Genomic DNA, 115343 nt, shown 5'->3' on the forward strand with positions numbered 1-115343 from the left:
ACAGGAAAAACTTTGAGGGGAAACAGAAATGTTGAACCTTAAAATATATTAAATCAAAGCTCTCTGACTTTTCGAGAGTGTACATAATTTTGAACAGAGGTGAAAACAGATGAGTACTGAAAAAATGGCGTTAGTTGTGTTGAAACGAGGATTAGCTTCCATGCGCATTGATGAAGAGAGGGTATATCATAAAACAAAATTGTTGCTGAAAATATACCGGGATGTGGTTTGGTGTATTGAAGACAGGGTATGCGAGATTGAAGCAGAGTATTATGCCATGGGAGGCAATCGTCTGGCTGAAGCCTTGGATTACCTGGATGATTATGACCCCAATATTAATAAGAAAGACCTTGAAGAAAAGCTGTGCTCATTATTGAAAAGCAAGTGGCTTATTGAAATTGTGGACAAGGCATTGTTAAAAATAAAGAATTATCCTGATTATGGGGACTTGTATTTTAATATCCTTTACAAGCAGTACATTGTAAAATACAGGTATTCGGAAAAGGAAATTATCGAATCTCTCAATTGTGAGAGGACAACCTTTTATAAAAGAAAAAAAGAAGCTATAAATTTAATGGGCATTGCCATATGGGGATATGTGATACCTGCTCTAAGGGATATATGGCAAACGGAATGTGAACTAAATACGAACTGATAAAGGACAAAATACCTACATAACAAGTACTGAATACGAACTGCCCGGGTGTTACGATAATTATGATGGGTAGTTGCATACTTTAAAGCCATTGATTTCAGGCTTATACAGCCATGAATCGAGGGCTTTTTTTAATGCCCTGAAACCCATCCCCAAATTGCACATAGGCAGCAAAAAAGGCCGCACGAAAAATCGTGCGGCCTTTTTTGCTGCCGGAAAGGGGACATCCGTGAAGCGTTTGTTTTGGTACTACATCCGGTATCCTTGATTTTCTCTGTTTTGCTAAGGCCCGCAAACAAAGCAAAACGGAGGGAAGGAAAGATGAAAGAATACAAAATAAGAGTGAAAAATGAAATTGTTACTGTAAGCAAGGAAATATATACCACCTATTACAAGATGAGAAGACGTGAAAGGTACATAGAGGAAACCAGCATAAAGAACAATCTTTCTTATGACCAGCTAGTCGAGCTGGACTATCCTATCGAGCAAAAAATGTGTGATCCACAACTTCTTGTTGAAGACGTTATTATTGAAAAAATCATGCTTGAGAAATTAATGCTGGCGCTTGAAGAATTGACAGAGTATGAGCGGTTAATAATTAACGAACTGTTCTTTAATGGCAAAAGAGAAAGAGAGCTGGCAGATTCAATGAAGCTGCCAAGAACAACTTTGCAGTCTCGCAAAAACAGCATTATCAGCAAACTTAAAAAAATCATTGAAAAATAAAAATTTGTTTCGTCCACCCCTTCATTTTTTCGGCTTAAAAAGTGAAGGGGTATTTTTTATCCCTTATTGCTCTTTGAAAAATTGCCGGCAAAGGCTCGCTTGTAAGCCTTAAAGCCGTCCATATCCAACAGCTCAAATACGTTAGCTGTTCAGCCGCTGAAACGGGAAGCGACATTGGTAAACACGCCAAGACAGCCTGCGGGCATTTTTTGCTCGTCAAAACGATGGCATCAAAGGCTATGAGCGATAAATGTTTGACCATAAAACAATCTGTGGTGGATTGTTTCGCCAGGACCTGAACAGTCAACAATGATACTCCTGCATAGTTGAGGTTGAGTCCCAGAGTGCAGCCCGGAGGTTCTCGGGGAGGTGGAATTCCTGTGATGCCTGCTGACCACAGGCAGTTTGAGCTGTTGCCCCGGTGCTTGGGAAGCAGTGGCAAATAGAGCACAGGATGAAGATAGAGAACAAGCGTAACCGCTTTGATATCAGAAACTATGCAGCGGAACTCAAATCCGCTGCATCCTTGTGGTATTAAAGCAAAATGTAAAGGGGGAAAAAACCATGTCACAGACTCAAATAACCAACGAAATCAAGTATAAAATAGCGCTTTCGCTGCTGAACAGCATGCTTGAAAAAGGGCTTATTACTCTTTCTGAATTGAAAGAAATTGACAGATTAAATCGGAATTCATTCACTCCATCCCTGGCGGAGGTATATGTGTAAAAACACTTGATATGGCTGGATTTGTGTGGTACTGTGTGTTGCTGATAAAGCATCATGTACTGAAAAGTGAAAGGAGGAAGCGTATGCCAAAAGTAAGAGTCATCAAGCCAATCAATTGCATGGAAGCAGAAGCTGAAGCTCTGAAACTGCGGGTGTGCGCATACTGCCGGGTCAGCTCGGACCACACCGGGCAGCTTCAATCCTTTTCAGCACAGGTGGAGTACTACACCCGGCTGATAGAAAGCAACAATGCCTGGACTTTTGCCGGAATTTATGCGGACGAAGGCATCAGCGGCACTGCCAAGGACAAGCGGGATGAGTTTCTAAGGCTCATTGCCGACTGTGAAGCCAAAAAGGTGGACATGGTCATTACCAAGTCCATATCCAGGTTTGCAAGAAACACCGCCGACTGCATTGAGACGGTGAGAAAGCTGAAAGCGCTCGGGATTGCCGTTTATTTTGAAAAAGAGAACATCAACACCCTGTCTGCTGAAAGCGAGCTGCTGATGACGGTTTTAAGCTCCATTGCCCAGGAGGAATCCATTTCCACATCCAAAAACAACCGATGGGCGATACAAAAAAGGTTTATGAAAGGCGAATGGAAGCCTTCCTGCCTTCCCTACGGCTATAAGAAAGACAAGGACGGAAGAATCATCATCAATGAAGAAGAAGCCGCTATTGTCCGAAGGATTTACACCGATTACCTGAACGGGAAAGGAACGTACGTCATCGCTAAGGAGCTTACGGAAGAAGGAGTTCCAACAAGAAAAGGGGCGGAAGCCTGGGGAGAAAATGTGGTGAAGGAAATCCTGACCAATGAAAAATACTACGGCGACATGCTCCTTCAGAAGACCTTTACCACCGACACATTGCCCTTCCAGCGGAAGCGGAACCGGGGACAGAAACAGTGCTACTACATCGCCAACGACCATGAACCCATTATTGCAAAAGAGCAGGCCGAACGGGTCAGGGAGATCATGGAGCAGCGAAAAACTGAAAAAGCCATGATGGATACCGACACGCGAAAATATAACCAGCGTTATCCCTTCAGCAGCAAAATCCAATGCGGTGAATGCGGAAGCACTTTCAAAAGGCAAGTCATATTCAAGGGCAAACCATATGAAACTGTGCAGTGGTGTTGCACAAGGCATATCAGAAACCGGATGGAATGCAGCATGACAGCTGTCAAGGACAATCACATCAAAGCTGCGTTCATCAATCTGTATAATAAGCTGAAAAGCAATCATGACAAAATATTAATCCCCCTAGCCGAGGATTTGAAAAAGCTTCACTGCGGCAGGGAACATGAATCCCAGGTCAGGGAAATCAACAAGAAAATAACGGAACTTACGGAACAGAGTCATGTATTAAGTAGACTGAGGTCGAAAGGATATCTTGACTCTGTTCTTTTTATAGAGCAAAGCAATCTGATTACCAAGCAGCTTTATGAAGCCAAAAAGCAGCGGAACAAGCTGTTTGAATATAACGGATTTAGCGACGAGGCTGCCAGAACGGAGGAACTGATTGCTTTCCTCAAAAAGCAGGATGACTTAATGGAGAGCTTTGATGAAAGCATATTTTCGCTGATGGTAGAAAGGATCATTGTAAAATCCAAGCTTGAAATCGCCTTCCGCCTGATCAACGGACTGGAGCTTCCGGAAATCATCGGAGAGGAAGTGGGCTAAATGGCGCAAAGACATACGCCCTTTGGCTATAAAATCATAGACGGAGCTGTAACCATCGAACCGGAAAAGGCAGACCTGGTCAGAAAAATGTTCGATGATTTTATATCGGGTATATCCTTGAAGCAGATGGCAAAGGACCTGACGGAAATGAAGGTTTCCAACGCCAACGGAAAGCCCTCCTGGAATCACGGCTCCATCAGAAAAATTTTGAGCAACTGGAAATACACCGGAAACGACTTCTATCCTGCCATTATCCCGGAGGAAGTATTTAATGCTGCACATAAGCTCAGGGAAGAAAAGAACACCCGGCTTGGCAGGAATGTCAATTACTATGCTAACGGCATCGCCAGCACTTACCCCTTCAGCGGCAGGTTGATATGCGGGGAATGCGGGAGTGTTTTCAAAAGGTACACCGAACATCATGACAGGAACAAGAAATGCAACTGGAAATGCAAACGGTATATCGTTGACAACAGGGTCTGCTGCAAAAGCGGCGTGGTTGATGACAAGCAGCTTGAAGCAGGCTTTATACAGATTATCAACCGGGTGATGGAGAACCCTGAAATGATAGAAAAGCGTCCGGCAGTTAATGCTGTGGCAGAAAGTGCAGAATTAAGAAGGATAAAATTGCAAATATCCAGCGTACTAGGCCAAAACGGCCTGAAACCGTCAGAAATGGCACAGCTGTTGTTCAAAAGAGCTGTAGAACAATATCGAATCTCCCAGGTGGATGATTTTGATTATAAAACCAGGAAATTGAAAGCGGTGCTTGAGAGTCGCAAGCCCATTAAAGCATTTGACGAGGCTTTATTCAAAGCAACCATCAAAAGCATTACGGTGGAAATCACCGGGCAGCTCCGGTTTGAACTGATCAACGGAGTGACGCTGAGCACATCATATAAATTACGGGGAAAAGGAGGAAAAGCCCATGGCGATGGGACAAAGAACAGTATCGGTAATTCCTGCAAATCCGATTTATGATTTTAAGGAAAAAGCAAAGATAAAAAAGCTGAGAGTAGCTGCCTATTGCCGGGTCAGCACGGAGCTGGAGGAACAGCAGTCCAGCTACCAGGCGCAGGTGGATTATTACACGATGGAGATTATGAAAAACCCAGGCTGGAAGTTTGCAGGCATCTATGCTGATGAGGGCATATCCGGCACCAGTACAAAAAACAGAACAGGGTTCAATAAACTGATTGAAGACTGCATGGCAGGCAAGATTGACCTGGTGCTGACAAAATCCATCAGCCGTTTTGCACGAAACACCCTTGACTGCATTCAATACATACGGAAACTGAAAGAAAAAAACATCGGCGTGTTCTTCGAAAAAGAAAATGTCAACACCCTGGACAGCACCGGAGAATTTCTCATCACCATCCTCGGAAGCCTCGCCCAGGAAGAAAGCCGCTCCTTAAGCACCAACACAAGATGGGGTGTGGTCCGCCGGTTTGAAAAAGGACAGGTTATGGTCAATCATAATAAATTTTTAGGTTATACAAAGAATGAGGCCGGTGAATTGGTGATAGTGCCGGAGGAAGCAGAAATAGTAAGGCTGATTTTCAGGCTGTATTTAGAGGGTCTAAGCATTACCCAAATCAAAAAGTACCTGGAGGAAAACGGCATTAAAACCGTTACCGGAAAAAACCAATGGTCTACTACCACCATCAACAACATGCTCTCCAATGAGAAGTACATGGGAGATGCCTTGCTGCAAAAAAGCTACACTGTAGACTATCTCACAAAGAAAAGAGTTAAAAACAATGGAATTGTTCCGCAATATTATGTGGAGGACAGCCATCCGGCCATAATTTCCAAAGACTTGTTTCACCGGATACAGGAAGAAAAAGCACGCCGGGCTAATATTAAAAAGACTGCTGAAAAAAGAGCCAAAACCGACAGCGGGAAATACAGTTCAATATATGCTCTCACCGAATTGTTGACATGTGGGGAGTGCGGCAAGCCTTACAGACGGGTTTCCTGGACAGCCTACAGCGAGAAAAGGATTGTGTGGCGGTGCTTAAACAGGCTGGAGTACGGGAAAAAACACTGCCAAAAGTCCCCGACCATTGATGAAGATGTTTTACATAGGGCCATAATGGATGCTTTCAATTCGCTCATACAGGATAAGGACGATTTTGTGGACACGCTCCAGTCCAATATTCAGCTGGTAATGAGCAACCGGGCGAAACAGATGGACATAGCAAAAATTGAGGAACGGATCGCGGAATTAAAAAAAGAGATGATAGGCTTCGTAGAGGAAAATGCAAGATGTGGAGCAGATAATACAGACTTTGACGAGCACTATGCTAAAATCTCCTCCGAGCTAAAAGACCTTCAGAAGAAGAAAAACCAATATACTGAACAGGAAGCCAGGCAAGACGGCTTTCAACAAAGAGTCGAGGATATGAAAAAATTTCTGAACACCGCAAACTGCAAATTATCGAAATTTGATAACCAGCTTGTCAGACAGCTTATACAAAGCATCAAGGTCATGTCAAAGGATAAGATTCTCATAAAATTCAAGTCGGGTTTAGAGATGGAGCAGGAGCTGAGTAAAAAATAACATTACCGAGAAGAGACAACCGCCAAACTGCGAAAAGCAGAATGGCGGCTGTTTTATTAATGTATAGTACTTGCTTGAATAGTACCTTACAGAAATATATTCACAAAATTCATTGTTTTCATTCGTTTCTTCGTATACAATATTATATGGAAAATATTTCTGCGAGGTATAAGGAATGGATTATATTACAGCAAAAGAAGCAGCAGAAAAATGGGGGATATCCCAGCGCAGGGTTCAACTCCTATGTGAGCAAGGACGAGTGGCGGGAGCGGTTCGATTAGGATGGGCATGGGCAATTCCAAAAGAAGCAGACAAGCCTGCAGATGCTCGTATAAAAGCTAAAGACAAGATATAATCTTTTGGTATTTTTGTGGTTGATTATGATGTGATTGTTGATGGAATTATGTTAATAATGTGAAGTTGAAAAGAAGGTATCATGATGAGTGAAAAAAACTACAATTTTCAAAAGTTAACACCGATTAATAATGCCGAATTGAAAATATATGATGACGCACTAAATTTCGTGTTTGACAACGATGATATTAAAAATGTTGCACTATCCGGTCCATACAGCGCTGGTAAAAGTAGCGTGCTTGAGACTTACAAAAGCAAACATCCAGATATCCGTTGTTTACATATTTCTCTTGCACATTTTGAATCAACCAAATCAGACAGCGGTAATCCTACTGAATATAGTGAAGCTGTCTTAGAGGGAAAGATTCTAAATCAGCTTATTCACCAGATTGACCCAGACAAAATTCCACAGACTAACTTCAAGGTGAAGCAAAAAGTATCTGTTAGGAAGATCATTATAAGCACCGCAATTATTACTTCATTTTTAATTTTAGTAGCTTATATAGGGTTCTTTTACGATTGGTGCAACTTTGTTTCGGCATTAACGCTGGAATGGCTAAAAAATATGTTGATGTGGACAACAAATAGTGCCATGCTGCTGTTGAGTGGATTGCTATGCGCTGGCATCTTTGGAATAGTGACATACTCTATTATTACGACTCAAAAGAACAAAAATATCTTTAAAAAACTCAATATACAGGGCAATGAGATTGAGATATTTGAGGAGAACGATGATTCTTACTTTGACAAGTACCTCAATGAAGTATTGTACCTTTTTGAAAACTCTGACGCGGATGTAATTATTTTCGAAGATATGGACAGGTATAATGTGAATCAAATTTTCGAGAAGCTAAGGGAAATCAATACTCTTATTAATAATAAAAAGACCAAAGAAAAGAAAACACCAATTCGTTTCTTTTACCTATTGAGGGATGACATTTTTGTTTCAAAAGATCGTACAAAGTTTTTTGATTTTATTATACCAATTGTTCCAGTCATTGATGGATCTAATTCCTATGACCAATTTATTGAACATTTCAAGCAAGGAGGTTTTTTTGAGTTATTCGACGAGGTTTTTCTGCAAGGGTTGTCACTATACATCGATGACATGCGAATCTTGAAAAATATTTATAACGAGTTTGTTATATACCATAACCGCATACAATCCATAGAACTAAACAATAATAGGCTCCTTGCAATCATTGCTTATAAAAACATTTTTCCCAGAGATTTTAGTGATTTGCAACTTGGCATGGGTTTTATACATACTTTGTTTGAAAACAAAACTGAATTTATAAAACAAGAGCTAAAAAATATTGATATACAAATTAAAGAAATTGAAGAGAAGATTCGATTAACAAACGATGAGATACTTGATTCTATTGATGAACTTGATGCTGTCTATTTACTATCCAATTATCAGATAACCTATGTTGCTGGGAAAAACATATCTGCATATAAAACACGTGTGCAATTGGTTAAAGCTATGAAGGATAATCCTAATGATGTCCAATATTATGTCCCTAATCATGGTAACAGGCAGTTAAATTTAACATCTGAGCTTGAGAAACTTTTACAAAATCCAGAATATATTAAGCGAAAAGAAGCTATTGAAAGAAAGATTGACAATCAAATTGAAAACTTGAAAGCTGAAATTCAAACATTGAAAAAACAAAAATCCATTATTCAAAATAGTCGATTGCGAGAAATTATCACTAAAGAAAATATTGATAACATTTTTAGCGTAACCTACATAAATGAAATTGGTGAAGAAAACAAATATGAAGAAATTAAGGCAAGTCCTTATTTCCCTCTCATAAAATACTTGGTGCGAAATGGATTCATTGATGAAACATATTCAGATTATATGACATATTTTTATGAGAACAGCCTAAGTCGGATAGATAAGAATTTTCTTCTTAGTGTTACAGACCAAATACCAAAAGATTATTCCTATTCGCTAAAAAATCCGCAATTAGTTCTTTCTAGATTACGAGTTGTCGATTTTGATCATGTAGAAATCCTCAACTTTGATTTGTTATGCTATCTTTTGAAAACGAAGCCAAACAACGACAAATATTTGACCAGTTTACTCCAGCAACTAATGAGAACCAAAAACTACAAATTTATTGGTGAGTTTTTGGAGGCGCAGACAGAAACAAGTTTGTTCGTTGAATCTATAAATAATATATGGCCAAGTATTTTCCATTGTATCCTCGTTGAGAGTGGTTTTAGCGATGCACAGAAAAAACAATATGCTATCTATACGTTATATTATTCGTCGGATGCAGATATTGAAGCACTTAACGAGAACAGCTGCCTATCAGCCTTTATATCCAGCAGTCCTGATTTTCTGGACATTAATAAACCTAAAATCAACAAACTTATAGCTGGGTTTTCTTTGATTGGTGTTAGATTTGCATGGATTAATCATGATGTATCGAACAAAGATCTTTTTGCGGCCGTATATAAAAACAATTTGTATCAGCTGACGTTTGACCTTATTTGCTTAATTTTAGAAGTAGTTTACGGTTTAAAGAAAAGCAGTGACTTCAATAACAAAAATTATACTTTGATTATTTCTAAACAGGACGAGCCGTTGGCACAATATGTAAACAAGAATATAGATCAGTACATAAACATTATGCTCGACAACTGTGGTGAGTGCATAACTGATGAAGAACCCACTGCATTGGCAATACTCAACAATTCAGAGATTGATAGAGAAAATAAGAAAGAGTATATAAGCTTCCTGCAAACAGTAATTGAACGAATTGAAACTGTTCTTGACAAAGAATTATGGAGCATGCTATTACAAGAAAAACTGGTTAATTACTCTGAGAACAATATACTAAACTATTTCTTCCTTAGTAAAAATGGATTAGATTCGTTTTTGGTTCAATTTATCAATGACTTCAATTATAATTTGAAATTTGATAATGACTCTATAAATAGCGATTTTGGCGAAAATTCCGCTTCAAATTTCTTTAATGCTATTGTAACCTGTAACGAGCTAACCAACGAAAGATATGAGTCTTTTTTGCGAGCTCTAAATATGTATTACACATCGTTTTCAAATACTGACATTGAAGAAGACAAGATCCTAATACTTATCAAGCTCAACATAATACGGATGTCAGATTCGGTGCTTATGTTTATGAGAGAACATTATCCAGACCAGTTGATGCCGTTCATTACGCATAACATCGATCAATACACTGAAGAAGTAATAAACGAAGAAAACTTCGTTTTGAGTGAAATGCTTTCAGTGTTAGAAGAAAATGTAGACGATGAATATAAAGTTAAGTTGCTAGAATTTACATCGGATGAAATATCGCTAAAGCAAAAAAGATATTCTGATGCAGTTAAACTACACATTCTCAATCACAATCTGGATGTGAATGATATTCCATTTTTGCTCAGTTGTTACCCGAAAGAAAGTGTCGATGTTAAGGCGGCAATAAAAAGTATCTCAATCGAGCATATTGCAGACATCTTGGCTGAGCAGTATTCTATTCCTTTTGAACTGCTTTCAGAACTGTTTGCGTCGAATCAGCTCGAAATGGAAATTAAAAAAGAATTGTTTGCGCTATGCCTACCTGACATGAGTGAAGCACAAGCAAAAGAATATCTGTGCACCTTACAAATGAATGACTTTTTAAGTTTGTTTAATCGGAAACGTCCAAAGTTCGAAGTCAACGAGATTAACGAGCAAATTTTATCCATCTTCAAAGAAAAGCGCTGGATTACGACATTTGATATTGATAAGAGCGAACCAGATTATTACCGAGCATACGGACGTAAAATGCAGGATGATATGCCAACTGTATTACTTTAGTAATGGTCATTGTCTCTCTAAAATGCCACAAAGCCAAAGAAAGCAACTTCCCAGTATCCATATTGCTCTATTATAGTTTTTGAGCCAGCAAAAATTATCTATTCCATACCATCAGGGCACGTGGAGTGCGTAGTTCTGATAACTCGCGCTGAAACCGCATGGTGTAAGGTTTTCAGCAGTTCTAATAAGGAGCTTTAAAAGAGATAAAACACTGATAAAACTACTAATATTTAGGATAAGAATCGGAGGAAAGTATTGCTTTTGCATTGTTCTTTCACAACTTTTCTACCTTCCTAAGATAGTAGTGAGTTGGAAAACATTGTACAGCGAAATACCGATTGGATACGCTTAACCCATGGATTTCTTTATTACTATATATAAGCCCTAAATACCTGCGGAGGAAGAACTGAAACGTGAGTTTAAAAAAGAGCAGGAGCTGTTGGAGACATAGAAGAAGCTATAACATAATCTAGTATAGTGGATGACACAAAATACATAACGCTGGAATTGTAATTTTGACAAGAAGAGGAGAAAATGGTAATGAATAAGACGAAACTAGAGAAGGCAGTTAAAGAACCGATGATAATGAATCAGAAATTATTTATTCAGAAATCAGGTGAAATATTGAACAGTATGAGCATGGAGCAATTACGAAGATGTCTTTATAATATTGCAAGAAAAACACATGAAAGCAAGAGAGAGGCATTTCTAAAGCTACTTGAAGATTGCTGTGATCAAGATGAACGAGATAGTAAGGATAAGTTTCTGTATAAAAGATTAATACCTGATGAGAAAGTAAAAGAAAAGCTAAGTGAAATAAAGAGCATTTTTACAAAAATAGAAAATGGCGAATTGTGCTTATCGGCCCAAGGATATGAAGATTATTCTAATGGATACTGGGCAAGTGAATGGATATGGGAATATGAAGACAATGAGGGTATTAGCAGAATAATCGAGGATGCAGTTTTGTTTGCACATGACTGTATGAATGATTGCAGATATGAAGAAGCAGTAACAATTTTTAACTTGGTTATGGATACCCAAATATTTGTTGAAGATGAATGGGGTGGAGATTCTTTTGAATTAAGCCTTGAAGAAATGGTCGATGAAGAATTGGTTAGTGTAAACTTAAAGGTATTTGCACTAGATGTACTATATTCAAACTATCAATTACAAACGGCTGCTCAACGTGCAAGTGTTTTGTATTCATATTTCACATATCCTTATTTTAAAGATATTCATATTGAAGACATTTTTTCAATAGGTAGAGAAGAGTTAAGGGATACGGATATGTTTTTGCAGTCATGGATTGATTTTCTTATGCGACAGAGCGGTGAGGTTGCAGCACGTTTATTAAGGGAAGGTTTATTATATTATAAAGGAACGGAGGGTCTGCTGGAAATGGCGAGAAAAAGCTATAAAGAGCATCCGTCCCTTTACTTGGCTGGCCTATTAGAATATGAAAAGACTCATGATTATGAGAAAATAAAAGAGATTGGAAAAGAGGCACTTGATAGAATAGAAAGTGATTTGAAAATACGCGGAGAAATTGCTTTGAAGGCTGCCCAGGCGTCACATTGTGTAAATGATAGTAAATTCATGAGAAAATGTTGGTATGAAGCATTTTACTCCAATTCAACGGTACCAAATTATTTAAGACTTTTTGCAGACGAAGAAGTGACAAGGGAATATAAAGTTCCTGCAGAAAATAGAATAGAAGAATTGCATATATCTGATTGTCATAATAATCACAGCATATCTGAAACAAGTAAAAATAACGTTACCGAATTAGAATATAAATATCTGTGCTTTTTCTCAGGAAATTTTGATAGAATCCAAAATTGGTGTATGAAACAGAAAAATCCGTTGGGATGGAGTGGTAATTTTATCAGTCATGGATTAGATTTGATGATATTGTATCTCTATGTGGGTAACAATCTGGGAAAGGCTGGTAAAAAGATAGCAGTTCAGGTTTCAAACAGGATAGGATTTAATGAGAGCAAAAACCTTTTGTTTATGAAAGAAAGTTCTGTATTTGAAACAGAAGTGAGCGTGCAAAAAGGTGATGAAATTTTTTGGAATATATTTTGTTTATGGAAAGTAAATTATGCAATTACTATGGATGAAATGAAATCACATGTTGAGTGGCTGGAATCCATAATTGATAAAAGAATAGATGGAATTGTAGGCGGGAAATTCAGAGATAAATATAATGATGTTGCTTTATTGGCAGCTGCATTGGGGGAAGTAAAAGAGTCGCTTGGTATGAAAATGGCAAAAGATATGGTTATAAACAGATATTTAGAAAGATATCCACGGCACTCAGCTTTTCGAGGGGCATTGAAGGAATACATTGATTAAAGATTTTATTAAAAATGCTTCAGTAACGATAGTTTTGTTAGAAGCATATCATTGCCGCCAAGGGGGCCAGATTCCAGCGGCATTTTTTTGTACACTCAAGGCATGTGAAGGCAGTTTGTGCTGGTTCACACCACCAACTTTTGTGGACTTAGGTTCTATTTTGGTGCATATGTCCTCCATTGAGTCGCTAGTGCCCCCCGTATAATGGCCTGGTGAAGTACCACCGCGGCGGCTGCACCTACCTGCGTGATGAGTTCGTCGCTTGTCAGGTTACTAATTTTGGTAATTTCCTTGAACAAAGAGTTCGGTTCGTTTCCGAGGACTTTGACGGAACTCCTGAAAATTACGAGGATTATAAAAAAATGATTTATTTGGCTTTCCCGTCCGAGAAAGAAAAACTGGATAAGGCTTTTTTAGAACAGGACAAAATATCCGGCTTGATGGGGGAGATGGATGGACCCATGCCCTATCTTTACAGCGGGCTAAAAATGCTCAAGTCAATGCTTCCCTACATTCTGAGTGCTCCAAAGCTGATGAAACTATCAAAATTGTATGGCGACATGACGTCATCAGAGTTTGCCGCAAGATATTTCGAAAAAGATTCCAAGCTGTTCAAAAGAAATTGTTTAACTTTAAAAGTCTTTAAAAGTATAACTGCAGCTAGCAATTAGACGATACCGGTGCGAACTCATCCAAAACATTAAGCAAGAGTATAGTTTCATGGGTAAATAGAAGAACTGGAGGCTAAGGAGTAATGAAACAGTGGTATGAAAAATTATTTGATAACTACGGAGAAAAGTACGACAAGGAGATTTTTACCCAAGGGACAGTTGGTGAATGCGATTTTATTGAGAAAGAACTAAACTTTGATAAATCTTTGAAAATACTTGATGTTGGCTGTGGTACCGGCAGGCACTCAATTGAACTCTCAAAAAGGGGGTATCTGGTTACAGGTATAGATTTATCTGAATCTCAGCTAAAAAAAGCCAGAGAAAAAGCAAAAGCAAATAACCTTAAGATTGATTTTTTGAAACATGATGCCAGAAATCTTCCCTTTGAAAACCAGTTTGATGTTGCTATTATGCTTTGCGAAGGCGGTTTTCCACTTATGGAAACGGATGAAATGAATTTTGAGATATTGAAAAATGCCACAAAGTCGTTGAAGATCTCTGGAGTGCTCAGGCCTAGCTGGACACGCATAAAGTTCCCTTTTCTCTTTATTTCATACAAATGCTCTGTTTCTCTTTTTATCTATTTTGTGGGCTCTGCCCACACCCGCCCTCGCCGGTAGGCAGGTGGTCATGCTTTGCAAGACCACCTAACAATAGGGTATTGGCTTCGTGGCAGTAAAGGGTAAAGCTTCGCCCGGCTAAAGCCGGCCCTTGACTGCCTGCAATGTCTGTGGCTCTTTAAGCTACTAGTGACTGGGTCTCTCTGTGATATCTTTCATATTCCATGGGTGACATGTAGTCTAAGCTGCTGTGAGACCTTTTTGAATTATACCAAGTCTCTATATAGTTAATTATTGCTAATCTTGCTTCTTCTCGGGTCTTAAAACGCCTTCTATGAACCAGGTCTTTCTTTAATGTGGCAAAAAAGGATTCCATACAGGCATTATCATAGCAGTCTCCTTTTGCACTCATGCTTTGTCTTATGCCATTTTCTCTAAGCTTGTCCTGATAATCATAGGCTGCATACTGTGAGCCGCGATCTGAATGAAATATAAGTCCTTTTTGAGGCTTCTCTCTTTTTATTGCCATCTCTAGTGCACTAATTGTTAGCTGTTTTGTCATTCTGCTATCTAATGCCCAACCAACTATTTTTTTGTGGTATAGGTCTTCAATTGCAGCTAAGTAGAGCCAGCCTTCTTGAGTTGCTATAAAGGTAATATCTCCAACCCACTTTTGGTTAATTTTTTCAGCTTTAAAATCTTTGTTTAATAAGTTAGGAGCTACTGGATAGTTGTGATTTGAATTGGTAGTAGCTTTGTATCTAGATCTTAGAACACTAATTAACCCATATTCCTTCATAAGTCGTCTTACTCGCTGGTTGCTTGTTTTTATGCCTTTTTTTCTTAATTGTCTTTTTATTCTTCTGTGACCATAGGTGCTATCTGACTCATCAAATATTTCTTTTATGTGAGTAATCAGATCTCTGTCGTTTAATTCACGATGACTTATAGGCCTATTAAGCCACTCATAGTATGTGCTCCTACCTATTTCTAAGATTTGGCACATCTTCTTGACGGGAAATTCGGAGCTAAGTTCTTTTATTATTAAATACTTTATTTCACGTCTCTGCTGAAGATGGCCATGGCTTTTTTTAATATTGCATTTTCAACCTCTAAGTCTTTAATCTTTTTTTCTAATGCTTTTTGATCGGCATCAGCTGGCCGAAGATTTCCTTTGCCGGGAAAGGCGTCTTCTCCATGTTCACTATATTGCTTGACCCATCTTCTAACTGCTGTAGCACTTACTCCTATATCTTTGGCTACATCTACTGGCTTTTTACCTAATTCTGTAACAAGCTTTACTATATCTTTTTTATATTCTTCTGTAAATTTACTCATTGCCTTAACACGCCCTTTCTTATCTTTTATTATAGATCCTTTCTGCGTGTCCGGCAAACTCTCTACAGTCTACTCTGCTAAATTCATTTTTACAACTCTTAATGGTTTGTTTCCCCTATTTCATTCCATAGATGATTTTCATAAAACAGGTATAAATGAAGAAGGTGCACATTATAAAAGCGATAGTTTTGATTTGATGACCATGAGGGATTATAATGTCACCACTTTTATTGATGATGATGGAAATGAACACCGAATTGAGTGTAATGAAAGATACTACATGCCAAGCGAGATAAACTGGTTTCTGAAATCATTGGGGTTTAGAAAGATTGAGATTTTCGGTGCTAAAATCGGTGCTTATTCGAGAGGTGATAAACTTACTACAGAGGATTATGAAATGCTTGTTGTAGCCGAAAAATAGAAAAGATGGATTCTTTGCAGGATTTATGGGAACTCGGCTCATCACCAAAGGTTATTATTGGAATGATTCAAAAGCATATACAAGTATCAGACAAAACCAAGGTGCTTGATTTGGCTTGCGGAAAAGGGGCAGTCAGTGTCCAGTTAGCCAAGGCTTTAGGCTGTACGGTTAAAGGCATTGACATCATTCCAGAATTTATTGATTATGCAAAAAAGAAAGCTCAAGAATATGGTGTGGAGAACCTGTGTGAGTTTAAGGTTGGAGATATCAACGAGGCGATAAAGGTTCAAAAGGATTATGATATTGTTATACTTGGTGCTGTCGGAGATGTACTGGGAACACCAGAGGAAACAATTCAAAAATTAAAAGGCACAGTGAAAAATGGCGGCTATATATTCATTGATGATGCTTATGGGAATGACAAATCTAGTGGAAGATATCATACAAGAGAAAAGTGGCTGTTATTCTTCCAAAGTGCAGGAATGCAGCTTGTTGATGAAGGGTTTAACCAAGAAGATGAGTTGGAAAGACTAAATGATGAGCAGCAGTCATTTATAGTGATGAGAGCAAACCAGCTAAAAGAAAAGTATCCGGATAAAGCATATTTTTTTGATAGTTATATAAAAAGCCAGCAGGCTGAATGTGATGAACTGGAGAATGAGATTTCAGGGGTTACGATGCTTTTACAGGTTGTTTGACTTAAGGTGATTGATTTCTATTTAGTATATGATGTTCAATTCAGATTTGGAGGAGCTGCCATGATAAACAAACTCAATAATATGCGAGAGTTGTCGTTGGATCAGCGCGAAGATCTTCTTAATACTTTGAAAGTCCGTTTTGATGAAAATATGAACCGTCATGAAGGTGTAAGGTGGGCTAATGTACAAACAAAATTAGAAGCTGATGTTGATAAGCTTTGGTCGATTAATGAAATGGAAGCAACCGGAGGGGAACCTGATGTTGTTGGCTTTGATAATAATAAGAACGCATATGTTTTTTGCGACTGTTCGGCAGAAAGCCCCAAAGGACGCAGAAATGTTTGCTATGATCGTGCGGCATTGGATTCAAGGAAAAGATTCAAACCACAGAACAATGCTGTTGATATGGCGGCTGCTATGGGTATTGAAATTTTAACGGTGGATCAGTACTGGGAACTTCAGAAATTAGGAAAATTTGATACTAAAACGTCGAGTTGGGTAAAAACACCTGATAATATAAGAAAACTTGGCGGGGCGCTCTTTTGTGATCGCCGATACGATACGGTCTTTGTATACCATAATGGAGCGGAGTCTTATTACAGCGCCAGAGGTTTTCGGGGCTTGATAACGATCTAATATCTGCAAAAATATTCATTGAAACTAGTTAGAGTGGAGTGCGTAAATAAAAAACACTGAGGATCAAGGCAAGAATGGCAGCGTTTATGACGGGCGAGTAATTATAGTCTTGTGATATGTGAATAATTATACCGTAATAAATACAAAATAATAAAGATGAAATTATGTGCAAAATAGGGCAATAAAGGTTGAGAAATATCCGAGAACCCGAGAACCGTTGTCTCGATAATTTTATTTGTCTTGCAAGGTGAGGTGGAAAGAATAAAAGATAGATTTACTGCAGGTCTTATAAGTGGTCTTATTGCAGGAGTGGCGATGAACTTTATTGATTGGACTGGCTACATTTTAGGATTACACGATGAAAGGTTATTAGATTGGGCAGCAGTGGTAACTTTTGGAAGGTTGCCAGATAACAGCGCAGAGGTTATTTTAGCACAAACCGAACAAATATTTTTTACGGGATTTTTGGGTGTTTTGTTTGCCTATATACTCCCTATATTAGGAAGCAGAAACTATTTGCTCAAGGGATGGATATACGGGGTAGTGGCTAACCAAAGCTTATATGCCCTTGCCATTGCCTTTAAGCTGCCAGACCTTACAGTCCACACCTTTTACGCAACAGTTTCACATTTGATTTCTGCTTCCATTTATGGCTTAGTATTAGCATATCTTTTGAAAAAACTATATCAAAATTACAGCACTATGTAGTACAATATAAATGCAGACACAAATATAATAACGGTAGAGAAAGTACGTTTCAGAGTAAAATTGGTTTTAGCCGCATCTGTTTTTGACAGATGCTTTTTTATGTCCGCAACCGGGAGGTGAAGCTCGAAAATCCATTTTTACCAAAGTTAATACTTTAATCCTGTCAATCTAATATTTGGCAATCTGCTTATAACCATGGTAAAATATAGAGGAAATATCTAGATGGGAGATGGAGAAATATTATGAAAAAACAATACATGATATCAATTGCTGTTTTGATTGTGATGTTATTCACTAGCCTGTTTATGGGATGTCAAAGCAAAGAAAATACACAAAATGAACTATCTTTTACCCTGGAAACCTATCCCAGGGTAGATGGTTCTACAGTCACAATTCCACTATCTGAAGCCATTGCCGCAAAGCTCACAGGGCTTACAGTAGATGAAGTAAGGCCATATATTTTACATAACAAGACCCATCAGGCCTATCTAAACCTTATTAATAAAAAAGCAGATATTATTTTTGTTACGAGCCCATCAGAAGAAGAACTTGCCCTGGCTGCAGAAAAGGGAGTTGGATTAGAAATTGTACCCATTGTCAGTGAAGCCTTTGTCTTTTTAACCCATGCTGATAACCCTGTTAAAGGCTTAACCCTAGAACAAATCAGACATATCTATGCAGGATATATCACTGACTGGGCTGAAGTAGGTGGTCCTGATGCAGCTATTGTGGCCTATCAGCGTCCAGTTAACTCAGGAAGTCAAACAGGTTTTTTAGAGCTGGTGATGAAGGAGCTATCTCCAATGAATCCTCCTACAGAAAGGATAGCAGCAGGAATGGGAGAATTAATTGAAGCAGTTGCTGCCTATGAAAATGTCCCAGATGCCCTGGGTTATTCCTATTACTATTTTGTTGTTGACATGTGGGGAAATGAAAAAGTTAAATTATTAGAGGTTGATGGCGTTTATCCCAATCATGGGACCATACGCAGCGGAGATTATCCAGTAAAAACTGCTTATTATGCAGTTATAAGGGATGATGAGCCAAAGGACAGTCCAGTAAGACAATTGATTGCCTGGGTGTTATCAAAGCCAGGGCAAGATCTTGTTGAGGAGGCTGGCTATGTCAAAATCAAGTAAAAAACTAATGACTATAGCACTGCTGGCTGTAATACTTCTTGTAGGGTGCAGTATAGATGAGAATGCAGGCAAGAATGAAGCAGCCAGCAATAACCATAGTATTAAACCTGAAACTGATGAAACCATGGGAAAGGCAACCTATTCACCTGTTAAGATTCTATATGCAGTAGATAACCCAATTAATATTATTAGCATAAATGCCTCTGAAGACATGGATCACCATCGAAGCTATTTTCAGATTAGGGGCCTAAAAGATCAAATTGTAGAAAACAGTATTAATGAGGCCATCAAACAGCTTTTTGAGCAAATGCTTCCCTATGGAAATGGAGAGAAGCATCCCCCATATCGTGGGATACAGTCTGCCATCAGTGGTGATAAAGTGATAAGTTACAGCGCAATTTCAGTGGACCCCCAGTTTAACTGCAATAATATCCTTTCAGTTGCAGCTCATGTGTCCGGGACCTATAATTGTTCCACCTCTGGGCCGTCTCATTTTTCTTTTATTGAAGCATTAAATTTTGATCTTAATACTGGGAAAACTTTTTTAATAAATGATGTGTTTACTAATGATGTAAATGGACTTGAAATTGTTAATGAGGCAATTGCCAATGAACTTACACGCAGGAGTCTTACTGCGGACATTGACCACAATTTATATTATGATAGCTTTGCTCTAGTGGCACCCTTTAAGGGTGTTACCTATGATCAAAAGTTTTATTTGAGCAATTATGGGCTTAATGTTGTTATTGATTATAATAACCCTGAGTTTGATGTGGGTTTTTCATATGCTATAGTAACTGTACCATTTTATACTGCAGATGGTTGTATTGCTGTTACTGAACGGTTTTACGATAAGAACCAATCTATTTTTACTGAAGATGCTGTTAGCCTGCGTTTCCTGCCTGACTATCAACAAAGTGTACATCGTGAAGCAGCTTCCTATATGAAAAATGGCACCCAATGGTATGTATCTATTGGTTATCCTAAAAACTTGTCCAAAAAGCTCATAAACATTATTAATGTCCTTAGAGTTGCTCAAGAAAAAGAGGTTGCTCTTTTATCTCAGGAATCACCCGTTACCTTTGTAGAACAGAATATTTATGCCCATAGGATGGGAGCATATGTCATTATCAGCAGTCATCTTATTATTGGCCAGGCAGAAGAAACTCAATGGAGTGAAGACAATTTCGTTTATACTGAAACTGGGGAGCCCATACAGTTAGAGGACTTATTTGTAGATGAATATGATTATTCAAGCTTAATCAATAACGCAATTAATAGGACCATTGAACAACATGGTTTAGCTCCAGGCTTTGATGTGCAAGATTTGTTAAGGGATATAACATTTAGGCTTAATGATACAAGTATCTCTTTTGTTACAAAACCTTATGCATGGGATCCAACTAGCAGTAAATATCCGCTTCACTTTGATATTTCTTATGAAGAAATAGGGTATAAAAATTTAAAAATATTTAACCATTAATATTTTTGTAAGTAATCATTAAAGATGGAGGCCGTATGCATAAATACAGCTTTTTGGAAAATATATTATTTCCACCAACTTATTTGAACAAAACCAGACTTAGACGCAGTCTGACGGGAAAAACTGTTTTGATAACTGGAGCAAGTTCTGGAATAGGAGAGCAATTGGCTTATTTTCTTGGAGATATTAATGTGCATTTAATTTTAGTGGCTAGAACAGAACAAAAGCTTCTAGCAATGAAAAATGAAATAGAAAAGAAAGCTGCCAGGGTGAGTATTTTCCCGGCAGACCTTAGAAATAAGGAAGAAATGGACGGATTATTAAGGTTTATTCATCAATTACCTGATGGTTTAGATATAGTGGTAAGTAATGCAGGTATATCAATCAGGCGATCCATCAACAATTCATTAGATAGACACCATGATTTTACAAGAACCATGGCTATCAATTATTTTGCACCAGTTCAATTGCTGTTGTCAGTGCTTCCCCTTCTTGCAGAAAACCAATGGCAGGTTATAAACATCTCCACAGTAAATGCTTTGTTAATTCCCTTTCCCCATTGGGCTGCTTATCAGGCATCCAAGTCAGCTTTTGACACATGGTTTCGGTCTGCAGCTCCCGAGTTGAATGCCATGGGGATAGCCACTACTTCTATATATCTTCCCCTGGTAAAAACGCCCATGATTCTGCCAACAGCTGCTTATCAGGGGCTGCCTGCCATGAGCCCCGTCCATGTAGCTAAAATCATTTGTAAATCCATGTATACACGAAGGAAAAAATATACTCCATGGTGGTTAATCCTTGGACAATTGTCATCAATAATTTTTAGGGGCATCTGGGACACATTGGCTTGGAGAATATTAAGAAAAAAGGGGGAATGACCTTTTGAAGATGTGTAAACTTCTCTATTTTTTATATAAAGCCCAATTGCTTTCTCCCTTAAAACTGTACAGATTAGCAGCTGCCCTTAATAGATACGGGATAAACCTAATGGCCCTCTTATACTTTGCAAACAGGACATATGCTCATAGGATTGCCCTGGTGGATGACCATGAAACATTAAATTATAAACAACTATTTATGCAATCGCTAAAGTTATCTACTGTTTTAAAAGAACGCTATCAGCTTAAAAGAGGTTATAAAGTAGGGCTTTTATGTAAAAACCATGCCTCCTTGGTAAAGTCCATTTTTGCTGTTTCCCTATTGGGAGCAGACATACACCTGCTCAATGCTGAAATGAGCAGTGGGCAGTTTAATAAACTGTTAGAGAGTATTGACTTTAATCTTCTTATATATGACGATGAGCTGGGTTCTTTAATTGAAGCTTCAGGCTATAGTAAGGATAAGATCATGACTTATCACAATACCCTACCAGCAGTAAACAACTTAATATATGCAGATGTTAATGAAAGCCTGAGAATTAAAAGGAATTCATCTAGTAGAATTGTACTGCTGACAGGTGGTACCACGGGAAATTACAAAACAGCGGCACATGAACCGTCTTTGTTTAATTTTTTAGATCCCCTTTTAGCTTTATGTACAAAACTAAAACTATTTGATTTAGTGATGAATACTTTGGACAGAGGCTTAAGGCATTTGTACTCCTAGAAAAAAATGCCGCTGTCACAAAAGAGGAACTTTTTGAATGGTTACGTCCCAGAGTTGCAAGATTTCAATTACCAAGGGATATAGTTTTTCTTGATAAAATGCCTTACACACCTCTAGGCAAACTTGATAAAAAGCAGCTTAAATAAACAAATGATTATTTACCGCAGAAAGACAGGACCATATATGGTATAATAATCTGGTTGAAATGTTGTACAGATGACCAGGAAAGGGATGAGTATATAGTGAATCAATTATTGCATATTTGGGAGTATGTAGTGGTTTTTATCATGGCTGCTACTCCCTGGATAGAAGTATTAGTGGTAATTCCTGTTGCAATAGCCAGTGGGTTGTCACCTTTTTGGGTTGTGATGGCTGCCTTTGTGGGGAATGTTATACCTGTTTGGATAATTATTGCTATTTATGAAAAATGGGAGATTTGGCAGTCTCAGCGTAAGTCTCGAAAAAGTGAGGGTGAAAAGGGTTCTTATGACAGCCAGGCAGAGGAACAGCCTAAAAAGATCTCAAAAAGAGGGAATCGTGCCCGAAAAATCTGGAATCGCTACGGTCTTCCTGGACTGGCCTTACTAGCCCCTGCCATAACAGGTATTCATTTAGCAGCTGTTATGGCATTAGCATTTAAAAGCCCAAAGCGATCAACAGCTATTTGGATGACAATTAGTCTGGCTGTCTGGTCTATAGGAATGGGCATAATATCTTTTTATGGGCTTTCCTTCTTCAAGGGTCAGGCTTGACAAATTGACAAAATTGCCAGCTACAGTCTCAATAAGTAATAGGTATACAATAAAGATTCCCCGGCATATCAAATGAATACATTCCTAAATTTATAATAATCTAATATGATGGTGGAAAAGGAGATGCTAAAACGTGATAAATAATGTAATAGAGAATGTAATAGTAAGAAGACCCTGCAAAAATTTTATTGAAGGTATTACCACATCAGGCCTGGGAAAACCAGATTATGAATTAGCCTTAAAGCAGCATGAAGGCTATATTGAGGCATTCAAAAAATGTGGCTGTAATGTTATGGTTCTCAATGCAGATGAAAGGTATCCAGATTCAACATTTGTTGAGGATGTAGCAATTGTAACAGAAAAATGTGCAATAATTACAAAACCAGGGGCAGACTCTAGAAGAGGAGAAGAACTTGAAATAGCTGATGCATTAAAGAACTTTTATGATAAGATAGAATACTTGACAGATGATGCCTGTCTTGATGGCGGCGATATTTTGCGAGTTGAAAACCATTTTTATATTGGATTATCTGCAAGAACGGACTCAGAGGGGGCAGGCCAGCTAACCAGAGTATTAAATAAATATGGTTATACCGCTTCTACAGTGCCTGTAAAACAGTTCCTACATTTGAAAACCGGTGTAGTTTATATAGGTAATAATACATTAGTTGCTGCAGGTGAATTTCTGGATAATGCGGTATTTAAGGATTTCAATATCATAAGGGTGGATGAAGATGAAGCTTATGCAGTAAACTGTATATTGGTAAATGGTTTTCTTCTGATACCTAAAGGCTTTAAAAAGACCAAAAAGGCTCTATTAGATTCAGGGTATGAGATTATTGAAGTTGAAATGTCAGAGTTTGAAAAAATGGATGGAGGGCTTACATGCCTTTCATTAAGAATACCGGGCATATAATTTAGAAACTTCTATCAGTAGGGTGGGGTTTGAACAGATCCAGGAGCCTAGCAACGCTAAGTTATCGGATAAGCATGGCAAATAAGTACATATATATAGGTATATAGGCCCTTTGAAATGGATAAATAATAACCACCTGTTGCATGATGAGCAGGTGGTTTAATTAATGACCTTATGATTTAACGGCCTAACAATAATAAGCTCATGGTAGGCAGGAAGGAAATAATAAGTACATTTACAATCATTATAAGGATAAAGGGTACAATAGCCTGAACAATTTTTTCAAACTTAATGCCTGCTATGTTGGAGGCCACAAAAAGATTAATGCCAACTGGAGGAGTAATAAATCCAATTGCTAAATTCACAATCATAATTATGCCGAAGTGAACCAGGTTAATGTCCATGGCAACAGCTATTGGGGCTAAAATGGGAGTTAGAATAATGATTGCAGCAGCAGTTTCCATAAAGACACCAACGATAAGCAGGATGAGATTAATAATCAGCAGGGCGACAATCCAGCTTTCAGTAAAATTGAGCATCAACTCAGTCAGCATGGCAGGAACCCTTTCCCTTGTCAATAAGTATCCAAAAATTGAAGCGCCTGCAATAATAAACATAATTACTGAAGTAGTTACAATGGAAGATGTGAAGATGTTAATTAGATCCTTCCACTTAATCTCACGATAAATAAATAATCCTACAATTAGTCCATAAACAACGGCTACTACTGCCGCTTCAGTAGGTGTAAAAATACCTCCGTAGATTCCTCCAAGAATTATTACCGGCATTAATAAAGCTAAAATAGCATCTTTAAAAGCTATTAGGAAATCATTAAAACCAAATATTTCGCCGCCGCCATAGCCTTTCATTAGTGATATGGAATAAACAAGTATAATTAAAGATAGAACAACAAATAAACCAGGAATAATTCCTGCCACAAATAGATCGCTAATTGATACGCTGGCAGTTACACCATATAAAATCAAGGGGACACTTGGTGGAATCATAATTCCTACTGTGCCACCTGCAGCCTGAATGGCTGTTGAAAAGTTTTTATCGTAGCCTTTTTTTACCATGGCGGGGATTAACAATGATCCCACTGCTGCAGTGGTGGCGGCTGCTGAGCCAGATATGGCTGCAAAAAATGCACAAGCAATAATTGAAACAATTGCAAGTCCACCTCTGATTCTACCAAAAACAACGTTTGCCAGATGAATTAAACGCCCTGAAATTCCTCCACTTTCCATGAGTTTGCCAGCTAAAATGAAAAAAGGTATAGCAAGCAAGGGAAAGGAGTCAACTGAGTTAAACATACGCTGCATCACAGCAATGAGAGGAACGTTATCTTGAATAATAATTACTATGGAGGCTGACAAGCCTAATGCTACAGCAATAGGAACGTTAATAATGAATAACACAACTAATAATAGGAATAATATCCAAATCATTTATCAACCCCTCCCTTATCAAACAGGGCTTTAATAGTTTCAGAAATTATATTAATAATTAAAATAATGCCGCTAAAAGGTATTACTGCATAGACTGCCCCCATGGGTATTTTAAGAACTGGTGAGAGTTGACTCATGGATCTAGTCATCATTGAATAGCCCTGTGTAATTAGAATAATGAAAAAGGCAATACTCACAAGTGTTGACAAAACAAGTGACATCTTATGCAAGCTGTCTGGTAATTTATTAACAAAAAACTCTACCCCTATATGAGCCTTTAAGGACATTGCATAGGCTGCACCGAGAAAGGTTAACCAAACGAGAATATAGCGAGCAAGCTCTTCTGTCCATGCAAGAGGTTGATTGAGAACAAAGCGAAACAAAACCTGAGAGAATACAGAAATAATTAATGCAATCATCAGTAAAAAAAGTATATACTTTAGTGATGTGTTAATAAAAATTATAAGTTTGCCCATGATTTGCCCCCTTTCTTTATGTTAAAAATAAACGGGGACAATAAACATCCCCGTTTATCCTATGTGCATTTTAATGCCGTTTTTATTGAGCTTCAAGTATGCTGTTAAGCAGCTCCTGGTTATTATATCTATTATAAACAGAAGCAATAGCAGTCCGGAACGGTTCTATATCAATATCTTCAAGAATTTCCATTCCCTGTGCACGAAGCCTGTTAAGTGATTCTTTTTCCATTTCAATAATTAATTCACGTTCATATGGGCCTGCTTTACGTCCCTCATCCAAAACTATTTCACGCAGATCTTCCGGCAGTTTGTCATATGTGGCTTGACTCATCATGTAGATGGCAACCGAGTAAACATGACCTGTTAGTGACATGTATTTTTGGTTGGCTTCAAATAAATTAAATTGATCGGCCACAATTGCTGGATTCTCTTGAGCATCCACTACTCGCTGTTGGAAAGCTGTTAAAGCTTCAGTCCAAGCCATTGGAGTTGGCTGGGCACCTAGTGCTTCAAAAGCTGCTATATGAATGTCATTTTCTTGAGTTCTAATTTTAATTCCCCTTAAATCATCAGGAGAGTGAATGGGACGAATACTATTAGTAATATGTCTAAACCCATTTTCACCCCAAGACATTCCTATAATTCCTTGATCCCCTAATTGAGCGAGCAAGCTATCTCCGATTTCACTTTCTAACACCTTAACTGCAGCTTCACGACTTGCAAATAAGAAGGGAAGGTCAAGTACTCCTAAATCAGGTACAAAGTTTGTAATAGGTGCAGTAGAAGATACAACCAAATCTACTGTTCCAAAAGTCAATGCTTCAGTTAACTCGCGTTCGGCCCCGATCTGACTAGCAGGAAAGGTCTCTATAATTACACGACCATTAGTACGCTCCTTAACATTTTCAGCCATTCGCTTGAAAGCTAATTCATATGGATGATTTTCAGGAAGAGAATGACCTGCCTGAAGAACATAAACCTTCTCATCATCTTGGTTTTTACTTGAGGTATCACCCCCACAGGCTGTAACAAAAGCCATAGCTCCTAACATAAGTAGTACTAATAAAACACTCAAAACACTGCTTTTTCTCATTTAGCAAAATCCTCCTAAACTTATTGATGTTGATTTTTCTCCTCATTAACTGACAACAAAATTAACAGAACACTTGACAACTATTAATAATGTCAAGAGAACGTCAAGTGTCTATTATTCGACATTAACTCATACATTCCTGCTAATAAATTTAAAAAGCAGAGTCCTTTATATGGCTTGCTGTTTGGATACGGGTAGCCAGGTAAATACCTGCGACAGCTAATACACCACCAACCATTTGATACCATTTTAAAGTTTCCCCAATGAAAGCAATAGCAAAAATAGTGGTAAATAAGGGGATTAGGCTTAGGAATATACCTGCTTTTCCAGGACCAATTAAACTAACAGCTTTATTCCAGGATAAAAAGGCAACTATTGATGCAAAAATACCCACATAGACAATAGCTGCTATGGAAGGCATGGACCATATAACCTTTTGTCCGGCAATAAACAGCTCCCATAAAGAAAAGGGCAGTAAAGTAAACATACCAATAACCATGGGAATTGCCAGGGAACTGTAAAGTGGAATTCGGCCACTATTATACTTGATGATAATTGAGTACACACCCCATAAAAGTACTGCAATAAAAACTATTAAATCTCCAACATTAAAAGATAAACTAATTAATACATCTAAAGAGCCCTTTGATAGTATTAGAAAAACTCCTGATATGGATAAAATCAGCCCAAGTAGTTGGTTGTACAGCAATGGCTCCTTTAAAAGAAAATATGAGAGTAAAAGTATGATTAACGGTGTAATTGTATTTACAAGTGAAGCGTTTATGGATGAGGTATAATGCAGACCAACATAAACTAATGTGTTAAAACCGGCTACCCCTGTAAGTCCCATTAATACTAAAGCCTTCCAGCATTTTTTGATCTCCTGCTTATTAGCACCTATTTCTTGCCAGGCTAGTGGCAAAAAAATTACTACAGCCACGACCCACCGTAAGAAAGCCAGTGTCAAAGGAGGTACCTGGCCTGAAATAGCCCTGCCAATAACAAAATTGCCACCCCAAAGCATTGTAGCTAAAACTAGCAAAAGATAAGGTAAAGTTTTACCTATTTTCATAAGAAACTCATCTCCTATGCTATACATTACAAGACATGTATTATCATTATATACCATTGGATTCATATGTTGAATACATAAAATTACCTCAAAAAATATTGACATAAAACTTCCCTTTTGATATATAAAGAATAGGCATTAGCACTCTGCCGGGGAGAGTGCTAAAAAAGCAGATGAATACCTTCCATAAACTATTATTGGCACTGCACATTAATTATTGAAAGGAGAGATAAAGCATGGCAGTAAAGGAATTTCAAGCAGAAGCAAAAAGGTTGTTGGATCTGATGATTAACTCTATTTATACCCATAAGGAAATTTTTTTGAGGGAACTAATTTCCAATGCTAGTGATGCAATTGATAAGATTTATTACAAAGCGTTAACCGATGATTCCGTTACCTTTAACAAAGATGATTATTATATAAAAGTGGCAGTTGATAAAGATAATCGCCTTTTAAAGGTTTCCGATACTGGTATTGGAATGACAAAGGAGGAGTTTGAGGAGAATTTAGGGGTTATTGCAAAAAGTGGATCTCTATCATTTAAAAAAGAAAATGAAATCAAAGATGGTTATGACATCATAGGGCAGTTTGGAGTTGGATTTTATTCAGCATTTATGGTATCTGATGTAGTCACTGTCATCAGCAAAGCATTTGGCAGCCATGAAGCCTATAAGTGGGAATCCAAGGGTGCAGAGGGGTATACCATTGAGCCTTATGTAAGGGAAGTAACCGGCACAGAGGTTATACTTAAAATCAAAGAGAATACTGAGGATGAAAACTTTGAAAGGTTTTTGGATGAATATGAATTAAAATCCATTATAAAAAAGTACTCAGATTTTATACGTTATCCAATTAAAATGGATATTACCAGGAAAAGACCTAAGGAAAATAACAAAGAGGAATTTGAGGAATACACAGAGGAACAAATTGTTAATAGTATGGTACCAATCTGGAAAAAGAATAAAAATGAACTAAGCAAAGAGGATTATGAAAGCTTCTATTTTGAAAAAAGGTATGGATTTGATAAACCAGTAAAGCATATTCATATAAGTGCTGAAGGTACTATAAGCTATAAAGCTGTTCTATTTATACCAGAAAAAATACCCTTTGATTATTATACAAAAGAATATGAAAAAGGCCTGGAGTTATATTCAAATGGTGTTTTAATAATGAACAGGTGTGCTGACCTTCTACCAGACTACTTTAGCTTTGTAAAGGGAATGGTGGATTCTGAGGATTTATCTCTTAACATATCAAGAGAAATGCTCCAACATGATAGGCAGCTAAAATTAATTGCAAAAAACATAAAAGCAAAAATAAAAAGTGAGCTGGAAAATCTGCTTAAAAATGAAAGAGAGAAGTATGAGGAATTCTATAAATCCTTTGGCAGGCAGTTAAAATATGGAATATATAGTGACTTTGGAATGAATAAGGATGTTTTGCAAGACCTGCTAATGTTCTATTCTTCAAAAGAAAAAAAGCTAGTCACTTTAGATGAGTATGTGTCTAGAATGCCAGAAGAACAGAAATATATTTATTATGCGTCTGGGGAATCCATTGAAAAAATAGAGAAAATGCCTCAAACAGAGCTGGTTGCTGATAAGGGCTATGAAATACTATACTTTACAGATGATATTGACGAATTTGCAGTTAGAATTCTTATTAATTATAAAGATAAGGAATTCAAATCTGTATCCAGTGGTGACCTGGGTATAGAAACAGATGAAACCAAAGACGCTTCTGACACAGATAATAATAAAAAAGAAATGTTTGAGCAAATGAAGAGCATATTATCTGACAAGGTTAAGGATGTCAGAGCATCAAAAAGACTAAAAACTCATCCTGTCTGTTTAGCAAACGAGGGCGAGGTTACCATTGAAATGGAAAAAATCTTAAAGTCAATACCTAACAATCCAGAAATAAAAGCAGACAAAATTTTAGAGATCAATATAAATCATGATGTGTTTAAAGCACTGCAGGGAACGTATGAAACTGATAAAGATAAGTTTAAGCTATATACTAATGTGCTTTATAACCAAGCATTACTTATTGAAGGTTTACCAATCGAAGATCCAATAGAATTTACAAACAATATTTGTAAAATTATGCAAGAATAAATCTCCTTGACTCTCCTCTTAGGGGAGGATTTAAATTGAAATCATAATCAAAAAATAAATATGCTAATGAGGATAATTAAAAATCACTCCTGGATGGGGTGATTTTTTTAACAAGAATTCTGTATACAAGTATAATAACTATTTACAGATAGAGGATTTCCTTTTATAGTATAGATATTTATAATCACTTATGAATAGTATATACACAAGGTCATTTGTTATTTTTCTAAAATCATACTTACGTAAGTATATTTTTCTGAGCTTTTGGAGTACCATAGATTTAAAGCATATGGAAAATCTTACAGATACCAGGAAGGGTATAGTGTGGGAGTTGTGCCTTGTAAAGCTTTAATTGTAATTGATAATACAGGAGGTAATTAAATGGAAAGAGAAATTAAAAAAGTGTTGGTTGCAAACCGGGGTGTGCCAGCAGTAAGAATCATGCATACCTGCCGTGATCTCAAAATAAAAACTACTGCTGTTTACAGTACACCTGATAGACTATCGCAGCATGTGCATATGGCTGATTCGGCAGTTCATATTGGTGATGCTCCACCAGGTGATTCATATTTAAATATTGATAGAATAATAGATGCTGCACTAAAGACTGGCTCAGATGCGGTACACCCAGGCTGGGGTTTTCTTGCTGAAAATGACGTCTTTGCAAAGCGAGTAATGGATGCGGGCTTAACCTGGATTGGCCCACCAGCTGATGTAATTAGAGCCATGGGAGATAAAATTGAATCTAAGAAAATCGCTGCATCAGTAGGCATACCTGTTATTCCCGGAGCTGATGACCTTACAACTGTTGAGGAAATAATTCAATGGATGGAAAGAGAGAAGGTTGAATTTCCCATTATGATAAAGGCTTCTGCCGGTGGCGGAGGGAAGGGAATGCTAAAGGTTGAGAACCATGAGCAGATTGGGACAGCTCTTTCACAGGTCCGCTCTGAGGCCATGAAGTCCTTTGGGGATGATAGGGTTCTAGTAGAAAAATACATTGAGCGGGGACGTCATATTGAGGTGCAAATTGTGGCTGATGAATATGGTAATGTAGTACATCTATATGAGCGTGAATGCACCATTCAGCGCCGCAACCAAAAGATTATTGAAGAGACCCCATCTCCGTCATTAGACACTGGATTAAGAAGGGAATTTTGTAACGCTGCGGTTAGACTCATGCAAAAAATTGGATATGTATCTGCAGGCACTGTTGAATTCTTATTTGACGCACCAAACAGGAAGTTTTACTTTTTAGAAGTAAATACAAGACTTCAAGTGGAGCACGGCATCACCGAGCTTACAACTGGTTTAGACATTGTAGGCATCATGATAGACGTAGCTCAGAAAAAACCCTTGCCATTTATGCAGCAGGACATAGTTCCAAATAGGTGGTCATTAGAAGTCCGATTAAATGCCGAAGATCCTCGCCAGTTTAGCCCATCCTTTGGCACTATTACACGACTGCATTCACCCCAGGGGCCGGCGGTTAGAATATCGCCAGGCGTTTATGAAGGAGCAGAGATACCACCATATTATGACTCCTTGGTTATGCTTATTATGGCTACTGGTGCTGATCGTAGGGATGCCATAAGGGTTATGGATAGAGCTATCAGTAAAAACCTTAGGGTTGAAGGGGTTAAGACACTGGCACCACTGCTTTTAAGTATAATAAGGCATCCTAAATTTATTGAAGGTGAATTCTCTACACGTTTTATAGAAGAACATATGGAGGAGCTTGTCTCCAAATTTATTGAAAAAGATAGTGAAGACGAAATGCTTAAAGTGGCCAGATATGTAGCTGAAGTATCAGCATTAGGCACTCCAAAATGGATATGAGGTGTGACATGATGAAGGATTATATTTTTGTTGAACCAGGAATGACACCCAAGCAGATTGTCAATGGAATTAGGTCTTTAGATGGTGTTTGTTTGACCTCAACTTCTATGAGAGACGCTGGGCAATCAGACTATAAAAATAGACATCGCAGCTATGACCTAAATACCCTTGCACCCTATTATAACAGGATGGGCTTGTTAAGTGTGGAATGCCATGGAGGGGCAAGGTGGCATGTTGGGATAATGAACAGAAGAGAAAGCCCCTTTGAAGAAATAGACCAACTAAGGAAAAAGATGCCGAGGGTGCTCCTTCAAACACTAATAAGAGAAACCAACCTATGGGGTTACAGACCCTACCCACCAAACATTATAAAATATGTTGCTGCTAATGTGGATATTGATGTATGGAGATGTTTTTCCTTTCTTAATGACGTTCGAAATATGCGAACACTGGCAGAGGAAGTTATAAAAAGAGGCAGGCTGTTTGAGCCAACCATATGCTTTACCCAATCAGATTGGGCTACAAACAGCTACTATCTTAAAGTAGTAGATGATATTGTTGCACTCTGTGCAGGTACTGACGAGATTATTTTATGTATTAAGGATATGGCCGGGGTTGGCAGTCCGCAGCGGATAAGCAGTTTAATCGATACCATTAAACAAAAGTATCCTGATCTGGTAATACAATATCATAGACATACAACTGATGGTTTGGCAGTTCCTGCATTAGTAGCAGCGGCTCAAGCTGGAGCAAAGGCTCTTGATGTTCAAGAGGATTCATTAACCCGTTTTTATGGGCAGCCACCAATTTTAGCAGTTAGAGCATTATTAGAGGAAGCAGGAGTCCCAGTAAACCTTAATTTAGAAGCGGCCCAGGCAGCAGTCCACAAGGTACGAGATTGGATTGGTGAATATAATTGGGCAGAATCACCTTTTAAGGGCCTTGATTATACTGTAGTTGACCACAAAATGCCGGGGGGTGCATTTCCTAGTTCTTTTGAGCAGGCTGGGAAAGGCGGATTTCTCCATCTCATGCCGGAAATTTTAAACATGATGTCTTTATATAATAAAATTATAAAGTACATGGATGTTACACCTGGTTCCCAAATAACCTGGGTAACCTGCAGCGGCATTATTAATAAATATGAAAAGGAAAAGGGTGAAGCTGGAGTTAAGCATATTATTCAGCTTGTTACAAAGTTTATAGAAGAAAAGAACCAAGATATTAATGCCATGAATAAACAAGAACAGGAGGAGCTTTATCAGCTTTTCAGACAAACCACAGGTGACTTTAAGAATCTTATCCTTGGCAAATATGGTAAATTACCAGTAGGATGGCCTGCTGATTGGGTTTATAAGAGTACCTTTGGTGATGAGTGGCAGGAGCATATTCAAAGCCGCAGTGAGCTTTCTCCCTTGGATTTAATGGAAGATGAAGATTTGGAAAAAATTAAAAAAGAGCTGGCTGCTGCGCTGGGCAGAAGCCCTGATGAAGAAGAATTTATTCTATATCTCATGCATCCTAAAGATACCTTGGATTTCATTCAATTCAGAGAAAAATATGGGGAGGCTCCCTTGGTACTGCCAACAGCTGTGTGGCGGGAAGGTTTACTAAAGCCTGGCTGCAAAGTAGAATTTGATTTTTGGGGAAAACCCTGCACTATAGAGCTAGTTTCTGTAGGCAGCGAACATGAAGGGTATATCCATGTTGTGATGAGGGTAAATAATCAGACCAGAGTATATTCCATTAAGACTCCAAGGGCAAAGGTTGTGGAAATAAGGATGGCTAAGGGTCCTGAGGAGGTTGGGGCACCATTAAATGGCAACCTTTGGCGGATCGGTAATCCCAAGAGGGGCACCCTAAAAGTCGGTGACTTAGTACATCAGGGAGAAGAAATAGCTAATATTGAAGCCATGAAGATGGAAAACTCTGTAAAGGCTCCTTTTGATGGGCAATTGATTGAAATTCATGGAAAGCTTAATGATATTGTTAAAGAAGGACAGCTGCTGTTTGTTATTGGAAAAGCGAATAAAGAAGTAAATAAAGAAATGCTAGAGCTTAGTACTACCTAAGTACAATAGGGCACCGTTTTTCAGCTTGATACGGTGCTCTTTTCGTTTTAATGGTTTAAAATCGGTATTTATCCATGCTTTTAATAATTTTAGGTCCAATTCTTAAAGCCCAGTTAGAAGCATTTTTGTCAATTTTGCAATCTTGAAAGGCTCTAATTAATAATGCAATTAATTGTAATAAGGCTGATTTTTGCTCGTAGGATATAATCTTTTTATCATAGAGCAATCCAAGTAAACTATCTAGATTATTATGCTGTGCAGGAATGTGATGGATTTCAGCAACTGATTTTAGAGTCTTTTCAACTTCAAAAAATAGACAAGCTAAAGCTATGCGAGGATTTTCATATGCAGCATTTTCCGAAAAAAATATCATATCTGATTTGTGTTCAGCTTCTTCAAGAAGTCCAGCTCGAGCCATGTTAACTTCAATGTCTTTTAAAGCTTTTAAATCTATCTTTGTCCCTCCAGGCAGCTCCACACTTTTAATTAGATGGGTAATCCATGGAGCAATAGCTAATAGTATTAACACTATTGCAATGGTATCCAGCTCAAACTCAGGATGAAAAAGGTGCATACTCGTAAGAAACATTGCTAGTGTAGACAAAAAGACTTTATAAAGCATAAATTTCTACCACCAAGTCATAATACCGTTTGCTTTTATATACGCCATAGCAATATTTCATATTCATCTTATTTTACTAACCCATGAAAGTCCGGATGTTCTATAGTTTCTTCATCTAAACCTGCTGCAATTAGAGTATATAGGCAATTTTGAAGTGAAAAAATTCAAAGCTTTTTCCTCTGGGCTTACAAGACAATAGTGCTGCACTTGGTTCTTTGGTAAATATCCAACTTTTGCAATCTATCCTTGCGCTTAGTAGAAGGTGAGAGAATTTACACTATTCTATTTAAATTATATTATTCTATCAACTATAATCAACTATAGGCAATTAAAAAAACCATTTCGACACCAGCATTTGGAACATTTTGGGCTGTCCTGCGTCAAATAGCTAAGTAAAAATATTTATTTAGGTGAGGAGATTATGCAAATGAAAACCAGGTTTTTAGTTTGTTTAATAATTATTATGCTTGTCCTAACTGGCTGTTCCAAGCCGACACCAACACCTATATCTGAACCAGTACCCTCACAACCACTTGGCCAAGCAGATGACTTGAGAAAATATCTTCCTAATTCTGCACTCATTAAGGTTTTCACCGGTGGTTTCGAGAATTCAGGTTTAATTTTATGGAGCTTTACTTTGGATTGAAGGAAAAAAAGCTGTTTGGTATAATTAGGATAAATAGGTCAAAGAAAGAGATAGAGGAGGTTTTGTATGAAAAAGGACAAAACTGCGAAATCCCATGACTTTATTAGAGAACAACCCGTGACCTACGAGGATTATGCGAATATGCCAGACGAAGGAATCCGCTATGAAATAAACAATGGACAGCTAGAGGCCATGACACCGAGTCCAAATGCTATACATCAGTTTGTCGTCCAACAAATCGAGTACCGTATGATGCAGAATTGTTCACAGGATTTTATTGTATTATCGGCTCCAATTGACCTGATACTATCGGAGACAGAGGTGCGTCAGCCGGATCTAGTAATGATCCACCGTAATAGGCTTTCAATTATCACCAAACGTGGTATTGAAGGACCACCTGACCTAATAGTTGAAGTTCTTTCACCCTTTTCGGCCAAGCGCGATCGGCAGCAAAAAATAATCACCTATGCAAAATACCATATTCCAGAATACTGGATTGTAGATGTCAATAATGAGCTCATTGAACAATACCTCTTGACTAATGGGCAGTATGAGCTATTTGAGATATATAAGCAAAACGAACCAGTTCATTCGGGGCAAATTACCTGTATTTCTTTTACAATGAACGGGATTATGAGTAGTATTCCTGAACTGCCAAATTTCTAGGCCAAACAACAGCAGGTGCCCAAGCAGCCAAATTTATTTAAAAAGACCATTAACATTAACAATTAGCAAAGCCTGTAAAATTAGTTTTATGGCTAATTATGCAGGTTTTTTCAATGCATTTGTCAAAACTAGTAGGAAAACAGAACATGTGAGGTAAATATGCAGTTTTTTGATATATACCCGGAAAATTTCTTTGCGGTTTTCAGTTCGCTAAATAAAAGAATATATATAGAAGCATTGTTTGTGATTAGACATGCCTACCAGCACACACCTGTAATATCCAAGGAAGACCTGGTAAGCAGCCTAATTGCTAACCTGGAGAACCAGATTCTAGCTTTAGAAGAAGAGGACGGAGTTTTATCCTTGGAGGATAATTTATCTGGAAGGGCCCATTTTCTAATTAGAAAATTTTTAGAAACTGGCTGGCTGGAAAGGGAACAGGATAGTCAAAGCTTTACTGAACAATTTGTGGTGCCGGTATATGCCAGCAAGCTCCTTAATCTATTTCATGATTTAGTTAGCGGCAAAACCACAGAATATAATGGTTTTGTATACTCGGCCTACTCTATTCTCAAGACAGCTGATCTAGAACGGGAAGAATATATGTATGATGGCTTACGCCAGGCCCACCAGTTAACGGAGAATCTAGAAAACGCTTTACGGGAACTGCTGGCGAACTTGAGATTTTACCACCACAGGCTTCAAGAACAGGTGGAAGTGAGCGAGATCCTGGCTGAGCACTTTGATGTATTTCGCCAGAAAATTTCAGACAGAATCTATCATCCATTAAAGACCTTTGACAGTGTTCCTAGATTTAAAAACAGGATTTTAAAGATCCTTAAAAACTGGCTTACAGAGGCGAAGCTCATAGATGATATGGCTAAAACCGCCAATAAAAGGGGCTATGACCTGGATATAGATGTTTGCCGTCAAAAGGTAATAGTCATGATAGGAGAAATAATTGATACTTATGAAGGCATTGATCAGCTGTTAAAATCCATAGACAAGAAAAATACAAGATACACCAGGGCATCTGTGGAAAGGATGCAGTACTTTATTAACACTGACAGGGATTTAAAGGGCAAGCTGGTGGAAATCCTTAAAAAATTACCTGACATCAAGGACACAGAAGGAGATGGTAAGATATCAGAATTAAATATGGGTTTACCCTTATTCCAACAGGTATATATAGATGAGGATTCAATGTATACAGAGCCTCAAAAGAGAAGGGATCACATTCCTCGCAAGGCCAATTTACAAAGCACCATTAATAAAGAGGAATTGCAGGCAGAAATGGATGAGTTTAAAAAGAGGCTAGAGAAGACATATTCCCATCATAAGGTGGTTGATTATATTATGGAACAATTAGCCCAACAGGGTATACTTAGGGCCAGGGATTTGCAGCTTGGAACTGATGATGATTTTATCAAGCTTATTTTAGCTTGTATCAAAAATGATGAAGAAGATATTCCCTTTAAAATTGATTTTAAGGATGACTATCTGTTTATAAACGGTTACCGTATACCCAACCTTTTAATTGCCAGGAAGGAGGAGATTTCCTGATGTGGTCTGAGCAGTGGGAGAAGCTGAGTGAAAAAGATAAAGAGGAGTTTACCAGGGTTATTAACCTTCTATTAAATAAAACATTTATTCTAAGAGATGAGTATGACAGCAAGGCAAAAAGCATGGCAATCAATAGAGACTTTCGATTTATTGAAAGAAACTACTCCCTTGTCGAGGAGTATTTAAAAATTGCCGGCTGGCATGTACAAAATGACGCTTACAGGGGTGTAATGGCTGTCTATAACAGGTTTGGAACCAACCGTTATAGACTAGATAAGTACACTACCTATTTTTTATATATTTTAAGACTCATCTACGAGGAAAGCCAGGAAAAGGGTTCATTATCCAAACAATGTACCACTACTGTAGGGGAACTGGTGGAAAAAATGTTTCACCTTGGACTTATAGAAAAGAAGCCACCTGATAGTGCCTTAAGAGAAGGTTTGGGTACGTTAAAACGGTTCAATATTATTGAAAAGATTGATGGAGATTGGACTAAAGCTGATACCAGGTTATTGATCTATCCCAGCATCAGCTTATTAGTAACCAATGAGAAAATAAGTAGTTTATATGATGGTTTAACGAAGGAAGGTGAAGATGTTGAAGCTAATGACCAGGATGTTGTTGATTAACTGGCACTATATTAAATATCAGGTTATAGAATTTTCTAATATAAACTTTTTAACAGGGAAAAATGGAGCTGGAAAATCTACAATTATTGATGCCCTGCAGCTGGTATTGCTTGGTGACACCAGCGGCTATTATTTTAACAAGGCAGCCAATGATAAATCTCAACGTTCCTTAAAAGGTTATTTAAGGGGAGAGGTGGCAGAGGATGAGGATACCAACACAGTATATTTGCGAAATGATGACTTTTCCAGCTATCTGGTTCTGGAGTTCCACGACCAGAAGATCAACAAATACTTCTGTTTAGGGATTGTTTTTGACTCTTATGGTGATGGAAGTCATGACCATCAATTCTTTTACTTGAATGACAAATTACCTGACAGCCATTTTATTGATCAGGGTACTGAGCTTAATCGCAAAGCCCTTAAAGCCTTTTTTTTAAACAACTATGCCAGGGGTCAATACGAATTTTTTGAAAGCAATAACAGGTATCAAGAGGTTGCCCTGGGAAAACTAGGACAAATAAATAAAAAATTTTTTCGCTTGTTAAAAAAGGCTGTGCCTTTTTCGCCCATTATGGATATAAAAGGTTTTATAAGTGAGTTTGTATGTGATGTGGAAAATAAAATTGATATAACTGACATGCAGGAAAATATACGATATTACAAACAGCTTGAACATGACCTGGAAATAGTGAAGAAGAAGATTGAAATATTGAAGGATATTAGAACCCAGTATGATTCCTATAATGAAGAGCTGCAGAGATTAAAGATTCAAACTTATCTAGTTGATCGCGCCATGGAAGAACAACTCCAGGAGGAAATTAATGTTTCTCTTGAAAGCATCAAGGCTTTAAAAGAAAAAATTGCAGCAGCCAGGGATCAGTTGGATACTAAAGAGCTTGAGCTTACTTCTCTAAATCATAAAAGAGATCAACTAGTTGAACGTAAAATCAAATCAAAGGAATATAGTGAAAAAAGGGAATTGGAAGACAGGATAAAAGCCCTGGAAAAAGAACTTGAAGAAATAGAACAGAACAAAAATAGTCTTACTCAAATTGTTAAGAGCATTTATTATACATGGAAAGAGATAGATAGTTGGTGTCAGGACAATTTAAAGGACATGCCTTCCATTGAGGAAGAGTTGAAAAATCTGTTAAATATAGCAGGGGGAAGTTTTAATTTAATTACCAGGGAATCTTTATCTGCTTTAAAAGAAATCTTCCAGGAATATCTAAATAAAATAAATGATTACCATGCTGTTAAGAAAAGAGAACTAGATGATTTACAACAGGAAATTGCAAAGCTTAGTGATGAGATAAAGAATCTTAAGCACGGTATAAAGGCCTTTCCGCCTGCAGTTGTGGAACTAAAAAGCTTAATTTCTCAAAGGCTTACTGCAAAGTATGACAAAGCCATTGGCCCCCAGATCTTTGCAGATTTACTAGAGATTAAATCTGACAGATGGCGAAATGCTATAGAGGGGTACTTGAATACCCAGAAATTTTATCTAATTATTGAACCCCAATATTTTGTCGAAGCATTAAAAATCTATGATGAATTTAAGCTTACCCATAAAATATATGATGTGGGTCTTGTTGATATTGAAAAAATCATGGACAGAAACCCCAGGAGTAAGGTTGATAGTCTGGCTGAGGAGATAGAAACTCCCAATACCTATGCCAGGGCTTATGCAAATTACCTTCTTGGTCATGTCATAAAATGTGATAAGGTAGAAAACCTTCGTAATTACAAGACGGCAATTACACCAAGCTGCATGCTTTACCACAATTACGTGGCACGTCAGATAAACCCTGCACGCTATGAGACACCTTATATTGGGCAAAGGGCCATTGCTGATCAGCTAAGAATAAAAGAAGAACGGTTTAAAGAGGTTTCAAAGACAAGTACTGGCTTAGAGCAGCTGGTCCACAAATTAGCTCAAATGAGAAACACAAGCAATATAAATGATGAAAACATAAGGAGCATGCTGCAAGGCAAAGATATTATTGATAGGCTGCCTGTAGTAAAGAAAGACTGGGAAGAAGCCACGAGAAGGCTGGGCTCATTAGACTTAAGCCATCTGTTTAAACTGGAGGAAGAATTAGAAAAAACAGAACAAAATATAGCTATTGTAAACAAGCAGATACGGCAGTTGGAGAACTCCCAGGGAAAATATTCAAATGAAAAGGAACAAAAGGAAAAAAGCATTCCCAATTTAGAATTCAATTTAAGGGCTAAACAGGATTTCATTAAAAACAAATATGATGCATCCTGGATTGATGGAGTGGGTGAGCCCAGATTCCAGCAGGAATTAAAACAGGGTAAGGATCCGGCAAATATAATCAATAACTTCACTACAGCAGTTAAGGGTACCCAGAGCCGTATTGATAATAAATGGAATGCCCTGCTTAACAAAAGAGCAGTTTACAATCGAGATCATAACGGGGGATTTGATATAAACTCTCCAAACAATAATGCATATAATCAAGAGTTAAAATCGCTGGAAGAAACCTTACTGGTAGATTATGAAGAGAAAATAAGGGATGCTAAAGAAAAGGCCCAGCAGCAGTTCAAAGAAGATTTTATCAGCAAGCTAAAGAAAAATATTGATGATGCACAGGAACAAATTGATGATTTGAATAAAGCCCTCAAGGATGTACCCTTTGGTAGGGATAAATACAGATTTAAAGTTATACCAAGTGCCCAGTACAGAAAATATTATGACATGATTACTGATGACATGCTTTTAGAAGGCTTGACCCTTTTTTCAAGCGCTTTTCAGAGCAAATATCAGGATATTGTTGAGGAGCTTTTCCGTCAGATTATTGACGTTGATGAAGGCCTGATAAGTGCAGACAGAAGAGAGGAGCTCAACAAAAACCTGGACAAATTTACTGATTATCGAACATATCTGGACTTTGATTTGGTGGTAACTGATGATAGAGGTATGGAATCCAGACTGTCTAGAGTAATGGCTAAAAAGTCGGGTGGGGAAACCCAAACTCCCTTTTATATTTCTGTTTTAGCTTCTTTTGTTCAGTTATACAGGATAAAAAACAAAAATCAGGACAATACAGTAAGAATAATTGTTTTTGATGAAGCTTATAGCAAAATGGATCACCAGCGCATTAAAGAAAGTATAAATTTAATCCGCAAGCTCGATCTCCAGGTAATCCTTTCTGCTCCAACAGAAAAGATTGGGGATATAGCTCCCCTTGTTGACAGGAATCTTTGTGTTACAAGGATAAAAAGTGAAACTATTATAAAAGCATTTGACCCCAAAGAAATTAGAGAGATGGGGGCTTGAAATGGATTTTAAAGCTCATATTTTAAATTCTTTGTTGGATAAATATGAAAACAGCCTTCATTACCAGGGGAAAGCAAAAATAAATAGAAAGATAACCTTTAGCATTAACCAAAAAAGCCTTCCCTGGTACTATGATGGTGAGCAGCCTCACTTAAAGAAAGCTATTCATCAGATAGTTGACCAATTATCCAGCCAGGGTATCATATTTTATAAATGGCTGCCTTATGAAAAGGGCAACCTGTTAGATTGTGTGTGGCTAAACCTTGAAAAGATAGAGCTAGCTTATAAAGCAGTTGTAAGAATTCCCAAAAGAGATCAGGTAAGGGAGGCAGTACTGGAATTAGAAGATATGCTGTCTGTTATCAAGCTTAGGTGGCTTAGGGATTTCATAATGGACTGCCTTGAAGAGTTAAAAGAGAAACAGAACTTTCCCTTGCTGCTCCCATTGCAAAAAGTACAAAGGGATTTGTTATTTAGAACCTTTAAAGGCCTGGAAGATAAAAATGATGCAGTTATTTTGGAGAGGATATTTAGTATTAAATATCTTGGTCATAGTAAAGCTTTTCAAAAGGAAGTAAAGAGGCTCTTAACAAAGATAGCAAATCAATATTTAATTAAAAGTCCTGACTACACTGAGGACGAGATAATTGCGGAATTAGGTATTGAGAAGAATTCAGAAGAAATACTGGTATGGGGTCCAATAAGCTTGCAATATGGTGACACCATAATTGATTACTCAAAGATTCCCTTTGGTGGTGTTATTGATGCCAAGTATTTGCAGGACATTAGCATTTCCATGACCAATGTTTCAAAGGTAATCACCGTGGAAAACAAAACAAATTTTCATTACATGGTTGCTCAAGGGGATGATGAAGCTTCAAGAAATTCTCAACTCTTGATATATGTTGGTGGATTTCCAGGCCCAAAAAAAAGACAGCTTTTAGAAAAGCTGTATAATATGAACCCAGCTATTTCCTTTTATCACTGGGGAGATATTGATTTGGGAGGATTCAAGATATTTAATATATTAAGTAAGGTAATACCAATATTAGAACCTCTTTTCATGGATGAGGATACCCTGTTGAAATATAAGGATTATTGTGATGAAATAGACAATAGATATATAAAACAGTTGGAGATACTAATGAAAAATGAGAACTATAAAACATTCTGGCCAGTTATTAAAATAATGATAAGAAAAAAGATTCGTCTAGAACAGGAAGCCCTCTTAACTGAGGATAAGCTGGGAATCTAGGTTACAAAAGATTCCAAGAGTAAATAATAAGATAATCTACATGTACCCATATATTTTACGAATGTGGCCATCACACGCAGGTACTCTAAAAAATTCTAAAGGAGAATTAGTATGGAAAAGGTGTTTGTAAGACAGCTTGTACGGGACACTAGTAGATATGCCAATAAAGAAGTGAGGCTTGAGGGTTGGATAAGAAGCAACAGGGATCAAAAATCCTTTGGATTTATCTCTTTAAATGACGGTACTCATTTCAATACTATACAAGTAGTGTATGAAAAGAATATGCTGTCTAATTATGATGAGGTGGCAAGGTTGAGGGTGGGCTCAGCTGTGCAGGTTAAGGGGTTATTGGCAGAAACTCCCCAGGCTAAACAGCCTTTTGAAATCAAGGCTGCAGAAATAATCTTAGAGGGCGATTCACCTGAGGACTATCCTATACAACCCAAAAGACATACCAGGGAGTTTTTACGAGAGGTGGCACACCTGCGTCCCAGGACTAATCTCTTTACAGCTGTATTTAGGGTAAGATCAATTCTTGCTTTTGCTGTCCATAGATTCTTCCAGGAAAAAGGTTTTATCTATGTTAACTCACCAATTATTACAGCAAGTGATGCCGAGGGTGCTGGGGAAATGTTCAGGGTCACTACTTTAGATCCAAAAAAACCACCCCTTACAGAGGATGGGCAGGTAGATTTTTCAAAGGATTTTTTTGCAAGGAAAACAAATCTGACAGTTAGCGGCCAGTTAGAAGCAGAAGTTTTTGCCCTGGCCTTTAGAGACGTATACACCTTTGGCCCGACCTTTAGGGCTGAAAACTCAAATACAGCCAGACATGCAGCAGAGTTCTGGATGATAGAACCTGAAATTGCCTTTGCTGACCTGCAGGATAACATGCGATTAGCAGAGGAAATGATGAAATACATAATTTCTTATGTTTTAGAAAATGCCAGGGAAGAAATGGAATTTTTTAATGAATTTGTGGAAAAGGGTTTAAAAGAAAAATTACAAAAGATAATAAACTCGGAGTTTGCACAAATCTCCTATGGAGAGGCTATAAAAATTCTTCAAGAATCAGAACAGGAATTTGAATATCCTGCAGAATGGGGCAAGGATTTACAAACTGAACATGAAAGATACCTGACAGAAATGGCATTTAAAAAGCCTGTCTTTGTAATAAACTATCCAAAGGAGATCAAGGCATTTTATATGCGGCTTAATGATGATGGGAAAACTGTTGCTGCAATGGACCTTCTAGTTCCAGGAGTGGGTGAAATAATTGGCGGCAGTCAAAGAGAAGAGAGATTAGAAGTATTAGAAAATAGAATGAAAGAATTTAATATTGAAAAAGAAGAGCTGTGGTGGTATCTGGACCTGAGAAAATATGGAGGAGTGAAGCATGCTGGTTTTGGGTTAGGATTTGAAAGGGCTTTAATGTATATAACAGGAGTAAGCAACATTAGAGATGTTGTGCCATTTCCAAGAACAGTAAAATCCTGTCACTTTTAATGAAATTGGTTTTTAAAGACTACATACAAAAAATCTAAGATGTGGTATTATAATGTTGTTTTTAATGAAACAGACAAGGCATAGGAAGTGATTAAATTGACAAGCAGCAATGTAACTCGTCTGGAAATGGACGGTAGAGAAATAATCCTTATAGGCACAGCCCATGTTTCCAAAAAAAGTGCTGATGAGGTTGAAGAAATAATACAGCAGGAGCAGCCTGATACAGTTTGTGTAGAACTATGCCAGGCTAGATACCAGGGCATTACGGACGCCGACAGATGGAAAAATACAGATATAGTCAAGATTATTAAGGAAGGAAAGGCCTTAATACTGTTGATTAACTTAATATTGTCATCATATCAGAAGAGATTAGCAAGGCAGTTTGGTATTCAGCCAGGGCAGGAGATGATTCAGGGGATTAAATCTGCCCAGGAGATAGGAGCCACCCTTTGCCTGGCTGACCGGGATCTTCATACTACCATGCGACGGCTTTGGAGAAGATTAGGCTTCATAGGAAAGATGAAGCTTTTCTTTCAGCTTATGATGAGCATGTTTGTTAATGAGGAAATTAGTGAAGAAGAATTAGAGAAAATGAAGAGCCAGGATATGCTAACCTCTGCATTAGATGAATTATCCAAGTCCTTTCCAGAATTCAAATCCATTGTCATTGACGAAAGGGACAAGTATCTAGCACAGAAAATAAAGGATGCACCAGGAAGCAAAATTGTTGCAGTATTAGGAGCAGGCCATGTACCAGGTATTAAAGATGAATTGTTTAAAGATAATGATTTAGAGGATCTTTCTAAGGTTCCACCCCCTTCCAAAGTAATGAAGGTAATAGCATGGAGCATACCTGTTATAATTATTGCCATAATTGCTTCTACCTTTTCTGTTGACAGGTCCGCAGGGGTCGATCAAATGATTAGCTGGATTCTTTGGAATGGTTCATTAGGTGCTTTAGGTACTCTCCTAGCCTTCGGGCATCCATTTTCCATTCTAACTGCTTTTGTTGTAGCACCCATTAGCTCTCTTAGCCCCCTCTTGGCGGCAGGCTGGTTTGCTGGTCTAACTGAAGCCCTGGTAAGGAAACCAAGTGTTAAAGATTTTGAGAGTTTATCTGAGGATGTACACTCTATAAAGGGCTTTTGGCGCAATAAGGTAACTCATATTCTTTTAGTAGTTGTCTTTGCTAACCTAGGCAGTACTCTTGGTACTGTAATTGGCGGAGCAGATGTTATAAGACATTTTATTAATACATTCTTTGGTTAATTAACTAAAGAATGTATTTTTCCTTTACACTATCAGAAAGTATAAGTTCCACAAGGTAGATAGTATTCACAAAGACTAAGGCTTCCGCCGACGTCAGAAGACTTGGCGCCCTAAAGGACTGGTATTTCTACGCATTAAAAATGCTAGAACTACTGGCGCAAGCCAAGTTTTGTTTTATATAAAAATTTAGCATATTCCAAAAGGTTTACATATGACTTATGTATGGTGTTCATATCATATGCCTTGTAAAAAGAGACCTTACTTGATAAACAGTTGTTTTCAATAAACCATAAATGGTCCCTTTTGTCCAGGCCAATGTCTATTGAAAGTTCTCCAGTAGGACCATAATATTGCTCCAGGCAATTATATATAATCTTTAATAATTTGCTTATTCTGTTTTTAAGAATGATAACTGCTTCATCTGAGTACTTCATATAGCTTTTAAAAAAGGCTTCAAATTTTATGCTGGCAGCATGGGTCGTTATTGGTGCATTTTTATTACCAATACGAAGTGAAAGGGCTGCTATAACAATATCTCCATGACCATTCTTTTGCAGCTCGGCTCTCATATCTACAATACTATTATCTATTTCAACTAAATCAATAGCCTCCTGAATAAGGAAGCTCCTTTTCCCATAAAACTTCTGGACTTCATTAACAAGGTTGTTAAAATCATCAGTTTTAATAATATGGAGCCTATTAATATAATACTTAATTTCATAACCTCCTAAAGGCAGCTTGGAAATGCTCAGTACGCCTCTTCCAAGACTACTCTGGCATTCTTTTAAATAGACCTTTGAATACATTTTGAGCATTTTTTTAAGGTCATCAGGTGTACTATAGTAGATTGTGTCTGGTAAATGAGGTCCTATGCTTTTGTTCTGTGATAAATAATTATAGACTTCCCATTTGTTAAAGGTGAACAAGTAGTTTAAAGTCCTGATATCTCGCCTTTCCAACTGTTTTAAAAAGACATTATTTAATTTGTGCTCTTTTTTTGTGCCATATGATTTATAAACTACGTCAGGATAGGGGAGTTTGTGACGTTCCCATCTACCCAAGACTTTATTATAAGCAATTCCATATACTAAATTTTCATGTAGGTCATTTATAGAGAAAAAGTAGATGGTAGTTTTGGCTTCTTCATTAGCCCTGAGCAGACATAAATGCTTTTTCAAAGGTTCTTGCCTTTCGATCAGCTTGGCAGCATGATTATCTTTAATAAGTATCCCTACAATAGGTCTAGCATAAGTTTTTGATAAGCAATAACCATCATTCATTTAAAATTCACCTTTCCCTCACTTACCATTTATAGTATGTTAAAATGGATTAAACCAAGTAATTAATCGTCTTACCAGTATTTTATTATGTACAATGCTCCCTGGTGTCAATATTTTGATTTTAAAGTGGCAGGTGTGGAAGGTGAAGGTTGACAGGTTAATATCTATTTTAATTCTCTTGTTACGGAGACAAAGGGTCCAGGCCAGAGAACTTGCCGGGATGTTTGAGGTTTCAGTAAGAACTATACTTAGAGATGTTGAGACGCTAAATCTAGCAGGAATTCCAGTAGTGACCTATCAAGGAGTAAACGGCGGTATAGGGCTTGCTGAAGGCTATCGGCTTGATAGGAGTATCCTTACCTCTGATGATATGGCCGCAATAATAACATCTCTAAGGGGACTTACTGGAACTATACCTGATACCAGGCATGATGTGCTGGTAGAGAAACTTAAGAATACCCTTACCCAATCCCAGCTCGAGGGGCTCATGAGAAAGTCCAATCAGTTGATAATTGATTATGAACCCTGGGGAGAATCTGTTTTTTTAAGAAAAAAGTTAGCCGATATTCGCAGTGCTATTGAAAATGGTAGGAAGATTCAGTTTGCATATTCTGATTCAACCAGTCGGAAAACTAATCGTAAGGTGGAGCCATATTCTCTCGTTTTAAAGGGACAGAACTGGTATTTATACGCCTGGTGTATGCTGAGAAGTGACTTCAGACTGTTCAAGATTTCAAGAATTAAAGAGATGGTTATATTAGAAACAGGGTTTGAACCGCGGGATTTGCCCATGGATCACAGGAATTGGGAAAGGCAGTGGCAGAAGACTGATAAGATGATTAGATTAGAGCTTATTTTTGAATCAGATATGGAAGAAAATATAGAAGAGTATTTTGGAAATGATTATACTATTACTGAGAAGGGTAAGATCAGGCTTTACTTGGAGCTTCCAGAAAACACCTGGTTATATGGTTTCTTGCTAAGCTTTGGTGATAGGGTTGAGGTTATTAATCCCCCTCATATCCGTTCCATTATTACGTCAACAGCGGAAAAAATTTGTAATATATATAAACAACCATGACATACTGTTGTCATGGTTATAATTGTATAATGGAGAAAAAAGCTAAGGAGGCAGTATTTATGGAATACAAATTTGAAATATTTAAGCAAGAAGCTCAACCTGTATTATCAATTCGTAAAAGAACATCAGTTGACAAATTATCTGATGAAATAGGCAAGGCCTATGGAGTAATAATGGAGTATATGAATGAAGTGGGAGAGCAGCCACTTGAAGCACCCTTTGTTGCATATTATAACTTGGACATGAGTGATTTAGATGTGGAAATGGGGTTTCCAGTCTCAAAGCCTATTGCTGGAAGGGGAGACATAAACCAGAGTAAGATCCCAGCAAGCAGGTGTGTTTCTTATCTTTACAAGGGGCCTTATAATGGAATGGAACCCGTTTACAATGCCATGACACAGTGGATTGCCGAACAAGGTTACACACCCACGGGAATTGCATATGAATACTACTTTAATTCCCCTAATGAGGTGCCAGAAAGTGAACTACTGACTAAAATAGTATTTCCTCTTAAATAAAGTAATAAGCAATAAATTGTAGAAAGTGGGTGAAAGGTGCTAATGTGTGATTTAATTCAGGATCCAACCCATACTCCCACCTTTGATGAAATATCCAGTTATATAAATAATACGGCAAGGGCACTTTGGGAGGATATGAATACCTTTATTAAGAATACCTATAAAGCAGCAACTAGAATTACGTACAGTAAATGCTCAGCCAAGCCCGGGTGGAATGTAAAATACCAGAAATCAGGCAAGTCCCTCTGCACCCTTTATCCAGAGAAAGAGTCCTTTGTTGTTCTTGTAGTTATAAAAACAGACCTAACAGAAGCGGTGGAGGCCATGCAGGTAGACTATCAACCAGAGGTTTTAGAAATTGTTAGGACTGCCAAGCCCTTTAATGGGACATTGTGGCTGATGATACCAGTAGTGTCAGAGAAGGTATTGGAAAATGTCAAGCAGCTTTTGCTCCTCAAGCATGGAGTTAACACCAGATTTTGAGATTAAAAGACCATTATTACAGGCTAACCCTAATGGGGAAGAAATCCTACCATTAGGGTCTATTTTTTAGCCATAAAGTGCATCAAAAACTTCATAATCAGGGTATTTACAGCAATAGCCATGGCTATTGTACCTGCAGCAAGCATGGCATGGGTTCCAGTTTGTACAGCGGCAGTGTAGTCATTTTGCACAGCAAACTGCATTGTTTTATAAAGACCTAAACCTGGAACTAGAGGAATCACTGCAATGGTTATAAAAGTGGTAGTGGCCATTTTCATTACCCTTGCTGCTATTTCACTTAAGGCTGCCATTACAAAAGTACCAAGAAAATATCCTGTAAGGCCTGCCCCTATTATGGTATTGGAGAGCATAAACACCAGGTATCCAATACCTGCTATGCTTGCTGTAACAAGAACTGAGCGCCTGGGTACATTAAACAAGAAGGAAAAAAACAAGGCAGCCAGAAACGCATAGAAAACTTGTTGGACCATTATAGACTAAAGCCTCCCCCCATTAATAACCATGTTTTTAGAACAATCATTACACCTACTGCCAGGGCAACGGCCACAATTAAAGCCTCAGTACCACGGGCAATCCCTGAAACCAGATCACCTCTCATGGAATCCCGGATAGCATTAGTCATTGCCAGTCCAGGTAATAATGGCATTATTCCACCACTGATGATAAGCTCGAGGTTGCCCGTGGAGAAGATCTGAGTTGCTGCTATGGCTATTAAGGCAGTGATAATACCTCCTGTTAAGCTAATAATAAAATGAAACATGTCCTCCCTTTTGAAAAAGAAAGCTGCAAGCTGAACTATTGCGCCGCTAAATGCTGCAATAGAAAAATCAAAAAGACCACCACCAAAAAGCAGGGTAAAAAAGCCAGCCGACAAACCTGCAGCCAATGTGGGATATAACCTTTTTTCCGGTGAAGCGGCCAGCATGTCCTCTAACTGCAGTATTGCTTGATCTAAGGTTATGATGCCGGATGTAATCTGCCGAGAAATGGTATTGGCAGAGTTTACCTTTGCAAGATCTACAGTGCGTTTTTTTACCCTTTTTATGACTGTATGGTTATTAGAAACACCATTTAAGGACACGGAGATAAATACACCTGTAGGAATAACAATTGCTTCAACCTCTTTAAAGCTGAAGCTTTGGCAGATGCGCATAATTGTATCCTCAACCCGATAGGTTTCAGCACCATTTTCCAACATAATTTGGGAAATGAGCTTGGCTGTCTTTAATATTTTGTTTATATCCATCTCAGTACTGGATTTCAAAGGTTTCAAAAGAATGCCACCTTTTAAATTGTATACAAATATTCTTCCATAACTTTACCATGAAATCACTTCTTCTGCCACTACTGCTTTATGTATACTAGAAAAGCAAGTTATAGGCAAGACATTTTAACTTATGGGAGGTATAACCACAGGTTGAAGAATATCTAATTTTAATTATTGAACAAATACCCAGGTGTATAACAAAAAATTATCATTAGTTAATAAATTATAAGGTTCACAGGCTTATAAAAGCCATGTGAACTTTTATTTTTCTATAATATGGGAGATTTAAATTCTAAACTCTTACATACATATATTATTAATCCCACAATTATTAATTGCCTGGGTCAGGGTGACCTCTAATAAGGTTTAACTAAAAAGGGGAGGTTGAAAAAAGTATGGTAGAGTTTTCAGAGATAATTAAGAAGAGCAGGGAAGAGAGAAGAAAGGATAAATTTAAAGGTACTTTTTTAGACTATCTTGAGATATTAAAAGAGGATCCATCTATATGTAAGCTAGCCCATAAAAGAATGTATGACATTATCATGAGCAAAGAGGTAGAGGTGATTAATACCAATGAAAATCCAAGATTAAGAAGAATTTATGGAAATACAGTTATTAAAAAATACAATATATTCAAAGCTGATTTTTTTGGTATAGATAAAACTCTAATGGAAATAGTTAAGTATTTTCATTCAGCAGCCATGGAAGGAGAGGAATCTCGTCAGGTTTTGTATCTTGTAGGTCCTGTAGGTGCTGGAAAATCATCCTTAATGGAAGCCTTTAAAAAAGCTCTGGAAATGAGTGAGCCTATATATGCAATAAAGGGCTGTCCCATTAGAGAAGAACCACTCCATCTTCTTCCTAGACATTTAAGAGAGAAGTTTGAAGAACTTTTAGGTATAAGAATTGAAGGAGATTTATGTCCTGTCTGCAGGTATAGGTTAATAACTGACTATAATGGGGAATTTGAAAGATTTCCTGTGGAGACAGTAGAATTCAGCATACGTGGCCGTAAAGGCATTGGGGTAGTGCCGCCGGTTGATCCCAATAATCAAGATACTTCGGTGCTCATTGGATCTGTGGATATTTCAAAGCTAGATCTATACCCAGAGGATGATCCCAGGGTCATGTCCCTGAATGGTGCTTTTAATGTAGGAAATAGAGGAATTGTTGAGTTTATTGAAGTTTTTAAAAATGAGATTGAATATTTGCATGCAATGATTACGGCTACTCAGGAAAAGAGCATTCCATCTCCAGGAAAGGGTTCCATGATTTATTTTGATGGTATAATTCTAGCCCACTCTAATGAGGCAGAGTGGAATAAATTTAAGGCAGATCATACCAATGAAGCAATACTGGATAGGATTGTGAAAATAGAGGTTCCCTATTGCCTTGAGCTTGCTGAAGAAATAAAGATTTACAAAAAGATTATTAAAAAAAGCAGATTTAGTGCCCACATTGCACCCCATACCATTGAAGCCGCTTCCATGTTTGCCATATTAACAAGACTTGCTCCTTCGGCAAAGGTGGACCCCCTTACAAAGCTCAAAATATATAATGGAGAAGAGATTGTAGAAAAGGGCAGCACCAAGAAAGTGGATATTATGGAGTTAAGAGAAGAAGCACCTAGGGAGGGAATGGCTGGCATATCTACAAGATTTATAATGAAAGCTTTGGATATTGCCATGACAGAATCGGAGCATAACTGTATTAATCCCATAGGTGTTCTTGAAGTATTGATAAAATCTGTAAAGAATCTAGCTATACGAGATGATGACAAGAAAAAATATTTGAACTTTCTACAGGATACAATTAAAAAAGAGTATCATAAGATACTTGAAAAGGAAGTTACTAAAGCCTTTATACATGGCTATAGAGAGCAGGCCGAGGATTTATTTAATAATTATTTGGACCATGCAGAAGCATATGTAAACAAAACTAAAATTAAAGACAAGAGCACCGGGGAAGAACTGCAGCCAGATGAGAAATTTTTAAGGTCCATTGAAGAGCAAATAAATATACCTGATAGTGCAGCAAAGGGCTTTAGACAGGATGTTACCACCTATATGTTTTATGTTATGAGAAGTGGCGGGAAAATAGATTATGCCAGCTATGAGCCTTTAAAAGAGGCTATTGAATCTAAATTAACAGTATCAGTTAAAGAATTGAGCAGAGTTATAACCCGCAGCAAGGTACGTGACGAGGAGCAAAATCAAAAATATAATGCCATGGTTGAAGAAATGAAAAGAAATGGTTATTGTGACCATTGCTGCAACGTTATCCTAAAATATGCTGCAAACAACCTGTGGAAGGATTAATCAGCTGAATTGGGGGGAGGGAAAAGGTGACTATATTTAGGGAGTTTGACAGTAGTGGACGTGATCGGTCTGCAGAGGATAGACGACGCCACAGACAGCTGGTGGAGGACTCTATTAAGAAAAATATAGGCAATATTATTGCGGAAGAGAGTATTATTGGTCAGAGTAAAGATAAGAAAATAAAAATTCCCATTAAAGGAATCAAGGAATACAAATTTGTATATGGAAAAAACAAGCCCGGGGTTGGTTCTGGGGATGGCAGCGAAAAAAGGGGAGATATAGTTGGGCGGGAAGAAATAGAAAATGGAGGTTCAGGTAAGGATCAGGCGGGCAATGTTGAAGGTGAAGATGTATTTGAAACTGAGGTAACTATTGAAGAATTAATTAATTATCTTTTTGAAGATCTAAATCTCCCTAATCTTCAGCGAAAGAGATTTAATGAGATTGAGGTTGAGAAAAGTTTTAAGAAGCTGGGTTACCAAAGAAAAGGTATCAGGCCACGCCTGGCAAAAAAGAAATCAGTAATGGAAAAGATTAAAAGAGAGAAATCCTTTCAAAGGATAAAAAAAGAGGACCCAGAGCTATTTGAACAAAATCCCCCAAATGAAAGATTTCCCTTCAAAGAAGATGATTTAAGGTTCTTTCGTATAAGACAGGATGTAAGGAGAGAAACAAATGCTGTAGTAATATGCATAATGGACACCTCAGGTTCAATGACAATGACAAAAAAATATCTTGCCAGGAGTTTTTACTTCCTGCTATATCAATTTGTAAGACTGAAGTATGTTAATGTTGAAATAGTCTTTATTGCTCATACAACTACAGCTAAAGAGGTAAATGAGGAGGAATTCTTTCATAGAATGGAGTCTGGCGGTACCTTTATAAGCAGTGGATATGAAAAGGCCCTTGAAATCATTGAGCAGAGGTATAATCCAGAAGTATGGAACATATATGCTTTCCACTGCAGTGATGGAGACAACTGGGGTGAGGATAATCAAAAGGCAATTGAAGCTGCTCAAAAGCTCTGCGATAAATGCAATCTCTTTGGATATGGTCAGATTATGACAGGATACTTTTTCAGCTCAATTAAAGCCGTCTTGGCTTCAAAGGTAATCAGTCCAAACTTTGCAATCGTAACTATTTCTAAAAAGGAGGATATTGTTCCAGCTCTTAAACAGCTTTTAGAAAAGGAAAGAGAGCTTCTGGAATAATAATTGCCATGGAATATACAATTGAAGAATTGGAAATGTGGGATGAAAGAATAAGGAGAGTAGTTTACCAGGAGGGATTAGACTGTTATCCCCAGGAATTTGAGATATGCAGCTATGAAGATATGCTGAGCTATGAGGCTTATATTGGAATGCCTTCCCATTACCCTCACTGGAGTTATGGAAAGGCCTATGAACGAAGAAAGACTTTTTACAGGTATAATTTGCAGGGCCTGCCTTATGAAATGGTGATAAATTCCAACCCGTGTATTGCGTACTTGATGCGGGATAATACCCTTCTTCTGCAAATTTTTACAGTTGCCCATGTATATGGACACAATGATTTCTTTAAAAACAACAACCTATTTGCGCTGGGAACAAGAGCACATAATATAATACAAAAATTTAAAAACCATGCCGACAGAATTAGAGGCTACATTAGAGATCCCAGCATAGGTTATCAACGGGTAGAAAGAATTTTAGATGCAGCACATGCAATAAGGTTTCAGACAAAAAGGGTAATAGGAGAAAAAAGGCTTTCAGAGGATGAACAGAAAAAGAGAATCCTGGATAATTACTATTTACAAACAACAAGGGAAGGTCCGTTAGATGATAAGAAGGAGCTCCCTTTCCCTGATTTAAGCAAAGTACCTTTAGAGCCTACAGAGTGCCTCCTGGGATTTTTAGTTGAACATGGGAAGCTAGAGGATTGGGAAAAGGACATAATGCAGATAGTTATTGATGAAACAGAATATTTTATTCCTCAGATTGAAACAAAAATCATGAATGAGGGCTGGGCAAGTTATTGGCACTATAAAATACTAAATCAACTTGGGCTTCCCGATCACCTGCACCTTGAATTTTTAAGCAGGCATAACCAGGTTATAAGGCCGCTACAGGGTGCAATAAACCCCTATTATATGGGTTTTAAAATTTTCTTAGACCTTGAAGAAAAGCATGGAAAACAAAAGATATTTGAAGTTCGAAAATTAGATAGGGACCAATCATTTATTCGCAGATACCTTACAGAAGAACTATGCAGAGAAATGAATCTCTATCAATTTAAAAAAAGGGGAGTAAACTATGTTGTAGAGGAGGTTGCTGACGAAAGGGGCTGGAAGGAAATAAGGGACACCATTGCCAATGATGCCGGCATGGGCTTTTTCCCAAGTATAAAAGTCATGGAAGTTGATAATAAAGATAATTCTCTAATGCTGCTCCATGAATATGACGGCAGGGAGCTTGAATTAACTTATGCACAGGAAACCTTAAAGTACCTTGTCACTTTATGGGGCGGAAAGGTAAAATTAAAAACGGTAATGAATACACTTAACAAAACAATTATCTGTGACGGGGACAAAAAAGTTACAATAAATAACGAACAGATATAAAGCAGGCCGATGCCCTGCTTTATATCTGGAAAATCAAGCCAACCTGAACAAAAAAACTGTAGGCCGCTTAAATGTGAGCGGCCTACAGTTGGAACGTTGTAATTGTAATTATTTTTCTTGTGCCGTATTCAAACCCTTTAAGTTTTCTATTATATCCTGACAAGATGTTTGTGCAGGTGGTACTTCTATTTTTTGTATATTTGCTGATTTAGGTGTGGGGTGATGCTTTATATTGTGCCTGGTTAAGGTCGCTGGATTTAAATATGATGGCACTGTTATACTATTACTAGTACCCTTTTGAGGTCTTCGAAATTGGTAAATAGGTCCACCTTCAGGTATTTTAATTGGATACGCAAGCTTACTATACAACATTGATTTATCCTTTTCCTTTTGGGCACTTATTGGAAAGTAGATTTTCTTTGATCTAACCCTTTTATTATTTTTTTTCTTTGCTTTTGTTTTGGGCATTGTTTCATTGGTATTAATAATTTCATTTTCATTGACTTCCTTAATTCTCTTCAGTTCATCCTCAGTTTCCCTGTAGCACTTTTTTAGAGAATTTAATTCACTTTCTTGATGTTTTAGTTTTTCCAAAAGCTCATTTAATTGAATAGCCTGTTCCTCATTTTTTATTTTTGTTTCAAAATCAATTGTCTCTTTGGATTTTTCAATAAAGTTAAGAGCAATTTTAATTTCTTCACTAGATGGTTTTTCACCTAATTCTTCAATAATACTTTTAACTAAACTGGATTTAAGAATGCTTAAAGTTTTACTGGAAATATTTGGAATTCCTGCTTCTAAAACCATTGTTGGTAAAGGATTACCCCATAAATAGTTCCAATACCTATTTGCAGCAATCTTCTCCCAAAAGCTTGCCACCTTATAATTCAAGGAACTTTCCGAAAGGCTTAAATACTTAAGTAATTTCTTTGTTATTGAAAGACTAGTTCTGTCGTTAACGAAAGGTAAATAAATAGTTAAATCCGGGATGTTCTCTTCAACTGAAAAAGATAATAGAATTTGAGCATCTAAGTACCTAATGGTTTGTTTAGTTGCATTACCATTATCAATAATGACTGCAGCTCCCTCAAGTGAAAGAGTGCTTTCTATAGATTGAATTTCTTTTTTCAATTTTTCATCATTGCTAATAATATTAACTATTATGGTCTTATCATATAGTGCAGGGAACATAACTATATTTTCTTCGTTTAATATATACTTAATATTCTTTGAGTTGCAGGAAGCTAACAGTAACTGCTTGTGACTTTCTTCAAATTCCAGTAATACTTTATTGTTCCAAATAACCTTCCCCATGACTTTCCCACCTTAATAAATTTTGGTATATCTTATGCAATTGTTAGGAAACTGTGTTATATAAAGGCACATTTTTTACTTGCTATTAATATGTCAATATATAGTAAAGGGAGCTGTTTTTCTTTCCAAACAGCTCCCTTTTTTTAAACTTTACCTTTCAGCAATGTACAGCTGGGTTACAACTATTCCATACCTATCACTTGATATTCCAATACCTAAATGAGTAAAGGTGGGACTTAAAATGTTTTTTTTGTGTCCTTCACTAGCCATTAGTAATATATGAGCCTTATTCACATCTCTAGCCTTAGCAAGGTTTTCTCCTACCTGCCTAAAGGGTATTCCTGCATTATATACCATTTGGTAAAAGGAACCATATGTAGGTGAGGTATGAGCAAAATAATTATTGTTGACCATGTCTTGGCTTTTTAACCTGGCCAACCTTACAAGTTCTGTGTGTAGTATCAAGGGTTTTAAACCCCGTTCCTTTCTCTCATTATTGATTAATTCTAACATTAAATTCTCTTGACTTGTAAGTCCTGCATAATTACTATCTGGCTGTGGAGCTGGTTGGGCCGGAGTAATTGGATTTGTATTACTTCCAGTTATATTGCTGGTATTATTTGTTTGTCCTAATGAATTACCCCGTAAACTCCGAATTAAATCTGCAGTAGTTTGATTTTTAGGAGGAGAAGAAACCTGAGTATCATGGGATGGCTGTGGTTGTTCAGTGGTAGTTTTGGGTACAGAAGGATCTGCAGTACTCTGCTGGTTATTCTCTTGGAGCAGCTTCTGTAATCCCCATGATGCATAAGCTGCTGTGGGGGCTTGCATGAGTAAACCAACTAAAAGGACCATTGAAAAAACTTTTTTTAATGTAATATACACTTTGTTACCTCCTGACATATAATAGCATTTAAGCATATTAATATTATATTTGGGAGAAAGAAACAAGACAAATATTCAACTCATCATATTTAGAGATAATAGTATAATAATCTTCATATTAAAGAAATATTCTTCAAAATATACATTATCTGAAGGGCATGTATTAATTTTCCACCTTGGAACCTTTCTTTATGATTAATAATATACTAGATTATCAATCAAGTACCTCAACACTTAAAGACCATTTATGGAAAATGATATGGAGAGGTGAAAAGATTTGAAGCCCAAAGTAAGAATGTATATTGACGCTAGGAATGAAAAACTAAATTATGATAATGCTAAACAGGTTTGCTATTTCATTAAGGGAGCAAATAAAGATGAAGTAAAGAAAAAAATATATGAAAGCATTGGTTTTAATGTTCTAAAAATTGAGGTTGTGCCAGCTAACGAAAAAGTAATAATAACCTACTATGAACATCTAATTACACCAACATATATTGACTATAGGTTTCATTTAAGGGGCTTGGATTATAAAAGAGACGGCGGCTGAAAATAAATTACCTAAGCAGTTGCTTAAGGGGGAATTTGGGTGTCCATGTATAAAAAAGTTAAGGAATTTCAAAATTCTACTACGGCAGCCATTAGATTGGTTACTGCAGAAACCATAACATTATATGGTTCTCAAGTCATTAAACGACAATTAATGAAGCAGGAGGGCATTAAGGACGTAGAAATATTTCCAAACAAAAAATCAATCTATGTTAAGTATTATCCTACTATAATAGATTCTAGCAGCATTATCCATGCGATTCTTGGCTTAGGATACAAATTAGACCTTGGTATCAAAAAAGGCAAACCAGAACCAGAAGTAAAGGGCAAGGGTGGATGATGTACTAACAAAAGATAACAGGCAGTTAGCCTGTATAAGCAAAATTGTTTAAGGGGGTTTACACATTGAGCTGGTATGATAAAAAGCTTGAAAAATCAGCAAATCTAAATTTTTCTCAAGATAACAATAGTGTAATAACTTTTAATATGATTATTACCAATCTTAATACAATAGAAGATTATGAGAGAATTAACAAAGTATTAAGAACCATTAATGGGGTCGAGGGGATTGGAACTTATAACCAAAAGAAACTATCAATAATGTATAATCAATATTTAACAAGTATTGAACATATTGTTTATAAGTTATCACAAATAGGTTATAGGTACGTTAACCGCTTCTGAAAAAAGTGTTAAGGCCAGTCTGGCTTATAAGGTAAAACTCCTTGCTCATAGTAAGGATTTTTTAAAAGGTTATTTGAAATTTTTGCTTTAAAAGGGTAAGTATTTCATCTATTCTTAGTAGGATAGGAGGCTTTAAATCTATATTGAATAACTCATGAAATACCAGGTAGGAATTTATATAGCCAGTATGACTGTAAACTCTAGATATTTTTTTAGGGGAGGCAATTTTGTCAATAGGGGCTTCAGCCCATTGGGATTCATCTCGCATAAAATACAAATAGCCCTGCTTTAAACTGGTGCAATATATAGCAGTTAGTAAACGGTCCTTTAATAAGTAGCATTTTTTTGGATAGAAGGCAGGAAGCATGATGATATTTGATTCAGAAAGGACACAATTGTTATTTATGCATAGGCTTTTATAATTAATATTATAAAAGCCTTTTTTTATTAAGGTTGTAAAATGAAAGACATTTTTTGTATATCCTACAGACAGTAGATGTCCCCTTGGAATTTCAAAAGAAATATTCCATGTATCCCATTTATTAATAATACTATTCCAAATAAAGGTCTCCAAATTTTTATTATTATTAAAAAAAATAGTTAATATAAGCTTTTTTTCTGCTGAAAGATAGGTAAGGTCAATGAGTTTGCACTTTGAAAAAGTAAGGTTTACTCTGATCCAACTGTCCTGATTATAAAACAAGTGAATTATCTCATTAATAGAGCCGGTTTCTATCTCTATTAATAAATGAAATTCATTGCTTGCATTCCTGGAGATAAAAAAATTACTGATAGTCTTTTCAAAAATAAATCTTTTCATTTTCCATTTATTTAAATTAAAATCCCATGTATATACCCTTAGTTCAGATCTGCTAACTTTAGTGACAATAATTGGCATGGTTGTACCGCTATGGGCGGCCTGGTAATCCAAAATACCCCTATGACTTTTCCCTTTTAAAAGAATGCTAAAATCAAGTGTTCCCTTATCAAAAATAAAACTCCAAGCATCTCCCGTTTTATTATCCAGAAAAACTGTCATGATTTCACCAAGTTTCTTATATAACTTTGGGCCTAATAAATATTATACATTTTATAATGCATCTATGATAAAAACTAAAAATTTAAGATGGAGACTTAATCAGCCCTTTAGAAAAATAAAAAATATTATTTTTTTTATAACTTTTCATTAACTGTAACAAAAAGAGGATTTTTTTAATACTATACATTAGATAGTTCATCTAAAATTATTTAGAGGAGGAAATACTTTATGACACAAGCAAGACAGCAAATCCAACCAGGGCAGTGCCCAATAAATCCACAAACAGGCCTGCCAGAGTGCCCACCCTTTGACAGAATTGAATGTATTGTAGTTGACAAGGTATATGACAGCTGCTTCCAGATTGATGACAGAACAAGAGAGGTAGAAACTGATTCAACTGAGTTTGGAACAGGCCTTGAGCAGGGTGACCCAGTTGAGTGTCAATTAACTGAAGGAGCCGAAATTACCTGTTCAGTAATTAGCCGGACTTCAATAGGAGATGGGTTCTTTACAATTGTTCTTTCAGTACAGGTTCCAGTGACCCTCACTAACCCAGAAGCTGCAAATGGTGAAGAGGATGAGATAGAAAGAACTTTTATTTTTGGCAAGACAGTTACACTGTGTGCCCCTGAGGGAGTAACTATAGATTGTACTGAGAGTGCACTTCTAGCATGTAACTGTGTAGTAACAGATGTAGAGGAAGATAATGAAGAGCTAGAATATACAATTTCTTGTGACATCCAAGTATGTCTGGTAGTAAAATCTATTTTAACAGTTCAATTACTAGTTCCTAGCTACGGCTTCTGTGTACCTGCACCATGTGTAACTATTCCTGGTGTTTGCCCTCCACTTCCACCAGAGCAATGTTTTTAAGTATAATAAAAAAGAGCCAAAAGGCTCTTTTTTATTGAAATTACTAAAAAATAAAGGTATAGCTAATAATAATATAGAATAATAAAAATACCATAACCATAAACATATAAATAGGGCTACACGTACGGAATAACCCATTGTTTTTTAAGCTTAACATAATTATGAGGGGGCGATGATAATGAAAGTTTTTAAGGAACTTTTTTATAAGATGGACAGGCAGGTGCCTGGCAGCAAAGAGTATACGCTAAAAGCAGCAGAGATGGTTGGTTTAGGTGACCTGCCAGCTAACAGTAAAGTGCTGGATGCTGGCTGTGCAAATGGGAATGCTGCCTTTGCTCTTTTGGAGAAATATCCCATTGTGGTAAGTGCAGTAGATATTGATGCTAATTCTTTAAAAAGTCTTGAAGAGAAGGCGGCCGCATTAAATGTAAGTGACAGGATATCCGTATATAATAAATCAATGATTGATTTAGATTTTGAAAATGATTCTTTTGATGTGATCTGGTCTGAAGGTGCAATTCATAATGTTGGTTTTTATAAAGGCATCTCATATTTGAAGAGGTTTTTAAAACCAGGGGGAAAAATTGTCGTGTCTGATCTTACTTGGATTAAGGACAACCCTCCTGATGAAGTGTTCTGGTACTGGAAAGAAAATTATCCCGGCATGACAGGAATTCAGGAGAATATAAAAGCCATGGAAAAAGCAGGCTTAAAATGTGTTGGGCATTTTGCAATAGGCAAGGATGGATTCTGGGATAATTATTATAAGTTAATGTATACTCATATTAATTATTTCCAACAAAAATTTGTAAAAAATTCAAAGGCCCAGGAACAACTGGAGGAGTTACAAACGGAAATGGACTATTTTGTTAAATTTGGCGACTACTATAGCTATGTATTTTTCATTGGAGAAAAATAATTAGCATTTATGAAAATACTTGTGGATGCTGACTCATGCCCTAAAAAAGCCATGATGATTCTAATAGAGCTGGCAGGCTTGTATAATGTACCCCTTCTTGCAATTTCTTCTTTTAACCATCAAATAGAAGGGATTGAAAAAATAATAGTTGGAAATGAACCCCAGGCAGCAGATATGGCCCTCATTAATAAGACTAACAGGGGAGATATAGTTGTAACCCAGGATTGGGGGTTAGCATCATTAGTCCTATCCAAGGGTGGTAATTGTATAGCTCCCAGTGGATATGTGTATTCCAAGGAAAAAATTGCTTTCATGCTGGAAGAACGGCATATTAAGGCAAAGATTAGAAAGAGCGGCGGCAGGACAAAGGGTCCGGCCCCAAGAAATAAAGAAGATGATGAAAGGTTTAGAAAAAACTTGGAACTTCTGCTAAAACAAGTAAACTCTTAAAAACACAAACTGAAGTATAAACCTCCTATTACTGGCTCAAAATAATTGACAAATGGAAAATCTTATGGTACCATTTTTATATTCGCCGATAGGCAAAGAAATAGGAGGAATTAAGATTTATGAAACAAGGTACAGTAAAATGGTTCAACAATGAAAAAGGTTTTGGGTTTATTGAAGTAGAAGGAGAAAAGGACGTATTCGTTCACTTTTCAGCAATCTCTGGAGATGGTTTCAAATCATTAGAAGAAGGACAAAGAGTAGAATTTGAAGTAACTGAGGGACCAAAGGGACCTCAAGCTGCTAACGTTTCCAAATTGTAAATCCAAAGACAACACGCCTTTCCATTTTGGTTAGGCGTTTTTTATTTTACAATCAGAAGTATAAAAACTTTCGTCGGTGTCAGTAGCTTGGCGCCCTGGCAGGATTGGAACTTCTAATTCATAATATAAAATATGGAAGGAAGGATTAATTTGAGCAGCCTGGAAGTTAAGAATGACAGTATAGTAATTGAAAACCAGAAAATACATATTGATATTTATACAGCTAGTAAAAATCCAATTGGTACTGTTTTATTCCTGCATGGGAATATATTCTATTCCAATTCGTATAACGAATTTTTGAGCAACTTAAGTCAGGTGGGCAATATTAATGTAGTAACCTTTGACTACTTGGGCTGGGGACGCAGCGAAGGGCCAAGGGGAAAAGCCCAGGCAAAAAAAATCCTGGAGCAGATCAGGGAAATGGTCAAATACACAGTAAAAAGATTTCCCAACAGCAAATATGCTATAATAGGAGATAGTATGGGAGGTCATTTTGCCTTCGAGGCCTTAATCGACAATCCTGAACTGGACTGCTGTGTATCCCATACCATACGGTACCCGGGGACTTATGCCAATATGGTTGACAGGATTTTTGTAAACCTCTTTAGAATAATGGGACTCATAATGCCAAATAAAACCATTAATCCTTTGAAGGAAGCTGTTAACGCTGAACCAAAAAAGGGGGGTAACCCTACCTACAATAAACTTTTAAAAGATCCCAAGATAGTAACTTCCTTTGACATGAAAACCATAGCAGAATTAACAAGGGTTAAGTCAAATAAAAACCATAAAACAAAGAAACCTGTATTGATAATTGTAGGGGAAAAGGAAGAAAATAAAAATGAAATTATTTTAGCCAAAAAAGCTTCACAGATTTTAACCAACTCTCAACTGGAAGTTGTTAAAGATGCTGGGCATCTGCTTTTTATAGACCATCCAAAGCTTATTGCGGACTTGATAACTAACTGGTTAAAAAAGGTTTCATTTAACTAAAGAGATTTTTAATTTTTTCTTCCTCAGCCCTAAAATATCTTAAACATCCATTAATATAATCTTCCAATGAAAGATCATTTTTGGCTGTATTTAAATCTTCAAGCTTATTGCTTGATATTTCAAAAGAGAATTCTTGCATGGTTGATGCCTTCCAGGGGGCGATATTCATATCATCTTTGTTAAAGATGATTGTATCTACCAGGTCTTCAAAAGCTTCCTGGTTGTCACTATCTTTTCCAATCCACCATTTCCAAAGAATTCGGTCTAACCATATAGTAATTATTTGGTTCACAGTACATACCTCCATAGGATTGTTGCGTATTTTATGGACTTCAATTTATTATACCTTAATTATAGAAAAAAGGTACTTTAAAATATAGGGTGTAAAATATAGACTACAAAGGGGAAGGTTTTATTGAATAAGGAAGAAATAAAGAAAAAAATAGCACATGAAATTGATAAGAGCTTTAACACTTTGAAGGATTTAGCCGAGCTCCTAAACAATTCTCCTGAACTGGGGTACAAAGAAGAAAAAACCTCGTCAATACTCAAGGAGGAGTTTGCCAGGCTGGGAATAGACACCAATGACAGGGTAGCTTATACAGGATTTAAGGGAAGTCTTAAGGGCAGGTCCAGTGGAGTCAAGGTAGCAGTATTGGGTGAACTAGACAGTGTAATCTGCCATCAGCATCCCCTGGCAGATAAAAATACAGGAGCTGCTCATGCCTGTGGGCATTTTGCCCAGTTGGTTTTAATTGTGGGGGTGGCCATGGCTTTAAAGAACTCGGGGGTTATGGATTTTTTGTCTGGAGAAGTATGCTTCATGGCACTGCCTGCAGAAGAGTTTATAGATTTAGAATATAGGGAAAGATTAGTCGCTGATGAGCATATAAAATATAAAAGTGGCAAACAGCAGGCCATATGGGAAGGACACTTCGATGATGTTGGTATAGTATTAATGCATCACCTTCTGCCCAGAGATTATCCATATGTTGTATATGCAGGCATGACCAGCAACACATTCATCTCTAAAATGGTAACATATACAGGCAAGGAGTCCCATGCCGGTGCTGCACCCCATGAGGGGATTAATGCTCTTAATATGGCCATGTTAGCTTTAAACAATATAAATGCTCAGCGAGAAACCTTCATTGAAGATGATAAGGTAAGGGTGCACAGCATAATTCTCAAAGGTGGAGATGCAGTAAATGTCATCCCTGGTGAGGTTGTTATGGAAACAGTTGTACGTGGTTCTTCCCAGAAGGCAGTGCAGCGGGCCGCAGAAAAGGTTGATCAGTGCCTTTTGGCTGGGTCCCTTGCAATGGGAGGCCATATATCTATAAAAAATAATGCAGGCTACCTGCCCCTTGTTAATGATGATAGGCTTATGGATGTCTATATAAGTAATATGGAGCAGTTCGTTGACAAGGAACAAATTGCTAAAATGGGGTCCATTGCCGCCTCCTTTGATTTTGGCGATGTAACTCATTTGATACCAGGGCTGCATTCATTTATATGCGCTGCTGAAGGAAACCTGCATACAAAGGAATTTAAGGTTTTTGATGAGCAGCTTGCCTATCTGGAAAGCTTAAAGGCCATGGCATTTACTATAGTAGACCTGCTTTTTGATGAAGGTAAGCTGGCTGAACAAATTATTAATGAATATACACCTAGGATGACAAAAGAAAGCTATTTAAAGTATTTAAAGGAAAACTCAAAAACAATGCAAGGCAGACCCATGAAATTTAAATAAGATATGGTGGTGATGGCATGAATGAAAAGATAAACTGGGTCAAACTGACCAGTCTAAGTGGTGAGATAGAGGCTGAACTATTGATGGGACTTTTAAAAACCCACAATATACCTGCTGAAAAAGTATATCCAGGTATCACCCAGTATGTAAAGGTATATATGGGAACTGCAGTAGGCGTTGAAATTCATGTGCCTGAAAACATGTATCATCAGGCAAAAGAAATCCTTAAGGAGTTGGAAGATCAATGTGGAGATTCCTAAGACTATTTTGGTATTTATTAAACAATCCCCAAGTGGGCAGCCATAAGAAGCTCATCCTTGTGGGGTTTCCAATATTATATTTAATCATGCCAGATCTAATACCCTTTATAATTGATGACTTGATAATTATTGCCCTTGGCTTTTGGAGCTTTGTAAAGACAGCAAAAAGAGACGTTAAAATGTCCAGGGATCAGGATATAATAGATGTGGAGGCCAGGACTGTTAAGGATGACTAAGACATGAATTGACTTTCAATTACTAAACCAATACACTAGATAAAAGTGGAAAAATATAAATAAAAAGGATGCTGTTGTGGTGGACAAATTATTGCTCATTTATAATCCAGTGGCTGGTGAAGGAGCTTTTAAAGAAAACCTTGATGAGGTTGTATCACTTTTACAGAAAAAAGGCTACCAGGTTATTGTACATAGGACTAGTAATGATGAAGATCTTGAAATAGTAATCAATAACAGTAAAAATTTTATCGATGTAGTTACGGCTGCAGGTGGAGATGGAACCATACATCAGGTTGTTAATGCCATGTTAAAGAATAACCTGACTCATGTACCCCTGGGAATTATTCCTGTAGGTACATCCAATGACATTGCAAGCTATCTGGGCATACCGTTTTCTTTTTTTGATGCCATTCAAATTATTGGCAGCCGGAAGGTGAAAAACATTGATGTTGGGGAAGTAAACAACAGCTGCTTTGTAAATGTGGCCAGCGGTGGGCTTCTAATGGAGGTGCCACATACCACCAGTGTAAAGTTAAAAAACTTGACCGGAAGGTTAGCCTATTACTTAAAGGGTATTGAACAACTGCCTAACTTGAGACCTATTCCTATTAAAATATCCTGTCCCGAAGAGACAGTTGAGGAAGAAATCCTACTATTTATAATATTAAATGGGTCCATTGCCGGAGGATTTAAGAACCTTGCTCCAGCAGCTTCCATGACTGATGGAAAACTGGATGTTTTAGTTTTTAAGCCTGTTCCAATCCCTAGACTTCTGTCAGTATTTGTAAAAATACTTAGGGGTGACCATTTCGGAGATGCGTCATTGAAATATTTTCAAACAGCAGGTCCTATTGAAATCACGTGTGAAGCAAATGTTGGTACTGATGTGGATGGTGAAAAAGGGCCGGATTTCCCAATGTATATTAAGCTTCGAAAAGGACTTTTGCCAGTATTTGTACCATCAGTTAATTTTAAATAAATTAGGGAGCATTTTATTATGAAGTTTCAAACTGAAATTAGAGTAAGATACGCCGAAACAGATGCCATGGGGTGACATTCTGGAAATAGTTCAGCCACCACATGGTGAAAGTACATGTGGGCTTAAGGTCTTTTTGTCAGCTCTTCTATAATAATGTCCCATATGTGGGGTTTTTCAAAACCTCTTCGCCAGGAAGCAACTCCCGCTAGGTCATATTTTCTAACCAGCTCTATTCTTTGTCTCATGGAAAATTCATCTTCTATCCAAATTTTATAGACTTTGCCCTTGTCCTCATATATGCCAAAATTTTGCCCAGCTGCCTCATCCACGCTTATTAAGGCATTATTGGCTTTCAATGTTTCTTCTGCTTGTCTCATGGAAAGGGCTTTTGAGGTAACCTGGATGGTTCCGTCAGCCAGCTCTTCTTCTTCCCATATTCTCGTATAAAAGGGAACCCCTAAAAGGAGCTTTTCCCTTGGTACCTGCTCTAACATCCTAATTAATCCAGCTTCTACCCAGGGCAGGGAAGCTACAGAGCCAGCTACAGGACTGGTTCGCCAGTGCTCATCATATGTCATTACTGCCACATAGTCTACTATTTTGCTAATGGCAGGACGGTCATAGACCATAGACCAATTGGGACTGTTGGACCTAACTGTTACATCAACACTAACTGTAAGACCCTGTTCATGCAAAATTGGTGTGAGCTCCCTTAAAAATTGGGTAAATAAATCCTTATCTTCATAATAGATGTTTTCAAAATCAATATTAATTCCATCTAGTCTAAAAAGCCTGGCAAGAACTACAAGTTGATTGATGACATTTTTGCGGTTTTCTAAGCTTCCAAGCATTTCACTGGTTATTTCCGGATCAAAGCTATTACTAAAAAGTGCCCAGACCTGAAGCCCCTCATCATGGGCCCATTCCACATATGGCAGGCTTCCATAATTAATTATGTTTCCTGATCCGTCTGCCAGATGAAACCATGTGGGAGATATGACATTAAGACCAGGGATGCTTTTATAATCACTAATATCATAGCGTGGTCTAGAAATATAATCCCAGGTTAGGTTAACCTTTCCGCCCAGGGGCTTCCATGGAGGACTTGACATATTGTCCCTCAGAGTAACAGCCTGGATTTCCTGAAGAGTAATATGCTGCTTATCAACATAACCCACATACCCGCCGGAGCTTCGTACTTTATACCAGCCATCTTCCTCACCATATATGATTAAACTGTCATTAACTGAAAGGCTTTCTATTCTGGGGCTTCTATAAAAGGGACCAGTTCTTAAGTAGGTTTGCTGGTTTACTATTCCTGTAAGGATTGGTTTATTTATATAGTCAATGGTTGTAATTCCTGATTCTAGAGTTTCTATTGTAATTCCATAAACAGGAGCTAAAAACTCTATTGGAACATAAGGCCTGTCCTCCATAACGGTTAAAGGAATGCTGACTGCAACTGGTTGTTGGTTGATATAGGCAGTTAATTGCCTGCTGTTCATTTCAATTGTCTTGTCCCTGGTGGTTACCATTATCCTTTTATTTTCTGGTTCCCAATATATATGGGGATCAAACCTGTCTTTGATTAAATCCACACTAATTAAAAGGGCTTCATTCTCCCACATAAATTCTTCCTTGGATACAGGAGTATTATGTATAACCAGGCTATAAGCTGATGCACCATTTATCCACTGGGCACTTGGATAATAGTACCATATCCCCAGAGCACCAGATATAAATAAGGTCATTAATAATGCAAGGATATAAGGGAAGGGGTTAGATCTAATCACCTCTTGGTTAGTATCTTGGATAGTGTTTTGATTAGTATGGAGTTCCATGTAATTGCTCCTCTCCCGGGTAAACTTGTTAATATTATGACATACTTTTCACTGGGATGCAGTACAAGATTTCTGGAAACAATATAGGGTTGTTTTATTTGCATCCAAATTAAAAGAGGTATAATATATAGGGGGTAAGCATTAGAAGCTAAGAGAAAAGGTGATTTAGAAATTGAATCAGTCAGAAATAGTGCAAATTCTAGAATGTTTAGAAATTGAATATCCCCATGCAAAAACCGAGCTGGAATTTAACACTCCCTTTCAGTTGTTGATAGCCACCATATTATCTGCCCAGTCTACAGATGTTCAGGTGAACAAGATTACAAAAGGTTTATTTGCCAAATACCCTGGGCCTTCTGATTTTGCTGAGCTAGAGCCTCAGGTTCTAGAGAAGGATATTAAGGGTGTGGGACTTTTTCGAAATAAAAGCAAAAGCATAGTGGAAACAAGCAGAATCATAAGGGACAAGCATGGGGGCATGGTGCCAGGCACCATGGAAGAACTGATACAGCTTCCTGGTGTGGGAAGAAAAACAGCTAATGTGGTTTTAGCCAATGCCTTTAACATACCGGCAATTGCTGTGGACACCCATGTTTTTAGAGTATCTAACAGGCTGGGTATAGCTAACTCTAAAAATCCAGAAGCAACAGAATTAGATTTACAAAAAAATATACCCATGGATAAATGGTCGCAAGCCCATCATTGGTTAATATTTCATGGCCGAAGGGTATGCCATGCCAGAAAGCCGGCGTGTACAAGCTGTGTAGTTGAAGATCTTTGTAAATATAGAAAAATGCAAAAGCTAGAAACATTAAAGGAGGGAACATGATTTGAAGGTTGGCGTATGTACCCTCGAACTTAGAATCCCCTATGCACACTCTTTAAAGGAAAAAAGAAGTATAGTGAAAAGGATTAGCAATAAAATTAAGCAGAAGTTTAATGTTTCCATATCAGAGATAGATACTCAAGACCTATGGCAGACGGCAACACTGGGAATTGCAGTGGTGGGAAGTCATGGCCCCCTCCTTGAGGGGTTTTTAGAAACCCTAATAGATTATGTAGAAAGTACCTTTGATGGTGAAATTAGGGTCTTGCATACAGAAGTTATTGCTGTTTAGGAGTGATTTAGATGCATATAGTATTATATGAACCAGAAATTCCACAAAATACAGGCAATATAGCCAGGACCTGTGCAGCAACAGGGGTTTCTTTACATTTGATTAAACCACTGGGGTTTAGCATAGATGACAAACATGTAAAAAGGGCAGGCTTGGATTATTGGCACCTTCTGGATCTATATGAATATGATAACTGGGAGAGCTTTATAGCTCAAAAGGGCCATTTAGCCCTGTATTTTACATCAACCAAGGGAGAGCAGTATTATCACAATTTTCAATACCCTGAGGATAGTTATTTTGTTTTTGGACCTGAAACTAGAGGGATTCCAGAAAGCATTCTCAGGCAGTATTGGGACAGGGTTATAAGGATACCCATGAGGTCTAATTCAAGATCTTTAAACTTATCCAATGCTGCTGCCATAGTTATTTATGAGGCTTTAAGGCAGCATGAATTCAAAAACATTACTACCTAGTAGATTAATGAAATATAATAAAAGGCATGCATACATATGGTAGGTTAGTGGAGGGAGGAATTATAAATGCAAGATTTGGCGTATGTAAATGGTGTTATTAGTGATGTTAAAGATGCTTTTGTACATATTGAGGACAGGGGATTTCAGTTTGGTGAGGGTGTCTATGAAGTGATAAAGGTATATAACGGAAAACCCTTTGTGCTTATACCACATTTAGAAAGACTAAAAAGAAGCTCTGTAGGCATGGGAATTGATTTTCCATGGGAAATAGAATTCCTTGAAAAAGAAGTTTTAAGATTATTGGCTGAAACTGGACTTGATTTTGCAAATATATATATGCAGGTCAGCCCAGGGTCAGCACCAAGATCCCATTTGCTTGATAAGGATCCAACCCCAAGCCTTGTTATGACCATTCGTAAGGCAGCTGAGACTGGCATGCTTAAGGAAATTAAGCTCATTGCTGTAGAGGATATACGGTGGAAAAAATGCTGGATAAAGAGTACAAATCTAGCTGCTAATATTATGGGTAAGAAGATTGCCAGACAGCAGGGTGCAGGAGAAATTATCATGTATGAAGCTGATGGTACTGTTACTGAAGGAGGAAGCAGCAATATTTTTGCCGTTAGGTCAGGAGTATTAGCTACTCCAGATTTAGAGTGCAATATATTGGCTGGTATAACCAGAAAAATTGTCTTGGAAATAGCCAGGGATAGAAAACTGGAGTTTAAAGAAGGTAAAATTTCACTTGACGAGCTAAAGCTAGCTGATGAAATATTTATAACAAGCACTACCTTTGAGATTACAGCAGTAACCAGGCTGGATGGCATTACCATAGGCAATGGAACACCAGGACCAATCACTAAAAGCATACATGCAGATTACATGGCAATGATTAAGAAGCATTGCTATTAAGGAACTGGAGGTAGAATTATGCTAATAGGAGTGCTTTCTGATACCCATTTGCCCAACAGGGCTAAAGCAATACCAAAGGAAGTATTTCATGGATTTGCAAGGGTAGATATGATTATACATGCAGGAGACATTTGTGAAGAACATGTGCTGGATGAGCTAGAGTTAATAGCACCGGTAAAGGCAGTTGCCGGCAATATGGATGGCTGGAATTTGCAAAAAAGAATTCCCAAAAAACAGATATTAAACCTAATGGGATATAAAATAGGCATAATCCATGGTGACGGCTATGGAGGAAGCACCATGCAAAGGGCAGTTGATGCTTTTAAATCTGATAAAATAGACTGCATTGTTTTTGGTCACAGCCATCAGGCCTATAATTCTTTAAATGGAGATATACTACTATTTAATCCAGGGTCTCCAACAGATAGAAGGCGAAGCAAATATTTCTCCTATGGGCTGCTGAAGATAGGAGCTGCTATTGAGGCAAAAATTGTATATTTCTAATAAAGATAATATTCACCTTCTCTGGTAATAATACTTACCAAGGGGAGGTGAATTTGTTTATGGCACTCAACCAAGAGGATAGGGAAGAACTGCTCAATCAAATTAAAATGGAGATTGTAGCAGAGCTGGGTTTAATGGAAAAGGTTGAAAAGGTTGGCTGGTCTGGTTTAAGTGCAGCCGAAAGTGGCAGGGTAGGAGGTCTTATGACCCAGAGGCTAAGGCAGCTAAGATAAGCTTATATATTAATAATGACCCAGGTCCATTTCCTATATATAAAAGGAGGCAGAACATTTGCAAAAGAATAGGTTTAAAAAACATGACAAGGGTAATCATCCCCAGGATGATCAGTTTATAGAGGGTAAAATTGGTTCAGGTTATATGTCCACAATAGAAGGACAGCCTCATTTACAGGACTTTGTGGAAGACACAAAAAAAAGAAAAAAAACCAGGGAAAATAAAAAACAATTATAACAAGTATAAACAGTATTTTAAATTAGGTGGAGTTTTGACTCCACCTAATTTTATAGAGTCAAAATTACTTAATAGGCAGATTAAAAGAGCCCCGAGTTAAATTGATTTGTATTCCTTGACAAGAACATAGACTATGACCTTTTGAGAGAAGATTAATGTTGTTACATCCAGGACAAAGTTTTGCCCTTCAACATTAATTATTCGATTTTCAAGGACTTGTGGTACAATGGTATAGTCAATATTTTCTATTTCCTTGCCTTTTAAAGAGGATAAATACTCCTTGATTACTTTTGCAATTTCTAATGAGTAGCTTTCCCTATCATATGAGGTTAAATCTTGATTTGCAAAGGAAATAATGGGTTCAATTGAAGTGACAACGTATTTTCTTTTTTTTAGGCTTTCGTTTAATTCCTCAATTTCACTTTCATATGTGGTTAGCTTATGCTTTAAGCTTTCATTTTCAATGCTTAGCTGATCTATTTGGGAACCTATGGAAAATACTGTTAGAGAAGATCCTATGATAAGGCCAAGAATAAATAGGGATACAAGCCTTAAAATAGGCTGGCTTTTTGAAAAAAAATAAAACTTCATATTATTTCCCGCCAACCACTGCAACTATTATAGAGTAGCCTATCTGGGCTCCAAAAAATGCTGCCACAAAGTATAGGAGCTGCTTTATAACTACAGTGAAGTGCCCTTCAAATAAACCGGTCTGCAAGATTTCAATAGTTGTAAATGTGCCGCCAATTCCGGCTGCTATAGCCCATATTTTTATATCATTTGCAATCTTTAGCATTGTTTTAATAGGCGGATTGCCTGTTAGTATAGTGGCTAAAGACCCTATTAGGGCGGCACCTATTACAACCCCTAAAGAGGTACAAAAAACCAGCAAGAACTTTTCCCCAAAGCTATTCATGGCTAATCACTCCCTTGTTGAAATATATTTGCTTATAAATTAATCTATGCTCTAAAAAAGCTAGACAAAAATAAATATTTTATGATAAGAAATATAAAGAGGAATTAGCCTTACGTCTAAAGAAAAATACTTAAAGCAGCAACTAGAGCTTCAATGGAGGTCAGCATGTCCTTTGTCCATTTACATAACCATACAGAATACAGCCTTCTCGATGGGAGTGCAAGGATACAAGCTATGGTAGCCAGGGCTAAAGAGCTTTCCATGCCTGCCATAGCCATTACTGATCATGGCAACATGTATGGTATTATTGATTTTTATAAGGAGTGCAAAAAATATGATATACATCCTATCATTGGCTGTGAGGTATATGTAGCTCCCAGGTTAAGAACCCAACGAGACCCTGGTTTCGATGACTATCAGTATCACCTGGTTTTACTTGCTAAAGACCAAAGAGGCTACCAGAATCTGCTATCATTAGTTTCTGACGCGTATTTGACAGGTTTTTACTATAAACCCAGGGTAGACAAGGATCTTCTAAAAGAGTATTCTGAGGGGCTAATAGCCTTGAGCGGCTGTATAGCTGGAGAGATTCCCTCATTGCTTTTAAAGGGAGATGATGCAGGTGCCTATAATGCAGCAAAGGAATATGTGGATATTTTCGGAAAAGAGAACTTCTATCTTGAAATTCAAGACCATGGTATGGAAGAGGAGAGAATGGTTTACAGGCAGTTGGCTAAAATGAGCAGGGAGCTTTCCATTCCCCTGGTAGCTACAAATGATACACACTACGTACTGAAAAAAAACGCCAGGGTTCATGATGTACTTTTGTGTATTCAAACTGCTAAAACAATAAATGATGAAAAAAGGCTAAGGTTTCCCACAGATGAGTTCTACTTAAAATCCCATGAGGAAATGGAGCTCCTTTTTGCGGAAATACCTGAAGCCCTTGTAAATACCATAGAAATAGCCAATAGATGCAAGGTTGAATTTGACTTTGGGGATTTTCATCTGCCGGATTATAAAATTCCAGAAGGATATGATGCCCAGTCTTATCTAAGAGAGCTTTGTTATCAAGGGTTAAGGGAAAGGTATCCGATTATCTCCCAGGAAATAGTTGAAAGGCTTGAATATGAGCTTTCTGTAATAAATAAGATGAACTTTCCCGGTTATTTTTTGATAGTCTGGGACCTAGTTAATTATGCAAGGCAGCAAAATATTCTCGTGGGACCTGGAAGAGGTTCTGCAGCAGGAAGCTTGGTTGCCTATTCCCTGAAAATTACCAATATCGATCCATTAAAATATGATCTATTATTTGAACGATTTCTAAATCCTGAAAGAATTACCATGCCTGATATAGATATTGATTTTTGTTATGAACGCAGAGGGGAAATAATTGATTATCTTTCACTTAAATATGGACAGGAGCATGTAGCCCAGATAATCACCTTTGGAACAATGGCTGCAAAGGCTGCCGTAAGAGACGTTGGAAGAGTTCTGCATATACCACTGCCAGAAGTTGACAAGGTAGCAAAGCTAATACCCAATGAACTGGGAATTACCCTTGAAAGGGCTCTTCAAATATCCACAGAATTAAGGCAGCTTTATGAGAAGGATCAAACTATACATGAGCTTTTGGATATGGCTAAAGAGGTGGAGGGCCTTCCACGCCATGCTTCTACCCATGCAGCAGGTGTGGTAATATCAAGAGAAGAGATGACTTCATATCTGCCTATCCAAAAGGCCAATGACGGAGGAGTAGTCACCACCCAGTTTCCAATGGGAACAGTTGAAGAAATTGGACTTCTTAAAATGGATATACTGGGGTTGCGAACTCTAACCGTAATTGGGCAGGTGGTTGAAATTGTTAAGGAAAACAAGGGGATAGAAATAGACATTGATAGGATTTCCCTCGAGGATGACAAAACCTTTGAGATGCTTGGCAGGGGAGAATCAATAGGTGTATTTCAATTAGAATCTGATGGCATGAGAGCTATTTTAAAGAATTTAAAGCCAGAAAGGTTTAGTGACCTTATAGCTTTGGTTGCTTTATATAGACCTGGCCCACTAGGAAGTGGAATGGTTGAGGATTTTATTAAGAGAAGGCATGGAGAAGTGGAAGTTAAGTATCTTCACCCTAACCTTGAACCAATTCTAAAGGATACCTATGGTGTTATTCTTTATCAAGAACAGGTTATGAGAATAGCTAGTGACCTGGCAGGCTTCTCCCTGGGACAGGCTGATCTCTTAAGGAGGGCCATGGGCAAGAAAAAACCTGAAATAATTGCCAAACAAAAACAGGTTTTCATTGAAGGTTGTGTAAAGAATAATATTAAGAATAAAATTGCTGAAGAAATATTTGACCTCATGGCCTTTTTTGCCGGATATGGTTTCAATAAATCCCATTCTGCAGCCTATGCCCTGGTAGCCTATCAAACTGCCTATTTAAAAGCCAATTATCCTACAGAATACATGGCTGCCTTATTGTCCAGCTTAATAGGCAATAATGATAAAAGCATATTTTATATGGAAGAGTGTAAAAGACTAGGAATAGATATTTTACCACCTGACGTAAATGAGAGTTCTATTGATTTTAGCGTATGCTCAAACAAAATACGTTTTGGATTAGCTGCTGTAAAAAATGTAGGAGAGGGTGCAATTAAAGGAATAATAAAATCAAGACAAGAAAAAGGAAGTTTTACATCTTTAATAGACTTTTGCTGCAAGGTGGATTCCAACTGTTTTAATAAAAGGGTGTTGGAAAACCTGGTTAAGTGTGGGGCATTTACTTCCTTAAATACTCCCAGATCTCAACTCCTTGCCATGATGGATAAAGCTATAGAGATAGGACATAAAAGGCAGAATGACTTAAAAAGTGGTCAATTATCCCTTTTTGATGTGGGTGTAGGAGAAGATTTTGTTAGAGAAATTAGAATTCCAACATTGGAAGAGTTTAGCCCAAGAGATATACTTGCAATGGAGAAGGAGACCTTAGGTTTATATATCAGCGGTCATCCTATTAATGAATATTTAGCAAATTTACGCAGTCAGATATCAAATAATATAGAAGAAATTACCAGCAGCATGGACAGCTCAACTGTTGTTATAGGTGGAGTACTGTCTCGTATTAAAAGGAGTGTAACCAAAAGGGGAGAGGCAATGGCTTATGCTACCCTGGAAGACAATACAGGCTCTATAGAATGTCTGGTATTTCCATCAGTTTTGACCCAATATGCCCAGTTATTACAAGAGGATAATGTTGTAAGAATTGAAGGAAGGATTAGCTATCAAAATGAAGAAGTCAAGTGTATAGTAAGTACAATAAAAGCAATTGAAAAGGATTCAGAAAAGTCCCTGAAAATCTCTTTAGAAAAAGGGACAAACGAAAGAATATTAGAAGCCATTAGAAGACTGCTGAGTAAATATCCAGGAGATATACCTGTTTATATAGAATTTTTGGAATACCAGAAGAAAATAATTGTTGATAAAAAGCTTTGGGTAAACCATAATGAGGAATTGGTAGGTTCTTTATTAAAATTAAACCTCAAATACCAATTCAAAACTGAGTAACGGAGGCAAGCTAAATGCGTATAGCAATATACCCTGGCACATTTGACCCGGTAACACATGGACACCTGGACATTATTAATAGGGCAACAAAACTTTTTGATAAATTAATTATTGGAGTTGCACAGGACACAGGTAAGAACACCGTATTTGAAATTGATGAAAGGTTAAATCTTATAAAGAATCAAGTGACGGAACTGACAAATGTTGAAGTAAAGCCCTTTAGTGGATTGTTGGTTAATTTTGCAAAAAAGGAAAATTGCTGCACTATTATTAGAGGAATTAGAGTAATATCTGATTTTGAATATGAGTTTCAGCTTTCTTTAATGAATAAAAAACTAGCCCCTGACTTGGAAACAGTTTTCTTAATGACATCTAGTGATTATTTGTTTTTAAGTTCTAGTATTATCAAACAGGTATCATCCTTAGGGGGGTGTATAGAGGGCTTGGTGCCCGCTGATGTAGCCAAGGCTCTTTACAAGAAATTAAAGGGCAGCAGGTGAATTTATTTACAAAATACAGGGGAGTATAAATCTATATATAAGGGGTGATAAAATGGAAAGCTCCAAGGAAACACAACAAAAGTATATAGCTATAAAAGCCCTTGAAAATGGGGTTACAATAATCGGGTTGACAAGGGGAAAGGACACCAAGTTTCATCATAGTGAAAAGCTTGACAAAGGAGAGGTTATGATTGCTCAGTTTACTGAGCATACTTCAGCCATGAAGATTAGGGGAAAAGCAGAAATTTTTACAGAATATGGTAATGTCCAATCTGGAACTTAAGCAAATTAATAAATGAGGGAGGGATACCATATATGTGGACTGTTGTCTATATTGCACAAAATAAAACTAGAGCTGAGAAGATTAAAGATGTGCTTATTTCTGAAGGACTATTAGTTAATCTAAGGGGACTAGGCAATGATCCAGATAACATGTCAAAAGCGGTAGAAATATTAGTTCCAGAATCTGAAGCTGAGGAAGCTCATGAAATAATAAATAGTATTCTATCCGTTTAATTATAAAAAGAGGTGATACTATGAAAACCATTGGTGTCCTAACCAGTGGTGGAGATGCACCTGGAATGAATGCTGCCATTAGGGCTGTTGTTAGAAGTGTAATTTATCATGAAAGAGAAATTGTTGGCATAATGAGGGGTTATCTTGGACTTATAAATGGTGAAATTATTCATATGCACCTGGGTTCTGTGGCGGATATAATTCACAGGGGTGGTACCATTTTGCATACAGCCAGGTGTGATGAGTTTTTGTATCCTGAAGGAAGAGCAAAGGCTGTAAAACAAATTAAAAAAGCTGGCATTGATGGTTTGATTGTTATTGGAGGTGACGGCTCCTACAGGGGAGCTTTAGATCTGGCAAAACTTGGTATTCCTACAATAGGGGTTCCTGGTACCATAGATAATGATATTGCCTGTACTGATGCTACCATTGGTTTAGATACAGCTGTTAATACAGTTGTTGACGCTATAAACAAGGTAAGAGATACTGCTACTTCCCATGAGCGGGTTTTTATTATTGAAGTAATGGGAAGAAATAGAGGAGACATAGCCCTTCTGGCTGGAATAGCTGGTGGGGCAGAATCCATTTTAATTCCCGAAGTTCCCTTAAATATAAAATCGGTAGCTGAAAAAATTGAAAGGGGAAGAAAAAGAGGCAAGTTACACAGTATAATTATTCTTGCAGAAGGTGTGGGCAGTGCCATAGATGTTGGTAAAGAAATTACAGCATTAACTAACCTGGAAACCAGGTATGCCATTTTAGGGCATATTCAACGTGGAGGAACACCTACAGCTTATGATAGGATGCTGGCCAGCAGATTGGGTGCAGAGGCTGTGGAACTGCTGCTAAAGGGGGAAAGTGCAAAAGCAGTAGGTATTGAAGCAAACAAAATAGTCAGGTATGACATAGAATATGTTTTAAAGCAAAAAAAACCCATAGATCTTGAGTTAGTTAATTTAGCTGGCATCCTTGCAATATAAGGAATATAAGGCAACAAGGAGGTAATTGTTTTATGAGACACACTAAAATCGTATGTACCATAGGTCCTGCTAGCGAGAATATTCAAACTTTAAAAGAAATGATTCAATCGGGAATGACTGTTGCACGATTGAATTTTTCCCATGGATCCCATGAGGAGCATGAAAATAGGATAAAGCTAGTTAGACAAGCGGCCAAAGAGACAGGCAGGATAGTGGCAATTATGCTGGATACAAAAGGTCCAGAAATAAGAACAGGTTTAATTGAAGGAGATAAAATAACCCTTAGTGAAGGGAATAGCATAATTTTAACTGCTGAGCAGGTTATGGGCACCCCTGAAAAAATATCAGTAACCTATGAAGGTATTCATAGGGATGTTGAGCCTGGCAACAAAATACTCCTGGACGATGGGCTAATTGAGCTGCTGGTAAAGAAGGTAGTGGGCACCGAAGTTCATTGTGAAATATTAAATGGGGGAGAGCTATCAAACCGCAAGGGAGTTAATATACCAGGTGTTCATGTAAATCTTCCTGCCATTACTGAAAAAGATGTAAAGGATATAGTTTTTGGCATAGAGCAAGAGGTTGATTTCATTGCAGCCTCCTTTATTAGGACAGCTTCAGATGTACTAGAAATAAGAAAAATTCTAGAGGAGCATGAAGCTGATATTCATATTATTTCAAAGATAGAGAATCAGGCCGGTGTAAGTAACATAGATGAGATATTGGCTGTTTCAGATGGAATTATGGTTGCACGAGGTGATCTTGGGGTTGAAATACCATCGGAGGAGGTACCCCTTGTTCAAAAAACATTAATTGAAAAGTGCAACAAGGCTGGAAAACCTGTTATTACTGCAACCCAGATGCTTGATTCCATGATAAGAAATCCCAGGCCAACAAGGGCAGAAGCTAATGACGTGGCCAATGCCATTTTTGACGGAAGTGATGCTGTTATGCTTTCTGGAGAGACTGCAGCTGGCAAATATCCTATCCAATCAGTTAAGACAATGGCTAGAATTGCGGAAAGAACAGAAACTGCATTAAAATACGAAGAGATATTAGGCAAAAAGGAAATGCTTCCCCAAAAAACAGTAACCGATGCAATTAGTTATGCTACATGCAATATAGCTCTGGAGCTGGATGCTGCTGCAATTATAACTCCTACAGCCTCTGGCTTTACAGCCAGAATGGTTTCCAAATACAAACCCAGGGCAAAAATAATAGCAGCGACCCCATATTTAAAAGTTGCAAAAAAAATGTGCCTGGTATGGGCTGTTCATCCAGTGCTGGTTAGAGAAACAAATGGTACTGATGAAATGATTACTGAAGGTGTGCAAAGAACTCTAGAATCGGGATTAATATCCCTGGGTGATCTGGTTGTAATCACAGCTGGTGTACCAGTAGGGGTTCCAGGAACAACAAACCTGTTAAAGGTACATATTGTTGGTGAAATTGTTGCTAGAGGTACAGGAATTGGAAATAGAATTGTCACAGGTAAGATCAGGAAGGTTTCCTCTGGTGAAGATGCTGTCAGTAAAATAGCTCATGGTGACATATTAGTTACTCATGGTACCGATAAAGAATATGTACCGGCAATGGAGAAGGCAGTAGCAATTATCACAGAAGAGGGTGGAATTACTTCTCATGCTGCAGTTGTGGGAATAAGCATAAATGTTCCTGTTATAGTTGGTTGTGAAGACGCAATGAAGGTGCTGGATGAAAACTCTACTGTAACAATTGATGCTGCAAGGGGAATAGTATATAGAGGTGTCACCAAAGCCCTCTAACCAGGGGGACGGTTCCCCTGGTTAGTCTTCAGCCGAAAAGATAAAGGTATAGTGACACAATTTACCAGGAGGTGTAAGTTGGTGAGTAAAAAAATAGGCATTACTGATACAACATTAAGAGATGGACATCAATCACTTTTAGCAACAAGAATGAAAATAGAACATATGCTGCCTATTGCGGAAAAATTAGAAGAGGTGGGTTATCATTCCCTGGAAGTGTGGGGAGGAGCTACCTTTGATACATGTATGCGTTTTTTAAATGAAGACCCATGGGAGAGGCTAAGAAAATTCAGGAAGGTATTTAAAAAGACCAAGCTGCAGATGCTGCTGAGGGGGCAGAATCTGGTCGGGTACAAGCATTACCCAGATGATATTGCAGAGCTTTTTGTAAAGAAATCAGTAGAAAACGGCATTGACATTTTTAGGATTTTTGATGCATTAAATGACCCAAGAAACATGGAAAAAACAATTGAAGCAGCCAAACAGGAAAATGCCCATGTTCAGGCAACCCTATCATATACCATTAGCCCCTTCCATGATGTTCACCACTTTGTAAAGATGGGCAAAATTTTAAAGGAAATGGGCTCTGACAGTATCTGCATAAAAGATATGGCAGGCTTAATATCACCATCTGTGGCTTATGAATTAGTGAAAAGACTCAAGGAAGAGGTTGGGCTTCCAGTTCAGCTGCACTGCCACTATACAAGTGGAATGGCATCCATGGCATATTTAAAAGCAGTAGAAGCTGGAGTTGACGTAATAGATTGTGCCATTTCAAGTCTTGCCATGGGCACATCCCAGCCAGCAACAGAAACAATGGTAGCAGCTCTTAGGGATACAGAATATGATACAGGTCTGGATCTGGGGTTGTTATCAGAAATAGCAGAATACTTTAAAGAGATTAGAAAAGAATATAAAGAATTTGACATGGCAGGTAATGGAGTGGATACAAATGTTCTGCGTTATCAAATACCAGGAGGAATGCTTTCCAACTTTTACTCCCAGCTTGCCCAGCAAAATGCCCTTGAAAAATTAAAAGATGTTCTTGATGAGGTTCCAAGGGTTAGAGAAGACTTTGGCTTTCCTCCCCTAGTTACACCATCCAGTCAAATAGTGGGGAGCCAGGCAGTATTAAATGTATTAGTAGGAGAAAGATACAAGATGGCAACAAATGAAGTAAAGGCATATCTTAAAGGGGCATATGGAAAACCACCGGCACCAATTAACGAAGAAGTGCGCAAGAAAGTAATAGGTGATGAAGAGGTTATAGATGTTAGGCCAGCTGACCTTTTAGAGCCAGGCATAGAGCAGGCAAGAAAGGAAATAGCACCTTACATGGAAAAGGAAGAGGATATCTTATCCTATGCCATATTCCCAAGTGTGGCCAAGCCCTTCTTGGAAAAAAGAATGGCACAAAAGGTCAAGGTTGACTTTAACATTGCCATGGAAGGTCCAAAGAATGGAGAAAGTTCATATCATCCAGTATGAGATTATTATAAAAAGCAGGTTAGTTTAGGCTCTCGCTTGGAGTATACTTTACTTATAGCTCTAATAATAGAGCAATAGAGAACAAGCCACCTTATAGTGAAGATATAAACTAGTAGTTTTTTTCATGGGAGTGATTAACCTTGCATGAACTTTTAGAAACTTTGCTACCTAAATTTAATCAGGCATTTAAAAGCAATGTGAAAATCACTGAGGTAACAGTTTTTTCACTGCAGCTATCAGTAAAGGAAGCGCTAATTATGACCAATAGACAAATATACTTACTCAAAAAATCCTTTTTAGGAATGAAAACATACTGCTTTCCCTTAGGTGAGGTTGACTTAAGGCTAACTGAAAACGAATTGAGGGTAACTTCAGAACAACACAGTTTCAATACTACTATTAAAATTCTAGATAGCAGAAAAAGGTCTTTGCTTACCATGGCTTTAGAAAAGTTTAGCCAGATAAAGAATCAGTCCTAGACTTGAGTATGAGTCTGGGACTGATTGTCTATTTCCTTTATTAATTTGCTTTTGATAAGGCACTAGTTAAATAAGGAGAGATTATAATCTGGTCTTTGTCTACCCGTGCAATTTCAGGGGTATGGTTTTTAATACTTTCATTTGTTTCAGGCTTGCATGCTATGAGGCTGCCAATTCGTATTTGCAATGGATCTAATATGGAAGCTACAATAAATGAGTTAAGATCGCCTTCTGCACCGGCATGAACAATTCCCTTTACAGAACCCATGACTATGATATTTCCCGTTGCCACAATTTCAGAGCCAGGGTTAATGTCACCTAGAAGTATTACGTTTCCTTTAAAGGCCAGTTTATCGCCGTTTCTTATGCTTTTGGAAATGAAATGGCTCTGTTCCCGCAGTTCAGTTTCTGAGACGCCTAAAAACTTGTTTAAAACTTCAACTGATCGATCCTGAAAATTATTATCTTCAGGAAATCTGCTTTCCATGTCAATAGTGCTAATGTCTATAATAGGCGTTAATCCATATTCTAAGCAAATCTGTTCCAGCTTCTTGCACTGCTCAGGTGATAATGTGTCCTTGGATGGCTGAAATTTAAACTTTGCACCTTTAAAAAAACCATTTCCATGACTGATATGCTTTCTTAAAGCAGTTTTTATTTGAGAAAAGTCAAATTGAGTGTCTATATGTATAACTAAACATTTGGGTGTTCCCTTAATTGTAACGATGTTTTGGTTCATATTTACACCTGCCCGTTGCTAAGCTTATTATATAATTCGATTAGTTTCTACTTATTTCCTGCTGTTCCTTTAAAATTAACAGGATTTCTTGTTCTATTTTTTTTGCAATCGAATGCTTACAGCTATCAATAGCCGGACTAAAGGTTTTATATGCCAGATTGACAGAGACTATCTCAATTAATAAAAAGGTTATTTCTTTGGGGAAAAGGTCAGGGTACTGACTCATACCAATTGCTATTACTTCCTGCCAGTTAATTCCATGGCTGCTGCTGTAATTTAATCCATTCATGTTAATATTGTCTAAAAGCTCTTGGCTGGAAATCTTGAATATTTTTCCAGGTGTATTTTCACTTAAAACAGAATCAATGATTATCAACTTCTCCCTACCAAGTAAATCCCAAAGCACATTAAACCCTGGAGTTCCCCCATGAATTATTTCCCAGGGGAAAAGAGCAGACTCTTTAAGGCTTTCCACAATAAAAAGACCTATCCAATCGTCCTCCATTAATTCATTGCCGTATCCCATGATAGCTGTCATTTTTTTTACTACTTACTCCTTCCTTTGCAAATATCCGGTAAACATTGCCTGGAGCTTTGCAGGGTCTTCAACTAGAACCAGATAAACATGAGGAATTATGGTGATAACAAAGTAAGCAAAGGTAAGAAAATGAATCACCCTAACCATTTGCAGGTTTCCAAAAACTAAAGACACAATTGTCTTACTTTCTTCCGGAAAGGCTAGTATAAGTCCAGTTATGGTTTGAATTAATACTACAAAAAACCAACTGAGAAAGGTTAGCTTTTGGGCAATATTATACTTTGGAAAAACAGGGGGCTTTTGCTCTGTCAGAAAGGCATAATACCTGCTCAGCTCTAGAAAGGATGCAAACTCTTTCTTTATAGGTATGTCATATGTCCACATGCCAGAGATGAGAGAGTAGTATATCCTAAAAATTATTAAAAAAAATAGCAGCAAGCCAGAGGTTTGATGATAAAAACTTGTAGTTGTATCGGGCCAGTTTAGAAAATTATATTCCCGAAATACCTTTAAGAAGCTAGTTAGAAGTACGATAAGTGTTGCTCCCACAAACGACCAGTGAAAAATTCTTATGGCCAGGGGCTGCTCCATGATTTTTTGCAATGGTTTTCCTCCTAGATACAGAAAGTGTTTATGTTTTTATTTCCCTCAATAGTATGAACAGCACAAGAAAGGCAGGGATCAAAGGACCTTACAATTCTACCTATTTCAATTGGGTTATTTACATCCTCAATTGGTGTACCAATTAGAGCCTCTTCAACTGGCCCTCTTATTCCCCTGTTATCCTTTGGAGAACAGTTCCATGCAGAAGGGGTGACAATTTGATAGTGGGTAATCTTGCCATTTCTAACAGTTATCCAATGTCCCAGGGCTCCTCTCATGGCTTCAGTAAGGCCTGCCCCCTGAAAATTTGCAGGAAGGGTGGCTGGATTATGGATAGGCTTGCCTGGTTCTAACTGGTTAACCCACTCCAGCATTAAATCACTTACTATTTTAGTTTCTAATGCTCTTGCATAAATTCTATCTAGAGTTGAAGAACCCCGCCTATATTTGCTGCTTATCCACAATCTGCCAATGGGTCCGGTCTCAAAAGGCTCCCCCTTATATCTTGGGGCCTTGATCCAGGAATATGCGTCTTCCTTGGGATAGTTTTCTCTTGTAATGCCCTGGGTGGGGTGCAGGGCTTCCCTATTTTGAGAATAATAGGAATACCTCACATACTCTGCAATTTTTTTCTCATCCAATTCTTGAATATCATGACTTAAATTAAATACAATTCCATCAGAAAAGTGCAGATCTTTTTTGTCACCAGTTTTAGGGAACATTCCATAAGCAATGAAATTTCCCCTGGTGCTTCCTAATTGGTAATAATCATCATAATACCTGCTTAAAACCTCAAGATCATAAAATAGCTCGTTATAGATAAACTGCCTGATATCATCCAGCATTGAGGTAAAAATCTTTAATATACCTGAAGTAGGATGTACTGTTGCACCTCCAAATACTACACCATGATTATGAGGGGCTTTTCCGCCCCAGAGGGTAACCATTTCATGAGCTTTTCTATGTAAATCAATACTTTTAAAATAGTGACCAAGAAGCTCGGCATTTAAGGCCTTGGGCAGTCGATACCCTTTAGTGTATCTTGGTGTAAAGGGAGGACGGTCAGGACCTTCTACATAATCTAAAATAGAAAGCACATATATTTGTCTTAAATGGTTTTGTAAAATATCTGAGCCATAAAGAAGATTGCGTATTAATGTGGCATTTTTAGGCACCTCATGGTTTACTCCAGTTTCAATTGCAGTTGTAGAGGTTATAGAATGGGCCACTGAACAGATGCCGCATATGCGAGCAGTTAAATAAGATGCATCTCGAGGGTCCCTCTTTTGCAATATCTCCTCCAGGCCCCTAAAGAATGTTCCGCTGCTTAAGGCTTCTTTTATAACTCCATTTTCTACATACACATCTAATTGCCATGTTCCATTTATCCTGGTAAGCGGGCTGATTGTTATTTTTTTCATTTCAGTTTCCCCTTATTCATTAATTTCCTGGTCACGGCAGCCAGAAAGCCTGTGGATTTCTTGTTTTTTGATAATCTATGTTTAACCTTTGTTTCTTTTTGAAAGTAAGTAGTTTTATCTGCGGTTTTTCGTAAATCATTTATCATGCTTTCTTTTTCCTTGTCCTTTTCTAGTTTGTTAACCAATTCTTCTCCTACATGGCTAGTCTGGGTTCCGCCAACAAGGTTTTTATGAACTCTCCCCTTGACAATGCTAAACAACAAGTGCCCACCTATTCCCACAAGGGCAGCTCCACCTGCAAGCAGCCCAAAGGTCTTTATGTTTACAGCAGTGCCGGGTACATTGATATTGGGCAGATGGACAAAGAAGGGAGACATCTGGTCAGGAAAGCCTGGACTTACACACCCAATACAAGGCGTGTTAGCTTCAACTGGCCAGCTGTTATGGGTGCTTATCCACTGTCTGGTTGGGCAGTCTGAAAAGGTAACAGGTCCCTTGCAGCCTATTAAAAAAGTGCATCCGACATCGCCTGGATGCTTTGCAAAATTACCATTGTTAAAGTGGTTTCTTCTAGGGCAGTGATCATGTATGAGTTTTCCATAAAAATCCTTGGGTCTGTTATCTGCATCCAGGTCTGGCATGCCATAAAGCAATAAGTGTGTTAAAGTTCCAACCAGCCAATCAGGATGAATCGGACAGCCAGGTACATTTATAACCTGTTCTTTAACAACCTTGTGAAGTGGTTGGGAGTTGCTGGGATTGGGATTAGCTGCAAAGGGCCCCCCAAAAGCCGCACATGTTCCTGCAGCAATGACATACTTTGCCTTTGTTGAAAAATAACTTGCAGCCTCCAATTGAGTAAGGGGTGTGCCATCTAGTTTGTTGCCTATAACCCCATATTTTCCTTGAGCCTTAGTGGCAATGGTGCCTTCTGCAATTAAGATGTATTCCCCAGGGAATCTTTCCGGTATTTCATATAGTGTTTTAATGGCTGTATATCCTTCAGCCACCATCAGTTGATTGCTGAATCTAAGGTCAATCATTTCATTAATAATCTTCAACAAGCCAGGATCCATTGTATTTAGGAAGGAAAGAAAGTTGCCTGTACACGTATTTAATTCCAGCCAAATGACAGGTGGTCGTTTACCAAGATATTCCACAGCTTTAGATAAATGCGGCATTAAAAGCTGTGGAAAGGCTGCAGTAGCAAATCCTGCTGCACATAATTTTACAAATTCCCGTCTTGTAAGCATTAGCTCCCTCCACCAAATACTTTATTGTATTTAGTGTGGCTAAAAAATCTGGAAATTATTAAGCATTTAGAAGCTAAAAATAATTTTATATTTTTTTTATTAGTATCTTGAAAACCAATGCATTAACATATAATTAGGCTGGTCAACAATTAAAGGGGATGCATTTAATAGTGGAACGAAAACGCCGAAACAAGATTTCTATTTCTACCTATATAAGAAACATTGCCATAGTATCATTATTAATAGCTTTAATTTATAGTTATGGATTTATAAGAAATAAGGTTGAATTAGACCTGTATAAGCATTTTCCTGATTTTGAAAACATTGAACTCCTTAGCAGTAATCCGCTAATATTTGAAGCATACAGCAGTGAAAGCGGTATTATAGAGTATATTACAATAGCTGAGGCTGATGGGTATGGCGGCCCCCTTTTTCTAGCTGTTTTAATAAATCAGGATGGAATAATCAAGGAAATAGTCCTACTTGATCATAAAGAAGATCTATCATTCCTGCTAAAAATAGAGGGTCAAGGTTTTTTTGAAAGGTTTAAAAATAACGGAATAACTGATGTTTTGGGCAATCAACATAATGTTGATGCTGTAAGTGGGGCAACTGTGTCCTCTGATGCGATAGCAAAAGCAGTTATTCTTGGTAGTTATAATGTCGGCAAAACTGTTCTTGATCTAGACTTAAAATTAAAACAAAAAGTTTGGAGCTTTGGCATAAATGAAATAATTCTTATTTTGCTGTATTGTCTGGTATTGGTTAGTATATATAAGTCTTCAAGAAAACTTCAATACCTTGCTCTGTTAATAGGCGGTTTATTCCTGGGTTTTTACCTTAATTCTGCAATATCAATAGCAAATTTTGCTTCATTATTCTTGGGGTATACTCCTCCCATCAAAGAAAGAACTTTTTGGTGGTTATTAATAGTTGGGACACTAGGGTTAACCTTGTTATTAGGGAAAAATATATACTGCCATGGGATGTGCCCCTTCAGGACAGTACAGGAAGTACTAGCAAAAGTAGGTGGGGGGTATATAAAAGCAGACAATAAAAACTTACGTTATATTAGGCCAATTAAATATATACTAACATGGATTGCATTAATGATAGCCTTTTTGGCAGCCAATCCTGCTCTTGTAAACTATGAGCCTTTTCCAACCATGTTTGGGCTCCAGGGAGTAGGAATGCAGTGGTTTATTCTGCCCATTGTTGTTTTTGCTTCAATGTTTATTTTTAGGTTCTGGTGTCGCTTTTTTTGTCCAGTTGGTGTGCTGCTGGATATTGCCTCAAAGGTAAGAGGTGCCATTAGGGATATAATAGGAGGAGAAAACCCTTGGAAGAAAAGAGACTTAAAGCAGGAGAAATCATAGTTTATGTAGTAATAATAATTGTAACAGGGCTAATTCTGGTATTTTTTTATCAAGGAATAATCAGTTTTTATTAAATAGAATTAATAGTAATTCTGCCGTAACGGATGAAACTGCACATTTGACATTCATCTTGGTAAAGAAATAATTAAAAAGAACTGAAATTGATAAGGATAATAATAAGGGTTTTTGAGTTACCACTAAATGAGGAAGTAAATGCTGTAATTTATTATATTTGCTCACATGCAGGATGGATAAGTGAAAAGGGAGATATAAAGGGAGATATTATAATTTGCTTGCCTAATAAACTGATTATTCGTTTAAACTAAAATTAAACCAAGGAGGTATTTATATGTTTGGAATACTGCCAACAATTGGGCCCATGGAGATTATTCTTATACTGATTATTGTCTTAATAATCTTTGGTCCTGGAAAACTTCCACAAGTAGGCAAATCTCTTGGTAAGGCCATTAGAGATTTTAGAGGATCGGTAAAAGAAGTGGAAGATGTTGTTAAGCTAGATGATGATAAGGAAGATAAAAAGGAGAAAAGCTAGGCTTAATTTAAAATGTAAAAGAGAAACCATTGTCTATTAAGGATAATGGTTTTTTATATAATTTTTATCTTTTTAAAAACTTATTTATGCTATTTTAATACTTAATTTGATACCCTGTTCATGCAAGATATTTTACAAATTGTTAGAAAGTAATCTTAAGGGGAGGGTTAATATGTCTAAAGAAAAAAAAGAGATCTCACAAGAAGCTAGTCCAAGTATTGGTATCAGCAGAAGGGATCTTTTTAAAGGGACTGCTGTAGTGGGTGCGGGAACAGCCCTAACTATGGCAACTGCAAAGACAGTAGAGGCTTCAAGTAATGCAAAGCCTGTGGAAGCAAGAAAGAACTGGTATGTAAAAACAGTAAGTCAAATTACCACTCCATATGATCTTTCCAAAACCAAGAGATTTGATGAAAGAAATGGTTCAGTGAGGGGGCCGGGTTATCGCAACTATGTGGGTGATGCTAAGGAAAATGAAAGGGCTGAAGCTGCAAAGGAGTTAAGAGATAGGGGAATAAGAGAGGAAATCCCCGGCTGGACTCTTTTAGATCAAGCCCTGGCAAGTGCCTCGGGAATGAGTTCTTTTGCCAATTCAACTTTCCTACAATGGACACCTGTTCAAGCTACTACACCCCAGGAAAGAGGCTATGACCCATATAATGTTGCACCAGAGATTGCCGCCAAGCATCTTAAGCATGCAGCCAGAGCCCTTGGGGCTGCAAAGGTGGGAATAACAGCCTTGCGCAAGGAATGGACCTATAGTGTTGGTGGAGATGGACGCAGAATAGAATTTGAAAATGTAAATGAGCCTTATGAAACTGAAGAAAAAAGGGTAATCCCTGAAAAGGTAAAAAACATGATTGTTTTACTAATACCACAGCCAGTAGATGCCATATACCTGCACCAAACTGCAATAGGTGGAAGCTATACAGGCAATATTGCATATCGACTTGGGGCCTGGACCATTGGAGCACTGGCCGAGTTTATCCGCTGGCTGGGTTATACAGCAATTCCATGCCAAAACAATACTTTTATTACAGTACCGCACGCCATTGAAGCAGGCATGGGGGAGTTGGGCAGACATAATAGAATGGTCTGTCCTGATTACAGTTTAAATAATAGATTATTCCCAATAGCAACGGATATGCCTTTAGCCCATGACAAGCCAATTGATTTTGGATTGATTGATTTTTGCAAAACCTGTATGAAATGTGCTGAGCACTGTCCGGCTAAAGCAATTAGTTTTGAAAGGGAACCTACATGGGAAACTAAGGGGCCATGGAATAATCCCGGACATAAAGCATGGTTTGATGATGCAGTTAAATGCAGATGGAATATGACTATAGAAAGCTGTGCTAACTGCCAGGCATCCTGCACTTACACCAAGAAAAATGATACGGTAATCCATGCTGCTATTAAAGGGACAATAGCAAACACAAGGGCATTAAACGGGATGTTTGTTAGGTTTGATGATATGTTTGGATATGGATTTGCCAAGGATCCAAAGAAATGGTGGGATATTGACCTGCCTAGATTTGGACATTACGAATTATAAAATATATCTAAAAATGGAGGTGCTAGGATGGCTTTTATATGGTGGATGCTCCTTGGGCTGGCTATGGGGATTGGAGGTGTAAGGCTTTTTTCCTGGACAAAGGAAAAACAATACAAGATGAAATGGTATGAGATAGTACTTATTGCTTTGGGAGTATTGTTAATTGTATTTAACATTGAGGTTTATGTTGGTTCAATTGCTGAATTAGAAAGGCAGGCAGCAACAATGTCGCTGGTATTTATGGGATTGCCAGGGCTAATACTAATAGGTGCAGCAATTGGTTCCATTAATAGAAATCTAAAAAAACCAAAAATTAAACCAGAGATTAAACCAGAGATTAAAGAAGAAGTCCAGGCATAAAAATACCATATACTTTACTTGTGCTTTTAAGCCCGGCTTTCTACCGGGCTTTTAACTTAAATTGTCAATCAAACATTTAGATAAAATGGAGGACTTCCCATTGCTTTGGTGTATTATTATAAGCATAGGAGTGAACCCATATGGAAAAGCAAAAGGATAAATTAATAAACCAAATACACCTGGAAGTTCTCTATGAGTTTTCAAATATTATTACTATTTCGCCCAGCTGTACATGTATTCTAGAGGATCTTTTAGAAATGATAATAAATGGCTATCAAGGAGAAGATGCAGCAGTATTTATTAAGGGTAGAGACAAACATCTTAAGCCATTAGCCAATATTAATGGCTTGTTAGATATGCGATTCCCATATGGGTTGTTTTCTAATGTATTTGCAGGCGAAACCAGTATATATGATGCTGCTTGTCTCAAGGAGTATATTTCTCTAAAAGACTTAGCTAATCATACTTTAATAACAGTACCTTTAAGGATTTCCCATGAGGTTGTAGGGATCTTTCTTCTGCTGAGAAAAGGCAACAAAGCTTTGCCTAAAAGCCAAATGACTTTACTTGAAATCATGGCTAATGAAATTTCTTTGGCTCTAGGGATGGAAATAGCCAAGAAAACAATAGACGATCTTAAAGACTGCGGTGTATCTGTTTTGGAAAGTCTGGCAGAAGGAGTGATCATAGAAAATGCTGAACAAATTATTTTTTGTAGTCAAAGGGCTGTAGAATTGTTAGATTTAAAGCATCCAATACAAACTTATAATAATTTGGAAGAACATTTGTTTAATATTAGTAAAGAACCTGTCAAAACACAAATCTATCTAGAGACTGGCAAATCCATAAATAATGATTTTTATTCATATGAGATTGAAACTAAATCTGGCAAGTACTTAAAAATTAGCAGATTTATTATTAAAGGCAGAAATCATAATATTCCAAGTTATGGGTATCTGTTTAATGATATTACCAGAGATAAGGAAATGGATAGATTTAAAAATGATCTCATAGCAATGGTTAGCCATGAACTGCGAACTCCCCTGACCACTATAAAAGGGATCTCTGGAACTTTATTAAGGAAGGATGTAACCTGGGATGAGGATGCTAAAACTTCTTTTTTGATGGATATTTCTGACGAATGCACTCGTTTAAATAACTTCATTCAGAAACTTTTAGACATATCAAAAATTGACGCTTCAGCTCTTAAGCTGCACAAGGGCTTAATTACAGTTGATAAGCTTATTTCCAAAATAGAAAATTTTATTAAGATCTACTATAGACAGATACCAGAATCTAATTTCATAATTGAAAATTATATTAGTGATATTTTAGAAATTGATGAAGAAAGAATAACGCAGGTTTTCATGAATATCATAGAAAATTCAATTAAATACGGCAGGAAGAATGTTAAAATTAATATTAAAGTAGATTACTATGATGAAAAAGCCATATTATTTCTAATAATGGATAATGGCCCGGGTATTAAATCAAGTGATCTGAATAAGGTTTTTGATAAGTTCTATAGATGTTCTAAAGATTCATCTCTTAAAGGAACAGGATTGGGTTTAGCCATCTGCAAAGGATTCATAGAAGCCCACGGGGGCAGTATATGGGCTAAGAGTAACGGCAATAAAGGAACCAGTATATATTTCACCCTTCCAATAAACACCCAATCCAAGGAAGGTGATTGCAAATGAAAAACAAAATATTAGTTGTTGAAGATGAAGAAAAAATACTACGCTTTATAAAAGCTAACCTGGTTGCCAGTGGGTACAAAGTATATGTGGCCAAAGACGGCCAAAGTGCCCTGGACCTATATGAAAAATATCTTCCTGAAATTATCTTGCTGGATGTGAAGCTGCCCAAGCTAGATGGCTTTGAGGTTTTAAGAAGGATAAGGGGGTTTTCAGATGTACCAGTAATCCTGGTTACAGTTAAGGATAGTTCTATTGATATAGTACAGGGACTTGAATTAGGAGCCGATGACTACATTACCAAGCCCTTTGAAATAAACGAACTCCTTGCAAGGGTAAAAGCAGTACTTCGCAGAATAAAGGATGAAGATATTTTACTGGAAAATGAAATTGTTGTTGGAGATTTAACTGTTAATTTTTTAAGACATGAGGTCTTTGTCAAGAGAGAAGAAGTTAAGCTAACTTTTACTGAATTTAAACTTCTAGGTGAACTTGTAAAAAATAAAGGTTGCGTTTTAACTCATGAGGTACTCTTGACAAAGGTATGGGGCCATGAATATAGGGATGAAACCCATTATCTAAGGGTATGTGTGGCTAAACTCCGACAAAAGCTGGGATTGACAGAAGGGATACCTGGCTGGATACATACTATTCCAACTGTTGGTTATAAATTATTAGAATAGCAGTATTAATGATTTTGGGGGCAAATATTACGATGAATAAAGCTGCCAATATTAACGAAATGTATGGAATTAAAAAAAATTACAAAAGGTTTAATCAACAGTTTAATATAATGACCCAGACTCTTTGGAATGCTGAGTTTTCTGCCTTGGAAAATACCAGGAGAACCAATCTGCTAGAGCATGTACAGCAGTCAAAAGAGGGCTATAGTGAATATGAATATGCCCTGGCTAATGGAGTTTTAAAATACCTGCATAAGACAGGATATGGGCTAAATATCTGTGACAAGTACGGTAACACCTGGACATCAAATGAAGAAACCAATAGAGCTTCTCTACCTGAGAAAGAAATGACCATGTATCTAAAAAAAACTGCATTAATGCTTGGCGCCAGTGAGGTTGGCATAGGTATTCTTGATCGCAGATGGGTCTATTCCCACTGGCTTGATGATGAAACCAAAAACTCTTATCCTATTATTTTTTCTGATGATGATGTTAAATACGCTAGTATTGGCAAGCCCACTTTATTAGATGATAAAACTCGTGTCATACCTAAGGAGCTAACTTTAGCTATAGTCCTTTTGTTTGAAATGGAGTATGACTTTTTAATTCATGCACCAGGGCTTTTATCATTTATTAACAGTTTGCATGTTTATGAAAAAATGGTTGCTGCCACCTCAATTTTAGCTGAAACAATTAGAGGTCTTGGCTTCCAGGCTATACCCAGCATAAACTGCACAGCCCTTAGCATTCCCCTTGCAATAGATGCTGGGTTGGGTCAAATGGGTAGAAACGGCAAGCTTATTAACCCACAATTTGGTTCACGATGTAGAATAGCAAAGATTATCACTGATCTGCCATTGCTCACAGACAATCCAATTGATTTTGGAGTAACAAAGTTTTGTGAAGCTTGTAAAAAATGTGCAAGACATTGTCCGGCTAATGCAATCACCAGCAAGCCAAAATCCAGCCAGGTTTTAGATGAAACCATGAATCCAGGATATTTAAGATGGGTGCTCAATCATAAAAAGTGTTTTCAGTATTGGAGTGAATGTGGCACAAATTGTAACATATGTATGGCCGTTTGTTCTTATAACCGGGGTTATAAATGGACAAAGGGACTATTAAATGGCTTTGATAAATCTACCATGGATACAATACTGGAAACCCTGGAAGATGAGAGTCTTAAACCCTCAAGCAAAAATAGCAAGGATTTTTGGAAAAAATTAAAAAATCCAAGAAAGAATTAGGGGCCTTTATTAAAGGCCCTTTAATTAATTCATCTTATTTGTTTTTATATTCTTTGCAGCACCCAGTTAGGGATGTGGTATCTTTGTCTTGGGCTACACAGTAATTCTTTTGAGTAATAAACCAGGAGCACTTGTAGCAGTGGCAGCTATCGTTTTTTTTCATTGGAGTCTCCTCCCTTCGTTTAATTTTTATTTTCCGATTTACAATTTATTTTTCTAATATCATTGTATTCCTGAATAAATATAAAATCAACAATTATCTAACATTCTGACAATTCAAATTAATTGTCTTTATTATAAATAAAACTAATGAATATCCCGTTTATAAATTCATTCAAGTGTTATTATTTGCTGAAATTATACATGTGACAAGTTGAGCAATATCATAATGAATAATAAATATTAATAATAATAAAAAACATATGTTAAAATAAATAAATAAAAATACACATAATAGAATATATACTCACCAACATGTCTCCTTTGAAGTTCTTCGTATTATAACATGGATGCTGTTTGTGATTAGTAAAAAGGAGTTTTTGTATCTTTATAGAAGTTTATAAAGTCCATTAAATACAAAAGCTTAGGAGATAAAAATGTTCATATCAGTTATTCTGCCAATTATTATAATCTTTTCTGCTGGGTTTGCTGCACAAAAGGCTTTTAAGCTTCATATTAAGTCAATTTCTACCATGGCTATATATTTAATGTTTCCGCCCCTGGTATTTAGAACCTTCTATGATAACCCATTAAGTTTAAACTACTTGTATATCTTTCTATACACGGTGGCCTTGACTGGAATTTTTATTATAATAATCAAAGGAATAGGGCTATGGAAAAATTACCCTGATGAAAAGCAAAATGCTTTGATTCTTGCTGTTGGATTTATGAATAATGGTAATTACGGAATACCTCTAGTGTTATTTGCTTATGGAGCAGGAGGCCTAGATTATATCGTTCCCATTATGATATTTCATACTGTACTGCAGATTACTATAGGCGTATATTATGCTGCAAAAGGCAAAACAAGCTTTAAAAGTGTAGTTAGAAGTGTTGGCAGCATGCCCATGATGCATGCTGTATATCTCGGAATACTCTGGGGGGCTTTGTCACTGCCAATGCATGAGAGTATTTATGGAGCCATCAGTTTGATAGCTGATGCAGCTATTCCAACTATCATGCTGGCGCTAGGAATGCAGCTTGCAGAAATAAAGGTCAAGAATATTGAGTGGAGTACAATGTCCCTGGCGGTTTTTTTAAGGTTGGTGGTATCGCCGGTAATTGCTTTTTTAATGGTATGGTATCTGCCAATAGATCTGCTGTTGAGAAAGATAATGGTGCTGGCAGCTGCAACACCTACAGCTGCCATATCTTCAATGCTGGCCATTCAGTATGATTGCAATCCGCAGCTGGTTTCAGCTATCACTTTAATAACCACCTTTTTGAGCATGGGAACTGTATTGATAGTTCTACTCCTGCTCGGCTGAGATCTGCTGAAGGAGTTCTTTGTATAGTTCTGGTCTTCTAGATTGCAGGTAGAAACTATCCCTCATGGATTTAGTATCTTTTTTTCTGATACGATTTATTAATTCGGGATCAAGGTCGGCAAAAAGTATGCCTTCCTTGCTGCTGAAATCATGTGCTATTAATTTGCCCTTGGGATTTATGACCAGGGCCCCACCACAGAATGATTGACCATCTCCGTTTTCACCTATTAAGTTGCATGCTGCCAAAAATACTGCATTGTCATAGGCACGGGCAGTTAAATATTTGAGCCAGATGCTTTTTCTATCACCAACAATAGTTGGTGATGCATGGGGAGCAAAAATTATCTCAGCTCCCTTTAAAGACATGATTGTTGAGATCTCAGGAAAATGCAGATCCCAGCAGATTTGAATTCCGATGGTGGCAGTGGGGGTCTTAAATACAGGCAGGGAATTGCCCTCGCTAAAATACGGCTTTTCACTTTTGCCTAAATGGGTTTTTCTATAAATCCCTATTTCTGCGTCTGGTTGAACTACCAGGTGAGTAATGTAGGGTTTTTTATTATGGGCTTTTTCGGCTAATCCGGCTAAAATACAGATGGAATATTTGTTGGCCCACTCACCCAGAATACCAGATACTTCATTTAGCGGCTCTGCACTTTTTTCATGAAGATTTTTGCTGTATCCGTGGATTGATGTTTCAGGAAAACAGATAATATGGGCTTTGTTAGCAGCTGCTATTTCTGTAAATTTTTTAATCTTTTTAAGGTTGTGCTCTCTATCATTGATTAGAGCTTCCATTTGAACCAGGGCAATTCTTGTATTCTGCATAGGCTTTAAATCTCCCAAAAATATTATTTTAAATATCTACATAATAGCTTATTTGTTGTTTTATGACAAACCTATCTTATATCCTATCCAATCCTCCTCGTATATTTTATGGGTTTTGTTTTTGATGATTAGTGTTTTTATAATAGGGAAATAATAGTAAAAATATTCTACAGGAGGGAGATAGAAATAATGAACTTTAAACGTGTTCCCAATCATATAGGTGTAATACCCGATGGAAACAGGAGATGGGCAGAAGCCAGGGGTATGTCCAGGGAGATGGGGTATGAAAAGGGCATAGAGCCTGGTTTTGAGCTTTATAAGATTTGTCTGGATTTGGGGGTAAAAGAAATGACCTTTTATGGATTTACCCAGGACAACACCAAAAGACCAGCGGTCCAAACAAAAGCTTTTCAAAAGGCGTGTGTAGATGCTGTTAAGATTTTATCTGATAAGGATGCATCATTGCTTGTTGTGGGGAATACTGATTCTCCCCTATTTCCATCTGAGCTGCTTCCCTTTACCAAAAGGACAAATTTTGGAAGTGGGAAGATGAAAGTGAATTTTTTGGTGAATTACAGCTGGTGGTGGGACATTAATAGAGCATATTCAATGGGAACCGCTCCTGGCAATCCTAGAGACCATTTTCCCGCCAATATAGCTTCAGGTGATATCTCTAGAATTGACCTTGTGATTCGCTGGGGAGGAAGGAGGAGGCTGAGTGGTTTTTTGCCTGTTCAAACAATTTATGCAGATTTTTATATTATTGATGAGTTCTGGCCGGACTATAAGCCAGAACACTTGTATGATGCACTGAGGTGGTATGAAACTCAAGACATTACTTTAGGTGGATAATTAACAGGAACATCGGAAAAGTAGGTGGCTTCTTTTAAATATCTAATGTCAATGTTCAATATACAAATTATATAATGTTTTTACCATACACAGGGGGTTCTCTTCAAGTTGCTTGTTGAAAGCCCTTTAATCATTAAGCGAAATTTTACAATTTATTAAAATTATACACACAGGTTCAAAAAATATTGATATAATTAATGTGTTTGACTAAAGGCTAATACGTTGATAATTTCAAGGAGTGAGGTTAAGTGATTGGGTTGCTGGAAATAATTCTATTTTTTTTAGGGGGAGTATCAGGCTTTTTAGCAGGGTTGCTGGGAATTGGAGGAGCAATAGTTCTTATTCCCATGATGATATATATTTTGCCCTACTTCGGACTTAACCTGTCGATGCATGAAATAATGGGACTGTCAATGGCCCTGGTGTTTTTTGCAGCACTGACTGGTGCTATCATCCACTTTAAAGGTGGTAATCTGCGTAAGAATTTAATCATAGTTGTTGGGGGCGCCATGCTTGCTGGAAGTTTTTTTGGGGCCATTGCATCAAGGTATGTTATGGAAAAGACTTTATTAGGTGTATTTGCTTTAGTTCTGGCTTTGTCCATTGTTATGCTGCTAAAGCCTAAGACAGAAAAGTCAAAAGTAAAGGCTGTCTCTGGCGGAGATGACAGTTGTTCCATTGACAGTATTGAAGAGGTAGAAACATATATGACCTCAAGAAAAGAAAAAATAACCGGAGCATCCCTGGGATTTTCAATTGGTGTGATCTCTGGGATGGCCGGAGTAGGAGGCGCTGCCATACTTATTCCTGCTTTAACATTTTTCTTGAGAATACCTATAAAAATATGTATTGGAACCTCCCTTGGCATCATATTGGCAGGGGGTGCAGCAGGTTTTTTTGGAAAAGCCATTACCGGTCAAATACCTTTTATACCTGCATTGTTTCTGGCAGCAGGTGGAATATTATCATCAAGACTTGGCAGTAAAGTGAGCATGCGGCTAAGGGGCGAGCAATTGAAGAAGATTCTTGCTGTAGTACTGCTAGTCACCTTAATTCGAATAATTGCTACATTAGTTACATTTTAAATAGGGCATGAAGCATTAAACCCTATTTTTCTGACTGGCTAAAGAATTAACTGCCCCTTGAATTTTTAGCATATTGTCCGTTAGATTCTGCAAGGCCTGTGACTGCTGTTTTGTTATACTGCTGGTTTCGTATATTAAAGTTGTAATTTTTTGCATAATATCCTGAATTTTACTGAGGGTGGTTTCTACACTTTGGACTGAGCCTCTAGAGTGATTGGATAGCTTCCTGACTTCTTCAGCTACTACCGAAAAGCCCCTGCCATGCTCACCGGCTCGTGCGGCTTCTATGGCTGCATTTAAACCAAGCAGGTTTGTTTGGTCAGCTATGGTTCTGATTGTGTCTAATACTTTCTGTGTTTCATTAACATCATTTCTGGCCTCGTCTGCTGTACTTTCCAAATTCTTGGCATTTGAGGCTACCTCAAGGGCGCTGGCGGAGATCTCTTCAGCAACTGCAGAAACCTGTTGAATTTGGCCTTGTATTTCTATAATGGCATTTTCAACTAGCTGTTCCTGTTCTAATTTTTCAAGATTTGCAATTATAACTGCACTTGCAAATTTAACGGGATATTTCATAATATCCTTATCCCCAGTAATTCCAATAACACCTATCCTTTTACCCTTATAATCAATAGCTACATTGTAACCTGCTCTAATGTTTTCCATGGCTGCCTCTTCTTCTTTAGAAACACCATATTCATCCATTACTCCAGACATTATTTTAGCAGCAATTTCATGTCGCTTCCCTTCCCGACCTGGTATTGTTGATACCAAAACTATGCCATCATCAACAAATATTGTGGCATTTTCACCAGTTTCAGCTGCCAGCATGTCCACCATTTTTTGACCAATTTCCTTATGAATCTTCATACTAACCTCCTTGACCTCTATATATGTATTTATTTATCCTATATTCTACACATGAGTTTATATACCTTTTTTTACATTCTTTGACAATAATTTTTTTTCTAAATATTTGTTAAATAAGCAGTTGATATGGATTTCCGGTGCTTTCCTGTGGATATTTAGTAATACCTCTTCATATGAAACTTGATAAGCTAATAAATACCTATCTACAACAGGCTGGGAAACAATAAAAAGTATTCTTTAAAAAGTGTGCTTTCATAAATACAATCCAATTATTCTAAAGAAAGCTGTTTAATAATACCCATTAATAAAGTAAAATACATTTATAGTGCTAAAAAAAGTTAATCTTTCTTGGCCAATGGGGGTTTATATGTCAGGTAGAGCTTTGCAGGTTACTCAAAATCATAGTAGACACACATTAGTTTTCATGGGTATCTTTATTTTTCTCATATCTGTAGGAGAGGGTATGACAGCTCCTGCAATTCCCCTTTATGGAGATGAGCTAGGTGCTACATACAAGCAGCTTGGGTTTTTAATGACTGGATATTCAATTGCCTATGCAGCAATGACAGTTTTTTCAGGAAGAATGTCAGACCAGTATGGACGTAAAAAAATACTGCTCATGAGCATTATTTTGTCTATATTAGCCTCTACTGGGTATTACCTTGCCACAAGTCCTATGATGCTATTAGTCTTTAGGACATTAGAAGGTATGAGCAGAGGTATGCTGTGGCCGGTGGCTGAAGCTATAGTTGCCGATAATACCACCTTTGAAGGTAGAGGCAAGGCAATGGGGCATTTTTCTGCAGCATATGGTGGTGGGGTGGCTACAGGTACTTTAACAGGTGGTTATATTATGGAATACATGGGTTTGACTCAGGTATTTCCCTTTTACCCCATACTTGGAATTATTGTATTTGGGACGGTCCTGCTGGGTGTAAAAGAGGCAGTTGGAGAGGCCCATTACGGTCACGGAAATCCACGTCAGGGCAATATGAAAAATCTTTACCTTGAAGTTAAGAAAATCTGGCCAATATGCTATGCTGGTTTTGCATATGCAGGCTTTTTATATTCCCTTTGGGGTTTGTTATCAAAAGTAGCAGATACCTTTGGAGTTGCTCATCTAGGCATAGGAGTCATTTTTACACTTTTCTGGTTATCACGCTTGAGCTCCTTTATAATTTGTGGGAGGGCTATTGACTGGTTCGGGCGTAAAAAGGTATTCTTGGCCGGCATAGTCTTTTGTTCCATCTCAGCAGGCTCCTTTCTTATAGCCAGTGAATTCTATATATTTTTATTTGCTGCCCTGCTAGGTGGTATAGGAACAGGGATAGTTTTTCCCTTGAGTATAACCCTTGTAGCTGACTTTACCTCGCCTGAATATCGGGGATTTGGCATGGGTTTCTTGGAATTGGTAATGGGCATGGGCATGATTACCCAAACAGCCATTTCAGGTATACTGGGAGAATTAGCAGGGGTGCACATGACTTTTTTCTTTACCTTTTTTGTAATGTTAATTGCCCTGCCCATATCCCTGTTTTTTGTCAAGGAACCCGTTGCTGAATACAGGAATACAACTTACAATTAAGTAATACACATTAGTATAAAAACTTTGGTATTATTTTTTACTTTAATGGAAATATGGATAAATTTTTATAAAAGGTATTGAGAAGTTCCATTGTTAATGGTAGAATATCACTAAGTTAATGAAAGTTAGTACAATTACATATTGGAGAATGACAAATACGGGAGAGTTCTTCGAAAGAACACCGAAGGAGCAAGTTTTGAGTTGCCAATTCAAAAACGAAACTCTCAGGTTATGGGACCGTATTTTGACTCAACTCTGGAAAGCGTTCTGACACCGAAGGAGCAAAACAGGTTTTAAGCTGTTAATCTCTCAGGTTTTAAGACAGAGGAAAGGCGACTAAGTTCGTTGATTCTCTGTCTTTTTTGTTTGTTAAATTTTTTTACACTTAAGATTTTTACATTTAAAAGTATGGATATTTAAACAGGTGATAGATGATGAATTTTCTTCTTGTAACAAACAACCCTTTAGTGGAGAAAAAATACGGTGATTTTACTGAGAAAGTGGATGGTGTTTTATTTGAGGTTCTAACAAGGGTTCGTGATTATGTTCATAAGGGTCATGGCTTGTTAATGCATCCACTGGCAGGCAGTATTAAACCCAATGAAACGCCCTACAGGTCCCTGCTAATTACCAGGGAACCTCTAATAGGGAAAATTGACTTTAAATCTTTAGAACTGATAGAGAACTCCTTTATTGCGTATAAAAAATTCGTCCATACTGGGTGTCAATATACTGAAAAAGTCCTAGAGGATTATCAAAGTATCGATCTGGAACTAGTTAAGTCAGCAGTGGAAAGCTTACAAAATTAAGTAATATATTATCTGCAAGGAGGTTGGGAAAGTGACAAAGGAAATATGGGATATTCTCATTGTAGGAGGAGGTCCTGCAGGATTAACAGCGGGTATCTACGGAGCAAGATCTAAACTTAAAACACTTATTTTAGAAAAGGGCAGACCTGGTGGTCAGGCTGCAACAACTGAAGAAATGGAAAACTACCCTGGTTTTGGAAGAGGTGCGACAGGCCCAGGTATTATGAAGGCCATGCAGGAGCATGCAGAAGACTTTGGGGTCATCATTGAAAAAGAAACAGCAGTAGATTTGGACCTTGATGGGGAGATTAAAATTGTTAGGACTAAAAAGGGTAAAGAGTTTTATGGAAAAACCGTTATCTTGTGTCCAGGTGCCAATCCTCGTTCCCTGGGCATTAAGGGCGAGAAAAAATTTGTTGGCAAGGGAGTATCATATTGTGCAACATGCGATGCAGACTTTTACGAGGATTTAGATGTGATAGTTGTTGGAAATGGAGATGCAGCCATTGAGGAAGCAATTTATTTAACCAAGTTTGCTGAGAAGGTTACTGTTATTGTTATCCATGATGAAGGCATATTAGATGCAAATAAAGCCAGTCAAGAAAAGGCCTTTGCCAATCCCAAAATTCATTTTATCTGGAATTCAGTATTAGAAGAAATCAAGGGAGATGGCATTGTAGAAAGTGTGGTAATTAAAAATTTAAAAACAGGCGAGATAACTGATATGGAAACAAATGGCGTATTCTTCTTTGTTGGTTACGTGCCAAATACAGAGTTTTTAAGAGGAAAAATAGACTTGAATGACCAGGGGTATATTATAGTTAATGAGAAAATGGAAACTTCAGTTCCAGGAGTTTATGCAGCAGGGGATGCAAACCAAAAGTATCTTAGACAAGTTGTAACGGCAGCAGCAGATGGGGCCATTGCGGCCTTTGCAGCTGATAAATACCTGGCAGAAGAAGAAAACTTCAAAATGCAGGTTTTAAATGCTCAAGGCACTGTATTGGTTGCCTTCTGGAGTCCGCAAAAAGAGGAAAGTATTGAGGCGGTTTCATTATTAGAACAAAATGTAAATCAATTGGCAAATACCAAGCTTGTGAAGATAGACCTGTACAGAAATCACCTGGTAGCAAACAGATATAATGTAGAAAGCATACCTGCAGTGCTGGTTTTTGAAAATGGCGAAGTAATTAATAGACTAAAGGGATCCATAAGTCAGGAAGTTTTAAGGGAACTTGCAGCAGGCAGAGAAACTGTTTAAGCCAGGGTTTTAGTTTAATATTTATTATAGATTTTAAAAATATGGAGGTGAAAAAGATGCATGTATTTGACAAGGAGAATTTTGATGCACAGGTATTAAGTAGTTCTGAGTTGGTTTTAGTTGATTTCTGGAGCCCAAAGTGTGAGCCCTGTAAAGAATTAATGCCGGAAATTGAAGCCCTTGCAGAAAAATATGGAGACAAAATGAAGTTTGGAAAGGTTGATGTATCTCAAAACCGTCGTTTGTCAATAGGACAAAAGGTTTTAGGATTGCCTACAATAGTCTTTTATAGAAATGGTGAAAAGGTAGCAGAGATGTCAAAGGATTTCACTGCAGAGGATGTAGAGGCCAAAATTAATGAATTATTAAAAATAAACACGTAAGGGGGTGAAGGGAATTGCGTTTGGAAGTAGGCAACATTTTTATTAATAACATAGAGCTAGCTGACAAGACAGAGGTTAAAGATGGAGTTTTATATGTGAACAGCCAGGAACTGGCGAAGATAGCTGGAAGTGATGATAGAATTGCAGATGTTCAGATTGAACTGGCAAAACCTGGAGACAAAACGCGGATTGTACCTGTAAAAGATGTTATAGAACCAAGGGTGAAGGTGTCTGGTTCTGGAAGAATGTTTCCTGGTTTTATAAGCAATGTTGAGACAGTTGGCAATGGCAGGACACATGTATTAAAAGGTGCAGCTGTTGTTACCTGTGGAAAGATAGTAGGCTTCCAGGAAGGTATTATTGACATGTCAGGACCAGGGGCAGAATATACTCCCTTTTCAACTACCTTCAATATAGTAGTATTATGTAATCCAGTTGAAGGCCTTAGTCAGCATGAACACGAGGCTGCAGTCCGAATGGCTGGCTTTAGAGCAGCTGCTTATCTTGGGGAAGTTGCTAAAGCAATAGAACCGGATGAAATTGAGGTTTATGAAACACTGCCATTAAAGGATCAGCTAGCCCAGTATCCCAATCTGCCAAAGGTGGCTTATGTATATATGCTCCAGAGTCAGGGTTTGCTTCATGATACCTACGTTTATGGAGTAGATGCAAAGAGGATCATTCCAACAATTATCTATCCAACTGAGGTCATGGATGGAGCTATAGTTAGTGGGAACTGTGTATCAGCATGTGATAAGAACCCTACTTATGTTCATCAGAACAACCCATTGATTCGTGACCTTTATGAAAGGCATGGCAAGGATTTTAATTTTATTGGAGTTGTTATTACCAATGAAAACGTTACTCTGGCTGACAAAGAGCGCTCATCAAGCATGACAGCCAAGCTAGTTGAGTTTTTAGGAGCCGATGCAGTTATTATTTCTGAGGAAGGCTTTGGAAATCCAGATGCGGACCTTGTGATGAACTGCAATAAAATTGAAGAAAAGGGTATTAAAACTGTATTGGTAACAGATGAGTATGCAGGCAGAGACGGAGCATCCCAATCACTGGCTGATTCCACACCTGCAGGTAATGCTGTGGTTACGGCAGGAAATGCCAATGAGATCATTGAGCTGCCGCCAATGGAAAAGGTAATTGGTTATACAGATCCAGTTGATGTTATTGCCGGTGGCTTTGCAGGCAGCTTGAATAAAAATGGTGGTATTACTGTTGAAATCCAGGCCATAATTGGTGCAACCAATGAATTAGGTTTTTGGAAGTTAACTGCTAGAGGGTATTAATTCAAATAATATATAACTTACAAAAAGAAAAGGAGGATAAAAATGCTTAAGGATAAAAAAATTATTGTCCTGGGTGATAGGGATGGAATTCCCGGGCCAGCCATTGATGAATGTATAAAAAGTGCTGGCGGCGAAGTGGTTTTTTCTACCACAGAATGCTTTGTTTGAACTGCAGCAGGTGCTATGGACCTGGAAAACCAACAGAGGATTATGGATCTTAGCGAAAAGTACGGTGCAGAAAATTTAGTAGTTATTTTAGGTGGTGCAGAAGCAGAAGCATCCGGATTAGCTGCTGAAACTGTAGCCAACGGAGATCCAACCTTTGCAGGTCCTTTAGCTGGAGTTCAGTTGGGACTCAAAGCTTACCATATCTTTGAAGAGGAAATTAAAAATCAAATAGACCCAGCAGTATATGATGAGCATATAAGTATGATGGAAATGGTTCTGGATGTAGATAGCATTGTCCAAGAGGTTAAAAATATTAGAGAACAGTTCTGCAAATAGGAACGCCTACCCAAAAAAGGGGTGATTAGATGAGCAAAATTAGAGTAGTTCATTATCTGAACCAGTTCTTTGGCCAAATTGGCGGTGAAGATAAGGCTGGTTTTAAACCTGAAGCAAGAGAAGGTTATGTTGGACCTGGTATGGCTTTAAATGTTGCACTGGGCGGAGAAGTTGAAATAGTTGGCACGGTGATATGCGGTGATTCATATTTTGGTGAGAACCTGGAAACAGCTGGTGAACAAGTTCTAGAGTTAATAAGGGGCTTCTCTCCCGACATAGTTGTAGCAGGACCAGCTTTTAATGCTGGCAGATACGGAGTGGCCTGTGGTGCTGTAGCAAAGATGGTATCAGAAAAACTAAAAATACCAGTTGTTTCTGGCATGCATCCAGAAAACCCTGGTGTTGAGATTTACAAGAGTTACGCTTATATAGTTGAAACCAGTGATTCAGCTGCTGGCATGAAAAAAGCAATACCAGCCATGGCTAATCTTGTTCTTAAGCTTGCCAGGGGACAGGAAATTGGCTTGCCTGAAGAAGAAGGCTATATTCCAAGGGGCATTAGGAAAAACTTTTTTGCAGCAGATAGGGGCTCCAAAAGGGCTGTGGATATGCTGGTAAAGAAAATTAAGGGAGAAGAGTTTGTAACTGAGTATCCCATGCCAGTATTTGATAGGGTAGAACCTAATAGTCCAGTAAGAGACATGGCTAATGCAAAGATAGCCCTTGTTACTTCAGGAGGAATAGTGCCCAAAGGCAATCCAGATCGCATTGAATCCTCCAGTGCATCAAAATATGGTAAATATGACCTGGATGGGATAAGTGACCTTCATCCACAAAATAGTGAAACAGCCCACGGGGGTTACGACCCAGTATATGCTAATCAAGATGCAGACAGGGTTCTGCCAGTAGATGTTTTAAGGGAATTAGAAAGGGAAGGAGCAATTGGAGAATTACATGGCTACTATTATTCAACAGTTGGAAATGGCACATCAGTTGCCAATTCCAGGGCTTTTGCAGCAGAAATAGCTAAAGAATTAACTGCAGCTAAAGTGCAAGCTGTTATCTTAACCTCTACCTGAGGAACCTGTACGCGTTGCGGTGCAACCATGGTAAAGGAAATTGAGAGAGCAGGAATTCCAGTAGTTCATGTATGTACAGTAGTCCCAATTTCGCTAACAGTTGGTGCTAATAGAATTGTACCAGCTGTGGCCATCCCTCATCCCTTAGGAGATCCTACTTTATCCAGTGGGGATGAAAGAGAACTTCGTAAAAGACTGGTGAAAAAAGCTCTAACTGCTTTACAAACAGAAGTGGAAGGACAAAAGGTTTTTGAGTAAATATAAATGCTAAAGCTAATGGGTAATGGGCTTAAAAACCCATTACCCAAAAACATAATATGGAGGTGAATTATAAATATGAATTATCCTGTAATAAAGGGAGCAAGCTATGCTCTGGTGCATGCTCCAGACATGGTTATACATCAAGGAACCACGCAAACAGCCGAGAGAAAAAAAAATCCCAATTCTGAGTACCTTTCAAAATTGCCGCAGCATTTAAGAAGCTTCCAAGATGCAGTTAACTATCCACCAAATCAGGCTTATATAGGAAATATATTGCCAACTGAATTAAACAAAATAGAGAGACCCTGGTATAAAAACTTAATTAATGGTGCAGCAAAAGATGGAAAATACGGCGAAATTGTTCCACAAGATGTTTTTATAGGTCTTATTAAAGTAGTGGATGCCTTTGACCTTGTATACCTGGAAAAGGCCTTTCAATCTGCTGTAAAAGAAAAGATAATGGAACATCCGATATTTGGTGATATAAAAGACAACAGCAAATTAGACAGGAACCCAGCTGAAATTGATGAAATAGAAAAACTTGTTAATGTTCATAGGGCAGAAGGACTATATCAAGAAGGCAAATTAGTAGGTTGTGTTAAAAAGGCCCATGAAAGTGACCCGGCCTTAACAGCACATATTATGTTTGAAAACCTTGCGGCCAAAGCGTCTGCTGTCATAGCTCTAAAACTGCTTTTTGCTAAAACTTCTTTGGAACCTGCTTCCATTGACTATATTATAGAAACCTCAGAAGAAGCCTGCGGGGATATGAATCAAAGGGGCGGAGGAAACTTTGCCAAGGCTATTGGGGAAATCTGCGGTTGTGTTAATGCAACAGGTTCTGACACCCGGGGTTTTTGTGCAGCCCCTGCCCATGGGATGATAGAAGCTGCTGCCCTGGTACAATCAGGAATATTTAAAAATGTTGTTGTCCTGGCAGGTGGAGCAGCTGCCAAGCTTGGAATGAATGGCAAAGACCACGTTGCCAAGGACATGCCGATACTTGAAGATGTTCTTGGAGCCTTTGCAATCCATGTTTGTGAGAATGATGGTATAAGTCCAGTTATTCGTACCGATGCTGTGGGCCGTCATAAAATTGGCTCAGGAGCGTCACCCCAGGCGCTGAATCAGGCAATTGTTTTTGACCCCATGGAAAAGATGGGCTGGACCCTGGCTGATTTTGATAAATTTTCTGTGGAAATGCAGAATCCTGAGATTACCGAACCTGCTGGAGCTGGCGATGTTCCCAGGGCAAATTACAAGATGATAGCAGCGTTAGGTGTTAAAAAAGGTGAGTTTGACAGAACAGAGATTGATAATCAAGTGGATCGCTTTGGAATGCCGGGCTTTGCTCCAACCCAGGGACATATCCCTTCAGGGATACCATTTATTGGCTTTGCTAGAGACTTGATCTTGGAAGGCAGTATAAACAGGGTGATGATTATTGGCAAGGGGAGCTTATTCCTGGGACGCCTAACAAATCTTTTTGATGGTATCTCCTTTGTCATTGAAAAGAATTCAGGTATCAAGGAAACCGGGGTGGACAAAGAAGAGGTTCGTAAGATGATAGCCAGTGCCCTGAGAAGTCTAGCAGACTCACTTAGATAAGCCAAGTAAGCCAAGAGGATGGTTCCTTTGAGTATTTTTGAAAAAAATATACAGGGCCATAGGGTTACATTGATAGGAGGTGAATTTTTTGGACAATGAGGCAATTAAACATACAATAGGTAACATTTTTGAAGAGCTTGCCAATGCCCTTGAAACAGGTACTTTGGGTGTTAAAACAAGGGTGGGCGTTACAATACTTGGAAGTGAACTGGGCAGGGAAGAAATATTGGCTGGTGCTGAAAAAGCCCAGAAGGAAAATCCTAGCCTGGAAGTTGTTGTTATAGGCAGTGGAGTACAGACAAATTTAGAGACAATTCCTGCAGAAGATGAAAAAGAAGCCCATGAAAAAATGGGTAAAATGCTTTGCAGTGGTGAACTAAATGCTGCAGTAACAATGCATTATAATTTCCCCATAGGAGTTTCAACAGTGGGAAGAGTAATAACCCCAGGCAGGGGCAAGGAGATGTATATAGCAGCAACCACAGGCACATCTGCTACTGAACGTGTGTCGGCAATGGTCAAAAATGCTGTTTATGGAATGGCCGCTGCAAGGGCATGTGGTAATATTAAACCAACTGTAGGAATATTAAATGTAGATGGAGCCAGACATGTAGAAAGGGTGTTAAGGCAGTTAAAGGATAATGGTTTTCCCATTGAATTTACTGAATCTGCCAGAAGTGATGGTGGAGTGGTGATGCGTGGTAATGACCTTCTCCTGGGTGTTCCTGATATTCTGGTAACAGACAGCTTGACTGGCAATGTACTTATGAAGATGCTTTCTGCTTTTTTAACTGGTGGAAATTATGAGGCAATTGGTTACGGATATGGTCCAGGTATAGGAGAAAAATATGATAGAATCATCTGCATCCTCTCAAGGGCATCTGGAGCTCCAGTAGTTGCAAATGCAATAAAGTATGCTGGTGAGCTGGCACAGGGAAACCTTCTAAAAGAAGCAGATAGCTTGCTTTCCAATGCTAAGAAAGCCGGCTTAAATGAACTTCTTGGTTCAATGGAAAACACCTGTAATGCTGCCAAAGAATCTAATACTGGTCAGGAGATTACACCACCTCCTGCCAAGGTGGTCACTGAGGAAATACCAGGGATAGAGATTTTGGAATTAGATAATGCAGCCCAACTGCTCTGGAAAAACGGCATCTATGCAGCTACGGGCATGGGTTGTACAGGTCCCATTGTACAGGTTGCTGAAGAGGATAAGGAGAAGGCTGTTCAACTCTTAAAAGAAGCCAAATTTATATAAAAAAATCAAATAAAACCATTACTAATCCTATTAGTAGATTTACGACAAATTCCTAATAGGATTTTTTGCTTATAAGTCATTTCTAGCTCAATGAGTCAAAAATAAATTAAAATTTGTCTGAAAAGTAAAAAATTTTAATAATTTCTTCCAAGATGCCCTGGTATAATATTTGCAATATGGTTATTTATGGTTTCTAAAAGGCCAAATTGAGTCCAATTAGACTTGGTTAAGGCAAAATTAGAATAGGAGCCTGCCAAATATTAAACCATGGAGGGGTACAATGAAAAATATGTTATTAAAAAGTAATTTATTAATCAAGTATTCAATTCCCATTCTTCTAATCATAATCTCCCTGCTGTACATGGATTTTGGTTATTTTGAAATGATACTGCTCATTGGAGCTATTGGGGTTGTAATTGTTAGTTTTATAGAAAGCTATAAGAGCAAAGAACTTATAGATATTTCAATTGAGTACTTAAAGAGGGGATCAGTAGGAGATTACATTGTGCTGAAAAAGGGTGTTGAAGTAGGAAAGGATCTCGCCCATATTCTTAAACAAATGAAAACCAATGGAAATGCCAGTAGGGATGCTGTTTATAAAATCCATAAAGAAATTGTTGAAAAAAATAGAGAATTCATTGGCATATCAGTTTTATGGGAACCAAATGCTTTTGATGGGAAAGACAGCAGTTTTGCCAATGTAGACGGGCATGATGACCAGGGAAGGTTTGCTCCGTACTATTACTGGCAGGATGACTGTGTGCATAAAATGTTTTTGCCAAATATTGATGATGAAATGTGGTATCAGCTTCCCAAGAAAAATAAAAAACCATTAATAACTGAGCCTTATGAATATGATCTTGAGGGTAAAAAGGTACTATTAACTACTGTTGCTATCCCTATTATTATTGACAATAAATTTATGGGGATGGTTGGTATTGATATTGAATTGAAAAACATTAAAGAGATACAAAGTGATATTGTATTTTATGAAACAAAATACAGCAATGCTAGCACAGAGCAGATCAAGGAAAAGCTATGTTCTAGAAAGGATGAATACGGTCTCTTAGGAAAAACAATCTGTGCTGCTAACAATAACCAGGGAGAAATACTTAATTATTTATTAAAATCTGTAAACTATTTATCAGATGCATCCAGCAAGTTCATGTCTACATCCAAAGAAACTGCTTTGTCCATTGAAGAGGTTGCAAAAACCATGGAAGGGTTAGCTGCTGCAGCAAGTGAACAAGCTAGACATACAGAAAAAGGATCAGGTGATATAGAGCGACTAGGTGAATATATTGAAAAGAACCAGATGCATTTATTAGAGTTGAATAAGTCAGCTAGTCTAGTTGAACAGATGGAAAATGAGGGTAGTGAGTCTATAAAGGATCTGCTGGAAAAAACCAGGGAAAGAGATGAATATACCCATAAGGTTTATGAAGGAATTCTTAAGACCAATGGGAGTGCAGGGAAGATTAATGCCGCAAGTAAAACCATACAATCTATCTCCGAACAAACCAATCTTCTTGCCCTTAATGCTGCCATAGAAGCAGCTCGTGCAGGAGAAGCTGGCAGAGGTTTTGCAGTAGTTGCTGAAGAAATAAGAAAGCTATCTGAACAATCCAGCCTTTCTACCAGAGAAATAGACCTGGTTGTTGCAGAGCTGCAAAGCAATTCACATAACGCTGTATCCCTAATGGAAAAAAATACTGAAATTGCCAGAAATCAGGAAAAGAGTGTCCGCGTTACAGAAGAAAAATTTAGAAACATTGCAGTTGCTATAGGAAAGACTAAAAAACTCATTGCTGAACTAAATAGATCTGGCAAGGAAATGTTTGATAATAAGGCAACAATAATGGACACCATACAAAACCTCTCTGCAATTGCTCAAGAAAATGCTGCAAGTATACAACAGGTCTCTGCGTCGACCCAAGAGCAATCATTTGCAATCCAAGAGGTTGCAAGGTATGCGAAAGAATTAGACGACTTGGCTGATGAACTGCAGCAAGCATGTGCCCAGTTTAAATCGTAGAGTTTCTAGCTAACATTAAGGCCTAGTGTAGGTTAAATCCTTCAATGGGCCTTTTTGTTTAGTAAATCAGAACCAATATAAGAACATTTTACAAATAAATACATAAAATGTAACATCCAGACAGATGGCAGTGCCAGAAGGCACACACTAAAGGGGTGTGACATTAATGTTAAGCAAAAAAAGAGTAATTATTTTGTACAAGTCAGCTTCAATTTCAAAGCTTAAAGAACATGCTAAAGATCTAGAAGCAAAATTTGGGGCAATACATGTAAAGATTCATCCAATCATTAATGGCGTTTCATGTTTCATGCCAAGGGAAGATAGTTTTAAAGTATTGGAGGTTGACCCCAATATTGATAAAATTGAAAATGATATAACAATTTCATTACCCAAACCGGCTGAGAAAAGCAAAACAAGGCAAAGAAGCTGGTGGAACCCAACACAAAACTGGGGGTATGAAAGACAAGTAATTCCTCAGGGTGCGCAGAAAATTGGAGCAAACACTATCTGGAATATTTCAACAGGAAGATTTGTTAAAGTGGCTGTGTTGGATACAGGGATTGAAATAGGGCATCCTGACTTGAGAAACAATCTAAAAAGGGGGATTAATATAATTAACCCTTATGTAGTCCCCGATGACGATAATGGACATGGAACCCATGTGGCAGGAACAATTGGAGCTGCAGATAATGGTTATGGTGTAGTGGGAATATCTCCAAATGTATACCTGATTCCTGTTAAGGTTTTAGATAGCAGGGGCAGGGGTACCCTTACAGACCTTATAGATGGATTACACTGGTGTATTGAAAATGATATGCAAGTTATAAACATGAGCCTGGGAACAAGTTTGTACAGTGAGGCATTTACAAGGGCAGTAAAGAAGGTATATCATGCTGGTATTGTAATGGTTGCAGCAGTTGGAAACGATGGTTTTGATGAACGAATAGATTTCCCGGCAGCTTATAGAGAAACTATAGCTGTTGGTGCAATCACATCAACCAATACTCGTGCCCCCTATAGCAATGGTGGAAAGGAACTCAATTTAATGGCGCCGGGTAGTGGAATACTATCATCAACAAGGGGCGGAACATATGGATATATGAGCGGAACATCAATGGCAACAGCCCATGTTTCAGGCGTGGCGGCTCTAATGCTGCAAATTAACTCAAGATTGAGGCCTTTTCAGACAGGAAATATTCTAGCAAGCTCTGTAGAAAAATTACGAGAATTAACACCGAATCAGCAGGGCTCTGGGCTTGTAAGAGCGAATAAGGCTGTAGAAAGAGTAAAAAAGGTATAGCCTGGGCTTTAAAAAATGGGCATAAAGTCTGTACTATTTATGCCGATAAATATATAGAACAGTAAGTAATTTCAACTTCGCATGTGACAAAGGGTGAGAAAAAAAGCCCTTAAGGGCTTAAATTATTAAATGGTGCCGAAGATCGGAGTCGAACCGATACGTTGTTGCCAACGCTGGATTTTGAGTCCAGTGCGTCTGCCAGTTCCGCCACTTCGGCCTATATTAATTTGCAACTGCATTAGCTATATTAACATGGATTTAGAATGGTGTCAATATAGAATAAATACCCTGGAGGCTAGATAAAGTGAAACCATTGAGAATAGCATTACTTTTAATCTTAATACTGCTTTTCAGTACTGGATGCAGCTTGCCTTTTTTTGGGGGAGGTCAGGAGGAGAATTTGCCTATAGATGTTTATTATATTATGGGTACTATTTTAGATAAACCAAACGAAGAGTATGTTTTAGTTGGAACATCAATTATTTCAGGTATGGTAAGGGTTAGTCCGGTCTTGTGGCAGCAATTGCAGCCTGGGGATGTTGTTGAGACTGTGATTACTTTGAACAGTATTATAAGTGCTAATTTGCCAGGGGATGTTTATGGAAAAGTAGCATATTCTGGACCAAGCTATGATACTGTTGGTTTTGTAACCAATAAGGTTCAAGATGCGGCGGGATATGCCCTGATGGTAGGTTCAGAAAAGATTTCAGGTGCCTATTATGTTGATGAGCTGATATGGAATTCATTAAATCAAGGTGATGAAGTAAAGGTATTCTATAACCTTCAGGGTATACAAGGAATAGTTTCTAATTAATACCAAGTAGTATCGTAAATTGTTTAACCGTTACTAGCAGGAAAAGGTCAGTTCCATTGCGAAGGTATAGAGGGTTTAAAGATGTGAAATGATCTTTAAACCCTTTTATAATTTAAGCAAATCTGAGTTTGATTAGAAAGCTTAAGTAAAATATTTTCAGATAAAGATTTTACAGGTATAATTGCATTAGCTTCAAGCAAGCAAGAAAGCTGGTGACATGAACAAGGAAATTATTTGTAAGACCATGGATAAGATAAGAGTGAAATACGGTTTTGGAAGTATCAAACGGGGTCTTTGGGGGGGAGATAATGGTTCCAGATAATATAATAGTACAACAAATAAAAGAAGGAAAGACTGAATCCTTTGAAATATTAGTTGAGCGATATCAAAAACAAGTTTACAATATAGCCTATCGGTATACAGGAAGCCGGGATGATGCCTATGATCTTTCACAGGAAGCATTTTTAAAGGCATATAGAGGCATTAAAAACTTTAGACAGGATTCTTCATTTAAAACATGGATTTATCATATTACAGCCAATGTATGTAGGGACTATTTAAGAAAAGGCAGAAAATTCCAGGAGGTTTCAATTGATGAACCTGTACATGGTAATGATGGAGATATGGAAAAGCAATTGACAGCCAATTCCAGGGGTCCTGATGAGGCTTATGAGAGTAAAGAACTATCTGAATTTATTCAGTCTTTGATTAATGATCTGCAGCAGGAATATAAAGAGATTATAGTGTTGCGGGAGATGCAGCAGTTGTCTTATGAAGAGATAGCAAATGTTTTAAATTGTTCAATTGGTACAGTAAAATCCAGACTAAATAGAGCAAGAAAAATTTTAAAGGATAGAATTATCGTAGCTGGGGAACAATTAAAGGTTGAACTACGTCAAACAAAGTAGAAAGGGGGGAGCCAGATGAATTGTGAGCATATACAGGAATTACTGTCAATGTATATTGATGAAGAAACAACAACTGAAGAGAGCAACAGGATAAAAGAGCATCTTAGCAGCTGTGAGGAATGTCAAAAAGAATATGAAGAATTAAAAACAGTACTAAGCCTATTTAATACTCTGGAGCCAATAGAGCCCCCTGAAGATTTAAAAAGGTCTATAATGGCCAAGGTCAGAAATGAGAGTCCGCCAAAACCATGGCTTTCTTCAATAAAAAATAGATGGGTTTCTTTGGGTGCAACGGCGGCAGTAATATTTATCATTGTTGGAGCCGTTGGTATATCTAACTTGCTGAGCAATACAATTTTTATGGGCTCAGCTCCCAAGTCTGATTCAAAGTCTGAAGAGGTAGGCATGATGGCCAAGGAGGGTACCACAGAGGGTGCTTTTGAAGGAGTTGAGGCAGAGGATAAAACCATAAGTGGTTATGGTGATAAACAAGCTCCTGCTTTAATACAGGAAGGAACTACAGATGATCAACTAAAGGATGATCAAACCAAAGAAATCAGAATGTACAGCACCAATGGAAGCAGAAAGCTAGATGTGGAAGCATGTGTTAAGGATGATGGGACCCTGCAAGATGTAAAGATATATAAGGAAGCATTATCTTTAACTGTGACAGATTTAGATGCTTCTCTAGAATATATTAAAAGCATGCTAGGTAGTACAGCAATGGTGCAAAAATATAAACAGGAAGCAATAATATTGACCTGGTCAGAAAAAGATCAAACACAGCTTATTGATAGTCTTGGAGAACTAGGTGTAATTGAGATGGAAAATTCCTATAACACAGATTGTATAGAGGAATTTAACAGATTAGAAATTGAGAAAGAAAAGCTCTTGAACGATATGAATGAAAAGTCGTATGGCTACGAGCAGAAGCTAAAGCTGCAAAAAGATCTGGAAAGCATTCAATGGCAGATTGACAACATTGGTACTTTAGAGATAGCAAATATAGTCATGTATGAAATAAGGGTTATAGAAAAGTAATTGTTTTATTCGGTACAGCAGGAATTATTCCAGCAGCTACCGAATTTTTATATGTTAGATATAAGCCAATAATTATTGTTACAGATGATAAGGGAATAATACAAAAGAGGTGAAATACTTGAGTGATAAATTTTTAATAATAGATGGAAGCAGCCTGGTACATAGAGCTTTTTATGCCCTGCCTATCCTCACCAACAGGGAGGGTGTATTTACCAATGCTGTTTATGGTTTTACAAACATGATTTTAAAGATTATTCA

General features: G+C 37.7%; 115 protein-coding genes, 1 tRNA gene, 2 pseudogenes and 1 riboswitch (1 of these 119 only partly in view). Of the genes and pseudogenes, 91 read left to right on the forward strand and 27 right to left on the reverse strand.

Annotated elements, in window-relative coordinates; all coding sequences use genetic code 11:
- Positions 1 to 109 precede the first annotated feature (109 nt).
- Together K364_RS0111980 and K364_RS0111985 are read left to right on the forward strand one after the other, a co-directional pair.
- Entirely contained in the window at positions 110 to 655 is a 546-nt protein-coding gene (locus tag K364_RS0111980; protein WP_051534027.1) for a hypothetical protein, read from the forward strand.
- A gap of 321 nt (positions 656 to 976) precedes the next feature.
- Entirely contained in the window at positions 977 to 1381 is a 405-nt protein-coding gene (locus tag K364_RS0111985) for an RNA polymerase sigma factor (RefSeq protein ID WP_028308221.1), read from the forward strand.
- A 34-nt stretch (positions 1382 to 1415) separates the two neighbouring features.
- Here the strand turns inward: K364_RS0111985 and K364_RS0111990 are convergent, their stop codons facing one another.
- Positions 1416 to 1688: a hypothetical protein gene (locus K364_RS0111990; protein WP_028308222.1), complete on the reverse strand. Its 273-nt coding sequence runs from the start codon at positions 1686 to 1688 to the stop codon at positions 1416 to 1418.
- Positions 1689 to 1945: 257 nt separating this feature from the next.
- Here K364_RS0111990 and K364_RS26940 point away from each other — a divergent pair, with 257 nt between their 5' ends.
- The 9 genes from K364_RS26940 to K364_RS23920 all read left to right on the forward strand — a co-directional run bounded on the left by K364_RS26940 (position 1946) and on the right by K364_RS23920 (position 14199).
- Complete coding sequence (locus K364_RS26940) at positions 1946 to 2107, forward strand: SHOCT domain-containing protein (RefSeq protein ID WP_169734756.1); 162 nt, start codon at positions 1946 to 1948, stop codon at positions 2105 to 2107.
- An 83-nt stretch (positions 2108 to 2190) separates the two neighbouring features.
- Positions 2191 to 3792: a recombinase family protein gene (locus K364_RS0112005; RefSeq protein ID WP_051534028.1), complete on the forward strand. Its 1602-nt coding sequence runs from the start codon at positions 2191 to 2193 to the stop codon at positions 3790 to 3792.
- Positions 3793 to 4773, forward strand: coding sequence for a recombinase family protein (locus K364_RS23915; protein WP_051534029.1), 981 nt, complete (start codon positions 3793 to 3795; stop codon positions 4771 to 4773).
- Positions 4721 to 6355 (forward strand): recombinase family protein, encoded by a 1635-nt coding sequence (locus K364_RS0112015; RefSeq protein ID WP_028308224.1) that lies wholly within the window; start codon positions 4721 to 4723, stop codon positions 6353 to 6355. The genes K364_RS23915 and K364_RS0112015 overlap by 53 nt, the downstream gene beginning before the upstream one ends.
- Positions 6356 to 6530: 175 nt before the next feature.
- The gene (locus tag K364_RS0112020; protein ID WP_028308225.1) at positions 6531 to 6710 is read left to right on the forward strand and encodes a MerR family transcriptional regulator; all 180 of its coding nucleotides are present in this window, start codon (positions 6531 to 6533) and stop codon (positions 6708 to 6710) included.
- A gap of 81 nt (positions 6711 to 6791) precedes the next feature.
- Complete coding sequence (locus K364_RS0112025) at positions 6792 to 10547, forward strand: YobI family P-loop NTPase (protein ID WP_242841699.1); 3756 nt, start codon at positions 6792 to 6794, stop codon at positions 10545 to 10547.
- 540 nt (positions 10548 to 11087) lie between these two features.
- Positions 11088 to 12908, forward strand: coding sequence for a hypothetical protein (locus K364_RS0112030; protein WP_028308227.1), 1821 nt, complete (start codon positions 11088 to 11090; stop codon positions 12906 to 12908).
- A 212-nt stretch (positions 12909 to 13120) separates the two neighbouring features.
- Positions 13121 to 13579, forward strand: coding sequence for a hypothetical protein (locus tag K364_RS0112040; RefSeq protein WP_156946474.1), 459 nt, complete (start codon positions 13121 to 13123; stop codon positions 13577 to 13579).
- An 83-nt stretch (positions 13580 to 13662) separates the two neighbouring features.
- Positions 13663 to 14199, forward strand: a complete 537-nt coding sequence (locus K364_RS23920; protein ID WP_242841700.1) for a class I SAM-dependent methyltransferase — start codon at positions 13663 to 13665, stop codon at positions 14197 to 14199.
- Between the two features lie 118 nt (positions 14200 to 14317).
- On the opposite strand, the gene K364_RS0112050 is transcribed toward K364_RS23920, so the two are convergent.
- Positions 14318 to 15477 (reverse strand): IS3 family transposase gene (locus K364_RS0112050; protein WP_156946389.1). Its coding sequence is split into 2 segments (ribosomal slippage): positions 14318 to 15237 and positions 15237 to 15477, totalling 1161 coding nucleotides; the frame shifts between segments, so codons are not numbered across the junction.
- 46 nt (positions 15478 to 15523) lie between these two features.
- On the opposite strand from K364_RS0112050, the gene K364_RS23925 reads away from it, so the two are divergent.
- The 11 genes and pseudogenes from K364_RS23925 (at position 15524) to K364_RS0112105 (ending at position 23838) form a co-directional block, all read left to right on the forward strand.
- On the forward strand, positions 15524 to 15898 hold the full coding sequence (locus K364_RS23925) for a hypothetical protein (protein WP_207640861.1): 375 nt from the start codon (positions 15524 to 15526) through the stop codon (positions 15896 to 15898).
- Positions 15899 to 15912: 14 nt separating this feature from the next.
- Entirely contained in the window at positions 15913 to 16596 is a 684-nt protein-coding gene (locus K364_RS23930; protein WP_051534030.1) for a class I SAM-dependent methyltransferase, read from the forward strand.
- 60 nt (positions 16597 to 16656) lie between these two features.
- Positions 16657 to 17232 carry a DUF4256 domain-containing protein gene (locus K364_RS0112070; RefSeq protein ID WP_028308229.1) on the forward strand — a complete coding sequence of 192 codons (576 nt, stop codon included), beginning with the start codon at positions 16657 to 16659 and terminating at the stop codon, positions 17230 to 17232.
- A 252-nt stretch (positions 17233 to 17484) separates the two neighbouring features.
- Positions 17485 to 17940, forward strand: a complete 456-nt coding sequence (locus K364_RS0112075; RefSeq protein WP_051534031.1) for a DUF6789 family protein — start codon at positions 17485 to 17487, stop codon at positions 17938 to 17940.
- Between the two features lie 242 nt (positions 17941 to 18182).
- A complete protein-coding gene (locus tag K364_RS23935) occupies positions 18183 to 19079 on the forward strand; it encodes a PstS family phosphate ABC transporter substrate-binding protein (RefSeq protein ID WP_051534032.1) in 897 nt (298 codons plus the stop codon).
- Positions 19063 to 20562: a hypothetical protein gene (locus K364_RS0112085; RefSeq protein ID WP_028308231.1), complete on the forward strand. Its 1500-nt coding sequence runs from the start codon at positions 19063 to 19065 to the stop codon at positions 20560 to 20562. The genes K364_RS23935 and K364_RS0112085 overlap by 17 nt, the downstream gene beginning before the upstream one ends.
- Before the next feature lie 35 nt (positions 20563 to 20597).
- Positions 20598 to 21443, forward strand: a complete 846-nt coding sequence (locus K364_RS0112090; RefSeq protein WP_028308232.1) for an SDR family NAD(P)-dependent oxidoreductase — start codon at positions 20598 to 20600, stop codon at positions 21441 to 21443.
- 10 nt (positions 21444 to 21453) lie between these two features.
- Positions 21454 to 22170 (forward strand): AMP-binding protein, encoded by a 717-nt coding sequence (locus K364_RS0112095; RefSeq protein ID WP_242841709.1) that lies wholly within the window; start codon positions 21454 to 21456, stop codon positions 22168 to 22170.
- 14 nt (positions 22171 to 22184) lie between these two features.
- Positions 22185 to 22316, forward strand: a pseudogene (locus K364_RS27935) (hypothetical protein); the annotation flags it as partial.
- 96 nt (positions 22317 to 22412) lie between these two features.
- Positions 22413 to 22922 (forward strand): small multi-drug export protein, encoded by a 510-nt coding sequence (locus K364_RS0112100; protein WP_051534033.1) that lies wholly within the window; start codon positions 22413 to 22415, stop codon positions 22920 to 22922.
- Between the two features lie 133 nt (positions 22923 to 23055).
- Positions 23056 to 23838, forward strand: coding sequence for a dimethylarginine dimethylaminohydrolase family protein (locus K364_RS0112105; RefSeq protein ID WP_028308235.1), 783 nt, complete (start codon positions 23056 to 23058; stop codon positions 23836 to 23838).
- Positions 23839 to 24017: 179 nt separating this feature from the next.
- On the opposite strand, the gene K364_RS0112110 is transcribed toward K364_RS0112105, so the two are convergent.
- The 4 genes from K364_RS0112110 to K364_RS0112125 form a co-directional block, all read right to left on the reverse strand.
- The gene (locus K364_RS0112110) at positions 24018 to 25286 is read right to left on the reverse strand and encodes a TRAP transporter large permease (protein WP_028308236.1); all 1269 of its coding nucleotides are present in this window, start codon (positions 25284 to 25286) and stop codon (positions 24018 to 24020) included.
- Entirely contained in the window at positions 25283 to 25762 is a 480-nt protein-coding gene (locus tag K364_RS0112115) for a TRAP transporter small permease (RefSeq protein ID WP_028308237.1), read from the reverse strand. Before K364_RS0112115 ends, K364_RS0112110 begins: the two co-directional genes overlap by 4 nt.
- 82 nt (positions 25763 to 25844) lie before the next feature.
- Positions 25845 to 26858, reverse strand: a complete 1014-nt coding sequence (locus K364_RS0112120; RefSeq protein WP_028308238.1) for a TRAP transporter substrate-binding protein — start codon at positions 26856 to 26858, stop codon at positions 25845 to 25847.
- 151 nt (positions 26859 to 27009) lie between these two features.
- Positions 27010 to 27930 carry a DMT family transporter gene (locus tag K364_RS0112125; RefSeq protein ID WP_028308239.1) on the reverse strand — a complete coding sequence of 307 codons (921 nt, stop codon included), beginning with the start codon at positions 27928 to 27930 and terminating at the stop codon, positions 27010 to 27012.
- 236 nt (positions 27931 to 28166) lie between these two features.
- On the opposite strand from K364_RS0112125, the gene htpG reads away from it, so the two are divergent.
- The 3 genes from htpG to K364_RS23940 all read left to right on the forward strand — a co-directional run bounded on the left by htpG (position 28167) and on the right by K364_RS23940 (position 33958).
- Entirely contained in the window at positions 28167 to 30047 is a 1881-nt protein-coding gene (htpG, locus tag K364_RS0112130; protein WP_028308240.1) for a molecular chaperone HtpG, read from the forward strand.
- 381 nt (positions 30048 to 30428) lie between these two features.
- Positions 30429 to 31886: an acetyl-CoA carboxylase biotin carboxylase subunit gene (locus K364_RS0112135; protein WP_028308241.1), complete on the forward strand. Its 1458-nt coding sequence runs from the start codon at positions 30429 to 30431 to the stop codon at positions 31884 to 31886.
- 11 nt (positions 31887 to 31897) lie between these two features.
- The gene (locus tag K364_RS23940; protein ID WP_051534034.1) at positions 31898 to 33958 is read left to right on the forward strand and encodes a biotin/lipoyl-containing protein; all 2061 of its coding nucleotides are present in this window, start codon (positions 31898 to 31900) and stop codon (positions 33956 to 33958) included.
- Positions 33959 to 34013: 55 nt separating this feature from the next.
- Here K364_RS23940 and K364_RS0112145 read toward each other — a convergent pair whose 3' ends face one another.
- A complete protein-coding gene (locus tag K364_RS0112145) occupies positions 34014 to 34580 on the reverse strand; it encodes a hypothetical protein (protein WP_028308242.1) in 567 nt (188 codons plus the stop codon).
- A 427-nt stretch (positions 34581 to 35007) separates the two neighbouring features.
- On the opposite strand from K364_RS0112145, the gene K364_RS0112150 reads away from it, so the two are divergent.
- The 8 genes from K364_RS0112150 (at position 35008) to K364_RS0112185 (ending at position 45421) form a co-directional block, all read left to right on the forward strand.
- On the forward strand, positions 35008 to 35226 hold the full coding sequence (locus K364_RS0112150) for a hypothetical protein (RefSeq protein WP_028308243.1): 219 nt from the start codon (positions 35008 to 35010) through the stop codon (positions 35224 to 35226).
- Between the two features lie 66 nt (positions 35227 to 35292).
- Positions 35293 to 35892: a Uma2 family endonuclease gene (locus K364_RS0112155; RefSeq protein ID WP_028308244.1), complete on the forward strand. Its 600-nt coding sequence runs from the start codon at positions 35293 to 35295 to the stop codon at positions 35890 to 35892.
- Positions 35893 to 36051: 159 nt separating this feature from the next.
- Positions 36052 to 37455, forward strand: coding sequence for a Wadjet anti-phage system protein JetA family protein (locus K364_RS0112160; RefSeq protein WP_028308245.1), 1404 nt, complete (start codon positions 36052 to 36054; stop codon positions 37453 to 37455).
- Positions 37455 to 38087 carry a DUF4194 domain-containing protein gene (locus K364_RS0112165; RefSeq protein ID WP_028308246.1) on the forward strand — a complete coding sequence of 211 codons (633 nt, stop codon included), beginning with the start codon at positions 37455 to 37457 and terminating at the stop codon, positions 38085 to 38087. The genes K364_RS0112160 and K364_RS0112165 overlap by 1 nt, the downstream gene beginning before the upstream one ends.
- Positions 38053 to 41391 carry an ATP-binding protein gene (locus tag K364_RS23945; protein ID WP_035269209.1) on the forward strand — a complete coding sequence of 1113 codons (3339 nt, stop codon included), beginning with the start codon at positions 38053 to 38055 and terminating at the stop codon, positions 41389 to 41391. Before K364_RS0112165 ends, K364_RS23945 begins: the two co-directional genes overlap by 35 nt.
- 1 nt (position 41392) lies before the next feature.
- Positions 41393 to 42646 (forward strand): DUF2220 domain-containing protein, encoded by a 1254-nt coding sequence (locus tag K364_RS0112175; RefSeq protein WP_028308247.1) that lies wholly within the window; start codon positions 41393 to 41395, stop codon positions 42644 to 42646.
- Positions 42647 to 42757: 111 nt separating this feature from the next.
- On the forward strand, positions 42758 to 44152 hold the full coding sequence (gene asnS / locus K364_RS0112180) for an asparagine--tRNA ligase (RefSeq protein ID WP_028308248.1): 1395 nt from the start codon (positions 42758 to 42760) through the stop codon (positions 44150 to 44152).
- A 96-nt stretch (positions 44153 to 44248) separates the two neighbouring features.
- The gene (locus tag K364_RS0112185; RefSeq protein WP_028308249.1) at positions 44249 to 45421 is read left to right on the forward strand and encodes a TraB/GumN family protein; all 1173 of its coding nucleotides are present in this window, start codon (positions 44249 to 44251) and stop codon (positions 45419 to 45421) included.
- 149 nt (positions 45422 to 45570) lie between these two features.
- Here K364_RS0112185 and K364_RS0112190 read toward each other — a convergent pair whose 3' ends face one another.
- Positions 45571 to 46701: a YheC/YheD family endospore coat-associated protein gene (locus tag K364_RS0112190; RefSeq protein ID WP_028308250.1), complete on the reverse strand. Its 1131-nt coding sequence runs from the start codon at positions 46699 to 46701 to the stop codon at positions 45571 to 45573.
- 142 nt (positions 46702 to 46843) lie between these two features.
- Between K364_RS0112190 and K364_RS0112195 the strand changes: the two genes are divergently transcribed.
- The 3 genes from K364_RS0112195 to K364_RS0112205 are packed head-to-tail and all read left to right on the forward strand — an operon-like array spanning position 46844 to position 48783.
- Positions 46844 to 47782 (forward strand): helix-turn-helix transcriptional regulator, encoded by a 939-nt coding sequence (locus K364_RS0112195; protein WP_028308251.1) that lies wholly within the window; start codon positions 46844 to 46846, stop codon positions 47780 to 47782.
- Positions 47783 to 47841: 59 nt separating this feature from the next.
- A complete protein-coding gene (locus tag K364_RS0112200) occupies positions 47842 to 48300 on the forward strand; it encodes a GyrI-like domain-containing protein (RefSeq protein WP_028308252.1) in 459 nt (152 codons plus the stop codon).
- A 42-nt stretch (positions 48301 to 48342) separates the two neighbouring features.
- The gene (locus K364_RS0112205; protein ID WP_028308253.1) at positions 48343 to 48783 is read left to right on the forward strand and encodes a DUF3788 domain-containing protein; all 441 of its coding nucleotides are present in this window, start codon (positions 48343 to 48345) and stop codon (positions 48781 to 48783) included.
- A 59-nt stretch (positions 48784 to 48842) separates the two neighbouring features.
- Here the strand turns inward: K364_RS0112205 and K364_RS0112210 are convergent, their stop codons facing one another.
- Entirely contained in the window at positions 48843 to 49274 is a 432-nt protein-coding gene (locus tag K364_RS0112210; RefSeq protein WP_035269213.1) for a threonine/serine exporter family protein, read from the reverse strand.
- Positions 49274 to 50077, reverse strand: coding sequence for a threonine/serine exporter family protein (locus tag K364_RS0112215; protein ID WP_084295823.1), 804 nt, complete (start codon positions 50075 to 50077; stop codon positions 49274 to 49276). Before K364_RS0112215 ends, K364_RS0112210 begins: the two co-directional genes overlap by 1 nt.
- A gap of 389 nt (positions 50078 to 50466) precedes the next feature.
- On the opposite strand from K364_RS0112215, the gene K364_RS0112220 reads away from it, so the two are divergent.
- Genes K364_RS0112220 through K364_RS0112230 form a run of 3 tightly spaced genes read left to right on the forward strand, consistent with a single transcriptional unit; the run spans position 50467 to position 54988 of the window.
- Positions 50467 to 52389 (forward strand): PrkA family serine protein kinase, encoded by a 1923-nt coding sequence (locus K364_RS0112220; protein WP_028308256.1) that lies wholly within the window; start codon positions 50467 to 50469, stop codon positions 52387 to 52389.
- Between the two features lie 26 nt (positions 52390 to 52415).
- Positions 52416 to 53600: a sporulation protein YhbH gene (gene yhbH, locus K364_RS0112225; RefSeq protein ID WP_028308257.1), complete on the forward strand. Its 1185-nt coding sequence runs from the start codon at positions 52416 to 52418 to the stop codon at positions 53598 to 53600.
- Positions 53601 to 53608: 8 nt separating this feature from the next.
- Positions 53609 to 54988 (forward strand): SpoVR family protein, encoded by a 1380-nt coding sequence (locus tag K364_RS0112230; protein ID WP_028308258.1) that lies wholly within the window; start codon positions 53609 to 53611, stop codon positions 54986 to 54988.
- Positions 54989 to 55096: 108 nt separating this feature from the next.
- Here K364_RS0112230 and K364_RS0112235 read toward each other — a convergent pair whose 3' ends face one another.
- A complete protein-coding gene (locus K364_RS0112235) occupies positions 55097 to 56302 on the reverse strand; it encodes a hypothetical protein (RefSeq protein ID WP_028308259.1) in 1206 nt (401 codons plus the stop codon).
- 150 nt (positions 56303 to 56452) lie between these two features.
- Entirely contained in the window at positions 56453 to 57187 is a 735-nt protein-coding gene (locus K364_RS26710; protein ID WP_051534035.1) for a CAP domain-containing protein, read from the reverse strand.
- A 277-nt stretch (positions 57188 to 57464) separates the two neighbouring features.
- Between K364_RS26710 and K364_RS0112245 the strand changes: the two genes are divergently transcribed.
- From K364_RS0112245 to K364_RS0112255, 3 genes are all read left to right on the forward strand, one after another.
- Positions 57465 to 57737 carry a hypothetical protein gene (locus K364_RS0112245; RefSeq protein WP_028308260.1) on the forward strand — a complete coding sequence of 91 codons (273 nt, stop codon included), beginning with the start codon at positions 57465 to 57467 and terminating at the stop codon, positions 57735 to 57737.
- 39 nt (positions 57738 to 57776) lie between these two features.
- Positions 57777 to 58076 (forward strand): heavy-metal-associated domain-containing protein, encoded by a 300-nt coding sequence (locus K364_RS0112250; protein ID WP_028308261.1) that lies wholly within the window; start codon positions 57777 to 57779, stop codon positions 58074 to 58076.
- 65 nt (positions 58077 to 58141) lie between these two features.
- On the forward strand, positions 58142 to 58420 hold the full coding sequence (locus K364_RS0112255; RefSeq protein ID WP_028308262.1) for a hypothetical protein: 279 nt from the start codon (positions 58142 to 58144) through the stop codon (positions 58418 to 58420).
- Positions 58421 to 58481: 61 nt separating this feature from the next.
- On the opposite strand, the gene K364_RS0112260 is transcribed toward K364_RS0112255, so the two are convergent.
- The gene (locus K364_RS0112260; RefSeq protein WP_028308263.1) at positions 58482 to 59459 is read right to left on the reverse strand and encodes a hypothetical protein; all 978 of its coding nucleotides are present in this window, start codon (positions 59457 to 59459) and stop codon (positions 58482 to 58484) included.
- A 228-nt stretch (positions 59460 to 59687) separates the two neighbouring features.
- Between K364_RS0112260 and K364_RS0112265 the strand changes: the two genes are divergently transcribed.
- The 5 genes from K364_RS0112265 (at position 59688) to K364_RS0112285 (ending at position 63014) form a co-directional block, all read left to right on the forward strand.
- Positions 59688 to 60332 carry a hypothetical protein gene (locus K364_RS0112265; protein WP_028308264.1) on the forward strand — a complete coding sequence of 215 codons (645 nt, stop codon included), beginning with the start codon at positions 59688 to 59690 and terminating at the stop codon, positions 60330 to 60332.
- A 178-nt stretch (positions 60333 to 60510) separates the two neighbouring features.
- Entirely contained in the window at positions 60511 to 61251 is a 741-nt protein-coding gene (locus tag K364_RS23955) for an SAM-dependent methyltransferase (RefSeq protein ID WP_051534036.1), read from the forward strand.
- A 9-nt stretch (positions 61252 to 61260) separates the two neighbouring features.
- On the forward strand, positions 61261 to 61701 hold the full coding sequence (locus tag K364_RS0112275) for a YaiI/YqxD family protein (protein ID WP_028308265.1): 441 nt from the start codon (positions 61261 to 61263) through the stop codon (positions 61699 to 61701).
- Positions 61702 to 61820: 119 nt separating this feature from the next.
- Positions 61821 to 62021, forward strand: coding sequence for a cold-shock protein (locus tag K364_RS0112280; RefSeq protein ID WP_028308266.1), 201 nt, complete (start codon positions 61821 to 61823; stop codon positions 62019 to 62021).
- Between the two features lie 150 nt (positions 62022 to 62171).
- Positions 62172 to 63014, forward strand: coding sequence for an alpha/beta hydrolase (locus K364_RS0112285; RefSeq protein WP_028308267.1), 843 nt, complete (start codon positions 62172 to 62174; stop codon positions 63012 to 63014).
- Here the strand turns inward: K364_RS0112285 and K364_RS0112290 are convergent.
- Positions 63007 to 63306, reverse strand: coding sequence for a hypothetical protein (locus tag K364_RS0112290; protein WP_028308268.1), 300 nt, complete (start codon positions 63304 to 63306; stop codon positions 63007 to 63009). The genes K364_RS0112285 and K364_RS0112290 overlap by 8 nt on opposite strands.
- Before the next feature lie 123 nt (positions 63307 to 63429).
- On the opposite strand from K364_RS0112290, the gene K364_RS0112295 reads away from it, so the two are divergent.
- From K364_RS0112295 to K364_RS0112310, 4 genes are all read left to right on the forward strand, one after another.
- Entirely contained in the window at positions 63430 to 64767 is a 1338-nt protein-coding gene (locus K364_RS0112295; RefSeq protein ID WP_028308269.1) for an amidohydrolase, read from the forward strand.
- Between the two features lie 17 nt (positions 64768 to 64784).
- Positions 64785 to 65027, forward strand: a complete 243-nt coding sequence (locus tag K364_RS0112300) for a putative signal transducing protein (RefSeq protein WP_028308270.1) — start codon at positions 64785 to 64787, stop codon at positions 65025 to 65027.
- On the forward strand, positions 65012 to 65263 hold the full coding sequence (locus tag K364_RS0112305; protein WP_028308271.1) for a hypothetical protein: 252 nt from the start codon (positions 65012 to 65014) through the stop codon (positions 65261 to 65263). The genes K364_RS0112300 and K364_RS0112305 overlap by 16 nt, the downstream gene beginning before the upstream one ends.
- Before the next feature lie 79 nt (positions 65264 to 65342).
- On the forward strand, positions 65343 to 66242 hold the full coding sequence (locus K364_RS0112310; protein WP_028308272.1) for a YegS/Rv2252/BmrU family lipid kinase: 900 nt from the start codon (positions 65343 to 65345) through the stop codon (positions 66240 to 66242).
- 122 nt (positions 66243 to 66364) lie between these two features.
- Here the strand turns inward: K364_RS0112310 and K364_RS23960 are convergent, their stop codons facing one another.
- Positions 66365 to 68083 carry a glycosyl hydrolase family 18 protein gene (locus K364_RS23960; RefSeq protein WP_051534038.1) on the reverse strand — a complete coding sequence of 573 codons (1719 nt, stop codon included), beginning with the start codon at positions 68081 to 68083 and terminating at the stop codon, positions 66365 to 66367.
- Positions 68084 to 68255: 172 nt separating this feature from the next.
- Between K364_RS23960 and nth the strand changes: the two genes are divergently transcribed.
- From nth to K364_RS0112350, 7 genes are all read left to right on the forward strand, one after another.
- Entirely contained in the window at positions 68256 to 68912 is a 657-nt protein-coding gene (nth, locus tag K364_RS0112320; RefSeq protein WP_028308273.1) for an endonuclease III, read from the forward strand.
- A 1-nt stretch (position 68913) separates the two neighbouring features.
- The gene (locus tag K364_RS0112325; protein WP_028308274.1) at positions 68914 to 69201 is read left to right on the forward strand and encodes a DUF503 domain-containing protein; all 288 of its coding nucleotides are present in this window, start codon (positions 68914 to 68916) and stop codon (positions 69199 to 69201) included.
- 11 nt (positions 69202 to 69212) lie between these two features.
- Positions 69213 to 69674 carry a tRNA (uridine(34)/cytosine(34)/5-carboxymethylaminomethyluridine(34)-2'-O)-methyltransferase TrmL gene (trmL, locus tag K364_RS0112330; RefSeq protein ID WP_028308275.1) on the forward strand — a complete coding sequence of 154 codons (462 nt, stop codon included), beginning with the start codon at positions 69213 to 69215 and terminating at the stop codon, positions 69672 to 69674.
- 66 nt (positions 69675 to 69740) lie between these two features.
- Positions 69741 to 70586 (forward strand): aminotransferase class IV, encoded by an 846-nt coding sequence (locus K364_RS0112335; protein WP_028308276.1) that lies wholly within the window; start codon positions 69741 to 69743, stop codon positions 70584 to 70586.
- Positions 70587 to 70604: 18 nt separating this feature from the next.
- Positions 70605 to 71090: a metallophosphoesterase family protein gene (locus K364_RS0112340; protein WP_028308277.1), complete on the forward strand. Its 486-nt coding sequence runs from the start codon at positions 70605 to 70607 to the stop codon at positions 71088 to 71090.
- 59 nt (positions 71091 to 71149) lie between these two features.
- A complete protein-coding gene (locus K364_RS26275) occupies positions 71150 to 71323 on the forward strand; it encodes an alpha/beta-type small acid-soluble spore protein (RefSeq protein WP_084295831.1) in 174 nt (57 codons plus the stop codon).
- 58 nt (positions 71324 to 71381) lie between these two features.
- Positions 71382 to 71561, forward strand: a complete 180-nt coding sequence (locus K364_RS0112350) for a hypothetical protein (RefSeq protein ID WP_028308279.1) — start codon at positions 71382 to 71384, stop codon at positions 71559 to 71561.
- Positions 71562 to 71657: 96 nt separating this feature from the next.
- Here K364_RS0112350 and K364_RS0112355 read toward each other — a convergent pair whose 3' ends face one another.
- Together K364_RS0112355 and K364_RS0112360 are read right to left on the reverse strand one after the other, a co-directional pair.
- Entirely contained in the window at positions 71658 to 72152 is a 495-nt protein-coding gene (locus K364_RS0112355; protein WP_028308280.1) for a sporulation membrane protein YtrI, read from the reverse strand.
- Position 72153: 1 nt separating this feature from the next.
- Positions 72154 to 72477, reverse strand: a complete 324-nt coding sequence (locus K364_RS0112360; protein ID WP_028308281.1) for a YtrH family sporulation protein — start codon at positions 72475 to 72477, stop codon at positions 72154 to 72156.
- 165 nt (positions 72478 to 72642) lie between these two features.
- Between K364_RS0112360 and K364_RS23965 the strand changes: the two genes are divergently transcribed.
- The 8 genes from K364_RS23965 (at position 72643) to K364_RS0112400 (ending at position 81791) form a co-directional block, all read left to right on the forward strand.
- Positions 72643 to 76044, forward strand: coding sequence for a DNA polymerase III subunit alpha (locus K364_RS23965; RefSeq protein ID WP_051534039.1), 3402 nt, complete (start codon positions 72643 to 72645; stop codon positions 76042 to 76044).
- Between the two features lie 14 nt (positions 76045 to 76058).
- Positions 76059 to 76544, forward strand: coding sequence for a pantetheine-phosphate adenylyltransferase (gene coaD / locus K364_RS0112370; protein WP_028308282.1), 486 nt, complete (start codon positions 76059 to 76061; stop codon positions 76542 to 76544).
- A gap of 52 nt (positions 76545 to 76596) precedes the next feature.
- Positions 76597 to 76827, forward strand: coding sequence for a trp RNA-binding attenuation protein MtrB (mtrB, locus tag K364_RS0112375; RefSeq protein WP_028308283.1), 231 nt, complete (start codon positions 76597 to 76599; stop codon positions 76825 to 76827).
- Positions 76828 to 76859: 32 nt separating this feature from the next.
- On the forward strand, positions 76860 to 77060 hold the full coding sequence (locus K364_RS0112380) for a hypothetical protein (protein WP_028308284.1): 201 nt from the start codon (positions 76860 to 76862) through the stop codon (positions 77058 to 77060).
- A 20-nt stretch (positions 77061 to 77080) separates the two neighbouring features.
- Positions 77081 to 78040, forward strand: a complete 960-nt coding sequence (gene pfkA / locus K364_RS0112385) for a 6-phosphofructokinase (protein WP_028308285.1) — start codon at positions 77081 to 77083, stop codon at positions 78038 to 78040.
- Positions 78041 to 78072: 32 nt separating this feature from the next.
- Entirely contained in the window at positions 78073 to 79824 is a 1752-nt protein-coding gene (pyk, locus tag K364_RS0112390) for a pyruvate kinase (protein WP_028308286.1), read from the forward strand.
- Between the two features lie 81 nt (positions 79825 to 79905).
- Positions 79906 to 81312 carry an oxaloacetate decarboxylase subunit alpha gene (locus K364_RS0112395; RefSeq protein WP_028308287.1) on the forward strand — a complete coding sequence of 469 codons (1407 nt, stop codon included), beginning with the start codon at positions 79906 to 79908 and terminating at the stop codon, positions 81310 to 81312.
- A gap of 140 nt (positions 81313 to 81452) precedes the next feature.
- Positions 81453 to 81791, forward strand: a complete 339-nt coding sequence (locus K364_RS0112400) for a hypothetical protein (RefSeq protein WP_028308288.1) — start codon at positions 81453 to 81455, stop codon at positions 81789 to 81791.
- Between the two features lie 40 nt (positions 81792 to 81831).
- Here K364_RS0112400 and minC read toward each other — a convergent pair whose 3' ends face one another.
- The 5 genes from minC to K364_RS23970 are packed head-to-tail and all read right to left on the reverse strand — an operon-like array spanning position 81832 to position 86345.
- A complete protein-coding gene (minC, locus tag K364_RS0112405) occupies positions 81832 to 82530 on the reverse strand; it encodes a septum site-determining protein MinC (RefSeq protein WP_028308289.1) in 699 nt (232 codons plus the stop codon).
- 40 nt (positions 82531 to 82570) lie between these two features.
- On the reverse strand, positions 82571 to 83068 hold the full coding sequence (locus tag K364_RS0112410; RefSeq protein WP_028308290.1) for a hydrogenase maturation protease: 498 nt from the start codon (positions 83066 to 83068) through the stop codon (positions 82571 to 82573).
- A gap of 12 nt (positions 83069 to 83080) precedes the next feature.
- On the reverse strand, positions 83081 to 83671 hold the full coding sequence (locus K364_RS0112415) for a cytochrome b/b6 domain-containing protein (protein WP_028308291.1): 591 nt from the start codon (positions 83669 to 83671) through the stop codon (positions 83081 to 83083).
- An 11-nt stretch (positions 83672 to 83682) separates the two neighbouring features.
- Positions 83683 to 85092 carry a nickel-dependent hydrogenase large subunit gene (locus K364_RS0112420; RefSeq protein WP_028308292.1) on the reverse strand — a complete coding sequence of 470 codons (1410 nt, stop codon included), beginning with the start codon at positions 85090 to 85092 and terminating at the stop codon, positions 83683 to 83685.
- A complete protein-coding gene (locus tag K364_RS23970; protein WP_051534040.1) occupies positions 85089 to 86345 on the reverse strand; it encodes a hydrogenase small subunit in 1257 nt (418 codons plus the stop codon). Before K364_RS23970 ends, K364_RS0112420 begins: the two co-directional genes overlap by 4 nt.
- Positions 86346 to 86515: 170 nt before the next feature.
- On the opposite strand from K364_RS23970, the gene K364_RS23975 reads away from it, so the two are divergent.
- From K364_RS23975 to K364_RS0112470, 7 genes are all read left to right on the forward strand, one after another.
- The gene (locus K364_RS23975; RefSeq protein ID WP_051534041.1) at positions 86516 to 87721 is read left to right on the forward strand and encodes an FMN-binding protein; all 1206 of its coding nucleotides are present in this window, start codon (positions 86516 to 86518) and stop codon (positions 87719 to 87721) included.
- 349 nt (positions 87722 to 88070) lie between these two features.
- Positions 88071 to 88274, forward strand: coding sequence for a twin-arginine translocase TatA/TatE family subunit (tatA, locus tag K364_RS0112445; RefSeq protein ID WP_028308293.1), 204 nt, complete (start codon positions 88071 to 88073; stop codon positions 88272 to 88274).
- 172 nt (positions 88275 to 88446) lie between these two features.
- The gene (locus K364_RS25680; RefSeq protein ID WP_051534042.1) at positions 88447 to 89829 is read left to right on the forward strand and encodes a reductive dehalogenase; all 1383 of its coding nucleotides are present in this window, start codon (positions 88447 to 88449) and stop codon (positions 89827 to 89829) included.
- Between the two features lie 27 nt (positions 89830 to 89856).
- Positions 89857 to 90189 carry a hypothetical protein gene (locus K364_RS23985; RefSeq protein ID WP_051534043.1) on the forward strand — a complete coding sequence of 111 codons (333 nt, stop codon included), beginning with the start codon at positions 89857 to 89859 and terminating at the stop codon, positions 90187 to 90189.
- Between the two features lie 140 nt (positions 90190 to 90329).
- Positions 90330 to 91889, forward strand: coding sequence for an ATP-binding protein (locus K364_RS0112460; RefSeq protein WP_028308294.1), 1560 nt, complete (start codon positions 90330 to 90332; stop codon positions 91887 to 91889).
- Complete coding sequence (locus K364_RS0112465) at positions 91886 to 92569, forward strand: response regulator transcription factor (RefSeq protein WP_028308295.1); 684 nt, start codon at positions 91886 to 91888, stop codon at positions 92567 to 92569. Before K364_RS0112460 ends, K364_RS0112465 begins: the two co-directional genes overlap by 4 nt.
- Positions 92570 to 92601: 32 nt before the next feature.
- Positions 92602 to 93816 (forward strand): reductive dehalogenase, encoded by a 1215-nt coding sequence (locus K364_RS0112470; RefSeq protein WP_035269228.1) that lies wholly within the window; start codon positions 92602 to 92604, stop codon positions 93814 to 93816.
- Between the two features lie 34 nt (positions 93817 to 93850).
- Here K364_RS0112470 and K364_RS27595 read toward each other — a convergent pair whose 3' ends face one another.
- Entirely contained in the window at positions 93851 to 93979 is a 129-nt protein-coding gene (locus K364_RS27595) for a hypothetical protein (RefSeq protein WP_277995583.1), read from the reverse strand.
- A gap of 433 nt (positions 93980 to 94412) precedes the next feature.
- On the opposite strand from K364_RS27595, the gene K364_RS0112480 reads away from it, so the two are divergent.
- Positions 94413 to 95303, forward strand: coding sequence for an AEC family transporter (locus K364_RS0112480; RefSeq protein ID WP_035269232.1), 891 nt, complete (start codon positions 94413 to 94415; stop codon positions 95301 to 95303).
- Here K364_RS0112480 and K364_RS0112485 read toward each other — a convergent pair.
- A complete protein-coding gene (locus K364_RS0112485) occupies positions 95286 to 96131 on the reverse strand; it encodes a nitrilase-related carbon-nitrogen hydrolase (protein WP_028308298.1) in 846 nt (281 codons plus the stop codon). The two genes, K364_RS0112480 and K364_RS0112485, sit on opposite strands and share 18 nt — an antisense overlap.
- 189 nt (positions 96132 to 96320) lie before the next feature.
- On the opposite strand from K364_RS0112485, the gene K364_RS0112490 reads away from it, so the two are divergent.
- Positions 96321 to 96983: an undecaprenyl diphosphate synthase family protein gene (locus tag K364_RS0112490; protein ID WP_028308299.1), complete on the forward strand. Its 663-nt coding sequence runs from the start codon at positions 96321 to 96323 to the stop codon at positions 96981 to 96983.
- A gap of 248 nt (positions 96984 to 97231) precedes the next feature.
- On the forward strand, positions 97232 to 98068 hold the full coding sequence (locus tag K364_RS0112495; protein ID WP_028308300.1) for a sulfite exporter TauE/SafE family protein: 837 nt from the start codon (positions 97232 to 97234) through the stop codon (positions 98066 to 98068).
- A 15-nt stretch (positions 98069 to 98083) separates the two neighbouring features.
- On the opposite strand, the gene K364_RS27600 is transcribed toward K364_RS0112495, so the two are convergent.
- A complete protein-coding gene (locus tag K364_RS27600) occupies positions 98084 to 98644 on the reverse strand; it encodes a methyl-accepting chemotaxis protein (RefSeq protein WP_422857227.1) in 561 nt (186 codons plus the stop codon).
- Positions 98639 to 98938 (reverse strand): annotated as a pseudogene (locus K364_RS27940) (sugar diacid recognition domain-containing protein); the annotation flags it as partial. The gene K364_RS27600 and the pseudogene K364_RS27940, both read right to left, overlap by 6 nt.
- Before the next feature lie 367 nt (positions 98939 to 99305).
- On the opposite strand from K364_RS27940, the gene K364_RS25685 reads away from it, so the two are divergent.
- The 11 genes from K364_RS25685 (at position 99306) to K364_RS24000 (ending at position 112322) form a co-directional block, all read left to right on the forward strand.
- Positions 99306 to 100523 carry an MFS transporter gene (locus K364_RS25685; RefSeq protein WP_028308302.1) on the forward strand — a complete coding sequence of 406 codons (1218 nt, stop codon included), beginning with the start codon at positions 99306 to 99308 and terminating at the stop codon, positions 100521 to 100523.
- Between the two features lie 148 nt (positions 100524 to 100671).
- Positions 100672 to 100773, forward strand: a riboswitch (glycine riboswitch).
- Between the two features lie 181 nt (positions 100774 to 100954).
- On the forward strand, positions 100955 to 101332 hold the full coding sequence (locus K364_RS0112510; RefSeq protein ID WP_028308303.1) for a GrdX family protein: 378 nt from the start codon (positions 100955 to 100957) through the stop codon (positions 101330 to 101332).
- Positions 101333 to 101363: 31 nt separating this feature from the next.
- The gene (trxB, locus tag K364_RS23995; protein ID WP_035269236.1) at positions 101364 to 102593 is read left to right on the forward strand and encodes a thioredoxin-disulfide reductase; all 1230 of its coding nucleotides are present in this window, start codon (positions 101364 to 101366) and stop codon (positions 102591 to 102593) included.
- 56 nt (positions 102594 to 102649) lie between these two features.
- Positions 102650 to 102976 (forward strand): thioredoxin TrxA, encoded by a 327-nt coding sequence (gene trxA, locus K364_RS0112520; protein WP_028308304.1) that lies wholly within the window; start codon positions 102650 to 102652, stop codon positions 102974 to 102976.
- Between the two features lie 14 nt (positions 102977 to 102990).
- Positions 102991 to 104277, forward strand: a complete 1287-nt coding sequence (locus K364_RS0112525; protein ID WP_028308305.1) for a glycine/sarcosine/betaine reductase component B subunit — start codon at positions 102991 to 102993, stop codon at positions 104275 to 104277.
- A gap of 42 nt (positions 104278 to 104319) precedes the next feature.
- Positions 104320 to 104781, forward strand: a complete 462-nt coding sequence (grdA, locus tag K364_RS0112535; protein ID WP_084295837.1) for a glycine/sarcosine/betaine reductase complex selenoprotein A — start codon at positions 104320 to 104322, stop codon at positions 104779 to 104781.
- Positions 104782 to 104810: 29 nt separating this feature from the next.
- Positions 104811 to 106118, forward strand: a complete 1308-nt coding sequence (gene grdB / locus K364_RS0112540; protein WP_084295839.1) for a glycine reductase complex selenoprotein B — start codon at positions 104811 to 104813, stop codon at positions 106116 to 106118.
- A gap of 78 nt (positions 106119 to 106196) precedes the next feature.
- Positions 106197 to 107729 carry a glycine/sarcosine/betaine reductase complex component C subunit beta gene (grdC, locus tag K364_RS0112550; RefSeq protein WP_028308310.1) on the forward strand — a complete coding sequence of 511 codons (1533 nt, stop codon included), beginning with the start codon at positions 106197 to 106199 and terminating at the stop codon, positions 107727 to 107729.
- A gap of 79 nt (positions 107730 to 107808) precedes the next feature.
- Positions 107809 to 108987 (forward strand): glycine/sarcosine/betaine reductase complex component C subunit alpha, encoded by a 1179-nt coding sequence (gene grdD / locus K364_RS0112555; RefSeq protein ID WP_422857225.1) that lies wholly within the window; start codon positions 107809 to 107811, stop codon positions 108985 to 108987.
- A gap of 280 nt (positions 108988 to 109267) precedes the next feature.
- Positions 109268 to 111022 (forward strand): methyl-accepting chemotaxis protein, encoded by a 1755-nt coding sequence (locus K364_RS0112560; protein WP_028308312.1) that lies wholly within the window; start codon positions 109268 to 109270, stop codon positions 111020 to 111022.
- Positions 111023 to 111188: 166 nt separating this feature from the next.
- On the forward strand, positions 111189 to 112322 hold the full coding sequence (locus K364_RS24000; RefSeq protein ID WP_051534045.1) for a S8 family peptidase: 1134 nt from the start codon (positions 111189 to 111191) through the stop codon (positions 112320 to 112322).
- Between the two features lie 130 nt (positions 112323 to 112452).
- Here the strand turns inward: K364_RS24000 and K364_RS0112570 are convergent.
- Positions 112453 to 112539, reverse strand: a tRNA-Leu gene (locus K364_RS0112570).
- Positions 112540 to 112626: 87 nt separating this feature from the next.
- Between K364_RS0112570 and K364_RS0112575 the strand changes: the two genes are divergently transcribed.
- The 4 genes from K364_RS0112575 to polA form a co-directional block, all read left to right on the forward strand.
- A complete protein-coding gene (locus tag K364_RS0112575; protein WP_028308313.1) occupies positions 112627 to 113136 on the forward strand; it encodes a hypothetical protein in 510 nt (169 codons plus the stop codon).
- Positions 113137 to 113444: 308 nt separating this feature from the next.
- Positions 113445 to 114044 (forward strand): RNA polymerase sigma factor, encoded by a 600-nt coding sequence (locus K364_RS0112580; protein WP_242841701.1) that lies wholly within the window; start codon positions 113445 to 113447, stop codon positions 114042 to 114044.
- A gap of 15 nt (positions 114045 to 114059) precedes the next feature.
- Entirely contained in the window at positions 114060 to 115085 is a 1026-nt protein-coding gene (locus tag K364_RS0112585; RefSeq protein WP_028308315.1) for a zf-HC2 domain-containing protein, read from the forward strand.
- 109 nt (positions 115086 to 115194) lie between these two features.
- Positions 115195 to 115343, forward strand: the beginning of a protein-coding gene (gene polA, locus K364_RS0112590; protein WP_028308316.1) for a DNA polymerase I. It continues 2437 nt past the right edge of the window; only the first 149 of its 2586 coding nucleotides appear in the window; its start codon is at positions 115195 to 115197; its stop codon lies beyond the right edge, outside the window.

Origin of the sequence: Desulfitibacter alkalitolerans DSM 16504 (assembly GCF_000620305.1) — a bacterium.
Classification (GTDB): Bacteria; Bacillota; DSM-16504; order Desulfitibacterales; family Desulfitibacteraceae; genus Desulfitibacter; species Desulfitibacter alkalitolerans.

Bases quoted from the DNA above. Each gene is read 5' to 3' on its own strand.
- K364_RS0111980 (WP_051534027.1), top strand. From the start codon at position 110: ATGAGTACTGAAAAAATGGCGTTAGTTGTGTTGAAACGAGGATTAGCT.
- K364_RS0111985 (WP_028308221.1), top strand. From the start codon at position 977: ATGAAAGAATACAAAATAAGAGTGAAAAATGAAATTGTTACTGTAAGC.
- K364_RS26940 (WP_169734756.1), top strand. From the start codon at position 1,946: ATGTCACAGACTCAAATAACCAACGAAATCAAGTATAAAATAGCGCTT.
- K364_RS0112005 (WP_051534028.1), top strand. From the start codon at position 2,191: ATGCCAAAAGTAAGAGTCATCAAGCCAATCAATTGCATGGAAGCAGAA.
- K364_RS23915 (WP_051534029.1), top strand. From the start codon at position 3,793: ATGGCGCAAAGACATACGCCCTTTGGCTATAAAATCATAGACGGAGCT.
- K364_RS0112015 (WP_028308224.1), top strand. From the start codon at position 4,721: ATGGCGATGGGACAAAGAACAGTATCGGTAATTCCTGCAAATCCGATT.
- K364_RS0112020 (WP_028308225.1), top strand. From the start codon at position 6,531: ATGGATTATATTACAGCAAAAGAAGCAGCAGAAAAATGGGGGATATCC.
- K364_RS0112025 (WP_242841699.1), top strand. From the start codon at position 6,792: ATGATGAGTGAAAAAAACTACAATTTTCAAAAGTTAACACCGATTAAT.
- K364_RS0112030 (WP_028308227.1), top strand. From the start codon at position 11,088: ATGAATAAGACGAAACTAGAGAAGGCAGTTAAAGAACCGATGATAATG.
- K364_RS23920 (WP_242841700.1), top strand. From the start codon at position 13,663: ATGAAACAGTGGTATGAAAAATTATTTGATAACTACGGAGAAAAGTAC.
- K364_RS0112070 (WP_028308229.1), top strand. From the start codon at position 16,657: ATGATAAACAAACTCAATAATATGCGAGAGTTGTCGTTGGATCAGCGC.
- K364_RS23935 (WP_051534032.1), top strand. From the start codon at position 18,183: ATGAAAAAACAATACATGATATCAATTGCTGTTTTGATTGTGATGTTA.
- K364_RS0112085 (WP_028308231.1), top strand. From the start codon at position 19,063: ATGTCAAAATCAAGTAAAAAACTAATGACTATAGCACTGCTGGCTGTA.
- K364_RS0112090 (WP_028308232.1), top strand. From the start codon at position 20,598: ATGCATAAATACAGCTTTTTGGAAAATATATTATTTCCACCAACTTAT.
- K364_RS0112095 (WP_242841709.1), top strand. From the start codon at position 21,454: ATGTGTAAACTTCTCTATTTTTTATATAAAGCCCAATTGCTTTCTCCC.
- K364_RS0112110 (WP_028308236.1), bottom strand. From the start codon at position 25,286: ATGATTTGGATATTATTCCTATTATTAGTTGTGTTATTCATTATTAAC.
- K364_RS0112115 (WP_028308237.1), bottom strand. From the start codon at position 25,762: ATGGGCAAACTTATAATTTTTATTAACACATCACTAAAGTATATACTT.
- K364_RS0112120 (WP_028308238.1), bottom strand. From the start codon at position 26,858: ATGAGAAAAAGCAGTGTTTTGAGTGTTTTATTAGTACTACTTATGTTA.
- K364_RS0112125 (WP_028308239.1), bottom strand. From the start codon at position 27,930: ATGAAAATAGGTAAAACTTTACCTTATCTTTTGCTAGTTTTAGCTACA.
- htpG (WP_028308240.1), top strand. From the start codon at position 28,167: ATGGCAGTAAAGGAATTTCAAGCAGAAGCAAAAAGGTTGTTGGATCTG.
- K364_RS0112135 (WP_028308241.1), top strand. From the start codon at position 30,429: ATGGAAAGAGAAATTAAAAAAGTGTTGGTTGCAAACCGGGGTGTGCCA.
- K364_RS23940 (WP_051534034.1), top strand. From the start codon at position 31,898: ATGAAGGATTATATTTTTGTTGAACCAGGAATGACACCCAAGCAGATT.
- K364_RS0112145 (WP_028308242.1), bottom strand. From the start codon at position 34,580: ATGCTTTATAAAGTCTTTTTGTCTACACTAGCAATGTTTCTTACGAGT.
- K364_RS0112150 (WP_028308243.1), top strand. From the start codon at position 35,008: ATGAAAACCAGGTTTTTAGTTTGTTTAATAATTATTATGCTTGTCCTA.
- K364_RS0112155 (WP_028308244.1), top strand. From the start codon at position 35,293: ATGAAAAAGGACAAAACTGCGAAATCCCATGACTTTATTAGAGAACAA.
- K364_RS0112160 (WP_028308245.1), top strand. From the start codon at position 36,052: ATGCAGTTTTTTGATATATACCCGGAAAATTTCTTTGCGGTTTTCAGT.
- K364_RS0112165 (WP_028308246.1), top strand. From the start codon at position 37,455: ATGTGGTCTGAGCAGTGGGAGAAGCTGAGTGAAAAAGATAAAGAGGAG.
- K364_RS23945 (WP_035269209.1), top strand. From the start codon at position 38,053: ATGTTGAAGCTAATGACCAGGATGTTGTTGATTAACTGGCACTATATT.
- K364_RS0112175 (WP_028308247.1), top strand. From the start codon at position 41,393: ATGGATTTTAAAGCTCATATTTTAAATTCTTTGTTGGATAAATATGAA.
- asnS (WP_028308248.1), top strand. From the start codon at position 42,758: ATGGAAAAGGTGTTTGTAAGACAGCTTGTACGGGACACTAGTAGATAT.
- K364_RS0112190 (WP_028308250.1), bottom strand. From the start codon at position 46,701: ATGAATGATGGTTATTGCTTATCAAAAACTTATGCTAGACCTATTGTA.
- K364_RS0112200 (WP_028308252.1), top strand. From the start codon at position 47,842: ATGGAATACAAATTTGAAATATTTAAGCAAGAAGCTCAACCTGTATTA.
- K364_RS0112205 (WP_028308253.1), top strand. From the start codon at position 48,343: ATGTGTGATTTAATTCAGGATCCAACCCATACTCCCACCTTTGATGAA.
- K364_RS0112210 (WP_035269213.1), bottom strand. From the start codon at position 49,274: ATGGTCCAACAAGTTTTCTATGCGTTTCTGGCTGCCTTGTTTTTTTCC.
- K364_RS0112220 (WP_028308256.1), top strand. From the start codon at position 50,467: ATGGTAGAGTTTTCAGAGATAATTAAGAAGAGCAGGGAAGAGAGAAGA.
- K364_RS0112230 (WP_028308258.1), top strand. From the start codon at position 53,609: ATGGAATATACAATTGAAGAATTGGAAATGTGGGATGAAAGAATAAGG.
- K364_RS0112235 (WP_028308259.1), bottom strand. From the start codon at position 56,302: ATGGGGAAGGTTATTTGGAACAATAAAGTATTACTGGAATTTGAAGAA.
- K364_RS0112260 (WP_028308263.1), bottom strand. From the start codon at position 59,459: ATGACAGTTTTTCTGGATAATAAAACGGGAGATGCTTGGAGTTTTATT.
- K364_RS0112265 (WP_028308264.1), top strand. From the start codon at position 59,688: ATGACACAAGCAAGACAGCAAATCCAACCAGGGCAGTGCCCAATAAAT.
- K364_RS23955 (WP_051534036.1), top strand. From the start codon at position 60,511: ATGAAAGTTTTTAAGGAACTTTTTTATAAGATGGACAGGCAGGTGCCT.
- K364_RS0112275 (WP_028308265.1), top strand. From the start codon at position 61,261: ATGAAAATACTTGTGGATGCTGACTCATGCCCTAAAAAAGCCATGATG.
- K364_RS0112280 (WP_028308266.1), top strand. From the start codon at position 61,821: ATGAAACAAGGTACAGTAAAATGGTTCAACAATGAAAAAGGTTTTGGG.
- K364_RS0112300 (WP_028308270.1), top strand. From the start codon at position 64,785: ATGAATGAAAAGATAAACTGGGTCAAACTGACCAGTCTAAGTGGTGAG.
- K364_RS0112305 (WP_028308271.1), top strand. From the start codon at position 65,012: ATGTGGAGATTCCTAAGACTATTTTGGTATTTATTAAACAATCCCCAA.
- K364_RS23960 (WP_051534038.1), bottom strand. From the start codon at position 68,083: ATGGAACTCCATACTAATCAAAACACTATCCAAGATACTAACCAAGAG.
- trmL (WP_028308275.1), top strand. From the start codon at position 69,213: ATGCATATAGTATTATATGAACCAGAAATTCCACAAAATACAGGCAAT.
- K364_RS0112335 (WP_028308276.1), top strand. From the start codon at position 69,741: ATGCAAGATTTGGCGTATGTAAATGGTGTTATTAGTGATGTTAAAGAT.
- K364_RS0112340 (WP_028308277.1), top strand. From the start codon at position 70,605: ATGCTAATAGGAGTGCTTTCTGATACCCATTTGCCCAACAGGGCTAAA.
- K364_RS26275 (WP_084295831.1), top strand. From the start codon at position 71,150: ATGGCACTCAACCAAGAGGATAGGGAAGAACTGCTCAATCAAATTAAA.
- K364_RS0112355 (WP_028308280.1), bottom strand. From the start codon at position 72,152: ATGAAGTTTTATTTTTTTTCAAAAAGCCAGCCTATTTTAAGGCTTGTA.
- K364_RS0112360 (WP_028308281.1), bottom strand. From the start codon at position 72,477: ATGAATAGCTTTGGGGAAAAGTTCTTGCTGGTTTTTTGTACCTCTTTA.
- K364_RS23965 (WP_051534039.1), top strand. From the start codon at position 72,643: ATGTCCTTTGTCCATTTACATAACCATACAGAATACAGCCTTCTCGAT.
- coaD (WP_028308282.1), top strand. From the start codon at position 76,059: ATGCGTATAGCAATATACCCTGGCACATTTGACCCGGTAACACATGGA.
- mtrB (WP_028308283.1), top strand. From the start codon at position 76,597: ATGGAAAGCTCCAAGGAAACACAACAAAAGTATATAGCTATAAAAGCC.
- K364_RS0112380 (WP_028308284.1), top strand. From the start codon at position 76,860: ATGTGGACTGTTGTCTATATTGCACAAAATAAAACTAGAGCTGAGAAG.
- pfkA (WP_028308285.1), top strand. From the start codon at position 77,081: ATGAAAACCATTGGTGTCCTAACCAGTGGTGGAGATGCACCTGGAATG.
- pyk (WP_028308286.1), top strand. From the start codon at position 78,073: ATGAGACACACTAAAATCGTATGTACCATAGGTCCTGCTAGCGAGAAT.
- minC (WP_028308289.1), bottom strand. From the start codon at position 82,530: ATGAACCAAAACATCGTTACAATTAAGGGAACACCCAAATGTTTAGTT.
- K364_RS0112410 (WP_028308290.1), bottom strand. From the start codon at position 83,068: ATGACAGCTATCATGGGATACGGCAATGAATTAATGGAGGACGATTGG.
- K364_RS0112420 (WP_028308292.1), bottom strand. From the start codon at position 85,092: ATGAAAAAAATAACAATCAGCCCGCTTACCAGGATAAATGGAACATGG.
- K364_RS23970 (WP_051534040.1), bottom strand. From the start codon at position 86,345: ATGCTTACAAGACGGGAATTTGTAAAATTATGTGCAGCAGGATTTGCT.
- tatA (WP_028308293.1), top strand. From the start codon at position 88,071: ATGTTTGGAATACTGCCAACAATTGGGCCCATGGAGATTATTCTTATA.
- K364_RS25680 (WP_051534042.1), top strand. From the start codon at position 88,447: ATGTCTAAAGAAAAAAAAGAGATCTCACAAGAAGCTAGTCCAAGTATT.
- K364_RS23985 (WP_051534043.1), top strand. From the start codon at position 89,857: ATGGCTTTTATATGGTGGATGCTCCTTGGGCTGGCTATGGGGATTGGA.
- K364_RS0112460 (WP_028308294.1), top strand. From the start codon at position 90,330: ATGGAAAAGCAAAAGGATAAATTAATAAACCAAATACACCTGGAAGTT.
- K364_RS0112465 (WP_028308295.1), top strand. From the start codon at position 91,886: ATGAAAAACAAAATATTAGTTGTTGAAGATGAAGAAAAAATACTACGC.
- K364_RS0112470 (WP_035269228.1), top strand. From the start codon at position 92,602: ATGAATAAAGCTGCCAATATTAACGAAATGTATGGAATTAAAAAAAAT.
- K364_RS27595 (WP_277995583.1), bottom strand. From the start codon at position 93,979: ATGAAAAAAAACGATAGCTGCCACTGCTACAAGTGCTCCTGGTTTATT.
- K364_RS0112480 (WP_035269232.1), top strand. From the start codon at position 94,413: ATGTTCATATCAGTTATTCTGCCAATTATTATAATCTTTTCTGCTGGG.
- K364_RS0112485 (WP_028308298.1), bottom strand. From the start codon at position 96,131: ATGCAGAATACAAGAATTGCCCTGGTTCAAATGGAAGCTCTAATCAAT.
- K364_RS0112490 (WP_028308299.1), top strand. From the start codon at position 96,321: ATGAACTTTAAACGTGTTCCCAATCATATAGGTGTAATACCCGATGGA.
- K364_RS27600 (WP_422857227.1), bottom strand. From the start codon at position 98,644: ATGAAATATCCCGTTAAATTTGCAAGTGCAGTTATAATTGCAAATCTT.
- K364_RS25685 (WP_028308302.1), top strand. From the start codon at position 99,306: ATGTCAGGTAGAGCTTTGCAGGTTACTCAAAATCATAGTAGACACACA.
- K364_RS0112510 (WP_028308303.1), top strand. From the start codon at position 100,955: ATGATGAATTTTCTTCTTGTAACAAACAACCCTTTAGTGGAGAAAAAA.
- trxA (WP_028308304.1), top strand. From the start codon at position 102,650: ATGCATGTATTTGACAAGGAGAATTTTGATGCACAGGTATTAAGTAGT.
- grdC (WP_028308310.1), top strand. From the start codon at position 106,197: ATGAATTATCCTGTAATAAAGGGAGCAAGCTATGCTCTGGTGCATGCT.
- K364_RS0112560 (WP_028308312.1), top strand. From the start codon at position 109,268: ATGAAAAATATGTTATTAAAAAGTAATTTATTAATCAAGTATTCAATT.
- K364_RS24000 (WP_051534045.1), top strand. From the start codon at position 111,189: ATGTTAAGCAAAAAAAGAGTAATTATTTTGTACAAGTCAGCTTCAATT.
- K364_RS0112580 (WP_242841701.1), top strand. From the start codon at position 113,445: ATGGTTCCAGATAATATAATAGTACAACAAATAAAAGAAGGAAAGACT.
- K364_RS0112585 (WP_028308315.1), top strand. From the start codon at position 114,060: ATGAATTGTGAGCATATACAGGAATTACTGTCAATGTATATTGATGAA.